This is a genomic window from Achromobacter sp. Marseille-Q4962, from assembly GCF_943737005.1.
In the GTDB taxonomy this organism is placed as follows: Bacteria; Pseudomonadota; Gammaproteobacteria; order Burkholderiales; family Burkholderiaceae_B; genus Achromobacter.
In genome coordinates, this window is the sequence record NZ_CALSFU010000010.1 from 1 (window position 1) to 109,607 (window position 109,607).

Sequence of the window (109,607 nt, forward strand, 5' to 3'; positions counted from 1 at the left end):
GCACTGCCTTGCAAAAATCACGTGGCCCCCTGCACCGCAGAACCCCGCGCCTCGCCTTGCCCTGCCGCACCGCCCCGCTTCAATTTCCGGGCCCAGCGGCAAGGGAGCGAGACTATAGCACAGATTTTTTGCGTGTGTGGCGAGGCGGGCGAAAAGATCAAAAAGTCCATGCCGCACTGGCGCCGCCTGCCCGCCGTAGCCTGCACCCCATCTTACTTAACTTATATAGCCCCCTACCCCCTATATATATGCCACCGCCTCCCCTGCTCCACAGGGAGATGCCTGAAAGCGCCTGACGGACCGGCCCCTACAGCCGCAGTTCCGTGGTTTCCTTGATCTGCTGCAGGGCGAAGAAGGAGCGCATATCCACGACGGCGGGGTGGCGCATGAGGGTGTCCATGGCGAAGCGGGAAAAATGCGCCAGGTCGGCGACCTGGATGCGCAGCAGGTAATCCATGTCGCCCGACATGGCGTAGCACTCCACCACTTCGGGCCAGAGTTGCACGTCGCGGGCGAAGTCGTTCATGGGCGCGTGGCTGGATCCGCTGGTCTTGTTGAGGCGGATGTTCACGTAGGCCAGCAGGCCCAGCCCGACCTTTTCGGCGTCGATGAGCGCCACGTATTTCTTGATGAACCCTTTTTCTTCCAGACGCCTGACCCGGCGCAGGCAGGGACTGGGGGACAGGGACACGCGATCGGCGAGCTCCTGGTTGCTCAGGCGCCCGTCGCGCTGCAATTCGGCCAGTATCCGGAGATCTGTCCGATCGAGCTCTATGTCAGACATATTCTTGCCTCCAATAGGTATATTTCGGCAATATTATTGCTCAGGCACCACAGTTTTGCGCCATCTTTGCAATTGTCTGCCTGGGTTTCCTTCCTACAATCTCTTCCTCAGACAGGACGCCGAGGCGTCTTCGAACAACGATGCAAGGGAGCAGACAATGAGCAGCGCCTTCCAGCCCTGGGACAACCCGATGGGCACCGCCGGGTTTGAATTCATCGAATATGCCGCGCCGGACCCCGCGGCGTTGCGCAAGGTTTTTGAAACGCTGGGCTTCAAAGCCATCGCGCGCCACCGCCACAAGGACGTGACCCTGTACCGCCAGGGCGGCGTGAATTTCCTGATCAATGCGGAGCCCGATTCCTTCGCGCAGCGGTTCGCGCGCCTGCACGGTCCATCGATCTGTGCCATTGCGTTCAGGGTGCAGGATGCCAACGCGGCGTACAAGCGCGCGCTGGAACTGGGCGCCTGGGGCTTCGATTCGCACAGCGGCCCCATGGAACTGAACATTCCCGCCATCAAGGGGATCGGCGATTCGCTGATCTACCTGGTGGATCGCTGGAAAGGCAAGGAAGGCCATGGCGGCATCGGCGACATCAGCATCTATGACGTGGATTTCGTGCCGCTGGATCCGGCCAACGCCAAGTCCGACCTGACGCACCGCGGCGCGGGACTGACCCTGGTCGACCACCTGACCCACAACGTGCACAAGGGCCGCATGGCGGAATGGGCGGAGTTCTATGAGCGCCTGTTCAACTTCCGCGAAGTGCGCTATTTCGACATCGAAGGCAAGGTCACCGGCGTGAAGTCCAAGGCCATGACCTCGCCCTGCGGCAACATCCGCATCCCGATCAACGAGGAAGGCACGGACGAGAAGGGCCAGATCCAGGAATACCTGGACCTGTACCGTGGCGAAGGCATCCAGCATATCGCCATGGCGACCGACGACATCTATGCCACGGTGGAAGCGCTGCGCGCCAACGGCGTGGCGTTCCTGGACACGCCGGACACCTATTACGAACTGCTGGACCGCCGCCTGCCCGGCCACGGCGAGGATGTGGGCCGTCTGCAGAAGAACCGCATCCTGCTGGACGGCGCCCCCGACGGCGGCCTGCTGCTGCAGATCTTCACCGAGAACCAGATCGGCCCCATCTTCTTCGAGATCATCCAGCGCAAGGGCAACGACGGTTTCGGCGAGGGCAACTTCAAGGCCCTGTTCGAGTCGATCGAGCTGGACCAGATGCGCCGCGGCGTGCTCAAGGCGGTCGAGTAAGAACTTCCCCTGGCAGCGCCGGCCTCCTGCATGAGCCGGCGCCGGCCCTTGAGACCTCGCCTGCCCGGCGAGGTTTTTTTTGCCATGGAGAACCGCAAGCAAGCCGGCCGGTGCGGCGGCAGGCTCAGCGGCTCAGGCGGTCCTGGAACTGCTTGCGGAACTTCGCCACCTTGGGCGCGATGACGAACTGGCAGTAGCCCTGTTCGGGATGCAGCGCGAAGTAGTCGCGGTGGTAGTCTTCGGCAGGCCAGAAGGTGGCCGGCGGCAACAGCCTGGTGACGATGGGCGCGTCGTAGATTTTCTGCGCCTCGACCTCGGCGATGACGGCCTGCGCCTGGTCGCGCTGCGCGTCGCTCTGCCAGAAGATGGCGGATTCGTACTGCGGACCGACGTCGTTGCCCTGGCGGCCCGGCGTGGTGGGGTCGTGCGTGGCGAAGAAGACGCGCAGCAGGTCGCCGTAGGACAGCACGGCAGGATCGAACTCGATCCGCGCGACTTCGATATGGCCGGTGTCTTTGCCGCACACCTGCTCGTAGGTGGGGTTGTCCACGTGTCCGCCGGCATAGCCGGGCAACACGCTGACGACCCCTTTCAGGTCCTTGAAGACCGCTTCCACGCACCAGAAGCAGCCGCCGCCCAGGACGGCGACCTCACGACCCGGGGTTGCTTGTTCCGCCATGATGATTTCCTTTTCGATGAATGGCCGCTTCAGGCCGGAGCCGGGCCGGGATCAGGGTTTCGCGGGCGCGAGAGAGAGAATCCACTCGGCCAGGCGATGAGCGTCGTCGGGGCTGACTTGCGTCTGCGCCGGCATGGGCACGGCGCCCCAGGCACCCCGCCCGCCGCCGCGGATCTTGCCGGCAAGATACTCCACCATGGCGTCGCCCTGGCCCGCATAGCGTTCGGCCACGCTGCGCAGCGGCGGCCCCACCCGCTTTACGTCCACCTGATGGCAAGCCATACAGGCTTTGCGCTTGGCCAGGTCCGGGCCGGTGGTCTGGGCATGGGCCGCGCCCGTTGCCGCCATGCACAGCAAAATCCCCCAAAAACTAGCTCTCAAACGCATCGGTTACTGCCCCACGGCTCGCGGTGCTGGCGAGCCTGCCGAACTTGGCAAGCACACCGCGTGTATAACGCGGCTTGGGCGGAACCCAGGCCTGGCGACGAACCGCCATTTCTTCGTCGCTGATGTTGAGCTGCAGCAGCAGCTTGTGGGCATCGATGGTAACCGAATCGCCCTCCCGTATCAGCGCGATGGGGCCGCCCACGAAGGCTTCCGGCGCCACGTGGCCGACGACCATGCCCCAGGTGCCGCCCGAAAAACGACCGTCGGTGATGAGGCCCACGCTTTCGCCCAGCCCCTGCCCCACCAGCGCCGAGGTGGGCGCCAGCATTTCACGCATGCCGGGACCGCCCTTGGGGCCCTCGTAGCGGATGACCACCACGTCGCCGGCGACGATCCGGCGCGCCATGATGGCTTTCATGGCCTCGTCTTCGGAATCGAAGACCCGCGCCGGTCCGGTGATGACGGGATTCTTCAGGCCCGTGATCTTGGCCACGCAGCCTTCAGGCGAAAGATTGCCCTTGAGGATGGCCAAGTGCCCCTGCGGATACAGGGCCTGGTCGATGGGGCGGATCACGTCCTGCCCGGCGCGGGGCGACGACGGCACGCCGGCAAGCGTTTCGGCGATGGTCTTGCCGGTGATGGTGATGCAGTCGCCGTGCAGCAGGCCCGCGTCGAGCAGCAGCTTCATGACCTGGGGAATGCCGCCCGCGCGATGCAGGTCGGTGGCGACGTAGCGCCCCGAGGGCTTGAGGTCGCAGATCACGGGCACGCGCTGGCGGATGCGCTCGAAATCGTCGATGGTCCATTCGACCTCGGCCGCGTGGGCAATGGCCAGGAAGTGCAGCACCGCATTGGTCGAGCCGCCGGTGGCCATGATGACCGACACCGCGTTTTCGATGGATTCACGGGTGATGATGTCGCGCGGCCGCAGGTTGCGCCGCACGGCCTCGACCAGCACGCGCGCCGATTCCGCTGCCGAGGCGACCTTTTCTTCGTCCTCGTTGGCCATGGTGCTCGAATACGGCAGGCTCATGCCCAGCGCCTCGAAGGCGGAACTCATGGTGTTGGCCGTGTACATGCCGCCACAGGAACCCGAACCCGGAATGGCGCAGCGCTCTATCTGCCTGAAATCCGCTTCGTCCATGCGGCCCATGGTGTATTCGCCCACGGCCTCGAACACCGACACGATGGTGAGATCCTGGCCCTTGTAGCGCCCCGGCTTAATGGTGCCGCCATAGACGTAGATGCCCGGCACGTTCATGCGCGCGAGCGCGATCATGCCGCCCGGCATGTTCTTGTCGCAGCCGCCGATGACGACCACGCCGTCCATCCACTGGCCCTGGGCGGCAGTTTCGATACAGTCGGCGATGACCTCGCGCGAGACGAGGGAGTATTTCATGCCTTCGGTGCCCATGGACATGCCGTCGGAAACGGTGGGCGTGCCGAAGACCTGGGGATTGGCCCGCGCCTGGCGGATGGCGGCGATCGCCGCGTCTGCCAGACGCTGCAGCCCGCTGTTGCAGGGGGTGATGGTGGAATGGCCATTGGCCACGCCGATCATCGGGTTTTCGAAATCGGCTTCCTGGTATCCCAGGGCGTAATACATGGCGCGGTTGGGCGCGCGCTCGACCCCCTGGGTGACATGGCGGGAACGTTCGTTGTTCGGCATGGTCTGGTCTCCTGTCGGCCTTCGGGGCTCAGATGCGGCAGACGGGGGCCGGCGGGCGGGCCGGCTCTCGGGGCGCGGGTCTTCGCGGCTTGCCGGTTATTATCATTCAACTTTTTTCTGCCGGGCGGAACATGCTGCAATATCCCCAATTCGACCCCGTGGCCCTGCGCATCGGGCCTCTGGCCATTCATTGGTACGGCCTGATGTACCTGGTTGGCTTCGCCCTCGTTTATCTGCTGGGCCGCCGGCGGATCGTGCATGGGCACGCCACGCCGCTGACCGCGCGCGATCTCGAAGACCTGATCTTCTACAGCGTGCTGGGGGTGGTGCTCGGCGGACGGCTGGGCTATGTCCTGTTCTACAAGCCCGACTACTACATGGCGCACCCGCTGGAGGTCCTGTATCTCTGGGAAGGCGGCATGTCGTTCCACGGCGGCCTGATCGGCGTGATCCTCGTGATGTTGCTGTTCGCGCGCAAGAAGTCGCTGCCTTTTTTCGCGGTGAGCGATTTCATCGCGCCGCTGATCCCGCTGGGGCTGGGTTTCGGCCGCCTGGGCAATTTCATCAACGGCGAGCTGTGGGGCCGGCCCGGCAATGTGCCGTGGGCCATGGTGTTCCCGCAAAGCGGCGACGGCCTGCCGCGCCATCCGTCGCAGCTCTACGAGCTGGGGCTGGAAGGCATCGTGCTCTTCGCGCTGATGTGGTGGTTTTCCAGCAAGCCGCGCCCGCTGGGACAGGTGAGCGCGCTGTTCCTGATCGGCTACGGAACCTTCCGCTTCCTGGTGGAGTTCACCCGCGAGCCGGACAATTTCCTGGGCCTGCTCGCGGGCGGGTTGAGCATGGGCCAGTGGCTGTCCCTGCCCATGGTGGCGCTGGGCGCCGTGCTTTTCGTGTTTACTGCAAAACGATCGTCCCATTGACGGCCACGCTCACCGTGACGTTGCCTGCATCGAGGGGAACGTCCGGGCTGTAGGCGCCGCCGGCGTCCTTGGCCATGGCCTGGGTGGCCATCATGCGCGGCATGGGCGCCGCGCCGCCCGAACCGCCGAGCTCGAGCTTGCTCAGGCGGTAGCCCGTGAATCCGAACGCGTTGGCGGCCGCCAGGGCGCGCTCCTTGAAAGCCTGGGCGGCTTCCTTGAGCAGCTTGCGCTCTTCGGCCTCGCGCGCGGCGCGCGACAGCGAGAAGCTGATGTTGCTGATGGCCGTCTTGTCGGACAGCCTGGACGCCAACGCGGCCGCGGCATCGAAATCCTTGGATTCGAGAATGATCTCTCCCTGGCCGCGCCAGGAGCTGATCTTGCCCTTGTTATTGGTATTGGGCCAGACGTGGAAACCGCCCGTGCGCACGTCGACGCCCTTGGTTTCCCGCGCGCGCTTGGCGACGTCGTCCAGGGCGGCGGTGAGCTTCTTGCCGGCCGCGGGCTGGTCGGGCGCATCCACTTCCGCGGACAGCGTGATGCGGACGGTGTCCTGCTTGACTTCGGAGGAGGCCATGGCCTGCAGCGTCATTTCAGGTGCGCGGCTGGCCGGCGCCTCGGCGGCCGGGTTGTCTTGCGCCTGCGCGAAAGCGGGCTGGGCCGCGCCGATGGCGGCCACGGCCGCGCACGCCGCGCCGAGACGGGTCAGCGAGGAGAGTGGATTCTTGAGCATGGACGGGTCCTGGAAGCGAGGACAAGGAAGGGAAGGAAAAAACGTCTGGGAACGTCCGGGGAGGGATCCGGAGCGGACCTGCGCCATGGCAGGTCCGCCAGGAAAGATGCCCCACCTGTGCCGTCTAGGCCGGCATCTCGAACCGTGAGGTTCAAGGTGGTCGCGTTCCGTAGAGCTTCGGGTTCGTCTACGGGAGACGATCGCGCCCGCTCTGCACTCCCGCAACCAATATGCCATAAGACATAGGTTCAGAGAATGTATGGCCAAGTCACGAACACGGCAGGGACAAACTGAAAATACTGCGTGGAACGGTACTGCGCCGCGCCGCCCGCGGCGGCTACAGCAGCTTTTCCTGACCCGACAAGGCGTCATCGAGTACTGCGTTCATGTCCTCGATTCTACGCTTGAAGTCGCCGACCGCCAAACCGCCCAGCGGGCCGTCGGGCGCCTTCATGGCCAGCAGCTCGCCCGCGATCTGCAGGGCGGCCATGACGGCGATGCGTTCGTTGCTCGACACCTTGCCCGTGCCCTGGATGCGCAGCATGAGCTGGTCTACGTGCCGGACCGCGGCCAGCAGCGTGGGTTTTTCCTCGGGCGAGCAGGCCAGCGAATAATCGCGCCCGAGTATGGTGACATCTATGCGTTCCATCAGTGTTGCTCTCCAGACGGCGCGCCCGGCAGGCGGGCCAGCACGGCGTCGATGCGCTCGCGGGCCGAGGCGGCCGCCACGCGCAGCCGCTGCAATTCGGTGTCGCGGCTCTGCAGGCTGCCTTGCAGCTCGCTCTCGCGGGCGGCGTAGCGGGCTTCCAGCGACTGGCGCTCGGAGATTTCACGCGCGAGCTGCTCGCGCAGGGAAGACTCGACCTGCTGCGCCTGCTCCAGCATGGCGCTGACGGCGCCGTCGTGATCGCGCAGCTTCGCTTGCAGCTCGGTGATTTCGGCTTCGCGCTCGGCGGCCCGCTGCTTGAGCGTGCGCTGTTCCGCTTCGAAGTCATTCACGCGTGCGCGCAACGCGTCACGCTCGGCGTGGAGTTGCCGGGTGCGTTGCACCAGTTGCCCGATCCGGGCGGCGAGTTGGTCTAGGTCTTGCAGCATGGGCGCTATCGTAAACCATCCTGAACCTGATCGGGCCTCTTCACGCAAGGTGAGAAACCCGGCAATATTCAGTAGGAAATGTCTCTGGGATTACTGCGGGCTATCGCGCGGCGCGAACGTTAACCGATTCCGGCCGCACTGGAAAAGTCCTGTTGGAACCAGGGATTCATCCTTGCGGCGGATGGACAAAACCAAAGCGTGCGGTCCCGTCCGCGCGCGCCGGCAACGAACATGCCCGCACCGCCGCAACCGCCGGCCGCGCCGAAACCGCCACAGCCGCTTTCGCTTTTCTTTCGCCTAACTTTCACTTAGCTTTCAAATAGCCCTCAATCTGGCCGCCCCGTAACATTTGGGGGTCAGGAGTTCCCGTATTTTAGGGAAAACCCCAGGCTTTCACACAGCTTACAGGGTTTGCAGCATGCCAACGCTCCATTACCATTCGGCCTTTCAAGAAGCCCGGCCTTCGCTTTCATAAGAATTCATGGCACGCCCAAGTGCCTTTTTTGTGCCTGTCATTTGTCTTTCGGCATCCCGGCAGCGCCACCCGTTTTTTCATCTACATGCTGTAAACAGGAGCCAACCAATCATGCAGCTACGAAATCGACAGGATTTCTGGTCGGGGGTGATGTTCATCGCCCTCGGACTGGGATTCGCCTGGGGCGCAACGAGCTATCAAATGGGCACCGCGGCCCGCATGGGTCCGGGATACTTTCCTTTCTGGCTGGGCCTGGTGCTCGCGCTGCTGGGGGCGATCGTCCTGCTGGGCTCGCTTTCCAAGAACGCGGAAGACACGCATGTCGACAAGTTCGACTGGCGCATCGTATTTCTCATCGTCGGATCCGTGATCTTCTACGGCCTGGTGCTGAAGTTCCTGGGCGTATACATCTCGGTCTTCCTGCTGGTGGTCATCTGCAGCATGGCCAGCCATGAGTTCAACCTCAAGGTCGCTGTCGCCAACGGCATCTTCCTCGTCGTGTTCACCTATCTGGCGTTCATCAAGGGTCTGGGACTCATCTTCCCGCTGTGGCCGTCGTTTCTGGGTAATTAAGTAAGGAGCTACCGGTCATGGAATTGCTGGATCACCTGATGATGGGTTTCTCGGTGGCGTTCACGCCCGAGAACCTCGCCTACGCCCTGCTGGGCTGCATTCTGGGCACGCTGATCGGCGTGCTGCCGGGCATCGGCCCGGTTCCCACCATCGCGATGCTGCTGCCGATCACGTACGTGCTGCCTCCGGTGGCCGGCCTGATCATGCTGGCGGGCATCTACTACGGCGCGCAGTATGGCGGCTCGACCACGGCCATCCTGGTCGCGCTTCCGGGCGAAACGTCCGCCGTGGTGACGGTGCTGGACGGGCACCAGATGGCGCGCAACGGACGCGCGGGCGCCGCGCTGGCCATCGCCGCGCTGGGTTCGTTCTTCGCCGGCTGCGTGGCCACCCTGCTGCTGGCCGCCTTCGCGCCCCCGCTGGCCGAGGTTGCCTTCAAGTTCGGCCCTGCGGAATACTTCTCGCTGATGTGCCTGGGCCTGGTGGGCGCCGTGGTGCTGGCTTCGGGCTCGCTGCCCAAGGCCATCGCGATGATCATCCTCGGCCTGCTGCTGGGCATGGTGGGCACCGACGTGAACTCGGGCGTGGCGCGCTATGACTTCGGCATCCCCGAGCTGCAGGACGGCATCGACTTCGCCATCGTGGCCATGGGCGTGTTCGGCTTCGCCGAAATCATGACCAACCTCGAGCAGAAGGAAAACCGCGTCGACATCACCGACAAGATCGGCTCGCTGTACCCCAACAAGCAGGAATTCAAGGAAGCGGCCCCGGCCGTGGTCCGCGGCACGGCGCTGGGTTCGGCGCTGGGCATCCTGCCGGGCGGCGGCGCGGTGCTGTCCTCGTTCGCCTCCTATACGCTGGAAAAGAAGATCTCCAAGAATCCGGAGCGCTTCGGCAAGGGCCACCCCGCGGGCCTGGCCGGCCCCGAGTCGGCCAACAACGCCGCCGCGCAGACCTCGTTCATCCCGCTGCTGACCCTGGGTATCCCGGGCAACGCCGTGATGGCCCTGATGGTCGGCGCGATGACCATCCACAACATCCAGCCCGGCCCGCAGGTCATGACCAGCCACCCCGAGCTGTTCTGGGGCCTGATCGCCTCCATGTGGATCGGCAACCTGATGCTGGTGGTGCTGAACCTGCCGCTGATCGGCCTGTGGGTCAAGCTGCTGAAAGTGCCCTACCGCATCCTGTTCCCGGCGATCCTGGTGTTCTGCACGATCGGCGTGTATTCGCTGAACTACAACTCGTTCGACATCTTCACCACCGCCATCTTCGGCATCGTGGGCTACCTGTGGGCCAAGCTGAAGTGCGAAGGCGCCCCGCTGCTGCTGGGCCTGGTGCTGGGCCCCATGATGGAAGAAAACTTCCGTCGCGCCCTGCTGCTGTCGCGCGGCGACTTCTCCACCTTCGTGACGCGCCCGCTGTCGGCCACCCTGCTGGCGATCGCGGTGTTCCTGGTGGTGCTGGTGGCGCTGCCCGCCATCCGCAAGAAGCGCGAAGAAACCTTCGTCGAGGAAGACTGATCCGCGTGCTCCGGACCGCCCCGCGGGCGGTCCCACGCGATCTGGAACCCCGGGGCCCGCCCCGGGGTTTCTTTTTGCGCCATCGTCACAAATTTCCAATAAAAACAATGCGCTACAAAATGTGCAACCCCGGCGGACTTCTACGTTAAGCTACGGGTTTACCCCCAAGCGATCGTTCGCCATGAATTTCGACTGGAGCAACCCCTATCTCACGACGCGGATTCCAGTATTTGCCCGCAACATCGTCGCAACCTCGCAGCCCCTGGCCGCCCAGGCCGGACTACGCATCCTGTCCCAGGGTGGAAACGCCGTGGACGCGGCCATCGCCGCGGCGGCCACGCTGGCGCTGACCGAGCCGGTCAGCAACGGCCTGGGCTCGGACTGCTTTGCCATCGTCTGGGACGGCTCCCGCCTGCACGGGCTCAACGCCTCCGGCACCGCCCCCACGGCCTGGAACCCCGATTATTTCCGCCGCAAGCACCAGGGGCGGATCCCCATGCGCGGCTGGGACAGCGTGACGGTGCCCGGCTGCGTGGCAGGCTGGGCGGCGTTGCACGAAAAACTGGGCCGGCTCGCGTTTGCCGACATCCTGGCGCCGGCCATCGAATATGCCGAACGCGGCTTTGCGGTAAGTCCCGTGGTGCAGCGGAAGTGGGCCGCGCAGGCCGACCTGCTGCAGCCCCAGCCGGGCTTCGCCGAACACTTCCTGCCGCGCGGGCGCGCGCCGCAGGTGGGCGAACACTTCGTGCTGCGCGGCGCCGCCGACACGCTCAAGCGCATCGCCGCCACCACCGGCCGCGATTTCTACGAGGGCGAAACCGCGCACAAGCTGGTGGCTCACGCCCAGGCGCACGATGCCGCGCTCACGCTGGCGGACCTGGGCGACTATGCGCCGCAGTGGGTCGAGCCCATCGGCATGGCCTACCGCGGCCACACCGTGCACCAGATCCCCCCCAACGGCCAGGGCATCGCGGCGCTGATCGCCCTGGGCATCCTGCAGCATTTCGACCTGGCGTCGCGGCCCGTCGACCATCCCCAGACCCAGCACATCCTCATCGAAGCCGTGAAGCTGGCCTTCGCCGACGTGTACGCCCAGGTGGCCGACGCGCGCCACATGCGCGTCACGCCCGCGCAGATGCTGGACCCCGCCTATCTGGCGCAGCGGGCCCGCCTCATCGACCTGGACCGCGCCCAGGACTTCGCCGCCGGCCATGCGCCCCAAGGCGGCACGGTGTATCTCACGACGGCGGACCGCTGCGGCATGATGGTGAGCTTCATCCAATCCAACTACATGGGCTTCGGGTCGGGCGTGGTGGTGCCGGGCACGGGCGTCAGCCTGCAGAACCGCGGATACGGCTTCAGCACCGACCCGTCGCATCCCAACGTGGTGGCGGGCGGCAAGCGGCCTTTCCACACCATCATTCCGGCGTTTCTCATGCGCGACGGCGCGCCGCTCATGAGCTTCGGCGTCATGGGCGGCAACATGCAGCCGCAAGGCCAGGTGCAGGCGCTCGTGCGCATGCTCGATTACGGCCAGCAGCCCCAGGCCGCCTGCGACGCGCCGCGGTGGAAGTGGAATCACGGGCTGGCGGTGGACGTGGAGCCGGCGCTTTCCGCCCAGGCGGCACAGGGCTTGCGGGTGCGCGGGCACGTGCTCGAAGGCATGGACGATCCGTATATGGATTTCGGCTCGGGCCAGTTCATCTGGCGCCTGGGGGATCCCGCCGTGGACGGCTACGTGAGCGCCAGCGACAGCCGCCGCGACGGACTCGCCGCGGGCTTTTGATTGCGTTAAGGTTAGGGGCTGTTCGCCCTACGGCCTTTTCCCACCATCCCATATCAAGCGGAGCCTTCTGCATGGCATCGATCGGCACCAAGAACTACGAACCCACCGTGGCCCGGAAAGTCGCCTTCCTGGGCCTGGGCGTCATGGGGCTGCCCATGGCCGGCCACCTGGCGCGCGCCGGGCACGACGTGACCGTCTACAACCGCAGCCCTGGAAAAGCGCGGGCCTGGGTCGAGGAATTCGGCGGGCGCAGCGCCCCCACCCCGCGCGAGGCAGCGGCCGGCGCGCAAATCGTGTTCGCCTGCGTGGGCAACGACGACGACCTGCGCAGCGTGGTGCTGGGCGCGGATGGCGCGTTTGCGGGCATGGCCCCGGGCGCGGTGTTCGTCGATCACACCACGGCCTCGGCCGACGTGGCGCGCGAACTGTACGCCAAGGCCAAGGAACTGGGGCTCAACTTCGTGGATGCCCCCGTTTCCGGGGGCCAGGCGGGCGCGGTCAACGGCGTGCTGACCATCATGTGCGGCGGCGAGCAGGCGGTGTTCGACGCCATCAAGCCGGTGGCCGAGGCGTTCGGCCGGGCGGTCACGCTGGTGGGCGCGCCGGGCGCAGGCCAGCTCGCCAAGATGGTCAACCAGATCTGCATCGCGGGCATCGTGCAGGGCTTGTCGGAAGCCATTGCGTTCGGCCAGGCCGCCGGACTCGACATGAAGCTGGTGCTCGATGTCATCAGCAAGGGCGCGGCGCAGAGCTGGCAAATGGAGAACCGCGGCGGCACGATGGTCGACGACAAGTTCGACTTCGGCTTTGCCGTGGACTGGATGCGCAAAGACCTGGGGCTGGTGCTGGCCGAGGCCCGCAACAACGGCGCGCGCCTGCCCCTGACGGCCCTGGTCGACCAGTTCTATGGCGATGTGCAGAAAATGGGCGGCGGCCGCTGGGACACCTCCAGCCTCATCAAGCGCCTGCGCGACTGACCCGCGCTCCGGCAAACCCGGCCCCGCACCGGCGCGAGGCCGCCGCCGGGCTTCAGGCAGCCTGCAGGCCGTCGACGGGCGCGTGCAGGCCGAGCGCGTCGATGCGTTCCCGCGCCTGGGCGAGCCCTTCCAGCACCGACGCCTCGCCCATCGCCATGCCTTCGGCGGCGATGAACGTCACGTTGTCCATGCCCAGAAAGCCCAGTATCTGGCGCAGGTACGGCGTCAGCGTGTCGGACGCCGTGCCCGCGGCCTTGCCGCCCCGCGACGTCAGCACGACGACTTCCTTGCCCTTTACCAGCCCTTCGGGCACGCCCTCTGGCGTATAACGGAACGTGACTCCCGCACGGGCCACCTGGTCGAGGTAGCTCTTGAACTGCGCAGGCAGGCTGAAGTTGTAGACAGGCACGGCGAAAACGATACGGTCGGCCTGCATCAGCTCGGCCACCAGCGCGTCGCTGCGCTCGACGATGCGTTGCTGCTCCACGCTGCGGGTTTCCGGCGGCGTGAAGAGCGCGCCCGCGGCGGCTCCGTCGAAGTACGGAATGGGGTCGGCCGCCAGGTCGCGCACGGTAATGCGCGCGGCGGGATCGCCCTGCTTCACGCGCAGGACCAGGTGATCGGCCAGCTTCCGGCTGTGGGAGCGCTCGCCAAGAATCGAGGACAGGATGACGAGGGTATGCATGAGGGATATCTCCAGGTTCGGTCGCCCGGCGCCGGCGATCGGACCGGCGGCTGCGCAGGCATGGGCTCCACTGTAGACCCTCGAATTATTTACATAAACAGAGGTATGATGAACTGTTCGTTCCACTGATAGAACAACCATGCAAGACCTCAACGATCTCTACTATTTCTCCCAGGTGGTGGAGCAAGGCGGTTTCAGCGCCGCGGCCCGGGTGCTGGACATCCCGAAGTCGCGCCTGTCGCGCCGGATTTCGCATCTGGAAGAAAACCTCGGCGTGAGGCTGCTGCAGCGAACCACCCGGCGGTTGCGCCTTACCGCGGCGGGAGAACGCTATCTGCGGTATTGCAAGGAAATGGCCGCCTCCGCACGCGCGGCCGAAGACGCCATGCGGCAGCTGCAGGCCGAGCCGGCCGGACCCGTGATTGTCAGCTGCCCCGTTTCCATTGCCCAGGACGTGCTGGCGCCCATCCTGCCCGAGTTTCTCGACGCCTGGCCGGCGATTTCGGTGCAGCTGCTGGTGACGAACCGCCGCGTGGACCTCATCCGCGAAGGCGTGGACCTGGCGCTGCGGGTGCGCACCAAGCTCGATACCGACGCCGAACTCGTGGTGCGCCGCCTGGGAACGGCGCGCGGCACGCTGGTGGCCAGCCCGGGTTACGTACAGCGCCACGGCGCGCCCGAGACGCCCCAGGACCTGGCCTCGCACATCACGCTCAGCTTCAGCGATCCGCAGAGCGAAGTGCACTGGCCGCTGCGCAACGACAAGGGCGAAGAGGTCGTGCTGGACCTCAAGCCCCAGCTTTCGTGCAACGACTTCATCGTGCTGACCACCGCCGCGGTGCGCGGGCGCGGCATCGCCCTGCTGCCATCGATCGCCACGCGCGAGGCGCTGCGGCGCGGACAGCTCGTGCAGGTGCTGCCGCAATGGCAGTCTCCCGAAGGCATCGTGCACTGCATCTATCCGTCGCGCCGGGGCATGATGCCAGCCGTGCGCACGCTGCTCGATTTTCTTTCGCAGCGCCTGCCCGAAACCTACCAGCGCATGGAGCGCCTGCCCGCCGCGAACGAAGACTAGGACGCGCCGGCTCCGAAAAGCCTGGCCCGCTCCGGCCGTTCAATAGCCCCGTCCGCGCTCCACCACGCCGGTAATGGCTTCGCCGCGCATGAGAGCCGCCACCTTGCCGGCGATCTGCGCGATGCTTTCGTCGCGCAGGGTGCGGGCGGCGATGTGCGGGGTGACGTGCACGCGCGGATCGCGCCAGAACGGATGGTCGGCCGGCAGGGGCTCGGTGCGGAAGACGTCCAGCGTGGCGCCCGCGATCTCGCCCTCTTCCAGCATGGCGACCAGGTCTTCCTCGACCAGATGCTCGCCGCGCCCCACGTTGACCAGGTGCGCGCCCGGCAGCAGGCGCGAGAGGGTGTCGCGGTTGAGGATGTCCTGCGTGTCGGGGGTAAGCGGCAGCACGTTGATCAGGAAGCGGGTGCGCGCCAGGAAATCCGGCAGGGCCTCGCGGCCCGCGTAGACCTCCACGCCGGGAATCTCGCGCGGCGTGCGGGCCCAACCGGCCACGGGATAGCCGAAATCGGCCAGCACGGCGGCCACGCGCGCGCCCACTTGGCCCAGGCCCAGCACGCCCACGGGCCAGTCGGCCTGGCGCGTGCCGTCGCGCGTGTCCCAGTGCTGCCGGGCCTGCGCCTGGTCGAAGGCTTCGAAGTCGCGCGCGACGCGCAGCAGCGCATACAGCGCGTACTCCGCCATCTGCACCGCCATGCCCGCGTCTTCGAGGCGAACGATGCGCACGTGCGGCGGAATCTCGGGCATCTTGAGCAGCGCGTCGACGCCGGCGCCGAGATTGAAGAGCGTGTGCAGCCCGGTTTCGTGGGCGAAAAGCTCGGCCGGCGGACGCCAGACCAGCGCGGCCTGCGCGCCGGAGGGCGGCCCCTCGGGGTTCCAGACGGAAATGCGGCAGCCGGGCATGGCGGCTTGCAGCAGCGGAACCCAGGCGTCGGGGTCGTGATGCGGACAGGCGAAAAGAATGTGCATGGGCGTCGGAAGAAAATTCGGGCCTACGGAAACGCAAGCATGAGGGATCGCGGCGCGCAAAGCAAACGGCCCGGCGCAAGCGGATCAAATGCAAAAACCCCCGAAGGTTGGATTCGTCCAACTTTCGGGGGCCAGTTCACAGGGCCGGGCCGTTCGATTGCCGCATGGCGGCGACCGCGTCAGGCGGCCGGAACGGCCAAGGGCTTCTTGCCCTTGCCGCGGCCGCGCCGGACAAAGGCCCAGACCTGCACCAGGATGAGCAGCGCGCTGGCGGCGATGAACCACGCGCTGATGGGACGCTCGACGAACACCGACAGGTCGCCGCGCGACAGCAGCAGCGCGCGGCGGAAGTTCTCTTCCACCATGGGGCCCAGCACGAAGCCCAGCAGGATCGGCGCCACGGAGAAATCCAGCGACATCAGGATCGCGCCGATCACGCCGAAGGCCAGCACTTCCCAGATCTGGAAAAGGTTGTTCTGGGTGCTGAACACGCCCACCGCGATGAAGAACAGCGCGGACGGGAACAGGTAGCGGTACGGCACCTGCAGCAGTTTCACCCACACGCCGATCAGCGGCACGTTGAGCACCATGAGCAGCACGTTGCCCACCCAGAAGCTGGCGATCAGGCCCCAGAAGATGTCCGGGTGCTCGGTGATGAGCTGGGGACCGGGCTGGATGCCCTGGATCAGCAGCGCGCCCAGGATCAGCGCCATTACGGCGTCGCCGGGAATGCCCAGGCTCATCGTGGGAATGAAGTCGACCTGCGTCTTGGAATGCGAGGACGCCTCGGGCGCGGCCACGCCGGCGATCATGCCGGTGCCGAACTTCTCGGGCGTCTTGGACACCTTGCGCTCCAGCGCATAGGCCACGAAGGTAGTGATGGTCGGGCCGGTGCCGGGCATGGCGCCGAAGACCGTGCCCACCATGGTGCCGCGAACCATGGGCCAGAAGGCTTTTTTCAGTTCCTGGCGCGACGGGCGCATGTCGCGCAGGCTGAGCTTGGCGCCGCTGCCGATGATGGACATGCGGTTGACGCTCATCAGGAAGTCGGCCACGCCGAACAGGCCCATGGAAATGGCCACCAGCTCCAGGCCGTCGGAGAGGTCGAGCAGCCCGAACGAAAAGCGGATGGTGCCCGTGTTGACGTCCGTGCCCACCACGCCGCACATGAGGCCGAAGATGGTCATGGCCACACCCTTGAGCGGCGAGCCGCGCGACATCGTGGCCCCGGCCAGCAGGCCCAGCAGCATGATGGAGAAGATCTCCGTCGGGCCGAACTTGAACGCCACTTCCACCAGCAGCGGCGAGGCGAAGATCATGACGATGATGCCCACCGAGGCCGCGAAGAAGGAACAGATCATCGTGATGCCCAGCGCCGTGCCCCCCTTGCCCTGCTTGGTCATGGGGTAGCCGTCCAGGCAGGTCACCGCGTGCGGCGGGTGCGAAGGCAGGTTGAGCAGGATCGCGCCAATGGCGCCGCCGTACTGCGAGCCGTAGAAGATGCCGGCCAGCATGAGAATGGCGGGCACGGGATGCATCACGTAGGTGAGCGGCAGCAGAATCGAAATGGCCGACAGCGCGCCCATGCCGGGCAGCACGCCGATGAGGTTGCCCACCAGCACGCCGAAGAACGACCACATCAGGTTGTGGAGCTGGAAGGCAACGCCGAAGCCGTACCAGAGGTCAGTCAGGGATTGGGAAATCATGGCGCATCAGCCCCAGCGAAAGAGCGGAAGCTGCAGTTGCAGCGCCCACCAGAAAACGACCACCGCGATGACGGACATGCCCACCGACAGCAGCAAGGCCTGCTTGATCGTGTTGGTCCGGTCGCCCAGGGCGGAAATGAAAACGATGGCGAAGGTGGCCGGCAGCAGGCCGCCGTAGTGGCCCAGCAGCAGGAACGCCAGGATGCCCAGCAGGATGCAGATGCCGCCGCGCAGGTCGGGCAGGCCGTGCGGATGGCCCTCGACCGGCGCTTCCGCTTCGTCGCCGCCGCTGCTGCGCGCCGACATGGCGATCAGCAGCCCCGTGAGCGCGAGCAGTCCGCCCAGCGCGGCCGGAAAGAATCCCGGTCCCATATGGCTCAATGTGCCGATGTGGTAACCGGTGCCCCCGTAGATCGCCCCCAGGCCGATCAGGACCATCAGGGCGCCCCCGTAGTAGTCCTTTCTATTTGATGTTTGCACTTCCATCCTCCAGATGCAGGGCCGTGCCGGCCCTCGATGCGGCGCTCGGGACGATCGCCGCCCGGCCCTTGACGACAGGCCGGCAGGCAGATTACGGAAGGAAGCTGCTAATCCGCTTTCTATAGACTGTCTGCTTCCTGAATCCGGGGGTAATCCCTGATCGCGTCGCGGGCGGGACGGGCGGCTTTTTTGAAAGCGGAAGCAACGCGGAACGGGAAAGCACGTATCGGCGCGGAAGCCGGCACGCTCTTTCGGGACGGCGCGGGACGCGGGCGGGCTAGGCTTCGGCCGCGCGCGGAAACGGCGAAACCGTGGGCGCCGCGGGCAGCCACAGCACGGCCGCCAGGCCCACGCCGCCCCGGGCGTTGGGTTCTCCGTCGCGCAGTTCGATATCGCCGCCGTTGCGGCGGGCATAGGCCCGCGCGATGGCCAGCCCCAGGCCCGAGCCGGACGAGGAAAGCGGCTTGTCGGTGCCGACCCGCTCGAAGCGCGAGAAGGCGCGCTCGCGCAGCACGGGGTCCAGGCCGGGGCCGTTGTCGGCCACCGAGACCTCGGCGCGCTCGCCCGCCAGCCCCACGCCTACGGTGATGCGCGCGCCGGGGCCCGCATAGTTGATGGCGTTGTGCACGAGGTTGGACAGCGCCTCGTGCAGCTCGGCCTCGTTGCCGCATACGATGGCGGCGAGTTCCCTGCCCTCTTCCGACCCCGCCTGCACCCAGCCGAGATCCTGCTGCCTCTCGTGGGCCAGCGGCAGGTACTGGAGCACCACCTCGCGCGACACGTCGTTCAGGTCGAGAAGCTGGCGCGGCGGCGCCTCGGCCTGGTTGGCGTGCGCCAGCGAAAGCAGTTGCTCGGTCAGGCGGCGCGTGCGGCCCAACTGGTCGACGATGGCGCGCAGGCCCTCGCGCGCCCGCGCCGGATCGGGCTCGCGCAGCGCGTACTGCGCCTGGGTCAGCATGATGGCCAGCGGCGTGCGCAACTGGTGCGAGGCGTCGGCCAGGAAGTGCGACTGCTCGTCGAGCACGCGCCGGTAGCGCGCGATGTGATGGTTGACGGCCTCGACCAGCGGCGCCACTTCGCTGGGCACGCGCGAGGCGTCGAGCGGCGTGAGGTCATCGGGACGCCGCCCGCGGATGTCGGCGCGCAGGCGGCGCAGCGGCTTGAGCGCCCACGACACGCCCCACCATACGAGAAGCACCACCAGGGCCAGCATGCGCGCATCGCGCAGGATCTCCTGGCGGCGCGCCCGGTCTTCGGCCTCGATGCGCTTGCCGGTGCTTTCCGCCACCAGCACCAGGACCTGGCGGTGGCGGCCGTGGTAGTAGAGGTCGCGCAGCACCGACACCACGCGCACGGGATCGTTGCGGTAAACGCTGTCGTAGAAAACGGGCTGGCCGTTGGCGCGCGGCCAGACGGGCGGACGCGGCATGTCGGGCATGCCCAGCAGCGTCTTGCCCTGCTCCTGCGGCACGGGGGAACCGTCGGGCAGCGGCGGGGAGATTTCCTCCATGCGGAAATACTTGCGCAGGCCAGCGCGCGATTCCAGCATCACCTGCGCGTACAGCGGCGTGGCCACCTGCAGCTCGCCCGAGGGCGTGAATTCGAGGCTGCTTTCGAGCACGCGCGCCGGCTCCACCAGGGCGCTGTCATAGGCTTCGTTGGTGATTTCCGCCAGGGTGCGGTAGTCGTTCAGGCTGTCGATGACCAGCAGCGCCACCACGCCGGGCAGCAGCAGGAGGATGAGCAGCGCGCGGATGCCCACGCGCGGCATGCCCGGAATGCGCAGGCTCACGTGTCGGCGGATTCGCTGGCCACGCTTTCGAGCATGTAGCCCAGCCCGCGCACGGTGACGATGCGCACGTCGCTGCCGGCCAGCTTCTTGCGCAGCCGGTGCAGCACGACCTCGATGGCGTCCGGATTGGCTTCGCTGTCGTGGGTGAAGACCTTGCCGAAGAGCTGCGACTTGTCCACCGGATAGCCGCTGCGGGTCAGCAGGGCCGCCAGCGCCGCGTGTTCGCGCGGGGTCAGGAAAAGCAGGGAGCCGTCCAGCGTGAAGGCGCGGCTCTCGCTGTCGTAGGAAAGCGAGCCGCACTGGAGCCGGGGATGCTGGCGGCCCCGGCTGCGCCGCACCAGCGCCGTCAGCCGCGCCTCGAGCTCTTCGAGGGCGAACGGCTTGGTAAGGAAATCGTCGGCGCCCAGGTTGAGGCCGCGCACGCGGTCCTGGAGCGCGCCCTGCGCGGTGAGCAGGAGCACGGGCGTGCGGTCGTCGCGGTTGCGCATCTCGCGCAGCACCACCAGGCCATGCTTGTCGGGCAGGCGCAGGTCCATGACGATGGCGTCGTACTCGGTGCCGGCCATGAAGGCTTCGGCGGTGCGCGCATCGGGAGCATGATCCGGCACGAAGCCGCTTTGCGCGAGCGCGCGCATGAGCCAGGAGGCCATGTCCTGTTCGTCTTCAACCAGCAATATGCGCATGACCGTCCGTTCCTTCGGGCAAATTCTCTGCCGCCCGCGGTCCGTGCACGCGCTGGCGCAGGTAGCGGGTTTCGTGGTGGCGCCGGAAAAGGATAGAGGAAAGCTCGTTCAGGGCCTGGGTGTAGACGTCGCGCTTGAATTCGATCACGGCATCCAGCGGCACCCAGTACTGGCTCCAGCGCCAGGCGTCGAATTCCGGATGCTGCGTCGCGCGCAAGCACACATCGCTGTCGCGGCCGACCAGGCGCAACAGGAACCAAATCTGCTTTTGTCCTTTATAGTGGCCGCGCCACTCACGCCGGACGAAGTGATCGGGCACGTTATACCGTAACCAATCGCGTGTACGCCCCAAAATACGGACATGCTCGGGCTTCAGGCCCACCTCTTCATGGAGTTCGCGATACATGGCCTGCACCGGGCTTTCGCCGTATTTGATGCCGCCCTGCGGGAACTGCCAGGCATGTTCCCGGATCCGCTTGCCCCAAAAGACCTCGTTTCTGTTGTTTACGAGAATGATGCCGACATTGGGACGGTAGCCTTCGCGGTCAAGCATGGGCCACCCCCACCGAATTCAATACAATTACGGACGATTATACGTATCTGCTGCCACCTTTAAACATGCGCGCATCCAACTACCATATCAACACCCTGAAAGAAGCCCCCGCCGAAGCCGAGGTCGCCAGCCACCAGCTCATGACCCGCGCGGGCATGATCCGCAAGCTGGCGGGCGGCATCTACACCTACATGCCGCTGGGTCTGAAGGTGATCCGCAAGGTGGAAGCCATCGTCCGCGAGGAAATGAACGCCGCCGGCGCCATCGAGCTGCTGATGCCGGTGGTGCAGCCCGCCGAGCTCTGGATGGAGTCCGGCCGCTGGGAGCAGTACGGCCCCGAGCTGCTGCGCATCAAAGACCGCCACCAGCGCGACTTCGTGCTGCAGCCCACGTCCGAGGAAGTCATCACGGACATCGCGCGCAACGAGATCCACAGCTACCGCCAGCTGCCGCTGAACTTCTATCACATCCAGACCAAGTTCCGCGACGAGCGCCGGCCGCGCTTCGGGCTGATGCGCGGGCGCGAATTCACCATGAAGGACGCCTACTCCTTCGACCGCGACGAGGCCGGCGCGCAGCGCAGTTATGACAATATGTATCAAGCCTACATGCGCATCTTCGGGCGCCTGGGGCTGGAATTCCGCGCCGTGGCCGCCGACACCGGCTCCATCGGCGGCACGCGCAGCCACGAGTTCCAGGTCATCGCCGACACCGGCGAAGACCTGCTGGTCTACAACGCCGAAACCGACTACGCGGCCAACATCGAACTGGCCGAGGCGGTCAGCCTGATCGCCGAGCGCGCCGCGCCGGCCGAGGCGATGGCCGAGGTGCCCACGCCGGGCGCGGCCAAATGCGAAGACGTCGCCAAGCTGCTGGACCTGCCGCTCGCGCGCACGCTGAAATCCATCGTGCTGGCCACCGACGGCGAAAAGGGCAAGGTGGAAATCTGGCTGCTGATGCTGCGCGGCGACCACGAGCTGAACGAGATCAAGGCGGGCAAGCTGCCCGGCCTGGCCGGCTTCCGTTTCGCGACCGAGGCCGAGATCGTGGAGCACTTCGGCTGCAAGCCCGGCTACCTGGGCCCGGTCAAGACGGCCAAGCCGGTGCACGTCATCGCCGACCGCACCGTGGCGAACATGTCCGACTTCGTCTGCGGCGCCAACAAGGAAGACTACCACCTGCGCGGCGTGAACTGGGGACGCGACCTGCCCGAGCCCGAGCGGGTGGCCGACCTGCGCAACGTGGTCGAGGGCGACCCCGCGCCGGACGGCAAGGGCACGCTTTCCATCCAGCGCGGCATCGAGGTGGGCCACGTCTTCTACCTGGGCAAGAAGTACTCCGAGGCGCTGAAGGCCACGTTCCTGGACGAAACCGGCAAGCCCGCCGTCCTGGAAATGGGCTGCTACGGCATCGGCATCACCCGCATCGTGGGCGCGGCCATCGAGCAGAACCACGACGCCCGCGGCATCATCTGGCCTCGCGCGCTCGCGCCGTTCGAGGTGGTGATCTGCCCGGTGGGCTGGGGCAAAAGTGAAACGGTGCGTGACACCGCCACCCGGCTGTACGAATCGCTGCTCGCGCGCGGCGTGGACGTGGTGCTGGACGACCGCGACGCCCGCCCCGGCGTCATGTTCGCGGAGTGGGAACTGATAGGCGTGCCCCTGCGCGTAACAGTTGGAGAACGCGGCCTGGCCGAGGGTGTGGTGGAATTGCAGGCCCGCCGGGAAACCGAGGCAGCCCGGATTCCCGTGGAAGGCGCCCTGGAACAGGTGCTGACCAAGCTGGACACCCTCTAACCCTATAGTTACTACGGACTTTCGTCCGCCAGACTGCCTATCGTGACCGCAACGAAGTCCGCCGAATCCCTCCTGCAGATACGTGTCTACTACGAAGACACCGACGCGGGAGGGGTGGTTTTCTACGCCAATTACCTCAAGTTCCTGGAACGCGCACGCACCGAGTGGCTGCGCGAACTGGGCGTCAACCAGTCGGCGCTGGCCGCCGGCGAGCAGCGGCTCTTTGTCGTCCGCTCGCTGGACATGGCCTACCGCAAGCCGGCGCGGCTCGACGATTTGCTTACCATACGCAGCCGGGTTACACGACTGGGCCGCGCTTCGATACACTTCGCGCAGCGCGCTGAACGCAACGGGGAACTGCTCGCCGAGGGCAATATCCAAGTCTGCTGCGTCGATGCCATCCATATGCGGCCGACGGAACTTCCGGCCGACCTTCGCGCAAAACTGGAATTCATTCAGGAATAACCATGCAAGTCACCAACGACATGTCGTTGCTTTCGCTGATTTCGCACGCCAGCGTGCCGGTTCAGCTGATTATGTTGATTCTGTTGGGCATCTCGATCATGTCCTGGACGTACATCTTCGCCAAGCGGATGGCGATCAAGCGGGCCAACGAGCAGACCCGCCGCTTCGAAGACGATTTCTGGTCGGGCGGCGACCTCTCCATGCTGCAGCAGGCGGTGGCGTCGCGCCGCGACGAGCAGGGCGCGCTGGCCCGCATCTTCGACGCCGGCATGACCGAATTCCTCAAGGCCCGCCGCAGCAGTCCCGGCGGCGACGCCACGGCGATCCTGGACGGTCCCCGCCGCGCCATGCGCGCCGCCTACCAGCGCGAAATGGACGCCCTGGAATCGCACCTCAACTTCCTGGCCTCGGCCGGCTCGGTGTCGCCATACATTGGCCTGCTGGGCACGGTGTGGGGCATCATGCACGCCTTCATCGGCCTGTCCAACATGCAGCAGGCCACGCTGGCCTCGGTGGCCCCCGGCATCGCCGAAGCCCTGATCGCCACCGCCATCGGCCTGTTCGCCGCCATTCCCGCGGTGGTGGCCTACAACCGCTACACGAATGACATCGATCGCCTGTCCATCCGCTTCGACAGCTTCGTCGACGAGTTCCTGAACATTCTGCAAAGGCAGGTGCGCTAATGCCCTCGGTAAGCTCGCGCGGCCGCGCCGGCCGCCGCATGAAGTCCGACATCAACGTGGTGCCGTACATCGACGTGATGCTGGTGCTGCTGGTCATCTTCATGGTGACCGCCCCCCTCATCACGCCCGGACTGATCCAGCTCCCCTCCGTGGGCGCGGCGTCGGAAGTGCCGGTCAAGCCGCTGGAAGTCCAGATTTCCGAAGACGGCAAGATCGCCCTGCGCATGCGCGAGCCCGGCGCCACGCCTCAGGACATCGCCCGCCCCGAGCTGGTGGCGCAGGTGCGCTCGCGCATCACCGCCGAGACGCCGGTCGTCATCGCGGCGGACGGCAAAGTGCCCTACGAGTCGGTCGTAAAGGTCATGGACGAACTCCGCACCAACGGCATCACCCGCCTGGGGCTGCTGGTGGATCAGTCCCAATCCGGCGCATCCTCGCAGTCCGCTCCCGCCAAGAAACGCTAATGCGACGCTCCCCCGCCGGCCTGGCCGGCATGCAACGCTCATGACGCCACCCCTCATCCGACACCGCAGCGAAAAGCCGGTCCCCCCGCCCACCAACGACAACCGGAACTCCCTGATTCTGGCCGTGGCGGTCCACCTGCTGCTGCTGGTGGCCCTGATCCTGGGCGTGAACTGGCATTCCGAGAACCCCGGCCCCGTCCAGGTCGAACTGTGGGCGGACGGCAACTCGCCGGTATCGCCCCCGCCCCAGCCGCAGCCCGAGCCGCCGAAGCCGCAGCCCGAGCCCAAGCCGGAACCCGAACCGGAGCCCAAGCCCGAGCCGCCGCCCCCGCCGCCGCCGGAAACCAAGCCGCAGGAACAGCCCAAGGCCGAAGCCGATCCCGAAATCGCCCTGCAGGAAGCCAAGAAGAAGCGCGAGGAAGAGGAAAAAGCCCGCGCGGCTGCCGAGGCGGCCAAGGAAAAGGCGCGCCTCGAAGAAGAGCGCAAGCAGGCCGAGCTGAAGGAAAAGAAACGCCTGGAGCAAGAACGCCAGGCCGCCGAGAAGGCCGCGGCTGAAAAGGCCGCTGCCGAGAAGAAGGCCAAGGAAGAGGCGGCGCAGAAGGCGGCAGCCGAGAAGAAGGCCAAGGAAGAAGCCGCCAAGAAGGCCGCTGCGGAAAAAGCCGCCGCCGAGAAAGCGGCTGCCGAGAAAGCCGCCGCCGAAAAGGCCGCGGCCGAGAAAGCGGCTGCCGAAAAGAAGGCCAAGGAAGAGGCCGCCAAGAAGGCGGCCGCCGACAAGGCCCTGAAGGAAGCCTTCCGCAACGACGCCTTGGGCGCCGCCGGCATTCCGGGCGGCACGGCCGACCGCAATCAGGCGGGAGGCGGACGCGACAGCGGCTACGGCGCGAAGGTCCGCGCCTGCGTGCAGCCGGGGGTGGCCTATCCGCCTCCGCCTCGCCGCGGCTCGGAGAACCCCACCGCGCAATACCGGGTACAGTTAGGTTCTGACGGGAAGGTGAATGGCGTTACGCTGACGAGTTCGTCCGGCATCCCGGGCTTCGACCGCGCGGTCGAGACCGGCATCCGCCGCTGCAACCCCTTCCCCAAGCCTTCGACCGGCCGCTACGAGCCCATCATTGACGTTGTCTACAGAATGTATGACTGACAGGAGATTGCTGATCATGACTCCCGCCTACAGCCGACGAGCTCCTTTCCTCGCCCTTTGGCGATCGTACGGACTCGGCCTGTTCATGCTGGCGCTGGCCTGCCTGATGGCCATCAAGCCCGCCCAGGCCCAACTGCGCGTGGACATTTCCGGCACGGGCGCCACCCAGTACCCCGTGGCAATCGCCGATTTCGCCGTGGACGACGCGCACGGGCGCGCCCTGGCCGAGGTCATCCGCGCCGACCTGACCCGCACGGGCCAGTTCCGCCTCATCAACGCCGCGGGTTCCGGCCTGAACGTGGACTCGCCCATTTCGTACGACGACTGGCGCGGCAAGGGCGCCGACTTCATCGCCTACGGCAGCATCTCGCGCGGCCCCGACGGCCGCTACGACGTGCGCTACCGCCTGGCCGACACGGTCAAGAAGGGCCAGCTCGACGGCGTGGCCTTCTCGGGCACGGAACAGGAACTGCGCCGCGTGGCGCACCAGATCGCCGACCGCATCTACGAAAAGATCACCGGCGTGCGCGGCGTGTTCTCGACCCGCATCGCCTATGTGCTCAAGCGCGGCAACACCTACGAACTGCAGGTGGCCGACGCCGACGGCCAGAACCCGCAAGTGGCCCTGCGTTCGCGCGAGCCGATCATCTCGCCTTCCTGGTCGCCCGACGGCAGCAAGCTGGCCTATGTGAGCTTCGAGTCCGGCAAGCCCGTGGTGTACGTGCATACGCTGGCCACCAGCGCCCGCGTGCCGGTGGCGAACTTCAAGGGCAACAACAGCGCCCCCGGCTGGTCGCCCGACGGCACGCAACTCGCCGTGGCCCTGACGCGCGACGGGTTGTCGCAAATTTACATCGTTAGCGCCGCCGGCGGCTCGAATATGAAGCGAGTTACGCGTTCTCCGGGCATTGACACCGAACCGACCTTTACGCCCGACGGCCGTTCCATTATCTTTACCAGTGACCGCAGCGGTGGGCCGCAGATCTATCAGACCGGCCTCGATGGCGGCGACGCTCGCCGTCTCACGTTTAATGGTAGTTACAACATCTCACCCCGAATTTCCCCGGACGGATCGACGTTGCTGTACGTTGCAAGACGCGACGGCGCGTTTCGTATCGCCTCGTTGAACCTGTCCAGCGGTTCCGAAACTCTGCTCACTGACGGACGTGATGACCAGTCGCCGAGTTTCGCGCCCAATGGCATGCAAGTCCTTTACGCCGCCGTGCAGAACGGCCGTAGCGTCCTTGCAGGTGTCTCGAGCGATGGCCGCGTACGGCAAACGCTTTCGGTACTGAACGGGGAAATACGTGAACCGACTTGGGGCCCATTTACCCGATAACACGTGTGACTCTCTTTGCAAAGGAACTATCATGAAGTCGCGCATTGCCAAAAGCCTAACCATCGCCGCTCTGGCTGCCACGCTGGCAGCTTGCAGCTCCGTCCCTCTCGACGAAAACGCGGGTAAGGGCGGAGGCGCTGGCCAAGGATCCTCGGCTTCCGGCCAGATTCTTGATCCCTTCAACCCCCAAAGCATCCTGGCGCAACAGCGCTCGGTATACTTTGACTTCGACAGCTACACGGTGTCGGACCAGTACCGCGGCCTGGTGGAAACCCATGCCCGCTACCTGACCTCGCACCCGCAGCAGAAGATCAAGATCGAAGGCAACACCGACGAGCGCGGCGGCGCCGAATACAACCTGGCCCTGGGCCAGCGCCGCGCCGATGCGGTCCGTCGCATGATGACCCTGCTGGGCGTCAGCGACAACCAGATCGAAACCATCAGCTTCGGCAAGGAAAAGCCGAAGGCGACTGGTACGTCGGAAGCCGATTTTGCGGAAAACCGCCGCGCCGATATCGTTTATCAGCGTTAAGCGCAACTCCGCATTGTTCTAGGCCCCACGACGCGTCGGGACGGTCATCCGGCCGTTCCGGCGCTTTTGTTTTTACACCCGGGAATTTCTTATGCGCGATACCGTTCTGTCCCTGCGTCCCCTCATGGCGGCCACCGGCCTGATGCTGGCGGCACTGGCCCTGCCCGCTCATGCTTTTTCCGACGATGAAGCCCGCAAGGCCATCCTGGACCTGCGCGCGCAAGTCCAGCAGCAGAACGAGCAGAATCAGCGCGCGCGGCTGCAGCTTGCCGACCAGATCCAGTCCTTGCAGCAGGAAATCGCCCAATTGCGCGACCAGCTCGAGCTGGTGTCGCGGCAGCAGCCCGCCGCCAACGGCGGCGCGGCGGCAGGTTCGGCCAACCCGCCCGGCGCGGCGGCCGGCGACGCGCAGGAGCAGGCCGCCTACGACGGCGCCATCGACCTGTTCCGCAAGGGCCAATACAAGGAAGCAGCCGAATCGCTGGCCGCCTTCATCGCCCTCTACCCCAACAGCCAGCTTGCGCCCAGCGCCCAGTTCTACCTGGGCAGCAGCCGCTATGCCGTGAAGGATTTCAAGGGCGCCATCGAGCAGCTCACCGCCATGGTGCAGAAGTCGCCGCAGGACGCGCGCGCGCCCGACGCCCTGCTGGTGATCGCGGGCAGCCAGATCGAACTGAACAACCGCGCTGGCGCCAAGACCACGCTGCAGCGCATCGTGCGCGACTACCCCACCACGCCCGCGGCCAACACGGCCAAGAGCCGGCTGCAACTGCTGCAATAATGTGCCACGGCGCCGGCCCGCCTCCCGGGCGGCCGGGGCGTGTTCAGGAGCGCAGCGCCACGTCGGCCGCCGGAGCGCCCGTCATGGTTTCCAACTGCCGCGGCGTGAGATTGAAGACCGCGTGCGGATGCCCGGCGGCGGCCCATAGCGATTCGTACCCGAAGAGATCTTCGTCCAGCAGCATGACCGGCTTGACGGCGTGCCCGATGGGACACACCCCGCCGATCGCATAGCCAGTGCTCTCGCGCACGAACTTCGCATCGGCCTTGGCCAGCTCGCCCACCCGGGCGGCGACCTTGGCCTCGTCGACGCGGTTGGCGCCGCTGGCGATGACCAGCACGGGCGCATTGTCGGACACGCGCCGGAAAATGATGGACTTGGCGATCTGCGCCACCTCGCACCCCAGCCCCGCCGCCGCCTCGGCGGACGTCTTGCCCGTCTGGGGCAGCACCACCACCGGCTTGTCGTGCCCCAGTTCCAGCAGGAGACGGGCGACGCGTTGCGCGGATTCGGGCAGGGACGATATGAACTCTGGGGACATTGCTCGGGCTCCATTTCCATGAATACCGGCGACCGGCGAAGGCGGTCGGACGGAGCGAACGAGTGTATCAGCCCCGCCGGCGGCCTGCGCCCGGGCCGGCACGGGCTAGAATTCGGCCCAGGCTTTTTCTTCCCGCCCCCCTCCCCGATGCGTTCCGAACCCGTCCTTCCCCTGCAAACCGCCCTCATCGACGGCTATCCCTTGTCCTATACCGTGCATGGCGAAGGCGCGCCCCTGGTGCTGGTGCACGGATCGCTGTCGGACTGCCGCTACTGGAAATCGCAGATGGGTCCGCTGGGCCGCGCGTTTCGCGTGTATGCGCTTTGCCTGCGGCGCTACTGGCCCGAACGCTGGGACGGCGAAGGCGACGGATTTTCGGTCGAGCAGCATGCCGAGGACGTGCTGGCGTTCATCGAAACCGTGGCGGGAGAGCCGGCGCACCTGGTGGGCCATTCGCGCGGCGGCCGGGTGGCGCTCGAGGCCGCCCTGCGCGCGCCGCAGATGCTGCGCAGTCTGACGCTGGCCGATCCCGGCCTGCCGCTGCCGGGCGAAGACGACCGGCGCGGCGGCTTCCGGCAGCGCGCGCTGGACCTGATCCGGCAAGGCGAGGCCGAGCAGGGCCTCGCCTTGTTCGTCGATACCGTGACGGGGCCGCATACCTGGGAACGCATGGTGCCGTGGTTCAAGGAGATGGTGCGCGACAACGCGGGCACGCTGATCGGGCAGGCCCGGGAAACGCCGCCGGCGCTGACGCCCGGGCAGATCGGCAGCGTGGCGCTGCCCACGCTGCTGATCGGCGGCGCGCTCAGCCCCCAGCCCTACCCCGCCGTGCTGGATGCCCTGCAGGGCTGGATGCCCCATGCGCATCGCGTGGACATCGCCGGCTCGTCGCACGGCATGAACCTGGGCAACCCCCGGGCCTTCAACGGCGCCATAGAACAGTTCCTGCGCGGGTGAGCGCGGACGGCAGGCCGCCGTCCGCGCTCGTCACGCCGCCGGCCTGGCCCTCAGCGGCCCGTGCCGTGCGACGCCATCACTTCCTGCGCCACCTGGCGCGGCGCTTCGGCGTAATGCTTGAACTCCATGGTGTAGGTGGCGCGCCCTTGCGTCAGGGAGCGCAGCGATGTGGAGTATCCGAACATCTCGGCCAGCGGCACCTCGGCGCGCACCAGCTTGCCGCCGCCGCCCGCGATGTCTTCCATGCCCTGCACGATGCCGCGCCGGGAGGAAAGATCGCCCATGACGTTGCCGGTGAAATCCTCCGGCGTTTCCACCTCCACATGCATCACCGGCTCCAGCAGCACCGGGTCGGCGCGGCGCATGCCTTCGCGAAAGGCCATGGCGGCGGCCATGCGGAACGCGTTTTCGTTGGAGTCCACGTCGTGGTAGGAACCGAAGAAGAGCGTCACCTTCACGTCCACCACGGGGTAGCCCGCCAGCACGCCGGCGTTGAGCGCCTCGCGTATGCCCTTGTCCACGGCCGGGATGAATTCGCGCGGCACCACGCCGCCCTTGATGGCGTCCACGAACTCGTAGCCCTTGCCGGGCTCCTGGGGCTCCAGCTTGAGCACCACATGGCCGTACTGGCCTCGGCCGCCAGACTGCTTGACGAACTTGCCTTCGACCTCGTCACAGGTCTTGCGTATGGTTTCGCGGTAGGCGACCTGGGGCTTGCCCACCGTGGCCTCGACCCCGAACTCGCGCTTCATGCGGTCGACCAGGATCTCCAGGTGCAATTCGCCCATGCCCGAAATGATGGTCTGCCCGGACTCCTCGTCGGTGCGCACGCGGAACGATGGGTCTTCCTGGGCCAGGCGCCCCAGCGCGATGCCCATTTTTTCCTGGTCGGCCTTGGTCTTGGGCTCCACCGCCTGCGAAATGACCGGCTCGGGAAACGCCATGCGTTCCAGGATGATGACGTGGGAAGGATCGCAGAGCGTGTCGCCGGTGGTGACGTCTTTCAGGCCGACCGCCGCGGCGATGTCGCCCGCGTAGACCTCGGTGATCTCGCGCCGCTCGTTGGCGTGCATCTGCAGGATGCGGCCCAGCCGCTCTTTCTTTTCCTTGGTGGGGTTGTAGATGGAGTCGCCCGACTTGACCACGCCCGAGTAGACGCGGAAGAACACGAGCTGGCCCACGAACGGGTCGGTCATGATCTTGAAAGCCAGGGCGGAGAAGGGCTCGTCGTCGGCCGGATGGCGCTCGATTTCGCGGTCGCGCTGGTCGTGCCCCTTGATGGCCGGCACGTCCACCGGCGAAGGCAGGTAGTCGATGACGGCGTCGAGCATGGCCTGCACGCCCTTGTTCTTGAAGGCGCTGCCGCACAGCATGGGCACGATCTCGTTGGCGATGGTGCGCGCGCGCAGGCCGGCCTTGATCTCGGCCTCGGTCAGCGGCTCGCCGGACAGGTATTTCTCGAGCAGGGTTTCGTTGGCCTCGGCCGCCTTCTCGACCATTTTGTCGTGCCATTCCTGCGCCTGCGCCTGCAGCGCGGGCGGGATGTCGCGGTACTCGAAACGCACGCCCTGGCTGGCCTCGTCCCAGATGATGGACTTCATCTTCACCAGGTCGATCACGCCCTCGAAGTGGTCTTCGGCGCCCACCGGAAGCTGGACCGGCACGGCATCGCCCTTGAGCCGTTCGGCGATCTGGCGCTGCACGCGCAGGAAGTCCGCCCCCACGCGGTCCATCTTGTTGACGAAGGCCAGGCGCGGCACGCCGTACTTGTTGGCCTGGCGCCAGACGGTTTCGGACTGCGGCTGCACGCCGCCCACGGCGTCGTACACCATGACCGCGCCGTCCAGCACGCGCATGGAGCGCTCCACTTCGATGGTGAAATCCACGTGGCCCGGCGTGTCGATGATGTTGATGCGGTGCTCGGGATAGTTGCCCGCCATCCCCTTCCAGAACGCCGTAGTGGCCGCGGACGTGATGGTGATGCCGCGCTCCTGCTCCTGTTCCATCCAGTCCATGACGGCGGCGCCGTCGTGCACTTCGCCGATCTTGTGGGTGATGCCGGTGTAGAAGAGGATGCGCTCGGTGGTGGTGGTCTTGCCGGCATCGATGTGGGCGCTGATGCCGATGTTGCGATACAGATCGATACGCGTCTTGCGAGTCATGGCCTCTTCCCTTGCAGTGAAACACTGGCTGAGACGGCAGGGCCCGCCCGGGCCTCGCCGCGGCAGGCGCGCGCGCCGCGCAACAAAAAGGAATCGCGATGGCGTCGCGCCCGCGCTGATGCTTGCATATTACGCGCCAGCCGGGCAGATACAAGACATGGCCCTGAAGGCGCCCGGGATTTCCGGCCGCCCAACGAAAACGCCCCTCGCGCAAGGCGAGGGGCGTGGTCCGGACATGCACGTTTCCGTGCCCGTGACGGCTATTTCTTTTCTTCCTTGACGCGGTAGACCAGTACCGCGGTGGTGGCCAGCGACAGCACCTTGGCCGTCACGCTGCCCAGCAGCAGGCGCGACAGCCCGCTGCGGCCGTGGCTGCCGATGAAGATGAGGTCGCAGCCGTTGTCGGCGGCGGCCTGGACGATGCCGTCGGCGACGTTGAAATTGGACACGGCGCGCGTCTCGCACTTCACGCCGGCGGTGTCGGCGCGGTCGCTGATCTGCTTGAGGTATTTCTCGGCCTGCTCCGCCGAAGCCTTTTCGTAGTCTTCGTCGGTGATGGCGTAGGCCGCGGCCATGCCGTCGAAGCCGATGGTGGCGGCGAAAGGCTGCGTCACGTAGAGCGCCACGACCTCGGCGCCCACGGAACGCGCGAAGCAAATGCCCGCATTGGCGGCCTGCGCGGACAGCGGCGAACCGTCGGTGGGAATCAGGATCTTCTTGAACATCAGCCTGCTCCTGTTTGAGATGAATTCTTATGCTACCGGAAAGAAGCCGGATTCACATCAGGCTCGCCCCGGAGGCTTGACGGCGGTCAAGCCTGGCGCTCAGCCGAGCTGCTGCGCGGCGGCGAACAGGTTGGTGCAGCGCGTGCCCGTGCGGCAATAGGCCAGCACCGGCCCCGGCAGGGTGCGCAGCAGTTCGGCGAAGCGCTGCACGTCGGCGGCGGTCATGGCGCTGCCCACCACCGGCTGGTATTCGACTTTCAGGCCGGCGGCGACGGCGGCCTTGGACACGTCGGCCGCCGTGGGCTGGTCGGGGCCGCCCTCGAAATCGGGACGGTTGATGATGACGCTCTTGTAGCCGGCGGCGGCGACTTCGGCCATGTCGTCGGGGCCGAGCTGGGGAGCCACGGCAAAGTTCTCGGTGAGGGGCTTGATCGGTACGGACATGGCGGTTCCTTCAGTTGTATGGCTGCGTATTATTATTGCAGGCTCCGCCATCGGCGAAGAGTTTTTCGAGCTCCGTCCAGACCCCGCGCTGCTCGGTCATGGACACCGAAAAGCGCAACATCCGGGACGGCTCCTGGGAGGGCGAAAACAGCGTGCCGGGCGCCAGCAGCATGCCGCGGTCGGCAGCGGCCCGCGCCACCGCCTCGGAATCCCGCCCGCAGTCGGCCCATACGAACATGCCCGCGTGCGGCTCGTGCGGCAGGCGCAGCCCCAGCCGCAGCAGCCCCTTCACGCAGCGCTGCCGCGCGTCGTCCACCCGCTGGCGCACGCGCTCGATGTGGCGCCGGTACTGGCCCTCCATGAGCACGCGGTGCACCACCCGCTCGCCCAGTTCGGGCGACGTCAGCCCGGCCAGCATTTTCAGGTCGGCCAGCTTCTGCAGGATCTGCGGATGCGCCGCCAGGTAGCCCACCCGCAGGCTGGCGGCGAGCATCTTGGAATATCCCCCCGCCAGGATGACGCGATTCAGCCGGTCCAGGGCCGCCAGCTTCACCGCCCCGCCGGGGTGCAGTTCGCCGTAGGTGTCGTCTTCCACCACCAGGAAATCGTGGCGTTCGGCGATGCGCAGGACATCGTAGGCCACGCCGGCCGACAGCGTGTGCCCCGTGGGGTTGTGGACCGCGCTGTTGACGATGAACAGCCTGGGGTGGTGCTGGGCCGCCAGCTTTTCCAGCAGCGCCGTATCGGGGCCGTCGGGGCCTCGGGGCACGCCGATCAGGCGCGCCCCGAAGGCGGCCAGGCGGCCGAAGATCACGAACCAGGCCGGATCCTCGACCAGCACGGTGTCGCCCGGCCGCACCAGGTGGCGCGCGACCAGGTCCAGCCCGTGGGTCACGCCGCAGGTGGTCAGCAGATTGTGCTCGGGATGGGCGGGCACGCTTTCGTTCTGCAGGTGCCCGGCAATCTGCTGGCGCAGCGGCGCGAAGCCCTGGGGATGGCCATAAGACACCAGGTGGCCGCGCACCGACCTGCCCACCGCGCGCACGGCGGCGGCGACCATCTCGGGATCCAGCCATTCCGGCGGGAGCAGGCCCGCGCCGCCCGGCATGCCGGGCGCGGCGCTCTCGCGGAACATGTTGCGCAGCAGCCAGGGCACGTCCACCCGGGCGGAAGGCGGCAGCGTAACCGCCGGCGGCGCGGAGGCCGCCGCCGTAAGCGGTCCGCTGCGCGCGCGCACGAAGAAGCCGGCGCCCCGGCGCGACTGCACCAGGCCGCGCGCGACGAGGCGGTCGTAGGCTTCCACCACGGTGAAGCGGCTGACGCCGGACTGCTCGGCCATCTTGCGGATGGAGGGCAGCCTCGTGCCCGGGCGCAGGCCCTGCTCGTCGATGCGCCGCGCCAGGCTGTCGGCCAGTTGCGCCACCAGGGTGGCGTCGGCCTGGCGCACCGGCAGCCAGGGGGATCCCGGGAGGGCGGAGGAAGGGACTGTCATGGGAATTTCACCAGGCCAGTTATCGAAGTGAACCGTTAAAGTGTATAGGTACTGTATCGCTGACTGTGCGTAGAGTGACAGCAAATCCAGCCCGCGGCAAGCGGGCCGGTCCAGGCGGGCAGGCCCCACGGGCCGGCCCGTTCCCCTTTACAGGCGATCCATGATCCGTCCCGCCCCGTCTTCCTGTATCGATCCCGGCCTCGCGCCCCCCGCCGCTCCCGTCTGGGAGGGCTACGGCTACGGCCTGCTCGGCGTGCTGGTGTTTTCGCTGACCCTGCCCATGACGCATGTCGCGGTGGCCGAGCTGCCCGCGCTGCTGGTCGGCCTGGGCCGCGCGCTCGTCGCGGCCGTGCCGGCCATTGCGCTGCTCGCGGCCACGCGCAGCCGGCGGCCGGACGCCCGCGAATGGCCCGGCGTGGTCCTGGCGGCGGCGGGCATCGTGGTGGGCTGGCCGCTCGCCTCCTCGCTCGCCATGCAGAGCGTGCCCTCGTCGCACGGGGCGGTTTTCAATGGCCTGCTGCCGCTGTCCACCGCCGCTTTCGCCGCTCTGCGCAGCGGCGAGCGCCCCTCGCCGGCATTCTGGGCCTGGGCGCTGGCTGGCGCCGCTCTCGTCACGGCCTATGCGCTGCGGCAAGGGCATGGCGCGCTGCAGCCCGGCGACCTGTGGCTGCTGGCGGCGGTCGTCCTGGGCGGCCTGGGCTATGCCGAAGGCGCGCGGGCCTCGCGCACCCTGGGCGGCTGGCGCACCATCTGCTGGGCGCTGGCGATCAGCGCGCCGGTGGTGGCCGCCCCCGTGGGCTGGATGGCGGCCCAGGCGCAATGGCCCTCGGCCGCAACGGGGGCGGCCTGCGCCTACCTGGCTTTCGGCTCCATGTTTCTGGGCTTTTTCGCGTGGTATCGTGGCCTGGCCGTGGGCGGCATCGCCCGGGTGGGACAAGTGCAGCTGCTCCAGCCCTTTCTCACCGTGGTCGCCGCGGCGCTGTTCTTCGGCGAAGCCGTGACGCCTTCCACCTTCTTCTTTGCCGCAGCCGTGATTCTCGTCATCGCGGGTGGCCGGCGCGCCATCGTCAGGAACGCAAAATGAGCCTCTCCCCCCTTGCCCTGTCCGACGTGCCCCTGGCCTCGGCTTCGCTGCTGGGACCGCTTGCGCTTTTCGCACTGGTGAGCTCCATCACGCCCGGGCCCAATAATGTCATGCTGGCCTCGTCCGGCCTCAATTTCGGCTTCCGCCGCACGGTGCCGCACCTGCTGGGCGTCACCCTGGGCTTTGCCTTCATGATTTTCCTGGTGGGCCTGGGGCTGGGTTCGGTGTTCCAGCGCATCCCCGCGCTCTATACGGTGCTGAAGTACGCCGGCGCGCTGTATCTGCTGTATCTGGCCTGGAAGATCGCCAATGCCGGCGCGATGGAAGACGGAACCGTGCGGGGCAAGCCCTTCACCTTCCTGCAGGCGGCCGCCTTCCAGTGGGTCAACCCCAAGGCCTGGGTGATGGCCGTGGGCGTGGTGGCGACCTACACCCCGCAGGCCGGCTTCTTCGCCAATCTGGTGCTGGCCACCGTGGTTTGCGGCATCGTCAACCTGCCCAGCGTGGGCATCTGGGTCGCATTCGGCACCGCCCTGCGCCGGCTGCTGCACAAAGCCTGGGCGGTGCGCGCCTTCAACGTGACCATGGCGCTGTTGCTGGTGGCCTCGCTCTATCCGGTGGCGCTGGACCTGGTCCGCTGACGGCGGGCCGGGACCGCCCGGCCGGGGCGGCGTTAAGCCAGGTTAAGCCAGCAGCCCCGCCACCACCGCCGGCGTGACGAGCACGTTGAAAAGCCCCGCCATCACCATGACCAGCCCGGCCACGGCGCCCTCTTCGGCCGCGAACTCGCGGGCCTTGGCGGTGCCCGCGCCGTGCGCGCCCATGCCGAAGAGCGCCCCGCGCGCGAGCGCCGAGCGCAAGGGCAGCCAGCGGCGCATCAATTGGCCGATGGCCGCGCCGAACACGCCGGTAACGATGACGAACACCGCCGTCAGGTCGGGCACGCCGCCCATGTGCGAGGACACGGCCACGGCGAACGGCGTGGCCACCGAGCGCGGCAGCAGGCTCAGGCGCAGGTCGGCGGGCAGGCCGAGCAGCGCGCCCAGCGCCCAGGCGCTCGCACCGGCGATCAGGCTGCCCACCGCCACGCCGGCGGCCAGCACCGGCCAATAGCGGCGGATGAGGGCGCGCTGCTCGTACAGCGGCAGGGCGAACGCCACGATGACCGGGCTCAGCATGGCCATCAGCCAGTGCGATCCGGACATGTAGTCGCGATAGCCGGCGTGCAGCGCAATGGCCAGCGCCAGCAGCAGCGCCGGCGCCACCACCAGCGTCGAGGTCCACCAGTAGGCGTAGCGCCGGTAGAAGAGGCGCGCGCAGACATAGGCCAGCACAGTCGCTGCCGGCCAGAACAGCATGTTGAATTCATGGGGCATGGCGGTTCATCCAGCGATAGCACAGGTCGATGGTGAGCGCGGTGCCGGTCATGACCAGCGCCGTGCCCAGCACGATGGCCAGCAGCAGTTTCAGCCCGAGCATGCCCAGGAATTCGCGGTGATCCAGCAGGGACATGACTGCCGGCACGAAGAACAGCAGCATCTCGCCCAGCAGCCAGCTCGCGCCGCGGTGCACGTTGCGCACGCGCAGCCGGCGGGTGGCCAGGAGGACGAGCACCAGCGCCATGCCGATGACGCCGCCGGGCACGGGCAGGCCGGTGGCGGCCGCCACGGCCTGGCCGACGAGCGAAAAGGCCACGATGAGCGAGATCTGCAGCAAGCGGCTGCGCCGCAGGGCGCTGCGGGCGAGAAGAAGAAAACGGGAGCGGGCCATGATGTTGCGGTTCCTGCGTCAGGCTGTTGTTTTACGCCAGCTCCAGCCATAGATAAAATGAATTCATTGCATTCTGCGCATTCCAATATGGCATAGCATGGACATACGCCCGTTGCGCGCCCTGGTGGAGGTGGTCCGCCAGGGCGGGTTCTCCCAGGCCGCCAAGGTGATCTACGCCACCCAGCCCACCGTGAGCAAAGCCGTGAAACAGCTCGAAGACGAAGTGGGCATGCCCTTGCTGGACCGCAATGCGCAGCCGCCCCGGCTCACCGAAGCGGGCCGGATCGTGTACCGCCGCGCGCTCACCATACTGGCCGAACGCGACGATCTCTATGCCGAGCTGGACGAGCTGCGCGGGCTGCGGCGGGGCGTGCTCCGGCTGGGGCTGCCGCCGCTGGGCAGCAGCGCGCTTTTCGCGCCGCTGTTCGCCGATTTCCGCAGCCGCTACCCGCACATCGAAATCAGCCTGGTGGAGCACGGCAGCCGCCGCCTGGAAGAAATGGCGCTGGCCGGCGACATCGAGCTGGCGGCCTCGCTGCAGCCCGTGCCCGAACATTTCGAGTGGCAGCCCGTGGCGCGCGAGCCGTTGCTGGCGCTGCTGCCGGCCGACCACCCGAAGGCGCGCGCCGAATCGGTCAGCCTGCGCGAACTGCGCGAATCTCCCTTCATCTTGTTCGAAACCGGCTTCGCGTTGAACCGCATCCTGCTCGATGCCTGCCAGCGCGCGGGCTTCGCGCCGAGCATCGCGGCTCGCAGCGGCCAGACCGATTTCATCGTGGCGCTGGTGGCCGCCGGCCTGGGCGTGGCGTTCCTGCCGCGCATCAAGGCCAACGAGGAACTGCACGCGGGAGTGTGCCGGGTGCCGCTGCGCGACGCCCGCACCGACTGGGAAATGGTGCTGGTGTGGCGGCGCGGCGGTTATCTCTCGCACGCCGCCCAGGCGTGGCTGGCCCTCACCCGGGAGGTGTACGGCGCCTCGGCCTGACGCGCCGGCATGCATATCGGGTATGCTGAAACCCCGCCCGAGCATCACCGGCGCTTCATCGTCATGCCCGCCCTGCCCCGCCTTACCCTGCGCCGCTTTCTGGCCGCTTCATTCCTTGCCGCCGCAAGCGTGGTGGGCTGTTCGCAACTCGACTCCTGGCAGCGCGAGGCCATTTTCTCGCCGCAGACGCAGCCCCAGAGCTGGTGGCGCGAGCCCGCCGCGGGCACCGAGGTGTTCGACCTCGTCCTGGCCAATGGCGACAAAGTGCGCGCCTGGTACCGGCAAAGCCGCCTGGCCGGCGCCCCCACCGTGCTGTATCTGCACGGCGCGCGCTGGAACCTGAACGGCAGCGCTTTCCGCATCGAAGGGTGGGCGCGCATGGGATATTCCGTGCTGGCCATCGATTACCGCGGCTTCGGCGCCTCGACGCCCAGACTGCCGTCCGAAAGCAGCGCCCAGGAAGACGCCGAGGCCGGGCTGCGCGAACTCGCCCGTCGCCAGCCCGACCCCGCGCGCCGCTTCGTCTACGGCCACAGCCTGGGCGGCGCCATCGCCATCGACCTCGCGGCCCGGCCCGACCTGCCCGATTTCGCCGGGCTGATCGTGGAGTCGAGCTTCACCAGCATCAGCGCCATGCTGGGCACGCTCAAATGGGGCAAGGTGCCCGGCGCGAGCCTGCTGGTGACGCAGCCCTTCGATTCGGTGGACAAGCTGGCGGCCATGCACACGCCCATGCTGTTCCTGCACGGCACGGCCGACCGGGTAGTGCCGCACACCATGAGCGACGAACTGTTCGCCGCCGCGCGCGGCGTGGCGCCGGACCTGAAGCGGCTGGTGAAGATAGAAGGCGCCTCGCATTCGGGCGCCTTCCGCAGCGGCGCCCAGTATGAGGACGCGGTGCGCGGCTTCATGCGGGACGCGAGCCGCGCCTACCGCAAGAAAACCGGCTAGCCCCCGGTCCGCGCCGCCGGCCTCAGGCGCACGACTGGCCGGCGCGCCCGGGCCTGCTGGCCCGGCGTTCCAGCCATGCAATGACGCGCGCGCGGGACTTGTCGTAGGCCAGGTTGTAGAAAAACGCGTAGGGCAGGTAGAAGAGCACCAGCGCGATATCGAGCACGAACGCCTGCCACAGGCTGATGCCCAGCCACCAGGCCGCCAGCGGGATCACGATAAGCAGCAGGCCGAGCTCGAAGCCGCAGGCGTGCACCACCCGCAGGCGCAGGGTGCGCGTCCACCCCATGCGGTTCTCGAGGCGGTCGAAGCCGGCGTTGTAGACCATGTTCCACAGCAGGGCGATGAGGGCAATGACCGCCGTGAGCACGCCCATGTCCCAGAGCGGCTTGTCCATGGCCCAGGCGGCCGCGGGCGCGCACAGCCCGATGGCCAGGATTTCGAACAGGAAGGCATGGAAGAAGCGTTCTTTGAGGGATTTTGCTGCTTGGGTCATGATGGATTCCGTTACCGCGAACCGGCGTGGAAACGCTATTGTTCCGGAGAAATCCGCTACCATAAAGATAGTTTTCATCGGAAAAACCGATAATCATGCGCCATTCCCTGGAATCGCTGGCGGCCTTCGCCCAGGTCGCCTCGCTGGGCAGCTTCTCCGCGGCTGCCCGCAAGCTGGGCAAGAGCCAGTCCACCGTGAGCGAAACCATCGCCAACCTGGAAGTGGATCTCAATGTCGGCCTGTTCGACCGCAGCCAGCGCCAGCCCGTGCTGACCGAAGCCGGCCAGGTGCTGCTGGCGCAGGCGCTGCAGGTGCTGGCCGCCAACGACAGGCTGAACCGCAGCGCGGCCCAGCTCGCCGCCGGGCTGGAGCCCCGGCTGACCGTCGTGCTGTCCGACACCTTCCAGTCCGAGACATTCGAGTCCATGCTGCGCGACATCGACCAGCGCTATTGCGCGCTGCGCTTCGAATGCCTGATCGCCGAATACGAGGACGTGGTGGCGCTGGTCCAGGAGGGCCGCGCGCACCTGGGCCTGATGGCGGCGCAGGAAAGCTATCCGCCCGACATCGCGCACGCCAGCCTGGCGGAGAACTCCGAAATCGTGCTGTGCGTGGGCAAGACCCATCCGCTGGCCGCGCTGCCGCGCGTCACGCACGACCACCTGCGCGGCGAACGCGAACTGCGCCTGAGCACCTACGAACTGGACGACAGGATGCCGACGCCCTCTTCCTCGACCTGGTCGGCGCCCGGCTACCTGATGCTGCTGGAAATGGCCAGCCTGGGCTTCGGCTGGACCGAGCTGCCGCGCTGGATGCTGCAGCGGTTCGGCGGCGGAGAACTGGTGGAACTCGACGTGCCGGGCTGGCCGCGCAGCATCCGGGTCGATGCGGTGTGGTCCACGCGCCGCACGCTGGGTCCGGCCGCGGCCTGGCTGCTGCGCCGCCTCACCGAAACCTAGTCCGCCAGCCGGCCGATGCGCACCCCGTTGGCGCGCATCCATTCGCCCAGCGGCGCGCAGGCCAGCACGTCGAACTCGGCGCGCCGCTGCCGGGCCAGGGCATCGCCGCCCGTCTCGTGCAGCGCCGGATGGCACATGAGAACATCGCCGTCGCGCGCGTTGAACAACCAGTGCTGCAGCAGCCGCGCATAGTGTCGCCTGCCTCCCTCGAAGCCGTAGACGCCGAGCAGCCTCCGGTTGGTGCGCATGCCGCGCGTGGCGGCCTCCCGCGCCAACCCGCCCGCGCCCAAGGCGCCGATGAGGCGGGCCTTGCAGGCGGCTTTCCAGGGCAGCCCGTCCAGCCCGCCCGGCGCGGTGAACCGCAGCCAGGGCCGGCGCGCCGCGCCATACCGGCGCGCCATTTGCGCCAGCAGGCGGCTGCGCACGCCCGGCAGCTGATGCACGTGCTGGTGGCCGTCCACGTAATCGGGCGCGCAGCCGAACGCCGCTTCGAACGCGTCGAATTGCCGCGCGATCTGCGCGTCGAGCCAGCGTGTGTCGAGCCGCCCGGCATAGGCGCGCAAAATCAGCGACCGCAGGCCCGGCAGGGGATCGCAGGCTGGCTCCAGCGTCTGCGTGAGGTTCAGGTGCAGGCCCCGCTCCACGTCGTGCCGGGCCAGGCGCGGCGCGCCGGCGCGAAACGACGGACCCAGCGACAGGCAGCTCACCGCGCTCAGCCGGCCCATGGCCGCCAGCCGCAGCATGCCTTCATCGATCGCGGCATTCATGCCAAAATCATCGCCGCAGACCACAATGCGTTTGCCCAACTCCTTACCTCCGCCACATTCCCGACCCTCATGCGCGCCACGCTCCGCCAGATCGGCATCTTCATCGGCGTGGGCTGCGCAGCCGCCGCGACGCACTGGGCCGTTGCCGTCATGCTGGTGCGCGCCCTCGGCATGGCGCCGCTGGCCGCCAACGTGGGCGGCTGGCTGGCCGCTTTCGCGGTGTCTTTCTCGGGTCATTACCATGTCACGTTCCGGCACGCGCGCGCGTCCTGGACCGCCGCGGTCCGCCGCTACTTCCTGGTTTCGGCCCTGGGCTTCCTGGTGAACGAATCCGCTTATGCGTGGCTGCTGCATGCCACCTCCATCCGCTATGACGTGCTGCTGGCCGGGATTCTGGTCGCGCTGGCCGCGGCCACGTATGTCGCCAGCCGGCTCTGGGCCTTCCGGCACCGGCCGGCGCGCTAGCGCTTCGCGCCCTTGCGCCACGGCCGGCCCTGGCGGCGGCGCACCACGAACAGCGGCCGCCCCTTCACCTCGTCGAAGATGCGGGCCACGTACTCGCCCACCACGCCCAGCGAGATCAGGTTGACGCCGGCAAAGAAGAGCACGGCGGTGACGATGGTGGTCCATCCCGATACCGCGTTGCCGCGCAACAGGTAATCGCCGACCAGATAGGCGGCGTATCCGAGCGCCAGCAGCGCGAAGGCCAGCCCAACCAGGCTCACCGCGCGCAGCGGCCAGGTGGTGAATGCCGTCAGGCCGTCCAGCGCCAGGCGCAGCAGCCGCAGGCCGCCGAAGCGGCTCGCGCCGTGCATGCGCGCATCGGGCGCATAGGGCAGCGCCTCGCCCTTGAATCCCACCCACGCGTACAGCCCCTTCATGAAGCGCGTGCGTTCGGGCAGCGCGAGGAGCGCGTCCACCACCTTGCGGTCCATGAGCCGGAAATCGCCCGCGTGCGCCGGCACCTGCACGCCGCGCGCATCGCTGAGCAGGCGGTAGAACCATTTCGCGCCCAGGCGCTTGAGCCAGGACTCGTCGTCGCGGCTTTCGCGCTGCGCATACACCATTTCGGCGCCCGCCCTCCAGCGGTCCAGCATCTGTTCGATCAGCGCCGGCGGGTGCTGCAGGTCGGCGTCCAGGCAGATGACGGCGTCGCCGGTCGCGGCCTGCAGACCCGCGCTGAGCGCGGCCTCCTTGCCGAAATTGCGCGAGAGCTGCACATAGCGGAAGCCGTCGTGCTGCGTCCACTGCGCCATCAGCGCCTCGGTGCCGTCGGCGCTGCCGTCGTCGGCCACAATGATTTCCCAGCTCGTGCACAGCGCCTGCAGGCGGTTGCGCAGCAAAGGCAGCAGCACCCGCAGGTTGTCGCACTCGTTGAAGCTGGGCACGACGCAGCTCACGCAGGCGTCGTGCAGCGGCGGGCGCGGCGGCGCGGGCAAACGGGAAAGCGGGTGGGCCTGGACCTGCGCAGGCAGCGACCCGGACCGGAATTCGATGCGCATGGGGATTCGAAGGGCAATGCGGACGACCGGCGGGCAGTATGCGGCGCGCGTCGTCGAATTTTCATGAAATGGCCGCCGGTAAAATGGGGGCTTCCGTTTCCGCTGCCGTGCCCATGCAATACCAAGTCCGCCCCATGCGGGAAAACGACGTGCCAGACATCCTCGGGGTGCAGGCCGTGGCCTATCCCCCGCACCTGCTGGAAAGCGCGGCGTTCTATCTCAACCGCCTGCGCCTCGCCCCCGATCACTGCTGGGTGGCCGAACCGCGCGCCGGCGGCGGCCTGCTGGGCTACCTGGTTTCCTATCCGTGGGACGCCGGCCTGCCGCCGGCCCTGGACGCGGCGCTGGCCGCGCTGCCCGAAGCGGCCGACCACTGGTTCCTGCACGACTGCGCGGTGGCGCCCGCCGCGCAGGGCCTGGGCGTGGGCGCGGCCCTGGTGCGCGCGGCAGGCGGGTCGGCCGCCGCCCGCGGGCTGCGCCGCGCCAGCCTGGTGTCGCTGGCGTCGGCGCTGGGCTATTGGCGCCGGCGGGGATACGAGCCCGCGCCCGCGGCCCCGGGACTGCGGGAAAAGCTGGCGGGCTACGGGCCGGGCGCCTGCTATATGCGGCGCGCGCTGCCGCTGTAGGCGGCGAGGCGATATTCCTCCGCCGCGCCGGTCGGCATGCGCTTATGATGGCGCACCCACAGAGGAATCTTCATGAACAAATTCGATTTGCAGAAAAACCAGGCGCTCAAGCTGGCCGGCCAGCTCAAGCAGGCCGGCACGCCGGCGCGCTTCGGCGCCGCCTCCCAAGCGCCCGACCGCCGCGAGCAGCGCAAGCGGGACCAGGCCGCCGGGCTGGTGCCCTTCCCTCTGAAGCTGCCGCAAGCCCAGGCCGACAGGCTGCGCGCGCTGGCCGCCGAACGGGGTGTGTCCACCAACGACCTCGTCGCCGAGCTGCTCGGCCAGGCGCTGCCGCAATGACGGATGCCGTCAATAGAAAGTGATGTACGCCTTGTAGACGATGGTCGCGATAGCCGTGATGAGGCCGATGCCCATGAGGCCCAGCCCCAGGTTGCGGTCACGCATGCCAAACCCCACCAGCATGAGCGCCACTGCCGTGACGATGATGATCAACATGGTGTTGGTACTGGGGTGCATCGCTTTCTCCTGAATGCGCGGGCCGGAATGGGCAGTCTGCGCCATGGGGGTTTGCGCCATGGGGTTTGCGCCGTACTCCCGCAATCTCCATCATAAGCAGGACGGGTGCGTGCCCGGCGCAAGCCCGGCAGCCCCGATTGCGGCAAATCAAGGCAAGCTTACCCAATCGGCGCAAAAAAAGGGCCGCAAGGTGGGTTGCCTGAAAGAAAGCGAGAAAACGGGCGGCCCAAAGGCGGCCGGCCAGCCGTCAATGACAGCAGCCAGTGAACGACAGCGGTCATCAAATGCAGCGGCTGGCCGCAAATGACGAAGGGCCGGTGCTTTTGCAAGCGACCGGCCCTTCTGGGATGCTGGTGGGTGGTACTGGGTTCGAACCAGTGACCCCTGCCGTGTGAAGGCAGTGCTCTACCACTGAGCTAACCACCCCGAAAGAGGCAAAATATTAGCATGCTTTTTTGAAAGCGTGCAAGTGCCCTGGCCTATTTCCTCAAACGGCCTCGGCCTGCGTCTCGGCGGGCGCTTCCAGCTTGCGCCAGATGCAGGCGCCGCCCGCGGATTTGTCCAGCGCCTGCAGGTAAGCATCGTGCTCGGCGAGTTCTTCATCGCTGGCCTTGATGACCGGCAGGCCCGAGGCGTCGAAGCGCGCCAGCACCATGCCGGCGCCGTTCGCCTTGTCGTTCTCGTCGGTGTCGATCAGCAGTGCGTCCTGGCCGCGCGTCATGGCCAGCCAGACCTCCGCCAGCAGCTGCGAGTCGAGCAAGGCCCCGTGCAGCGTGCGGTGAGCGTTGGAGATGCCGAAGCGATCGCAGAGCGCGTCCAGCGAATTGCGCTTGCCCGGGAAAAGCGAGCGGGCATGCAGCAGCGAGTCGGTGACGGCGGCGCAGTAGTCGGTGATCGGGCCGCGCCCCGCCTTGGCCAGTTCGGCGTTGAAGAACTTGACGTCGAAGCTGGCGTTGTGCGCGATGATTTCCGCGCCTTCGATGAACTTCACGAAGTCGTCGACGATGTCGGCGAAGCGGGGCTTGTCGGACAGGAACTCGGTGGTCAGGCCGTGGACCGCCAGCGCCTCGGGGTCGCTGTCGCGGTCGGGATTGAGGTACAGGTGCAGGTTGTTGCCCGTCACCATGCGGTTGACCAGCTCCACGCAGCCGATCTCGATGATGCGGTGGCCCTGGGCGGGATCCAGGCCGGTGGTTTCGGTATCGAAGATGATCTGGCGCATAAGACTCTATTCAGACGCTGGGCGGGCTTCCGGCGGCGAGGCGGGCCGCTGCGGGGCTGGCGGCGGATGCGCGTCGTGCGCGGCCCGCCCGGGTTTCTTGCGTGCGGAGGCGATCAGGGAATAGGCCACCGGCACGACGAACAAGGTCAATAGTGTACCCAGCATCAGGCCGCCCACCAGCACCCAGCCGATCTGCTGCCGCGATTCCGCCCCCGCGCCCTGCGAAAGCGCCAGCGGCACCGTGCCCAGCACCATGGCGCCCGTGGTCATCAGGATGGGCCGCAGGCGCAGCACGCTGGCGCGGACCACGGCGTCCATCAGCTCCAGCCCCTCGTCGCGCAATTGGTTGGCGAATTCGACAATGAGAATGCCGTGCTTGGTGATGAGGCCGACCAGGGTGATGAGCCCGATCTGGCTGTAGATCGACAGCGTGCCGCCGGAGAGCCACAGCGCCAGGAGCGCCCCGGTCATGGAAAGCGGCACCGAAAGCATGATGATGAAGGGATTGCGCCAGCTCTCGAACTGGGCGGCCAGCACCAGGTAGATGAACGCCAGCGCCATGCCGAACACCAGGTAGATACTGCCGGAGGAGTCGCGGAATTCGCGCGACTGGCCGTCCAGGTCGGTCACCACCGTATGAGGCAGGACGTCGCGCGCCACCTGGTGCATGTGGGTCAGCACCTCGCCCAGGGCATACCCGGGCGCCACGGCCGCCTCGACCTTGACGGCGCGCAGCCGGTTGAAGTGGTTAAGCGATTGCGGCGAAACGCCTTCGTGCACGCTGAGCAGGTTGTCGAGCTGGACCATGCTGCCGTCTCGCGCCCGCACGTAGATGCCGGAGATGTCGTTGGGATTGGCGCGATCGCGCGGCGTAACCTGCACGATGACGTCGTACTGCTCGCCCTCGTCCTTGTAGCGCGTGACCTGGCGGCCGCCCAGCATGGATTCCAGGGTGCGGCCCACGGTGTCCACGTTCGCGCCCACGTCGGCCATCTTGTCGCGGTCCACCCGCACCCGCAGCTCGGGCGTGTTCAGGCGCAGGTCGGTGTCCAGGTTGATCAGGCCGGGATACTTGCGCAACTCCTCCAGGAACACGTCGGTCAGCCGGGACAGCTCCGCATAGGACGCCTGGCTCATGATGATGAACTCCACCGGCTTGGAGCGCGCCGACTGGCCCAGCGACGGCGGATTGGTGGGGAAGGCCTTGACGCCGGGCAGGGAAGCGAACTGCGGCTGGAGCATCTGGGTGATTTCCTGCTGCCGGCGCGTGCGCTGCTCCCAGGGCTTGAGCCGCAGGATGGCGGTGCCGTCGGTTACCGTGGGAAAGCCCACCGTCATCTGCACGCCGCTGGCCTCGGGAATGGCATCGTAGAACTTCTCGATGCCCATCATGCTTTCCAGCGTGTAGTTCAGGGTGGCCCCCTCGGGCGCGTTCACGATGCCGAACACCACGCCGCGGTCTTCGATGGGCGCCAGTTCGCTCTTGACGATCTTGAACAGCACGCCGCTGGCCAGCGCGACCAGCAGCCCCACCGTCACCACCAGCGCGCGGTGGCGCAGCGCGCCGCGCAGCAGGCGGCTGTAGCCGTTGCCCAGCGCCACCAGCCAGCCTTCGATCAGGTTGTACCAGCGGCTGTGGCTGCTCTGGTGGCGCAGCAGCACCGAGCACATCATGGGCGTGAGCGTCAGGGCCACGAAGCCCGACACCAGCACGGCGCCCGCCAGCGCCAGCGCGAACTCGATGAACAGCCGCCCGGTGCGGCCGGTGGCGAACGCCAGCGGCGCATAGACGGTGACCAGCGTCAGCGTCATGGCCACCACGGCGAAGCCGATTTCCTTCGAGCCCTTGATCGCGGCCTGCTTGCGCGGCATGCCGTCTTCGATGTGGCGGAAGATGTTCTCCAGCACCACGATGGCGTCGTCCACCACCAGGCCGATGGCCAGCACCATGGCCAGCAGCGTCAGCGTATTGATGGAGAAGCCGAACAGGTACATGAGGGCGCAGGCGCCCACCAGCGACACGGGAATGGTGACGATGGGGATGATGCTGGCGCGCAGGTTGCGCAGGAAAAAGAAGATCACCAGCACCACCAGCACGATGGCCTCGCCGATGGTGTGGAACACCGAATCGATGGAGCGTTCGATGAACACCGAGGAGTCGTAGGCGATGTTCAGCTTCATGCCCGCCGGCAGGGTTTCGTTGAGCCGTGCCACTTCTTCGCGCACCGCCTGAGAGAGCTCCAGCGGGTTGGCCGTGGACTGGCGTGTGAGCCCGATATTGATGGCCGACTTGCCGTTGAAGCGCGACAGGACGCGGTCGTTGGCGGCCCCGATTTCCACCCGGGCCACGTCGCGCATCCGCACCGGATACCCCCTCACGTTGGCGACGATGACGTCCTCGAACTGCGCGGGCGTCTGCAGGTCGGTGGACGACACCACCGAGAACTCCCGCGCCCGCGACTCAATGCGGCCGGCGGGGATTTCCACGTTCTGGCTGCGCAGCGCCGATTCCACGTCCTGCACCGTCAGGCCATAGGCGGCGAGCTTGTCGCGGTCCACGTAAATCCGCATGGACGGCAGGCGCTCGCCGAAGACGCGCACTTCGGCCGCGCCGGGCAGCACCGACAGGCGCGTCTTGATGTAGCGGTTGATGTAGTCGGACGTCTGGATGGCCGAGTACGAGCCGGCCTCGACCGCGATGTAGATGATGGGCTGCGAATCGGCCTCGACCTTGCCGATGATGGGCTCGTCGATCTCGTCGGGCAGGAAGCGGCGCGCGCGCGACACCTTGTCGCGCACCTCGGCCGCGGCGGCGTCGGGGTCGCGCGACAGGTTGAACTTGATGTTGATGAGGCTGCGCTCGGAACGGCTGCGCGAGGTCATGACGTTGACCCCCTCGATGCCGGCGAGCTGGTCTTCGAGGGGCTTGGTGACCTGGGACTCGATCACCTCCGGCGAGGCGCCTTTGTAGGTGGTGTCCACCGACACGATGGGCTCATCGATGCGGGGGTACTCGCGCACCGAGAGGCGCGAGTATGAGATGAGGCCGATCAGGACGATGATCAGCGACAACACCGAGGCGAAGACAGGCCGGTTGATGCAGGTTTCGGAAATGCGCATGAAAACCGCTCCTGAGAGATTGGGGCGCGTTACCCCAGGCGCGCGCCGTCAGGCGCCGCTGCCCACGACCTGCACGGGCGCGCCGTCGGTGACGCGCTGCAGGCCGGACACCACGAGCTGGTCGCCCGCGACCACGCCGGTGAGGATTTCGACCTGTCCCTCGCGGCGCTCGCCGATCGTGACTTCGCGGCGCTCGGCCACGCCGTCCCTGACCCGATAGACGTACTGCGTTTCGCCGGAGGGCGCCAGCGCGGCCTCCGGCGCGACCAGGGCCTTGTCCTCGCGGAAATAGAGCTGCACGCGCGCGAACATGCCGGGCCGCAGCTTGGCATCCTGGTTGGCCACGGTGGCGCGCAGCAGGATGGAGCGGCCGCCCGCGTCCACCAGCGGGCTCACGGCGTAGACCGCGCCCTCGCGTTCTTCGCCGGGCAGCGCGTCCAGGCGCAGCAGCAGGCGCTGCCCCACCTGGACCTTGCTCAGGTACATCTCGGGCACGCGGAAATCGACCTTGAGCGGATCGATCGCTTCCAGCGGCGCGAGATCCTGCCCTTCGCTGACGTAATCGCCCACCGAAACGCTGCGCAGCCCCACCATGCCGGAAAAGGGCGCCGAGATCGTCATCTTGTCCAGGCGCGCCTGCGCCAGGGAGACGGCGGCCTGCTGCACCTTGAGCGTACTGGCCGCCTCGTCGCGCGCCTGCTGGCTGACGAAACCCTTGCCCTGCAGCTCGACCGCGCGGCGATAGTGGCTCTGCGCCAGCGTCAGATTGGCGCGCGCCTGCTCCAGCTCGGCGCGCGGCACGGAGTCGTCCAGCCGGATCAGCGTCTGGCCGCGCCGCACCGGCTGCCCTTCCTTGAATTCAATGGCCTGGATGCGCCCCGCGACTTCGGGACGCAGCATGACGGACTCGTCGGAACGCAGGCTGCCCACGGCCGACAGTCCGCGGGGAAAGGGCACTTCCTTGACCTGGCCCACCTGCACGCGCACCGCCGCCTTGGACGCCTGCGTTGCGGGCGCGGTCGCGACGGCGCCGGCCTGGCCGCCGGCCGGCGCGAGCCAGCGCGGCGCATAGACGCCCAGCGCGGCCCCCACGGCCAATCCCGCCGCCAGGGCGGACAGCAGTACTGCGTTTTTCATGCGCGTAAGAAGGAGAATGGAAGGGGAACCGCCCCGGTCATGCCCCAGCCCGGGGGCCCGGGATCGTGGGCGGGGTAGGCACTTTAGCACCCGCGTTTACATACTGGAACATTCCAGCCGCCGCGACGGGGCCCCCGCCCCCCAAAACCAGGGTTTATCCTCATGCCGCGGGCCGGCCGCGCCGGGCGGCCGCCACGCCTTCGTTGGCCAGCTGGTCGGCGCGCTCGTTGCCCGGATCGCCGGCATGGCCCCGCACCCAGCGCCACGACACCCGGTGGCGGCCCACCTGCTCGTCCAGCGCCTGCCAAAGCTCGGCGTTCTTGACCGGCTTCTTGTCGGCGGTCATCCAGCCCCGCCGCTTCCAATTGGCCAGCCATTCCGTCATGCCCTTCATGACGTACTGCGAATCGGTATGGATGATGACGGCGCAAGGCCGCTTCAGCGCCCGCAGCCCCTGGATGACGGCAAGCAGTTCCATCCGGTTGTTGGTGGTGAGCGCCTCGCCGCCGTGCATGGTCTTTTCGTGCGCGCCCGCGCGCATCAGCACCCCCCATCCTCCCGGTCCCGGGTTGCCCTTGCAGGCTCCGTCCGTCCACATTTCAACTTGTTCGCTGGGCTTGTCGTGCTCCATGGCGCTGCTGGCATTCCTTGTATCGTACTGCGTGCATCCGGCCGGATCAGAAGCCGTCCAGCCGGTCCCGGGCCTGGCGGTTGACCACGACCGATGCCGCGCGCGCGCGCTTCGGCCGGGTTTTCCAGGCAGGCCCAATGATACGCATGCCGGCCACCCGCTTGACCGCGGCCACCATGTAGACGGCCCCTCCGAGGCCCCACCAGCGCGCCCCGGCCCGCTCCATGAAGCTCCAGCGCTGCAGCCATTTCTCGGTGCGGCAGGCCGGCGCATAGCAGCCGAACCGGCTGTCGTCGGCTTCCAGCGACAGCAGCTTGAACCAGTCTTTCAGCCGCGCCAGCGACACCTGGGAAGACGGCGGCTGGGGCAGCCAGGGCTCCATGCCCGGCATGCGCGTGCGCGCGCCCCACAGGCTCCAGGGATTGAAGCCGGAGATCACCACGCGCCCTTCCGGCACCAGCACGCGTTCGACTTCGCGCAGGACCTTGTGAGGGTCCGGCGTGCATTCGAAGGTGTGGGGCAGGATGAGCAGGTCCACGCTCTGCGACTCGAACGGCAGGGCCTCGGGCTCGGCCAGCGCCACACGCGACTGCCAGCCGGCGCGCGCGTCGGCGCCGGGCATCTCGGCGCCCACGTAGCCCTTGAACGGCATGCGGTTCGCCCGCAGCAGGTTCAGGTCGCCCAGGCCGACCTGCCAGGCGTAATATCCGAAGACATCCGAGACCGCCGCGTCGAACTGCGCGCGCTCCCAGGCCAGGACATATTGCCCGGGCGGAGTCTGGAACCATTCGGCCAGTTCTACAATCGGCGGAGTTTCTTCTGCCACGTTCTCTGTTCCTTGGAATCCATGCAAGCCCCGACCGCCCCCGCCGGCGGCCGCGAGCGCAATGCCGCGGTCGTGCCCCTGCCCGCTTTCACGGACAACTACATCTGGGCCTTCGCCCACGACGGACTGGCCGCCGTGGTCGACCCGGGCGAGGCGGCGCCCGTGCTGCGCTGGCTCGACGAACAGGGCCTGAAGCTGCGCGCCATTCTACTCACGCACCACCACGGCGATCATGTCGGCGGCGTTCCGGAATTGTCACGCATCAAGGGCCTCACCGTATACGGGCCGGCGCGCGAACGCCTGCCGCGCTGCGACGTGGCGCTGGCCGAGGGCGACCGGGTGATCCTGCCCGAGCTCGACGTGGACCTGCGGGTGCTCGACGTGCCGGGGCATACGGCGGGGCACATCGCCTATGCGGGACGGGCGGGCGGCGAGGAACCCGTGCTGTTCTGCGGCGACACGCTGTTTTCGGGCGGCTGTGGCCGCCTGTTCGAGGGCACGGCCGCGCAAATGCTTGATTCCTTGGATAAATTCGCCAATTTACCTGCGGATACAAAGGTTTTTTGCGCACACGAGTACACTCTAGCGAATTTGCGCTGGGCCCTGGCGGTGGATCCCGACAACCAAAGCCTGCACCAGTGCTACCAGCGAGCCCGGCAATTGCGCGCGCAAGATCTTCCCACCCTGCCGTCCACCATCGGCCAGGAATGCGCAATCAATCCGTTCTTGCGGACTCGTCAATCCGGCGTCGCGCACGCCGCCGAACGGCACGCGGGGCGCTCGCCCCTGGCGCCCGCCGAGGTCTTCGCCTCGCTTCGTGAATGGAAGAACGATTTCAAGTGATCGCCCGATGAATCTAGCCCGACTCCTTCTGCCGCTCATGCTGGCAGTCCTCGCCGGTTGCGCAGGAACCAAGACTCACGACAGCAAGAATCTCACCACCAACTCCCAAGGGCGCCTGATCGCCCGGGACACCTCCCGCACGGTGGACCTCACCAACCCGCCCGCCGACGCCTGGGACCGCATCCGCCGCGGTTTCGCCATCCCCAACCTGAACACCGACCTGTCCCGCCAATGGACGGACTACTACGCGTCGCACCCGGAGTCGGTGCAGCGCATGGCCGAGCGCGCGGGCAAGTACCTGTATTTCATCGTCGACGAGATCAACCGCCGGGGGCTGCCCACCGAGCTGGCGCTGCTGCCGTTCGTGGAAAGCGCCTACAACCCCACCGCCCTGTCGCGTTCCCAGGCCTCCGGCCTGTGGCAGTTCGTGCCGGCCACCGGCCAGCACTTCAACCTGAAGCAGGACTGGTGGCGCGATGAGCGCCGCGATCCCATCGCCTCCACCTACGCGGCGCTGGACTATCTGGAAAAGCTGTTCGAGATGCAGGGCGACTGGTACCTGGCCCTGGCCTCGTACAACTGGGGCGAAGGCTCGGTGCAGCGCGCCATCGCCAAGAACGAGGCGGCCGGCCTGCCCACCGACTACCTGTCGCTGTCCATGCCCGACGAGACGCGCAACTACGTGCCCAAGCTGCAGGCGATCAAGAACATCATCGCCGACCCGCAGCGCTACGCGGTGGCGCTGCCGCCGGTGGGCAACACCCCGTATTTCGTGACGGTGCAGAAAAACAGCGACATCGATGTCGAGATCGCCGCCAAGCTGGCCGAGATGCCGCTGGAGGAATTCAAGGCGCTGAATCCGTCCTTCAACCGCCCGGTGATCCGCGGCGATCACGCGCCCACGCTGCTGCTGCCGGCCGACCGCGTCGAGATCTTCAACGCCAACCTGACCAACTACAAGGGCGACCTCAGCTCCTGGAAGATCTATCACACGCGCCGCGGCGAATCGCTGGCCGCCATCGCCAAGCGCTTCGGCGTGCCGCTGGAGCGGCTGCGCGACATCAACGACATCGGCTCGCGCCAGAAAGTGGCGCGCGGGCAGTCGCTGCTGGTGCCGGGCGACCCGGGCAACAACGGCGTGCAGCTCGCCTCGCTGTCGGCGCCCGTGGGCGCGCTCGAAGCCGAGGCGGACGACGCCAGGCCGGCGCCGCGCGCCCGCGCCGCGACCGCGCCGACGGCCCGCGTGGCCTCCGTGCGGGGCAATGTGCGCACGCACAAGGTGCGCCCGGGAGACACCCTGTTCTCGCTGGCCCGCCAGTACGGCACGACCGTGGACGCCCTGCGCGCCCTGAACAACCTCAAGAACAGCAGCCTGAAGGTGGGCGCGCAACTGCGCGTGCCCGGCACGGGCGCGCGCGGCTGACGCCGGCGGGCTCCCGCGGCGCGCCCCGGCCTTTGCGCGCCGGGGCGCGCCGTCCCTCTCCGTGCGGCCGCCAAAATCCTTAAAATAGTCGGTCTTCAGCAGGACACCAATTCCAAAGGACAAAACCATGGGCTTTCTCGCCGGCAAGCGCATTCTCGTCACCGGGGTGCTTTCCAACCGTTCCATCGCATACGGCATCGCGCGCGCCTGTCACCAGCAAGGCGCCGAGCTGGCGTTTACCTACGTGGGCGACCGCTTCAAGGACCGAGTGGCCGAATTCGCCGCCGAGTTCGGCAGCAAGATAGTCCTGCCCTGCGACGTCTCCGAAGACGCGCAGATCGACGCCGCCTTCGCGGAGCTCGGCAAATCCTGGGACGGCCTGGACGGCCTGGTGCATTCCATCGGGTTCGCGCCGCGCGAAGCCATCGCCGGCGACTTCCTGGAGGGCTTGTCGCGCGAAGCCTTCCGCGTGGCCCACGACATCTCGGCCTACAGCTTCCCCGCCCTGGCCAAGGCGGCGCTGCCGCTGATGCAAGGCCGCAACGGCGCCCTGCTCACCCTCAGCTACCTGGGCGCGGAGCGCGTGGTGCCCAACTACAACACCATGGGGCTGGCCAAAGCCTCGCTCGAAGCCAGCGTGCGCTATCTCGCCACGTCCCTGGGCCCGCGCGGCATCCGCGCCAACGGCATTTCCGCCGGCCCCATCAAGACGCTGGCCGCGAGCGGCATCAAGGACTTCTCGGCCATCCTGAAGTTCGTCGAAACCCAGGCGCCGCTGCGCCGCAATGTCACCATCGAAGACGTGGGCAACGTGGCGGCTTTCCTGCTGTCGGACCTGGCGGCGGGCATCACGGGCGAAATCACGCACGTGGACGCCGGCTTCTCCACCGTCGTTCCGGGCATGGAAGAATAAGCCCGCCGGGCGGGGTCCGCCCCGCCCGCTTGCGCCGCTGCCCCGTGCGGCGGCGCTTCCAACCTTGCCCCGGGCCTGCTCAGGCCGGGCGCACGATGAGCGTGGACACTTGCACGTCCACCGCCGTCATCAGCTTGTGGACCGGGCATTTCTCGGCCACCCCCAGCAGCTCGTCGATCTGCGCGTCCGACAGGCCGCCATGCAGCGTGAGCTTGGCCGTCAGCCGATAGACGCCGCGGCGCTCTTCGCTGGCGTCGCGCACCACCTCCACGTCCACCGCTTCCAGCGGCAGGCCCTTGCGCCGCGCATACACCATCAGCGTCATGGCCTTGCAGCCGCCCAGGGCCGTATCGAAATAGTCATGGGGGTCGGGCCCCTCGCCTTCGGGCCGCGGCATGTCCAGCGGCAGCTCGTGGCCCTCGGCGAGGGCGGTGAATTTCAGCGTATTGGGCGCGTTGTGGCGCACGCGGATGCTCATGCAGATCTCCCCTGAAACGGCGGCCGGCGCGGCCGCCCATTCCGCTCTTGTAGCATCCGCCGCCCGGCCGCGCACGGCGCCCGCGCCCGGTTACTGACAAAAAGCTGAACTTTTGGCGGCTGGCGGGGTCTGCCCTGAGTACCCGTTTTCACGACAAGGAACGAACATGAGCGCAAGACAACTGCTGGACCAGCTGCTGCAATCCGGACAGGGGCTGCTTTCGGAAGCCTCCGCGCGCACCCGGGGCGCGGCCGGCGACAAGGGCTCTTTCCTGGCCGGCCTGGGCGGCGGCGCCCTGGGAGCCGGCGCGCTGGGCCTGCTGCTGGGCAGCAAGAAAGCCCGCAAGATCGGCGGCAAGGTCGCCATGTACGGCGGCATGGCGGCGCTGGGCGCGCTGGCCTACCGCGCCTATGCCGACTGGCAGCGCAACCAGGCCGGCGCTCCCGGGGGCGAGCCGCAGACGCTGGACCGCCTGCCCGCCCCCCAGGCCGAACAGCACAGCGCGGCGGTGCTGGCCGCCATGATAGGCGCGGCCAAGGCGGACGGCCATATCGGCCCCGAAGAACGGGCCCTGCTCGACACCGAGATGTCCAAGCTGTCCGCCGACGCCCGGGACCGCCGCTGGCTGGAGGAAGAACTGTCCCGTCCGCTCGACCCCGCGCAGATCGCCCGGGCGGCGGCCACGCCGGAAATGGCGGCGGAAATGTACCTGGCCAGCCTCATGGTCGTGGACGAGGAAAGCTACATGGAGCGCGCCTACCTCGACGAACTCGCGCGCCAGCTCAAGCTCGATCCCGGGCTCAAGACCCGGCTGGAGGAGCACGCCCGCGCCGCGGCGTAGGCGCGCCGGCCGGGCCGCGTCAGTCCATGCGCAGCCCGATGGCCCGCGCCACCGCCGCGTAGCGGTCCATGTCCGACTCGATCATCTGCTGGAACCCCTGGGGCGAGCTTTCGGCCGGCGTGAATCCCTGCTCGCGCAGCGCGGCCTGCGTGGCCGGATCGCGCATGACCTCGGCCACGGCGGCGTTCAGCCGAGCCACCACGGCCGGCGGCGTGGCGGCCGGCGCCAGCAGTCCGTGCCACTGGTCCAGCGCATAGCCCCGCACGCCCTGCTCGGCCACGGTGGGCACGCCCGGCAGCAGCGCGGAACGCTCGGGCGACGTCACGGCCAGGGCGCGCAGCTTGCCCGCGGCGATCAGCGGCGCGGCCGCCGACGCCGTGACCACGCCCAGCGGCACCTGGGCCGCCGCCACGCCGGCGATCGCCGGCCCGCAACCTTTGTAGGGCACCTGCTGCAAGGCCGCGCCCGTGTCCCGCGCCAGCATCTCCCCGGCCAGGTGCTGGGGCGTGCCGTTGCCGCACGAGGCGAACGGCAGCGGCGCGCCCGGGCGCGCGTGCGCCAGCGCCTCGCCCAGCGTGCGCCACGGCGACGAGGCGGGCGCCACGAACACCGACGGCACGAACGCCACATTGATCACCGCCTGGAAATCCTTGCGGGGCGAAAAACCCAGGTCGCGGTATACGGCGGGATTGATCGCAAACGAGCTGTTCACCATCAGCAGGGTGTAGCCGTCGGGCGGCGCCTCGGCCACCGCGCGCGCGCCGATGTTGCCGCTCGCGCCGGGCCGGTTCTCCACCACCACCGGCTGGCCGAGCCGCGACTGCAGGCTGGCGCCGATGCGACGTGCGAGCAAGTCGGTGCCGCCTCCCGGCGGAAAGGTGACGATGACGGTGATCGGCTGGCTGGGGTAAGCCGCGGCCTGGGCCGCGGACTCGCCCGAAGGCGAATTGCCGCAGGCGGCCAGCGACAGGGCCAGCGCGGCGCCGGCCAGGCGGAACAGGGATTTCATGGATGATTCCTCTCGTTGAACCGGCCCACCCCGGCGGGCCGGCGCGGCTTCAGGCGTCCAGGCCGATGTCCAGCACCCGCGCGCTGTGCGTAATCCAGCCCACGGCGATCTGGTCCACGCCCGTGGCAGCCACCGCGGCCGCCGTCTCGGGCGTAATGCGGCCCGAGGCTTCGGTGACGGCCCGGCCGCGCGCCATGTCCACGGCGGCCCGCAGCTCGTCCAGGCTCATGTTGTCCAGCAGCACCACGTCCACGCCCAGGGCCAGCGCCGTCTCGAGCTGGGCCAGCGTGTCGACCTCCAGTTCGACCTTCACCATGTGGCCCACGCCCGCGCGCGCCCGGCGCACGGCTTCCTCGACGCCGCCCGCCAGGGCGATGTGGTTGTCCTTGATGAGCACCGCGTCGTCCAGCCCGTAGCGGTGATTGCTGCCGCCGCCCACGCGCACCGCGTACTTCTGCACCGCGCGCAATCCGGGCAGCGTCTTGCGGGTGCAGGTGACGCGCGCGCCGTGGCCGGCCACGGCGCGGACGATGGAAGCCGTGGCGCTGGCCACGCCGCTCAGATGGCAGAGGAAATTCAGCGCCACGCGTTCGGCGCTGAGCATGGCGCGCGCGTTGCCGCTGATGCGCGCGATTTCCTGGCCCGGCGACAGCGCGCTGCCGTCGCGCAGCGCGGGCTCGAAGCGGATGTCCGGGTCCATGGCGCGAAACGCCAGACGCGCCAGGTCCAGGCCGGCCAGCACCCCTTCCTGGCGCGCCACCAGCCGCGTCTGGGCGCTGGCGTCCGCCGGCACGATCGCGTCCGTGGTGAGGTCGCCCGCGCGGCCCAGGTCTTCCAGCAGCGCGGCGCGCACCAGCGGTTCCAGCATCACTTCCGGCAGGGGCGCGACCGCCGCGGGGCGTTGGCTGCCGGATGCGTCTCCAATAATGCTCATTTTGAGTATTTCCAGGACAAAAAATAGCGCGCAGGGATTGCGCGCTATTTATGCTAGAGATGAGTATATCGTTTGTCAAGCCGGCCGCGGCCCTCTCAGGGCCCGCGCGACAGCGGCAGCTTGCTGCCGGCAATGGCGCGTTCGAGGAGCACGTCGCGGCGGAAGCGGAACAGCTTGGCGGGCCGTCCCGCCGCGCCGGTGGCCATGCCGCCGGTTTCCTCCACCAGCGCCTGCTGCTCGATCAGACGGCGGAAGTTCTGCTTGTGCAGCGCCCTGCCCGCCAGCGCCTCCACCGCCTGCTGCAACTGGAGCAGGGTGAACTGTTCGGGCATCAGCTCGAACACCACGGGCCGGTACTTGATCTTGGCGCGCAGCCGGGCGATGCCCGTGGCCAGGATGCGCCGGTGGTCGTGGCGCATGGAGGCGCCCGGCAAGCCGCTGGCGCCGCCGCCGCGGCGGCGCAGGGCCTCGTCGACCAGCCCGGCCTCGAACAGCAGCTCGTAGCGCTGGAGCACCATGTCTTCGTTCCAGGCCGCGCCGTCCAGCCCGAAGGTAATGGCCGCCCGCTGGCGCCGCCGCGCCCGCGCGGCCTCGTCCGCGCCCTGCGCGCACCAGTCCAGCAGCCTGGGCACGATCTGCGCGTCGATCACCGCCGGCGCGCCCGCGCGGCGGTCTTCCCACGGGAAATACCGGTACCAGTCCTGCCAGCCCACCTGCGCCACGCCGGTTTCGCCCGCCTCGCGGGTCAGCGCCAGGTAGCTCACGGAAATGACGCGCGCGCCCGCCTCGTCGGAGCGGTCGCCATCGGCAAAGGTGTACAACTGTTCCACGTAGCCCAGCGGATGATGCGTCTGGGCCTCCACCCAGGCCCGCAGGCCGGCCTGCAACGAACGGTGCGACAGCTCGAACGGACCCGCCGGCAAGGCGCTGGCGTCGCCCGTGGTGAGCACGCGCGGCTCGCCCTGGGTGACCGCGACGAGCACCGCGACGAGTTCGGCATGGACGGAACGTTCTACGGATTCGGTCAAAGTGGCGTTTATCGAGAGAAAGCGGGACGGCCCGACGGGGCGGCCGGATTATACGGGGCGCATTCTGCAACAGCCCCTTGCAAACGTGACATGCCGGCGCGCGCGCCGGCCCCTAAGATGGTAACGGTACCAGTGCCAGGGCGCAGCCCTCCCGGCGCGCCCGCCAGCGGAGACGTCATCATGCTGAAAACCGTTCCCCCGCCCCCCGATCCCAAACCCGCGGACACCGCGGAAACCAACCCGCCCGTCGATCCGCGCAAGGGCACGGAAGTGTTGCCCATGCAGGACGAAAGCTCGCCCGTGACGGCGGGCATGCCGCGCCGGGGCCGCGCCATCGTCGCGCCCGGAGAGCCCGGCATCATCACGCCGGAGGACGACGTGCTCGACACTTCCTACGACCACCGCAATGGCTGAAGGCCCGGCCGCGGCGGGCGGGGCGGCGCGTGCGAGAATGCCGGATCTCCCGCAAGCATTGCTCCGCCCGTGAAACACCTGCTCGCCGGCCTGGACCGGCTGGAAGAATTCGACGAAATCATCGACGCGCGCTCGCCGCTGGAATACGCCGAAGACCACATCCCCGGCGCCATCAGCGCGCCCGTGCTCGACAACGAAGAACGCGCGCTGGTCGGCACGCTGTACAAGCAGAGCTCGCCGTTCGAGGCTTCGCGCGTCGGCGCGGCCATCGTCGCGCGCAACATCGCCCGCCACCTGGAAACCACCTTCGCCGGACGTCCGGCCAACTGGCGGCCGCTGATCTACTGCTGGCGCGGCGGCAAGCGGTCGGGTTCGATGACCGTCATGTTCAACATGATCGGCTGGCGCGCCCGCCAGCTTGACGGCGGCTACAAGACCTACCGCAAGGCGACGCTGCGGGCCCTGGACGAACTGCCCGCCCGCATGCGCTGCATCGTGCTCACCGGGCCCACCGGCAGCGGCAAGACGCGCCTGCTCCAGGCGCTGGAACAGGCCGGCGCGCAGACCCTGGATCTCGAAGGCCTGGCCGCCCATCGCGGCTCGCTGCTGGGCGCCCGGGCCGGCGTGGCCCAGCCCTCGCAAAAGCGCTTCGACACCCTGCTGGCCGTCCGCCTGCGCGAGCTGGACCCGTCGCGCCCCGTCTTTGCCGAAGCCGAGAGCCGCAAGATCGGCCAGGTTTCGCTGCCGCCCGGCCTGCTCGACGCCATGCACCGAGGCCAGTGCGTGGAAATCGTGTCCTCCCGCGAAGACCGCAGCGCCTTCCTGCAGCACGACTACGCGCACCTGTTCGACGACCCCGCGTGGCTGAAGGCGCAGCTGCAGCGCCTGCTCGGCCTGCATAGCCGCGACGTCATCGCGGCGTGGCAGCGCATGGTCGACGAAGGCCGGCGCGCCGAGCTCGCGCTCGATCTCATCGACAGGCACTACGACCCGGCATACCGGCGCAGCTCGCACGCGCATTTCGCGAATATCGCGCGGGCGCTGCGCATGGACTTCCGCCCCAACGCGGGGCACGAAGACCTGCTCGAACAGGCGCGGCGCCTGCTGGCGCGGCTCGATCAGGCCGGCCAGCCCGCCTGAAACCGCGCCCCGCGCGCGTTCCCGCAGCCGCGGCGGCAGGCCCGCCCGGCTCCTTCCCGACCCATCAATATGGCTTATGGCTGGCGGCAAAACCGTGATTAGAAAGCCGCGGGCAAAGACCGGACAATGAACTCGCTTTCCCGGTTCCCCGTCCTCTTTTCCCGCAGGCCCTGCCATGACCTACACGCTGAAACCGCTCACCCCCGTGCTGGCCGCCGAAGTGACCGGCATCGACCTGACCAAACCCGCCGGCCCCGCGCTGCGCAAGGCGCTGTACGACGCCTGGATCGAGCATGCCGTGCTGGTGATCCGCGACCAGCGCCTCACCGCGCCCCAGTTCGCGGATGCGGCGCGCCTGTTCGGGGACATTCTCGTGCAGCAGCTCAAGCAGTTCGTGCTGCCGGACTATCCCGAAGTGGGCACGATCTCCTCGCGCGACCTGCCCATCCGCGACGGCAGGCTCCACGTGCGCGGCGAAGAATTCCATACCGATCATTCCAATTACCCCGCGCCGCCGAAGGCGACGATGCTGTACGCCATCAACCTGCCGGACCGCGGCGGCGACACCCAATTCGTCGACGTGCGCGCGGCCTATGACGATCTGGACGAAGCGACCCGGCGGGCCATCGCGGGGCTGCATTCGCGGCACGTATACGAAAGCAGCCGCAGCACGCGCAAGATGGCCGAACTCACGCCCGAGCAGCGGGCCGCAATTCCGCAGGCCCTGCAGCCGCTGGTGATCCGCCATCCGGAAAACGGGCGGCCCGCCCTGTACCTGAACACCGGCCGCATGGAAGGCATAGCAGGCATGCCGGACGACGCAGCCCATGCGCTGATCGCCCGCCTTTTCGCCCACGCCACCCAGCCGCGCTATGAATACCGGCATCAGTGGAAACCGGGGGACCTGGTCATCTGGGACAACCGCAGCGTCATGCACCAGGCCAACGCCGACTACGACCCGACGCAGCTGCGCTACCTTTACCGGATCATGCTGCAAGGCGCGCCGCTGCAGGCCTACGAAGAGGTGCCCGCGTGAGCCCGCGCGAATGCGGCGGCGCGGCGGAGCCGGCCGCCCGCCGTTTTCTCGCCTGTCTGGACGTCTGGACGCCAGCGGTGCAGGAGGCCGTGCGGCGCAACGCCCCGCCGGAACTGGATCTGCATTTCGCCCGCAGCTATGACGAAGCCGAGCAGGCCGCCCTGATCGCGCAGGCCGATTTCGCGCTGGTGGGATGGGCCCGGGTCAGCGAGGCCCTGCTTGCCAACGCGCCCCGGCTGCGGTTCATCGAGAAGTGGGGCATCGGCGTGGACCGCATCGATGTCGATGCGGCGCGCCGCCGGGGCATAGGCCTGGCCATCACGGCGGGGTCGAATGCGGGGCCGGTGGCCGAGCACGCCGTCATGCTGATGCTTGCGGTGAGCCGGCGCCTGGCGCAGGCCGACGCGGCGCTGCGGCAGGGCCGCTGGCTCAAGGCCGAAATGCGCGAGCTCTGCCACCAGCTCGGCGGCAAGACGGTCGGGCTCTATGGCTTCGGCCATATCGGGCGCTCGGTCGCCAGGAAGCTGTCGGGTTTCGAAGCGCGCATCCTGTACACCGATCCGCAGCGCGCGGATGCCGACACCGAGCGCGCCCTGAACGCCACGCGGGTGGATGTTGCCGTGCTGCTTACCGAATCCGACATTCTCAGCCTGCACGCGCCGGCCACGCCGCAGACGCGCCGCATGCTGGACGCGCGCGCGCTGGCCGCAATGAAGCCGGGCGCCATTCTCATCAACACGGCGCGCGGCGAGCTGGTCGATACCGCCGCCTTGCTGGACGCCCTGCGCAGCGGCCATCTGCGCGGCGCGGGGCTGGACGCTTTCGATCCCGAACCGCCCCCCGACGACTGCCCCCTGTATGCGCTGGACCAGGTGGTGCTTACGCCCCACATGGGCGGAGCGGCCTTCGACAACGTGGAGCACGTGGCGCGCCACGCCCTGGGCAACATCATGAAGGTGCTGCGCGGGGAACCCCTGGCCCCATCCGATATCGTGGTGGAGCCCCGCTGATCCGCATGCCTTCCATAACAACGACACAGGAGACGAAACCATGCGCACCCGGTTCAGCAACGCCCTGGCCTGTATGACGCTCGCGCTGGCCGCGGGCGGCGCGGGCGCCCAGCCTCCGGCCCAGGCCCCGCAATACCCCACCCGCCCTATCCGGCTGATCGTTCCCTTCACGCCCGGCGGCGGCACGGACATCCTGGCGCGGGTGGTGGCCGAAAGCATGTCGCGCCGCCTGCCGCAGGCCGTCGTCGTCGAGAACCATGCGGGCGGCAACACGCTGATCGCCACCGAGCTGCTGGCCAAGGCCGAGCCCGACGGCTACACGCTGCTGATGCAGACCAACAACCTGGCTGTGAATCCGACCCTGTACAAGCATCTCGATTTCGACACGCTCAAAGACCTGGCGCCCGTCTCGCTCGTGGCGCGCAATCCGCACGTGCTGGTGGTGAACCCGAAAGTGCCGGCCCGCAGCTTCGCGGAATTCATCACGTATGCCAAGGCCCATCCAGGCCAGATGCACTTTGCCTCGGCGGGCAGCGGAACGGTCAACCACCTGACCGGCGAGCTGCTGAAGATGCAATCGGGCATCGACATCGTCCACGTGCCCTACCGGGGCAGCGGCTCGGTCATGCCCGACCTGCTGGCCGGACGGGTCGAAATGCAGTTCGCCGCGCTGCCCGTGGTCAGCGGCTACATCCGCGACGGGCGCCTGCGGGCGCTGGCCGTCACCACGCGCGAGCGTTTCAAGGGCCTGCCCGAGGTGCCGACCATCGCGGAAAGCGGCTACCCCGATTACGACTTCAGCTCCTGGTTCGGCATCCTCGCGCCGGCCGGCACGCCCGCGCCCGTCATCGGCCTGCTCAGCGCCCAGGTCGGACAGGCGCTGGCCGACCCGAAAGTCATCGAGCGGCTGTCCGACTACGAGCTCATCGGCTCCACGCCCCAGGCGTTCGGCGATTTCCTCCGCGCCGAAATCACCCGTTCCGCCGACATCGTGAAGCGCTCCGGCGCCTCCATAGACTGAGGAAACGCATGAACACGCCCGCTTCCCTGCCCAATCCCCTGATGGACCGGCTGCGCGCCGGCGGCCTCGGCCTGTCGATGATCGTCAAACAGTGCCGCAGCGTGGATGTCGTATCCGCCGCGCTGGGTTGCGGCTACGACGCCCTCATGATCGACCTGGAACACGCGTGCATCGGCGAGGAAGCGGCGGCGCAGATCTGCGTCGCGGCCTTGCTCGGCGGCCTCACGCCGCTGGTGCGCATTCCCTGCCACGACAGCCACTACGCGGCGCGCATCCTGGATGCCGGCGCCGCGGGCATCGTGGCCCCGCACGTGACCTGCGCCGAACAGGCGCGCCGCATCGTGGCCGCCTGCCGCTTTCCGCCGCGGGGACAACGCTCGGTGGCGGCGCAATGGCCGCAGCTGTCGTACCGCAGCGTCCCCGCCGCCGAAGCCCGCCTGCTGATCGAGTCGCAGACCGTGGTGATCGCCATGCTGGAGTCGCCCGAAGCCATCGACAACGCCGAAGAGATCGCCGCCGTGGAAGGCGTGGACATCCTGCACATCGGCAGCAATGACCTGTGCGATACCTACGGCATACCCGGCCGTTTCTCCGATCCGCGCATTCTCGACGCCTACCGGCGAGTCGCGGCAGCCTGCGGGCGCCACGGCAAGTACCTCGGCGCGGGCGGCCTGGGCTCGGCTCCGGAGGTCCTGGAGCAGGTCGTCGGCCTGGGCGCGCGCTACGTCACGGCAGGCAACGACTGGGCATTCTTCGTGCAGGCGGCGCGCCAGAAGGCCGCCGCCGTGCGCGCCCTGCATCCGGGCTAGCCGGATGCGCGCTTTTCGTGGCGCGCCCTTGCCCGCCGCGCCCGGCACTTTTTCCCCTGGGAGTCTGTTCATGCGCATCATTGCCGAAGACCTGTGGTTTCCCGAAGGCCCCGTCGCCCTGCCGGACGGCGGCTGGCTGGTGGTGGAGATTCGACGCCAGACCCTGACGCGCATCGACCCCGACGGCGGCAAGCGCGTCGTCGCGAAGCTGGGCGGCGGCCCCAATAGCTGCGCGCTGGGGCCGGACGGCAAGGTCTATGTCTGCAACAACGGCGGCTTCAAGTTCGTGCAGCGCGCGGACGGCCGCATGGTCACGGCCGGCCAGGCCGACGACTACTCCGGCGGCCGTATCGAGCGGGTCGACCTGGACACTGGCCGCTTCGAGGTGCTGTACGACCGGGTGGGCGCCAATCCGGTGCGCGGCCCCAACGACCTGGTCTTCGACGCGCATGGCGGCTTCTATTTCACCGACCCCGGCAAGACCCGCCACCGCGACGCCGACCGCGGCTGCGTATGCTATGCGCGCGCCGACGGGTCGCTGATCCGCGAAGTCATCTTTCCGATCTCGCGCCCCAACGGCGTCGGCCTTTCGCCCGACGGCAAGACCCTGTACGTGGCCGAAACCGAGACGGCCCGGTTGTGGGCATGGGAAGTGGCTGGGCCCGGCGAACTGCGCCACGCCCCGGCCCCCTCGCCGCACGGCGGCCGCCTGGTCGCCGCGGGCCCCGGCTACCGCCGCTTCGACTCGCTGGCGGTCGAAGCGGGCGGCAATGTCTGCGTGGGCACGCTGGACGTGGGCGGCATCACGGTCATCACGCCGGACGGCGACACGAGCTTCGTGCCCGTCGAGGGCGACACCCATATCACCAACCTGTGTTTCGGCGGCCCGGGCCTGCGCACGGCCTGCGTCACGCAGTCGTACGCGGGACGCCTGGTCGAGCTGGACTGGCCGCGCCCCGGCCTGCCGCTCAACTATGGAGGGCTTGCGCCATGAAACGCCGCGATATCCTGGCCGCGCTGGGAGCCGGCGCCGCCTGGGCGGCCCTGGGCCGGACCTGGGCCGCGCCGCCCTATCCCGAGCGCGCCATCCGGCTGCTCATTCCGTTCTCGCCAGGCGGTTCCACCGACGTATTCGGGCGCCGCTACGGGCAGGCCATGGGACAGCGCCTGGGCCAGAGCGTGGTGGTGGAGAACAAGGCCGGCGCGGCGGGCGCCATCGCGGCGATGGCCACGCTGCGCGCGCCGGCGGACGGCTACACGCTGATGCTGGGCACCTCCAGCAACACCACCGCCGGTCCCGCCACCAACCCCGCCTTCGAATACGACCCGCGCAAGGACTTCTCGGCCATCGGCATCATGGGCGTGCAGCCCATGGTGCTGGCCGTCAACCCCGGGCTGCCGGCGCACACGCTGGCCGAACTCGTCGCGCTGCTGCGCGCCAATCCCGGCAAGTACTCGTATGGTTCGGGCGGCATCGGCGGCATCTCGCACCTGACCGGCGAGTTCTTCAAGGATCGCGCCGGCGGCCTGAAACTCGAGCACATCGTCTACAAGGGCAGCGGACCCGCATTGCAGGACCTGCTGGCCGGCCGCGTCCAGGTCATGTTCGACAGCGCGGTGCCTCACCTGCCGTTCGTGCAGGCGGGCAAGGTCCGCATCCTGGCGACGTTCTGGCCCAAGCGCATCGGCGCCCTGCCCGACGTGCCCACGACGCGCGAGGCGGGATATCCCGATCTCGTGTCCGCCACCGCCCTGTTCCTCCTGGGGCCGCGGGGCATTGCGCCCGAAGTCTCGGGCCGCCTTCAGGGCGCGTCCCGCGAGACGCTGTCCGATCCGGCGTTCCGCCGCGGCATGTCGGAAATGGGGATCGAACCGCCCGACGAAGTGTCCGCGGCCTCCGCGGCCCGGTACATCGCCGAGGACATGGACAAGTGGGCCCGCATCGCCAGGAACATTTCACTGCAACTCGGCTGAACGCCAGCCGCAAGGAGAGCCCCATGCTGTTTCTGGTCATCAGTTCGCCGCGCCCCGAGCGCCCCTCGTCCATGCGCCCCGGCCAGAAAGCCTATTGGGATTGGCTCAACGGGCTGGAAGCGGCCGGCGTGGTCCGGCACGTGTGGAACAAGGTCGGCCGCGGCGCCATCGTCGTGCTGGACGTGGACTCGCACGAGAAGCTGCATGTGCTGCTGAACCAATGGGCCGAGCACGTGCCCGCCTCGTTCGAGGTGTATGCGGTAACGCCGAAATCGTTCCAGGAAACCATCGCGCGGCAGGGAACCAACCCGCTGGAACTGTGACGCGGTCCGCGCGCGGCGGCGCTGGGCCGCGGCCGCGCGCGCAGGCATAATGCTTCGGTAGCGCCCCGCCGCAGGCACCCGCGGCCGGCGGAGCGCGGACCCGCATGCCGGAGGCCCGCAGTGAACCTGCGCCAGTTGGAAGTCTTCCACGCCATCATCAAGGCCGGCTCGGTCACGGGCGCGGCCCGCGACCTCTGCGTCACGCAGCCGGCCGTCAGCGCGGTGCTGAAACATACCGAGCAGCAACTGCGCATGAAGCTCTTCGAGCGCATCGGCGGACGCCTGCACCCGACGCCGGAAGCCCTGGCGCTGCTGCCCGACGTAAACGACATCTTCGGGCGCGTGCAGGCGGTCCAGCGCGTCGCCCAGGAACTGCGCGACGGCAGGGCCGGCCAGCTCGTCGTCGCCACCTCGCCCACGCTCGTCAACGCGCTGCTGCCCGAGGCCGTGGCGGCGCTGCGCAAGCTCAGCCCCCAGCTCGGCATCTACGTGCGCTCGCTGCCCACGCCGCTGGCCATCGACAGGGTGTCGCGCCGCGAAGCCGACATGGGCGTGGTGTACGCGCCGGTCGAAGACCCCGCGGTGGACACCACGCCGCTGGCCAAATCCGAGATCGCCTGCGTGGTGCGCAAGGACCATCCGCTGGCCTCGCGCCGGCACGTCGACGCGCGCGACCTCGGCAGGGAACCCGTCATCTCGCTGGGCGCATCCACCCGCCTCGGGCAGGCCATCGCCGAAGCCTGCAAGCGCCGCTCCATGGCGCCGCCGGCCGTGGGCATCGAGGCCAGCTCGTCGCTGACGGCCTGTCTCATGGTGAAGCACGGCGCGGGCGTGGCGCTCGTGGACCGCCTCAGCGCGCTGCCGGCCGGCCTGGACGATCTGGTCTTCCTGCCGTTTCGGCCCCGCATCGAGTTCGGCGTGGTGCTCGTCTACCCCCGCGACCGCCCGCGCTCGCTGGCCGCGACGCGCCTGGCCGACCTGCTCGCCGACACCGCGCTGCGCGCCGGCTTCTAGCTTCCAGCCCGGACCGTCCCCGCGTTCCGCTATTCCGGCTTCAGGCCCGCCGCCCGGATCGCCTCGCCCCATTTCTTCACGTCGTCGCGGACCTCGCGGCCCATGGCGCCGGGCGTGTCCAGCGCGCGCTCGTAGCCCAGCTCGCGCATCTGCCTCTGCATGTCGGGATGGCCGGCGGCGGCGGCCAGGGCCTGGTTCAGGCGGGCCACCACGTCGTCGGGCGTGCCGGCCGGCGCCATCAGGCCGTACCAGATGCGGACTTCATGGCCGGGCACCTTCTCCGCGATGGCGGGCGGGTCCGGCAAGCTCGCGACACGATGCGCGTCCGCCACCGCCAGCCCGCGCAGCTTGCCCGAGCCGATGTACGGCTGCGCCGGGTTGATGGCGGCCGACACCAGCGGAATGTGGCCGGCCAGCAGGTCGGACAAGGGCTGGCTCGAACCTTTGTAGGGCACGTGGGTCATGCGCGCGCCGGTCATGTGCACGAGCAGCTCCACGGCCAGGTGCTGCGGCGTGCCCACGCCGGGCGTGCCGTAGCTGACCTGGCCGGGATGGGCCTTCGCATAAGCCAGCAGCTCGTCCAGCGTGCCGAAGGGCGACGCGGGGCCGGCCGCCAGCACGATGGGCGACGTGGCGATGATGCCTACCCCGCGCTTATTGAGGTTCGATGCCCGCCTGCCTAACCTTCTCGCCCCACACCGATTTCTGCCGCGCCACGAAGGAGCCGAATGCCGCGGCCCGGGCCGGCGTGGGATCGGCGCCCATCTGCCTGAGCTTCTGCTGGATCTCGGCGGACGAAACAATGCGGTAGAGCGTGTCGGCCAGGCGCGCCGACACCGCCTCGGGCATCCTGGCCGGTCCGAATATGCCGACCCAGGCTGCCAGGTCGAAGCCGGGCTTGCCCAGCGCTTCGGACACGGGCGGCAGATCGGGCGCGAGCGTGCTGCGCCGCTCGGTGGACACCGCCAGCGCCCGCAGCGCGCCGCTCTGGATGTGCCCCGCCGCCGACGCCAGATCCACGAACATGAACGTGGTGCGCCCGCCGATCACGTCGGTCATGGCTTGCGGCGTGCTCTTGTAGGGAATGGCGGCGGCCTCCATGCCCGTTATCTTGTCGAAGGACGCCGCGGCGATCTGTCCGGTGCTGTTGCCGTATGCATAGTTCACCGCGCCGCGATGCGCCTTCCCATAGGCCAGCAGCTCGGCCACGTTCCTGGCCGGCACCTTGCTGCCCACCACCAGCACGAACGGAAAATTGCATACCTGCACCAGCGGGGTGAAATCGGCGACCGGGTCGTAGCGCAACTGCTTGAACAGGTAGGGATTGGAGGAATGCGTGGTGTTGGTCGCCAGCATGATGGTGTAGCCGTCGGGTTGGGCGCGGGCCACGAAATCCGAGGCGACCTGGCCCGAGGCGCCGGCCTTGTTCTCGACGATGACCGGCTGGCCCAGTTCGCCTTGCAGCTTTTCGGCGATCATGCGCGCCACGATGTCGCTGGCGCTGCCCGCGGCGAATGCCGTGATCATGTGCACCGGCTGCGACGGGTATGCGGGCTGGGCTTGCGCCGAGGCGCACGCGAGCGTGGCGAAGACGGCCGCGCACAGCTTTCCTGTAAGTGAATGCATGGTGTGTCTCCTTCGGTAGAGAGGCCCCCGCCATCTGCGCGCGGTGGGCCCGCGCCCTATTGCGGCGCGGGAACGTTCGCCAGGATGCGCTGGGCCTGCTTGAGGTGCGGGCGGTCCAGCATTTCCCCGTCGAGCTGCAGCGTTCCCACGCCGGGCGACTGCTCGAACGCGGCCACGATGCGGCGGGCCCGCTCGATGTCGGCCGCGTCCGGCGTGAACGCCTGGTTGATCGGCGCCACCTGGTCGGGATGAATGGCGATCTTTCCGCTGAAACCCGCGCGCCGGGCGCTGGCGGCGTCCTTGGCCAGCCCTTCCGGGTCGCGGAAATTGCCCCATATGGTGTCGATGGCGGGCACGCCCGCGGCATGCGCGCCCAGCAGGCACAGCGAACGGGCCATGCGGTAGGTGAAGTCGTACTCGCCGTTGTCCAGGCGGTTGCTGGCCGCGCCCACCGCCGCCGCCAGGTCTTCCGCGCCCCAGGTCAGTCCGCGCAGGCGCGGGCTGCATCCCGCATAGCCGCCCAGCGTGAACATGGCCTGCGGCGTCTCCGTGGCCACGGGCATGATGCCGATGCCGCCCTGTGCCAGGCCGTCGCGCGCTTCCAGCGCGCTGAGGTAACGGTCGAGCAGGACGATGTCGGCCGCGCCGTTGACCTTGGGCAGCAGGATGCCCGCGGGCGCGGCGCGCGCCACCGCGGCCAGGTCGTCCAGCGCCAGCCCGGAGTCCAGCGGGTTGATGCGCACCCAGAGCTGCGCCGCCGCGCCCCGGTTGGCCTCCAGGTACTCGCGCACCATGCCGCGCGCCAGCGGCAGCCGCGAAGCCTCGACCGAATCCTCCAGGTCGAGGATCAGGGCGTCGGCGCCGGCGCCCGCGGCCTTGGCCTGCTTGCGTTCGCTGTCGCCGGGCACGAACAGTAAAGATCTCAAAGGCATGGGAACTCCCGTCAATGGTTGGTGTTGCGGTCCGCTCAGCATCCGCGGAAATGCGGCTTGCGCCGTTGCGCGAAGGCTTTCGTTCCTTCCTGCACGTCTTCCGAGGTCTGCAGCAGCCGCAGGAAGACCTGCTCCATGCGCAGCCCCGCAGCGAGGTCCAGGTCGCGGCTGCGCAGCGCCAGCTCCTTGGCGGCCTGCACGGCCAGCGGCGCGTTGGCGGCCAGGCGGCGCGCGTACGCCATGGCGGCGTCCATCAGTCCGTCCGCCGGCACGACCTGGTTGACCAGCCCCCAGCGCGCCGCCGTGGCGGCATCGAACCTGTCGCCGATGAGCAGCATCTCCATGGCGATGGCGTGGGGCAATTGCTGGATGATGCGCTGGGTGCCGCCGTTGGCCGGAAACACGCCCCGCTGCACCTCGCTCAACCCGAAAACGGCCGACTCGCAGCAGACGCGCAGATCGGTGGCCAGCAGCAAGGTCATGCCCCCGCCCAGGCAATAGCCGTTGACGGCCGCCACCACGGGTTTCCAGAGTTCGATGCCCCGGTTGAGCAACTGGTCTTGCTGGGTGCGCATCAGGGCGCCCAGGCCGGGCGGCGCGCCGATGAAGGACTTGAGGTCGGCGCCGGCGCAGAACGCCTGGTCGCCCGCGCCGGTGACGACGGCCACGCGGATCGCGTCGTCGTCGCGCACGCGCTGCCACGCCTGCGACAGCAGCGCGTAGTGCTCGGCATCGAGGGCATTGCGTCTTTCGGGCCGGTTGATGGTGATGGTGGCGACGCCGTCGCCGACGGAAAAGTCGATGGACACCGGGTTGTCTCCTTCTATGACGCCGCGGTCCGCGGGCGGACCGGGCCGGCCGGGGCTCAGGCTTGCCCGGCGATGCGGTCTATGTCTTGCGGGCCGTAACCCAGCGAAGCGAGGATCTCGCGCGTGTGTTCGCCCAGCGCGGGGGGCGGCCGCTGCGCGGCGGGGCGCTCGCCGTCGAACCGCAGGGGCTGGGACACCACCCGCAGCTGCGCATCCGCGCCGCGCGGCAGCTTCTGGATCATGCCGCTGGCCAGGGTGTGCGGATGCGCCAGCACCTCGGAAACGCCCAGGATGGGCGCGCACGGAATGCCCACGCGGGAAAACCGTTCGATCCAGGCGTCGCGCGTGTCGCGCGCCAGCAGCGCGGCCACTTCGGCCAGCACTGCCTCGCGGTGCGCCACGCGCCCGGCATTGGTGGCATAGCGGGCGTCTTCCGCCAGGGCCGGCGCGTCCACCTCGCGGCAGAATGCCTGCCACAGGGTGTCGTTGGCCACGCCCAGCAGAATGGGGCGGTCGCTGGCCTGGAACACCTGATAGGGGCACAGCGACTCGTGGGCGGAGCCCCAGCGCCGCGGCTCGGCGCCGCGCTCCCAGAAGCTCTGCATGACGTAGGCCATGAACGCCATCGAGGTGTCGAACAGCGACGCTTCGATGCGCGAACCTTTGCCGGTGCGCAGGCGCTTGACGGCCGCCGCCAGGATGCCGATGGCCGCGTGCATGCCGGTGGCCTGGTCGATGGGCGAGATCGGGCTGCGCACGGGCGGCCCGTCTTCCTCGCCGGTCAGCGCCATCATGCCGCTGAACGCCTGCAGAATCACGTCGTAGCCCTTGCCGTCGCGCAGCGGCCCCTGGCTGCCGAATCCGGAAATGCTGCAATAGATGACATCGGGACGCAGCGCCGCCGCGCTGTCGTAGTCGATGCCCAGCCGCCGCGCCACGCCCGGCCCGAAGCTCTCGACCACGATGTCGGCGCTCGCCAGCAGGCGCAGCGCCGCTTCCCGTCCGGGTTCCGACTTCAGGTCCAGCGCCACGCTCCGCTTGTTGCGGTTGGCGCTGAGGAACACCGTGCCGTCGCCATCGCGAAACGGCGGCCAGTGCCGGGTATCGTCGCCGCGCGGCGATTCCACCTTGATGATCTCCGCGCCCATGTCTCCCAGGTACTGGGTGCACAACGGCCCGGCCAGCACCTTGGAGAAATCGACGACCCGCAATCCCTGCAACGCATCCATGCCTGTCTCCTTGCGCAGGTGCCGGCAATCAGAACGCGACGTTGTCGCGGCCCTTGGTCTGTATCATTTCGCGCGCTTCCTGCGGCGTGGCGATCTCCAGGGAAAGCTCTTCGAGAATGCGGCGGATCTTCGCCACCTGCTCCGCGTTCGAGACGGCGAGCCTGCCCTTGCCGGCGTAAAGGCTGTCTTCCAGCCCCACGCGCACATTACCGCCCAGCAGCGCACTCATGGTGACGAAGGACATCTGATGCTTGCCGGCCGCCAGCACCGAGAGGTAATAGTCTTCGCCGAAAAGACGATCGGCGATGGTGCGCATGTGCAGCAGGTTGTCGTGGTCGGCGCCGATGCCGCCCAGGATGCCGAAAATGCACTGCAGGAAGAACGGCGGCTTCACCAGGCCGCGGTCCGCGAAATGGGCCAGGTTGTACAGATGCCCGACGTCGTAGCACTCGAACTCGAAGCGCGTGCCCATGGCGGAAAGTTCGCCGATGCCGCGCTCGATCTGGCTGAACGTGTTGGAGAGAATGAAATCCCGCGTCATTTCCAGGTAGGGCTGCTCCCAGCTATGGCGGAACGCGCGGATGCGCTCGCCGGCGCCCGAGATATTGAAGTTCAGCGAACCCATGTTCATGGACGCGACTTCCGGCTGCGCCCATTTGGCCGGGGCCAGGCGTTCGTCCAGCGTCATGCCCAGGCCGCCGCCGGTCGTGATGTTGATGATGGCGTCCGTGCGCGCCTTGATGTCGGGCAGGAATGCCGCAAAGCGTTCCGGGCTCTGGTCGGGCCTGCCGGTTTCGGGGTCTCGCGCGTGCAGGTGCAGCATGGCCGCGCCCGCCTCGGCGGCGGCCACCGCGTCGTCGGCGATCTGCGCGGCGGTGATGGGCAGGTGCGGCGACATGCTGGGCGTATGAATGGAACCCGTAACGGCGCAGGTAATGATGACCTTCGGTGATTTCTTCATGATGTCTCCTCGCCTCGGCTTGCCGCCTCGGTTTCTGTGTTTGTCCATGCTAATATTCAACCAGTCAATGGTCAAACAATTAAAATCATGGCCGCGCCATGGAAAACCCTTAACTAGACGATCACGCCATGAAACCCGATTCCGCTCGCACGGCGGCGTTGCCGCAACTCGATACCCTGCGCATCCCCAAATCCTGCGACGTCCTGGCCGACCATCTGCGCCAGAAGATCCTGGACGGCAGTTTTCCGGACGGCGCCATGCTGCCGGGCGAGCGCGACCTGGTGGAGCAGACCGGGCTGAGCCGGGGCTCGGTGCGCGAAGCCCTGCGCATCCTGGAAGCGGAGGGCCTGGTGAGCACCCGCCCGGGCCGCTACGGCGGCTCGCGCGCCACCCGGCCGACGGGCTCCACGGTATCGCGCCAGATCGCCCTCTTCGCGCGGGGCAGCCGCCTGCCGCTGGCTTCCATCATCGAGGCGCGCGAGGCCATCGAGCCCCCCATCGCCGAACTCGCGGCGCGGCATCGCACGGACGAGGATCTGGCCACGCTGCGCCAGATCGACGCCCGGCTGCGCGAAGCCTATGCCGACGTTCCCCGCTATCTCGCGGAAAACGTGAACTGGCATTGCGCGCTGGCCGCGGCCAGCCGCAATCCCCTGCTCGAAGCCTTCATGCGCTCGATCGCCAACCTGATCCACGAAGCGTCCGCCCTCAAGGACTTCGCCACCGACGAAGTGCGCAGCCTGGTGCTGCAGGCCCACGCCCGCATCCTGGACGCGGTCGAGAAGCAGGACGCGGACGCGGCCCGGCGCCGCATGGCGCGCCACGTCCAGGCCTATTCGGTTCATCTGCGCAGCCTCCTCGATCGACAGGACTGAAGCGGCGCCCGCGGAGCGCGGCGCTCATGGCGAAGCGCCGGGCCCGGACGCGGGCGCTAGTACGACTTGGGCAGCCCGAGCACGCGCTCCGCGATATAGCTCAGGATCAGCTGGATGGACACCGGGGCGATCCGCGGCAGCATCGCCTCCCGGAAATATCTCTCCACGTGGTATTCCTTCGCGTAGCCCATGCCTCCGTGCGTGAGGACCGCGGTTTCGCAAGCGCGGAAACCCGATTCGGCGCAGAAGAACTTGGCCGCGTTGGCTTCGGCGCCGCACGGCAGCCCCTGGTCGTAGAGCCAGGCCGCGCGCCGGTAGAGCAGTTCGGATGCCTCCAGCTCCACCCACCGTTCGGCCAGCGGATGCTGGATGCCCTGGTTCTGGCCGATGGGACGGTCGAACACGATGCGATCGGCGGCATACCCCGCCGCCCGCCGCAGGGCCGCCCGGCCCAGGCCGGTAGCCTCTGCCGCCAGCAGCACGCGCTCGGGGTTCAGGCCGTGGAGAATATATGAGAAGCCCTTGCCCTCTTCGCCGATCCGGTCTTCGACCGGCACTTCCAGGCCGTCGATGAACAGCTCGTTCGAGTCCACCGCCTTGCGCCCGAGCTTCTCGATTTCGCGCACGCTCACCCGGCTGCGGTCCAGGTCGGTATAGAAAAGGCTCAGGCCATGCGTCGGCTCGGTTACCTGGTCCAGGGGCGTGGTGCGCGCCAGCAGCAGAATCTTGTTCGCCACCTGCGCGGTGGAAATCCAGATCTTCTGGCCATGGACCACGTAGCGGTCGCCCTGCCGCACGGCCAGGGTGCGCAGCTTCAGGGTATTGAGGCCGGTGTTCGGCTCGGTGACGCCGAAACACGCCTTCTGCTCGCCGCCGATGATGGGAGGCAGCCAGCGCGCGCGCTGTTCGTCGCTGCCGTGCACCACCACCGGATGCAATCCGAAGACGTTCATGTGAATGGCCGAGGCGCCCGCAAGCCCGGCGCCGGAGGCCGCCACCGCCTCCATCATCAGCGCCGCCTCGAAAATGCCCAGACCCGATCCGCCGTACTGCGCCGGCATCGCGATGCCCAGCCAGCCCGCAGCCGCCATGGCGCGGTGGAACTCCTCGGGAAAACCGCCTTCACGGTCTTTGCGCAGCCAGTAATCGTCGTCGAAACGCGCGGCCGTGTCCTGCACGGCGCGGCGGATGGCTTCCTGCTCTGCGGTCAGGGCGAAGTCCATGGATTTCCCCTGCTCAGGCCGCGCGGCGCGCGGGTCGGCGCAGCATCAGCGCCACGCGCCGGCAGGAGGCCACCAGTTCGTCGCGCTGGTTGTAGGCGCGATGCGCAAACACCACGATGCCGTTTTCCGGGCGCGACTTGCTGTCCCGCATCTCCAGCACTTCGGTTTCCACGTGCAGCGTGTCGCCGGGAAACACCGGCCGCGGGAAGCGCACTTCGTCCCATCCCAGGTTGCCTACCGTGGTGCCCAGCGTGGTGTCGGACACCGAAATGCCCACCATCAGCCCGAGCGTGAACGCGCTGTTCAGGATGGGCCGGCCGAATTCCGTGCCCTTGGCATACTCGGCGTCGAGATGGATAGCCGCGGGATTGTGCGTCATGGCGCTGAACAGCACGTTGTCCGCTTCCGTCACGGTGCGCCGCACGTCGTGAAGAAAGCGTTGCCCCAGTTGGAACTGCCCGTAATACAGCCCAGCCATTTTTCGTCTCCCCGCACCCATGAAGCCGCGGATGCTCTATAGTCGGTTAAAAATATCCTACCATAATGTATGCATGCATACTAAATAGGTGACAACCCGAGGAGACTCCGCATGTCCGCACGCTCCAACCGCCAGATCGTCCTCAAGTCGCGGCCGCTGGGCATACCCCGCGCCGAGCATTTCGAGATCCGCGCCGCGCCGGTGCCGGCGCTGCAGCCCGGGCAGTTCCTGGTGCAGAATCTTTTCCTGTCGGTGGATCCGGCCATGCGCGGCTGGGTCAATGCGGCGGCCAATTACTCGGAGCCGGTCGGCCTGGGCGAAGTCATGCGCGCTTTTGCCGCCGGGCGGGTGATCGCCTCCCGCCATCCCGAGTATCCGGAAGGCGCGCTGGTCATGGGCATGCTGGGCTGGCAGGAGTACGCCGTCAGCGACGGCCAGGCGATCCGCCGGCGGGTGACGGAAACGGATCTGCCGCTTTCGCTGTCGCTCGGGGTGCTGGGCCTGAACGGCGTGACAGCCTATTTCGCGCTCCAGGAGCTGGGCGAGCCTCGCCCGGGAGAGACTGTGGCGGTTTCCACGGCAGCCGGCGCCGTGGGCTCCATTGCCGGGCAACTGGCCCGCCTGCGGGGCTGCCGCACAGTGGGCATCGCCGGCGGCGCGGACAAGTGCGCGCTGTGCCTGTCGGAGTTCGGCTACGATGCCGCCATCGATTACCGCCAGCCGGATTTGCCCGACGCGCTGCGCCAGTCCTGCCCGGACGGCATCGACGTGTACTTCGACAATACGGCGGGCCGCATCAGCGACGCCGTCCTGCCGCAGATCAACCGGCACGCGCGCATCATCGTCTGCGGCACGGCGTCCGTCGCCAGCTGGGACCCCTGGCCGCAGGGGCCCCGCGTCGAGCGCCACCTGCTGAACAAGGCTGCGCGCATGGCGGGCTTTCTGGTATGGGACTATGAACATCGCTACGAAGAGGCCATTGCCCATCTCGCTCCCCTGGTGCGCAGCGGCGAACTGCGCTTTCGCGAGGAAATCCTCGATGGCCTCGAGGCCGCGCCGGGGTCCATTGCCGATCTGTACGAAGGCACGAATCTCGGCAAACGCCTGATCCGGCTCGCGGATCGCTGATGCGACCGGCCCCGCTTCCCGACCTCTCCCCCGCTCATGACAAACAAGAAACACGCTCCCTCCCCATCCGGCAACGCGCGCGACGGCGCCAGGCCCCCGCCCCACGACAACTGGGATCAACGGCTGGGCTTCCTGATGCACGATGTCTCGCGCCTGCGGCGCAAGGTGTTCGACGAGGTCATGAAACCCGAAGGCATCACGCGCTCGCAGTGGTGGGTCATGGCGTACCTGTCGCGCCACGACGGCATGTCGCAGAGCGATCTCGCCGAAATGCTGGACATCGGGCGCGCCGCGCTGGGCGGGCTGATCGATCGCCTCGAAGCCCAGGGCCTGGTGCGGCGCGACGCCGATGTCCAGGACCGCCGTGCCAAGCTGGTGTACCTGACCGACGCGGGAGGCGCCATGATCGACCGCATGCGCGCCAAGAGCGACCAGATGAGCGAGGCCATTCTCCAGGGGCTGAGCATCGCGCAGCGGCACCAACTGGCCGACATGCTGAGCCTGGTGAAGCGGAACCTGCTGGACTTCAAGGGCTTGCCGTCCGGTTGAGCGGCCCGGAGCCCTCCGGCCCCGGAAAAGGCGCCGCGCGCGTCTTAGCGCCTGCGGCGCGCGGCGCGCCGGGGCGGCTCCGGGATGGGCGCGTCCGCGATCCGCTCCCACATGGCCTGCGCCGCCGGCGACAGGGAGCGGTTGCGGCGGCGGATGCGGTAAATGGGCCGGTGGGCGCTCGCATCGGCGATGGGCAGCGCCGCCAGCTCGGGCCGGCCGCACAGCGGCAGGGCAAGCATGGGCACGATGCTGACCCCGAATCCCGCCGCCACCAGCCCCGCCAGCGTGCCGAACTGCGACACCTCCAGCCCGCTGTCCCGCATCGACGCCGCGGCCAGCAGCGGCTGGGTGTAGTGCCACACGCTGCCGAAGCGGGTGGTCTGCACGGCCACTCTGCCGCGCAGCTGCCGCAGCGAAACCGCCGCGTTCGCCGCCAGCGGATCGTCCTTGCGGCACAAGAGCCGGAAAGGCTCGTTGAAGAGCAGCACCGACTCGAATTCCAGATCGTTGCCCGGCACGGCGTTCAGGCCGAAATCCACGTCGCCCGCCGCGATCATGTCGAGGCTGCGCTCCGAAATGACGTCATGGAGCCGCAGCACGATCGCGGGATGCTCGGCGCGGAAATCGGCGAACAGGCGAGGCAGCCAGTCCGAGCTGAGCGAAGGCGGCGCGGCAATGGCGACACGCCCCTGATTGAGCTGCGACTGGTTGCGTATGGCCGAAAGCGCGGCCTGCCATTCGGCGTGGATGCGCCTGGCGCCCGTGAGGAAAAGCTGCCCTTCCGCCGTCAGGCTCACGTTGCGCGTGTCGCGGTCGAACAGGCGCGCGCCCACCTGTTCTTCCAGGCGGCTGATGATCTGGCTGAACGCCGATGGCGAGACGTTGCACCGGTCCGCCGCCACCGAGAACTTGCCGGACTCGGCCAGGGCCAGAAAGGCATCGACCAGGCGACCCGAGATATTCATGTTGCGCCTCGTCCGCTAATTATGTGGTTTTTCAACATAAAGGTTCGAATAAATCCATTTTACTTAGCAAACCACCTGACGCAATCTAGGCGCGCTGACAGGAGGATGAGCATGGATGTTCTGAATGTGGGCTGCGGCGCGGGGTTTTCCGGGGACCGCCTGGATGCGCCGGCGCCCGTGGTGCGGACCTTGATTGCGCGCGGCGCGCCCGCCGCGCTGATTTTCGAAACGCTGGCCGAGCGCACCCTGGCCTTTGCCCAGATCGCCCGCCGCAGCGACCCGGCCAGGGGCTATGAAGCGCTGCTCGAGCCGCTGCTCAGGCCCATTCTGGCCGACTGCCTGGCGCACGGCATCGTCATCGTGGGCAACTTCGGCGCGGCCAATCCGCCGGGCGCGGCCCGGGCCATCCTGCGCGTGGCCGGGGAGCTGGGCCTGCCCGCGCCCCGCATCGCGGTGCTGGAAGGAGACGATCTCTCGGCGCGCCTCCAGCGCGGCGGTCCGCTGCGCGCCGCGCTGGGCGCGGACTTCGACGAAACGCGATTCGTCAGCGCGAACGTTTACCAGGGCGCTTTCGAGATCGCGCAAGCCATCCAGGCCGGGGCCCAGATCGTGGTCGCGGGCCGGGTGGCCGATTCCTCGCTCACGCTGGGACCGGCCATCGCCCATTTCGGCTGGACGCGCGAGAACTGGGATGCGCTGGCCGGCGGCACCATGGCGGGCCATCTGCTGGAATGCGCGGCCCAGGTCACCGGCGGCTACTACGCGGACCCCGGAAAGAAAGACGTGCCCGGCCTGGACGACGTGGGCTTTCCCATTGCCGAAATCCAGGCCGACGGTTCCTGCGTGGTGAGCAAGGCCGACGACACCGGCGGCATCGTCAACGCACGCACGGTAAAGGAGCAGCTCCTATACGAGGTGCACGACCCCGCCGCCTACCTGACGCCCGACGTGGTGGCCGACATCGGCGAGGCCACGGTCGAGGAAGTGGCGCCCGGCCGCGTGCGGCTGGCGGGCGTGCGCGGCCATCCGCGGCCGCTTACGCTCAAGGCCGCGGCCTTCTTCGAAGGCGGATGGGCGGGCGACGCCGAGATTTCCTACGCCGGCCCCAACGCCGAAGCCCGCGCCCGGCTGGCCATGGAAGTCATCCGCAAGCGCCTGGGCGGCCTGCTCGACCTGCGTTTCGATCTCATCGGCCTGTGCAGCATCCTGGGCGACGACGCCGGCCGCATGCTCGCCGGCATTCCCGCGGGCGGCGCGACCGACGTGCGTCTGCGCGCCGCGGCCAGGCATGACGACCCGGCGCTCATCGACCGGCTGCACCGCGAGGTCACCGCCCTGTGGACCGGCGGCCCGGCCGGCGGCGGCGGCGTCAAGACCAGCAAGCGCCAGCGCCTGGCAATGCGCAACTTCTTCGTCCCTCGGGAGCTCGCTCCCGCCTCTTTCCACTTTGCCGGCCGGGAGTCCCGCCCATGAACGCCGCACCCCTCACGCTCTATGACCTGGCCCACGCGCGCACGGGCGACAAAGGCAATCACTCCAACATCAGCCTGATCGCGTACCGGGCCGAGGACTATCCGCTGCTGGTGGAATGCGCCACGCCCGAGCGCGTGGCCGCGCACTTCGCCTATCGCCGGCCCACGGCGGTGCGGCGCTATCTGCTGCCGCGCATCGGCGCCCTGAATTTCGTGCTCGAGAACGTGCTGGACGGCGGTGTGAACGATTCTCTGGACCTGGACCTGCACGGCAAGTCGCTGTCGTTCCACCTGCTCGCCATGCCCCTGCGCGGCTAGGGCAGGCGGCGCGCCCCGAAGACCATTGCGCACAAGCGCATCGCACGACCGCAGTACCCCGCAGCACCCATAACGACACGAGGAGACAACCATGCTTCGCAACTTGCTCATGGCCGTGGCGGCGGCCGCGGCCCTGCTGGGCAGCGGCGCGCCGGCCGCGGCCGCCTATCCGGACCGGCCCATCCGCGTCCTGGTCCCGTTTCCCGCGGGCAGCGCCACCGACCAGCTCGCCCGGCTCGTCAGCGGCGAAATGCAGAAGATCCTGGGGCAGCCCATGGTGGTGGAAAACCGCCCGGGCGCACAAGGCATCATCGCGGTGGGCGCGCTCACCGAAAGCCCGCGCGACGGATATACGCTGATGATCAGCGCCAACACCGCCATCGCCGCCAACGTCAGCCTGTTCAAGAAGCTGCCCTACGATCCCCGCAAGGATTTCACGCCCGTGGCGGGCCTGGGCTCCAACCTGCTGGTCCTGATGGTGCGTTCCGATTTCCCCGCCAGCGACGCCAGGGCCTTCATCGAGTATGTGAAACGGCATCCCGGCAAGCTGTCCGCGGGATTCGGCTCATCCAGCTCGCAGGTGTCGCTGGCCATGCTGAAGTCCAAGGCCGGCCTGGACGTGCTCGCCGTGCCCTACAAGGGCATTCCGGACGCCGTCACGGACGTGCTGGGCGGCACCCTGGACTTCACCTTCGTGGACGCGGCCAATGCCATCGCCCAGGCCAAGGGCGGCCGCCTCAAACCCATCGCGATCACGGCCGAAAAGGAAAGCGCGCTCACGCCCGGCTGGCCACCCCTGGCGCAATCCGTGCCGGGCTTCGACATCACGGCGTGGTTCGCCCTGGTGGGCCCCTCGGGCTTGCCGCCGGCGGTGGTGGACAAGCTGACGCAGGCGGCGCGCGACGTGCTCGGCCAGCCCGCGCTGGCCAAACGCATGATCGAAACCGGCATCGCGCCCGGCTACCAGGATCCCCGGGCGCTGACGCAATTCATCGACGTCGAAATCGACAAATGGGCCGACCTCGTCAAGAAAGCCGGCATCGAGCCCCAATGATTCCACGCGAAAAGGACGCCATCATGCACAAGACCATGCTGGTCACGGGCGGCGGCCGCGGCATCGGCGCGGCCGTTGCGAAGGCCGCCGCCCGCCAGGGCTACGCGGTATGCGTGAACTACCTGCGCAACGGCCAGGCGGCCGAGGCCCTGGTGGACGAGATCGCCCGCGCGGGCGGCCGCGCCGTCGCCGTGCAGGCGGACGTGAGCCGGCAGGACGCCGCGGAACGCTTGTTCCGCGCGGTCGACGAGACGCTGGGGCCGCTGGACGTGCTGGTGAACAACGCCGGCATGCTGGACAGCTGCCGGGTGGAGGACATGGACGAAGAACGGCTGGAGCGGATTTTCCGGGCCAATGTGTACAGCATGTTCTTGTGCGCCCGGCAGGCGGTGCGGCGCATGTCCACCCGCTTCGGCGGGCGTGGCGGCGCCATCGTCAACCTGTCTTCCGTGGCCTCGCGGCTGGGCGGGCTTGCCGGCGGCAGCCACTATGCGGCCACCAAGGGCGCCATAGACAGCTTCACGCTGGCCCTGGCCAAGGAGGTCGGCGCCGAGGGCATACGCGTCAACGCGGTGCGGCCGGGCCTCATCCAGACGGACATCCACGATGTGCACGGCGGCCAGGCAGCCATGGAGACGCTTGCCCGCACCACGCCTTTGCAGCGCTCGGGCGCTCCGCAGGAAGTGGCCGAAGCGGTGCTCTGGCTGGCCTCGCCCGCGGCATCCTATGTGCACGGCACGGTGGTGGACGTCGCGGGGGGCCGGTAGCCGCTGGTGGCGGCCGGCAGGGCCGGCGGGCCCCGGGCGTTCAGGCCGCCAGGCTCAGGCCGTCAGTTCCAGCGACACCGACGCTTCGCTCGTCAGCATCTGGAAGGTGAGCGTTTCGCGCAGGTACAGGCGCACGACCCTGTCGGTGTGGCTCTGGTAGCCGATGGAGAGGTCCTGGCCCAGGTGCAGTTCGAAGTCGCCGCCGCGCGTGGACAGCACGCTGCCGCCGTTGATGGCGGGCGCCCAGATGATGTCGCCGCTGACGATATTGCGCAGGTGCTCGATGATGGGGTAGCCGCCGTCGCGTCCTTCGGTGAGGGCGGTGTAGGCGTCGGCGCCCAGCAGCACGGAGTACGGGCCGTCCACGCCCGCCAGCCGCAACTGCTCCAGCGCGTTGCCGATGGCGGCGGGATAGTCGGCCACGGTCTGCGGCAGGGCGAGCCTGGCGTTGGAGGAGCCTTCGCGGATACCCACGATGCCCGCGGCCTTGTAGCCGTCGAAGATGGCGCGGTCTTCGGCATAGGCGAGCTGGGTGGTGGCGTCCTTGGCGGGCTGCCAGTCGGAATCGTTGGCGCCGCGTTCGACGTCGTCGATGGCGTCGCGGCTAAGCTCGAACGGCACGGTCAGCTCCACGATGGGCCGCACTTCGCGAACCCGGGCGTCCACGCCCTTCTGCGGCGGGGAGATGGCGCGCAGGTGGCCGGTTCCCACGGCCGCCAGCTCGAGGCCGCCCGGCTCCTTCACGTCGACCACCCGGCGGCCCGCCACGGAGCGGCGGAAGGTGCGCGCGACTTCGTCTTCGATCTGCGACCAGGCCGCGCTGGAAATGGGAGCAAGTTCGCGATGCAGGTTATTCATGCTGGGGTTTTCCTTTGAGAGAGCCGATGTTCAGGGAACCGTCATTGCGCGCCGCGGGCGCCTCGGGAGGCGCCGCGGCGGGCTGGCTGGCGCCGCCGCCCTGCGGGACGCGCGTTTCGAGCGCTTCGAGCAGTTCGGCGGAAGGGACGAAAAACAGGCCGCCCGTGGCCGCCCGGCTGAAGTCGAGCAGCCGGTCGTAGTTGCCCGGCGGCTTGCCGACGAACATGTTCTCGAGCATCTGCTCGATGGGCGCCGGCGAACGGGCATAGCCGATGAAGTAGGTGCCGAACTCGCCCGATCCCGGCCGGCCGAACGGCATGTTGTCGCGCAGGATCTTGATTTCCTGGCCGTTTTCCTCGAGCGTGGTCAGCGAGCTGTGGGAATTGGTGGGCTTGACCGCCTCGTCGAGCTCGATGTCCGACAACTTGGTGCGGCCGATGATGCGCTCCTGCTGTTCCACCGTGAGCGCGTTCCAGCCGTCCATGTCGTGGATGTACTTCTGCACGAGCACGTAGCTGCCGCCGGCGAAATCGGGATCTTCGTCGCGGATGAGCGTGAAGTCCAGGGCTTCCTGGCCAGCCGGATTCTCCGTGCCGTCGACGAAGCCGACCATGCTGCGCAGGTCGAAATAGCGGAAGCCGTGCACTTCGTCCACGACCTGCACCGCGCCATCGAGCTGGGCCATGGCCTGGGTGGCGAACTCGAAACAGAGGTCCATCTGGTCGGCGCGTATGTGCATGAGCAGGTCGCCCGGCGTGCCGATGGCGTGGCGGTCGCCGCCGTGGAACTCGCGGAACGGGTGCAGCCCGGCCGGCCGCGGGTCGCCGAACAGCGTGTCCCAGCCGTTGTCGCTGAACCCGAGCACACAGGAGAGATTGCCGGCGGGCACGCGCTTGCCGACCGAGCGCACCAGCGCCGCGAGGTTGCCGCACAGGGCGCGTATCTTGTCGGCGCTCTCGCTGCCCGGCGCGATGGTGGCGACCATGAAGATGGCGCTGCGGGTAACCGGCGCCACCACCGGCTGGGGTTGGGGAATATCGAGGTTAGGCATGTAGCTCCGTCATCAGGCATGAGGTCGTCGATGCAGTAGCCATATTATGCGCGACCCGGGCATACGGGAAACCCGAGGCTCCGCGGGGCCGGCTATGCGGGCGGCGCGCCGGGCAGTTGTCGTCCGTTGCGCCGCGGCGCGGACGGAGCGGACAGCGCGGCCGCCGGCGCCTCGGGATCCTGCTGCGCCAGTTGCGGCGGCACGCAGGCCCTGACAATCTCCGCCACGGCATTCACGCGGACGGGCACGAGCCGGTCCGACCGGACGAGCAGGCTCAGCGCCAGCGGCGCCAGTGCATACCCTGGCAGCACGCGCACCAGGGCGCCGCGGGCCAGGGCCTCGCGGCAGGCCGGCGCGTAGGCCACGCCCACGCCCAGGCCCGCCAGCATCATTTCATATGCGGGCCGCCAGTGGCTGACGGTAAGCTGGCGCGGCATGGCCACGCGTGCGGCCCGGCCGGCGGCATCGGACAGCAGCAGTTCGTCTCCCCCGTCTTCCCGCACGTGCAGAAACGCATGGCCGGCCAGGTCGGCGGGGGTCGCGATGCCGCCGTGGCGCGCCAGGTATTGCGGCGAAGCCGCGAGCCAGCGCGTCGCGTGGCCCAGCGGGCAAGCCGTAAAGGCGCCCTCGTCGGGCGGCCCCAGCCGCAGGGCGAGGTCCAGTCCCTCGGCCACCAGGTCGGCCTGGGCGTCGCGCAGGCACAGTTCCACCCGCTGCGCGGGCAGCGCATCCCGGGCGCGCAGGAACACGGCCGGCAGCAGCGCCTCGCCCACCCAGTGGGGCGCGCCGATGCGAACCACGCCGCGGTCCTGTCTCACTTCGGCCAGCGCCTGCTCCACCGCGCCCAGGACGCGCTGGGCACAGGCGTAGAAGGTCTGGCCTTCGGAGGTGCATTGCAGGCCGCGAGTACTGCGATGCAGCAGCCGCAGGCCCAGGAACCGCTCCAGGCGGTCCACCCGTTCGCTGACCGCGGGCTGCCCCATATCCAGATCGCGCGCGGCAGCCGAAATGCTGCCGCGCTCCACTACGCGGACATACATCCGCATCATTTCCAGGAGATTCATGGCGACTCTCCTCCCTTGCATGTCGGACGCAAACCGTCCCGTCCCGTTGCCGATCCGTCTCCGGCGGGCCCGCGGCCATTGCGCCGCCCTGCCCCGCCGGATCCGCCTTCCATCATGGAAAAGCGTACAGATACAGTGCGTTCGCCAACGCGCACACAATTGGACGAATTGGAGGAGTACAGTTGCGGACAACAGCAGGGGAAAGCGCGATGAAGCTGTACGAGAAACTCGCCGAAGAAATCGAAGACCTCATCCGCAAGGGGGTCTACCGCCACGGCGACAGGCTGCAGTCGGTGCGCCAGGCCAGCCAGCAGCGCAAGGTCAGCATCACCACGGTGCTGCGCGCCTACCTGCTGCTGGAAAGCCGGGGCCTGATCGCGAGCCGGCCCCAGTCGGGCTATTTCGTGCACCTGCCCGGCGCGGCGGACGGCGCGCGCGCGGACCGCATGGCTCCCTCGCACCCCATCGCCATCTCGTCCTCGGTGGACGTGAGCCGGCTGGTGCTGTCCACGCTGCGCTCGATCAGCGACAACCATGCGGTGCCGCTGGGCTCGCCCTACCCCGATCCCAGCCTCTTTCCGTTCGACAAGCTCAACCGCTACGCCTACGTGGCGGGCCGCAGAAAAGAACGGCTCGACCTGAAAGACGCGCTGCCCCCGGGGCATCCCGACCTGGTCCGCCAGATCGCCCGCCGCTACCTGGAAAAAGGCATGGCGGTCGACCCTGGCGAAATCATCATCACCGTGGGCGCCACCGAGGCCATCAACATCTGCCTGCAGGCCGTGGCCCGGCCGGGCGACACCATCGCGGTGGAATCGCCCACCTTCTACGCCATGCTGCACGCCATCGAGCGCATGGGCATGAAGGCCATCGAGATCTCGACCCATCCCGACCTCGGCATCGACATCGCCGCCCTGGCCGACATTGCGCGCACGCAGCCCATCGCCGCCTGCATGGTGATGCCCAACTTCCAGAACCCCATGGGATTCCGCATGCCCGACGAGCGCAAACGCGAACTCGTCGCCTACGCCACGCAGGCGGACATGCCCATCATCGAGAACGGGGTCTACAACGAGCTGCACTACAGCCGCGAAGCGCCCAGCACCCTGAAGTCTTACGACACCCGGGGCCTGGTCCTGCACTGTTCCTCGTTCTCCAAGAGCCTGACCTCGGCATACCGCATCGGCTGGGCGCTGCCGGGACGCTACCGGGACCAGGTCGAAAAACTCAAGTTCCTCAACACCCTGACCACGCCGGCGCTGCCGCAGATGGCGATCGCCGAATTCCTGGCGCGCGACGGCTACGACCGGCATCTGCGCCGGCTGCGCGCCGCCTATGCGCAGCAGGCCCGGCTCATGAGAAGCCTGGTTGCGCGCTTTTTCCCGGCGGGCACGCGGACCTCGCACCCCGCGGGCGGCTATGTGCTGTGGGTGGAGCTGCCCGCGGGGCTGGACGGCATGCACCTGTATCAGCTCGCCCTGCAGCGCGGCATCACCATCGGGCCGGGCTATATGTTCTCGATTTCGAACAACTACCCCAACTTCATCCGGCTCAACTACAGCAGCCCGTGGTCCGCGGAGATCGAGCGCGCGGTCATCACGGTGGGCAGGCTGGCCGCCGACTGCCTGCGCTGAGCCGGCCGCCGGCCCGCCCCGCCGCGGGACGGCTCAATCGAGCGCGGCTTCCGCCTCGATGAGCACCAGCCACTCCGGCATCGCCAGACCGCTGACGATCACCCATGACGCGGGCGGCGGGTTGTCGGGGAAGCGGCGCCGCAGCACATTGACCACGCCCTGCAGGTCGTCCCGCACGGTGTCGCACACATAGAGGCGCAGGAACACCACCTGCGCCAGGCCGCAGCCGGCGTCGGCCAGCACGCGCTCGACGTTGTCCAGCGCGGCCTCGGCCTGGTCCTGCAGGCCCGGACTGTGCGTGCGCACGCCAGTGTCCACGCCGGCCTGTCCCGATACCAGCACGCGGCGCGCGGCCGCGACCACCGCGCCCTGGCTGTAGCCGAAGGCCACGGCATCGAAGACCGAAGCGGGATTGAGAACTTTGCGGCTCATGGCGCCTCCGGATGGTTATGCGCGCACGCGCCAGGCGGACCGCCGCGCGCGGCGCCCCCCCAGGCTGCGCGCGGGGATCAGGCATCTTTCTGCGCGCCGGGCCCGGCCCTGCCGGGCGGCTTCGCGGTCTTGCGCCCGCCCCTGGGCTTCGGGGCGGCCGGGGCCGCCTTGCCGCCGGCGGCGCCATCGGCGGCTGCGCCGTCCGCCGCGGCGTCCTGCGCGGGCGGGCTGCGGTCCAGGCTGTTGCCCGCGGCCCTGGCGGCCGGCTTGGGCCGCTCCATGCGCTTGAATGTGACGGCCCCGGCGGCGCTGTCGTAGCCCACCCGCACGCGGTCTCCGGATTTGACCTCGTCGCTCAGGATCTCCTTGGCCAGCCGCGTCTCCACTTCCTGCCGCACCTGCCGCCGCAGCTCGCGCGCGCCGAACTCGGGCTGGTAGCCCACCTCGGCCAGGTGCGCCACCAGGCTCTCGTCGACGTCCAGCTCGATGTCCTGCGCGGCGGCGGTGCGCTTCAGGCGTTCGATCTGGATCTCCACGATGGCGCGGATGTTCTCCTTGGACAGGGAATGGAAAACAATGATCTCGTCGATGCGGTTCAGGAACTCGGGCCGGAAATGGCCTTTCAGCACCTGCATCAGCTCGTCGCGGATCGCTTTTTCGTCCTTGCGCGAGGCTTCGGGCCTGCCGGCGTTGTCCATGATGATGGCGCTGCCCAGATTGCTGGTGGCGATCAGGATGGTGTTGCTGAAGTCCACCACGCGCCCCTTGCCGTCGGTAAGCCGGCCGTCGTCGAAGACCTGCAGCAGCACGTTGTACACGTCCGGATGCGCTTTCTCGATCTCGTCGAGCAGAATCACGCTGTAGGGACGGCGGCGCACGCGCTCGGTAAGCTGGCCGCCCTCTTCGTAGCCCACGTATCCCGGCGGCGCGCCGATGAGCCGCGCCACCGCGTGGCGCTCCATGTACTCCGACATGTCGATGCGGATGATGGCCTGCTCGTCGCCGAACACGCTCTCGGCCAGCGCCTTGGCGAGTTCCGTCTTGCCCACGCCCGTGGGCCCCAGGAACAGAAAGGTCGCGATCGGCCGGTGCGCCTGGCCCAGCCCGGCGCGCGACAGGCGCACGGCATCGCTCACCGCCGTCACGGCGTCTTCCTGGCCCACCACGCGCTCGCGCAGCTTCTCTTCCATCTTGAGCAGCTTCTGCCGTTCTTCCTGCGTCAGCTCGGACACCGGAATGCCGGTCAGGCGCGACACCACCTCGGCCACCGACGCCACGGTGACTTCCAGCGTTTCCGTGCCCGTCTTGCGCTTCCAGGCTTCGATCTGCTCGTCCAGGCGCTTCTGCTTCTCGGCGATGCGCTCCTCGAACTGCTTGGCCTCGTCGAAACGCTTGCGCGACGACGCGTAATCCTGCTCGCGCTTGAGCTGGGCCACTTCGGCCTCCAGCTCCTGGATCCCGGCGGGGCGGGACGTGGCGCCGATGCGCACGCGCGCCGCGGCCTGGTCGATGAGGTCGATGGCCTTGTCGGGCAGGAAGCGCGAGGTGATGAAACGGTCGGCCAGCTCGGCCGCCGCCACGAACGCGTCGTCGGAGAACGTGACCTGGTGGTGCGCCTCCAGGCTGTCGCGCAGCCCGCGCAGGATCACGATGGTCTGCTCCACCGTGGGCTCGGCCACCAGCACCGGCTGGAAGCGCCGCTCCAGCGCCGCATCTTTCTCGATGTACTTCTGGTACTCGTTGAGCGTGGTCGCGCCGATCAGGCTCAGCTCGCCGCGCGCCAGCGCCGGCTTGAGCACGTTGGCGATGTCCAGGCCGCCCTCGCCTCCGCCCTGGCCCGCGCCCACGATGGTGTGCAGCTCGTCGATGAAGAGAATCAGCTCGTCGTGCTTGGCCGTCACCTCGTCGACCATCTGCTTGGCGCGTTCCTCGAACTCGCCGCGGTACTTGGCCCCCGCCACCATGGAATTGATATTCACCTCCACCAGCCGCTTGCCGCGCAGCACCTCGGGCACATCGCCGTTCACGATGCGCTGCGCCAGGCCCTCGACGATGGCGGTCTTGCCCACGCCCGGCTCGCCGATGAGCACGGGGTTGTTCTTCTTGCGCCGCGCCAGCACCTCGATGGTGTTCTCGATTTCCTGCGCGCGGCCCAGCACCGGGTCCAGCTTGCCCTGGCGCGCCAGCGCGGTCAGGTCGCGGCCGAACTTGTCCAGGTTGGGCGTGCCCGTCGGCGTATCCACCCGGCCGTCCTCCGCCCCCTTGCCCACGATCTTCACCACTTTCTGCCGCAGGGCCTCCGGCGTGATGCCGTACTTCTTGAGCAGCGTGCCCGCCAGGCTGTCGGGCACCGCGGCCAGGCCGATCAGCAGATGCTCCGGCCCCACGTAGGAATGGCCCAGGTCGCGCGAGGCCTGGAAGGCGAACTGGAAGGCTTTCTTCAGGCGCGGCGACACCGTCATCTTCGCCGTGTCTTCGTCCTGCGCATCGCCCTCTTTGGCATGCGCATCGATGTAGCCCTTGATGTCCTGCGGCGAGATGTTCAGGTCTTTGAACAGGGCGGCGCACACGTCGGCATCGGCGAGCACGTAGAGCACGTGCTCGGTGTCCAGTTCGCGGCGGTGCAGTTCGTGCGCCTTCTCCGCGGCGCGCTGCAGCAGCTCCAGCGTCTGCTCGCTGAACGCATCGGTGGCGTCGACCGATTCGCGCGGCACCGCCGCCGACAGCGCCGGCTCTTCGCCGTCCTCCGCCCCCATCTGGCCGAAGAACCGCGACAGCCCGCCCGCGCCCAGCAGCGAATCGAAGGGGTTGAGCGCGCTCTGGTGCCGCATCAGCTGGCGGTAGTGGAAATCGCAGATGGACAGGGTCTTGGGGTGGCCGTTCTCGACCACGGTCACACGGGCCATGGCGGGCCGGGCGTGGCATATATCGCATAGCGTAGGCATTTCGATTGCCTCCTTCTGCTGGCGGTTGATATCCGCAGATCCCGGAAAGCCTGGCGCCGCCCTGCCCCGGGGCTCATGTCCTGGTCTTCATGCTCGCTGCTTTGTCGTGCCTGTGTCGTGCCTGTGTCTCGACCGGGGTGTTGCCTGCTGCCCGGCTGCGCCGCGGCGCAAGCAGTCATTCTAGGGAGTAACGCAAAGGAAGGGAACGCGAAAACCGCCGATGGGGCTCATCGGAAAGCGCCTCCGGCCGCCGTTCCCGGAGGCCCGCAAAACATTGTTTCGAAATCGCGCCGCGCGCGGATGCCGAGGCCGGCTTATCCTGGATTTCCCCCACACCGCCGGGAGACTGCCATGCCGCAACCCTCGTCCCCTTCCGCCGCCTCCCCGCCGGCGCAGCAGGAATTCGATCTCTACCTCAACCTCGCCAAGCCCACGCTGGGCCTGTACACCCCCAAGGGCGCCGGCCTGCCCGACCTGGCCCATCCCCGGGAATGGCGGTTCTCGGGCCACATCTGGCAAAGCGAACTCGCGCCCGCGCTGCTGAAGGAACTGCAGGAAAACGGGCACGCCTTTCAGGAGCTGGGCGGATAGCCCAAGGCTGAACGCGCCGGGGCGGGTTCCCTAGAGCGGCTTGGGTATGGGCAGCGCCTCGGCGTCGCTGCACACCGCAAGCACTTCGGCGGGCTTCTTGCTCAGCGAAAGATAGACGTGGCCCATGCCGCTGTCGAAATACGCCGACTCGTGGCGGTTGAGTACCACGCTCTCGCCGTTCTCGAACTGGATGCGCACCTTGCCGGACAGCACCACCACGAACTCATGGCCGGGGTGGCGGATGTAGTCCTCGAACTCAGCCACATCGCGCGCGTCGATAGTGCCCCACATGGGGATCATCTTCTTGCTCGGATACTCGCCCATCAGCAGGCGGTAGTGGTAGTTCTCGGTCACGTAGTCGCGGGCGTCGGCCAGGCTGTTCTTCACGAAGGTCGGCGCCACCTGCGCCGGGTCGCCTTCACCCGCCATGAACAGGCGCGTCATGTCGATGCGCAGGGCCCGCGCCAGGGCCGCGAACTTCTCGTAGCTCAGGGCGATCTGCCCCAGCTCCGCCTTGGACAGCGTGGAGACGGCGATACCGGAGGCGGCCGACAGGGCCTGCAACGTCATCTTCCGCGCCTTGCGCTCCCTGCGCAGGCGCGCGCCCATTTCTTCCTTGCCTACGATCGCGGGAGGAACGGATTTGGCGGCAGCGGCCATGTGGGGTGTCGTCAGAAGATGTGGGTCGGGTTGGGCGGGGCCCGGGCCCCGCCGTCGGCAGATTGTAGCGTTGCGGAACGGGTCGGGCCCGGCGGTCGTTCATTGCGCATGCCGGCCGAGCACGCGGCCCGGATGCCGGCCGGTATGGGCCTGCTCGCGCCAGACCGGCTCGCCGTTGACGTATACCGAGTGGATGCCCGCCGCGCGGGCGGTGGGCTGCTCGAAGGTAGCGGTATCCGCGATACGCGCCGGGTCGAACACCACCAGGTCGGCGTAGCATTCCGGCAGGATCCGGCCGCGCCCGGCCAGCCCGAACCTGGCCGCCGTCAGCCCGGTCATCTTCCATGCCGCGGTTTCGAGCGGAAACAGGCCCAGGTCGCGCGAATAGTGGCCCAGCACCCGGGGGAAGGTGCCCCACAGGCGCGGATGCGGCCGTTCGTCGTGCGGCAGGCCGTCGGAACCTATCATCGTCGGCCCGAAGGCCAGGATGCGCTGCACGTCGCCCTCGTCCATCATGAAATAGATCGCGCCGGCCGGCTGCAGCTCGTCTATCACGTCGAACTTGGACTTGCCGCGCTCGGCCGCCACTTCGTCCAGATCGCGGCCCGCCAGCCCGGGAAAGGGCTTGCACCAGGTGATGAGCACGCGCCCGGCCAGCAGCACCTTGTCCTTCTTCAGCATGGTGGATCCGGCCACATAAGGGTAGGCGTCCAGCGAAACCTGCTGCTCGGCCATGGCGCGCTCGATGAGCGCCAGCGTCTCGCGCGAGCGTCCGAAGTTGGGCTGGCCCGCCAGCTTGTGGTGCGAAATCACCACGGGCACGCCGAGTTCGCGGCCGATGCGGAACGTCTCTTCCAGCGCGCCGACGATGTGTTCGCTCTCGTCGCGCATGTGGGTGGCATAGATGCCGCCATGCTCGGCCAGCGGCCGGCAGACCTCGATGATCTCCTCGGTGGTGGCGTGCGCGGCCGGCGGGTAGAAAGTGCCGGTGGATATGCCGATGGCGCCGCTGGACAGCGCCTCGCCGGCCAGGGCGCGCATGGCGTCGATCTCGGCCGCCGTGGCGCTGCGCTGCAGCTCCGGCATGACCGCCGCCCGCAGGGTGGAGTGACCCACCATGCAGGCCGCGTTGACGGCCGCGGGCGCGGCGCGCAGCGCGTCGAGATACGCCGAAAAGCGCGTAAAGCGGTACGAGCCGCCCTCGTCCAGCAAGTCCAGCGGCGCGGGTGGCGAAGCGTGCGCCAGCGGCGCCAGGCTGATGCCGCAGTTGCCGGTGACGACGGTGGTCACGCCCTGCGAGATCTTGGGCGCCATGTCGCGGCGCCTGAGCAGATAGTTGTCGTCGTGCGTATGCGAGTCGATGAAGCCCGGCGCCACCACCATGCCCGTCACGTCGATGCGCTGGCCGGCGGGCACGCCGGCCAGGTCGCCCACGGCGGCCACGCGGTCGCCGCGCACGCCCACGTCGGCAACGCGGCCCGGCGTATTGCCGCCGTCGATGACGGTGCCGCCGGCCAGCACATAGTCCAGGGTCAGGGAATCGGGCATGGCGTTCTCCGTGTAAAGGGGTCGGACTCAGGCGAAATGGCAGGCCACCTGCTGCCCGGGCGCGATGGTTCTGGGCAGCGGCGTCTCCCGGGCGCAGCGCGCTTCGGCCCGCGGACAACGCGTGCGGAACGCGCAGCCCGAAGGCGGCGAGAGCGGGCTGGGAATTTCGCCCTGGAGCACCTGCGCGGGCCGGCGCTCGCGCGCCGAGGGCGCCGAAGCCATGAGGGCGCGCGTGTACGGGTGGGCGGGCCGGCCGAAGATGGCTTCGCGGCTGCCGGACTCGACGATACGGCCCAGGTACATGACCGCGACATGGTGGCTGATGTGCCTGACCACGCTCAGGTCGTGCGAGATGAAGACATAGGTCAGCCCCAGGTCGCGCTGCAGGTCCATCAGCAGATTGATGACCTGGGCCTGCACCGATACGTCCAGCGCCGACACGGGCTCGTCGCACACGATGAGCCCGGGAGCCAGCGCCAGGGCGCGCGCGATCACGATGCGCTGGCGCTGCCCGCCCGAGAATTCGTGCGGATAGCGGTCGGCGGCGTCGGGCCGCAGGCTGACGCGGGCCAGCAGCCCGGCCACCCGCTCGCGTATGGCCGTCTTGCCATGGCCGAAATTGCGCAGCGGCTCGCCCACGATGTCGCGCACGCGCATGCGCGGATTCATGGACGAAAAGGGATCCTGGAAAATGAACTGCATGCGGCGCCGCATGGCGCGCAGCTCGCGGCGGTCCATCTCGGCCAGGTCGCGCCCTTCCAGCAGGATGCGGCCTTCGGTGGGATCGGTCAGGCGGACCAGGCACTTGCCGGTCGTGGACTTGCCGCAGCCGGATTCGCCGACCAGGCCCAGCGTGTGGCCGCGCGGCACCGACAACGATACGCCGTCCACGGCGCGCAGCACCTTGCCGTCTTCCAGCGCGTAGTGCTTCTTCAGGCCGATGACCTGCAAAAGCGGCGAGGCCGCGTTCGGGGTGTCCGGAATGGGAGTGTCCATAGGGTTCTCAGGCAATCTCGGCGGTTTGCGCCGCCCGCGCCCAGCACCAGCTCCGATGCCGTACGCCCGCGTCCACGGCGGGCGGCGCTTGCCGCGCGCAACGGTCCATGGCCTGGGGACAGCGGGCGGCAAACGCGCAGCCCCGCGACTCGGGCGTGATGACGGGCACGATGCCCGGCAGCTCGGCCAGGCGGGTGGTATGGTCCTGCCCGTCCACGAATGCGGGCAGCGAACGGATCAGGGCCTGGGTGTAGGGATGCTGCGGGCGGTCCAGCACGTCGTCCACGCTGCCCTCTTCGACCTTGCGGCCGGCATACATGACGACGACGCGCTGGCACATCTGCGCCACCACGCCCAGGTCATGGGTGATGAGGACGATGGCCGTGCCCAGCCGGGCCTGGATGCCGCGCAGCAGGTGCAGGATCTGCGCCTGGATGGTGACGTCCAGCGCCGTGGTCGGCTCGTCGGCGATCAGCACCTTGGGCTCGCAGGCCAGCGCCATGGCGATCATCGCGCGCTGCCGCATGCCGCCCGACAACTGGTAGGGGTACTCGCGCACGCGCCGGCCGGGGTCGGAGATCTGCACCAGCTCCAGCAGCGCCTCGGCCTGCTTCAGGGCCTCGCGCCGCGACATGCCCTGGTGCAGCATCAGCGACTCGCCGATCTGCCGCCCGATGGTGAACACCGGGTTCAGCGAGGTCATGGGCTCCTGGAAGATCATGGAAAGCCGATTGCCGCGGATGGCGCGCATGGCCTTCTCGGACAGCGCCAGCAGGTCGCGGCCGTCGAACTCGATGCTGCCGCCGGCGATGCGGCCCGGCGCGCGCAACAGCCGCATGATGGACAGCGACGTCACGCTCTTGCCGCAGCCGGACTCGCCCACCAGGCCCAGGGTCTCGCCCGGCATGAGGTCGAAGGACAGGCCGTCGACGGCCACCACCGTGGTTTCTTCGCCCTCGAAACAGGTGCGCAGGTCGCGCACGCGCAGGACGGGTCGGGTCTGCATGGCTTTCCCTAGAGTTTGCGAGCCAGGCGCGGGTCGAGCATATCGCGCAGGCCGTCGCCCACGAGATTGACGGCCAGCACGGCCGCGCCCAGGAACAGGCCCGGATACAGAATGATGTGAAAAGCCACCGCCACGAAATTGCGGCCCTCGGCCATGATGTTGCCCCAGCTCGGCGTCTGCGGCGGAATGCCGACGCCCAGGAAACTGAGCACCGCTTCGGTCAGGATGGCCGAGGCCGCAATGAAGGTAGCCTGCACCATGAGCGGCGCGAACAGGTTGGGCAGGATGTGCCGCCACAGAATGACGGGCACGGGCGTGCCGCAGGTCACCGCCGCCTCGATATAGGGCTGCTCGCGCAGCGCGAGCACCAGCGCGCGGACCAGCCGCACCACGCGTGGGATTTCGGGAATGACGATGGCCACGATGACGGTGCCGAGCCCGCCTTTCAGGGTGGCCATGAGGGCGATGGCCAGCAACACGCCCGGAATCGCCATCAGGCCGTCCATGATGCGCATGATGAACGCATCGACGCGGCGGAAGTAGCCCGCCAGCATGCCCAGCGCCACGCCGGCGGCAGTGGCCGCCAGCGCGACCACGGCGCCCACGAAGAGCGAGACGCGAGCGCCCCAGACGGTGCGCGAATACACGTCGCGCCCCAGCGCGTCGGTGCCGAAGAAATGCGCGGCCGACGGCGGCTTCATGCGGGTCAGCGGATCGATGTCCTGGGGATCCATGGCCGCCAGCCACGGCGCGGCCAGGGCGGCCAGCGTCAGCAGCGCCAGGATGGCCGTACCCACGCAGAGCGTGGGATGGCGCTTGAGGGCCCGCAGCGCGCGCCGGCCGGCAGGCCGCTTCACGGGCAGGAACAGGGAGGATGCGGTCACGGCGGTTCTCTCAATAGCGGATGCGAGGGTCGAAGAGCCGGTAGCTCAGGTCGACCAGCAGGTTGATCAGGACATAGATGCCGGAAGCCACCAGCAGCACGCCCTGGATCACGGGATAGTCGTGGCGCAGCACCGCGTCCACGGTCAGCCGGCCCAGGCCGGGAATGGCGAATACCGTCTCGGTGACCACCACGCCGCCGATTAGCAGCGCCACGCCCACGCCGATGGTGGTGACAATGGGATTGGCCGCGTTCTTCAGCGCGTGCCAGACCACCGGGCCGGGCGCCAGGCCCTTGGCGCGCGCCGTGCGGATATAGTCCTCCGACAAGGCTTCCAGCATGGTGGTGCGCGTCATGCGCGTGAGCAGGGCCATGTAGACCAGGCCCAGCGACAGGCAGGGCAGAACCAGGTGACGCAGATACGGGACGGCGCCCTCGGAAAGCGGGCGGTAGCCCTGCACCGGCAGCCAGCCCAGCTTGATCGAAAAGCCGTACACCAGGCTGTAGCCGATGAGGAAGACCGGCACCGAGAACGCGCAGACCGAAACCAGCATGACCAGCCGGTCGAGCCAGCGTCCGGCATGCCAGGCCGCCAGCACGCCCAGGGGGATGGCGGCCAGCACCGCGAACAGCATGGTGAAGGCCGCGATCGAAAAGGTGGGGCCCAGCCGCTGGCCGATGAGCCGGGACACCGGCATCTGGGTGGCGATGGAGGTGCCCAGGTCCCCCTGGGCGATATTGGCGACCCAGATGCCGAACTGCCGCAGCAGGGGCTGGTCCAGCCCCAGGTTGCGGCGGATCTTCTCGACGTCTTCCGCGGTGGCGTTGTCGCCCGCGGTCACCGCCGCCGGATCGCCCGGCGACAGGTGGATCAGCAGGAACACGACCACCGCCACCACGGCCATGACCGGCACGACCGCCGCAATGCGGCGCAATAGGGTTTTCACGCTCGTTTCCCCCCGGCGCGGCCGCCTTACGGCTTCTCGATGTTCCACATGACCGGAATGCCGGTCTTGAGCAGCTCGGTGTGCGACAGCCCGCGCGTGGCCGATACCGGCTTGAACTCGCCCCACATCGCATAGGGCACGGTCTGGTAGGCGCGCTCCTGCAGCCGGGTGGCGAGCTCCTTGCGCCTGGCGGCGTCGGTTTCGCGTATCCAGGCGGTGCGCAGCTCGTCCATTTCCTTGTCGCAGGGCCAGCCCGGCAGGCTGTTGCCGCAGGCGGCCGACAGCCAGGGGTTGGTCACCGGCGTGCTGGCGTCGTAATAGCCGCCCCAGGTCAGGAAGAGGTTCCAGCCGCCTTGCGCGGGCGGATCTTTTTTCAGGCGGCGCGCGGCGAGCGAAGCCCAGTCCATGGATTGCAGGTCCACGTTCACGCCGGCCTTCTTCAGGTTCTGCGACAGCACCATGACGGCCGGCGCGCTCAGGTGGTCGGAGGGGTAGAGCAGCACCACCTTCTCGCCCTTGTAGCCGGCTTCCTGCAGCAACTGTCTGGCGCGCGCGAAGTCCTGCCTGGCGTAGGGCGCCGCTCCCGCGTCGGTCGCCAGGGGCGATCCGCAGATGTAGAGCGTGGGGCAGTAGTCTTCGCGGTACTTCTCGGAATAGCCCATGGCGGCGATCATCTGCTTCTGCGAGATCACGTAGTAGATCGCCTGGCGCGCCCGCGCGTCGTTGAAGGGCGGATACAGCGCGTTGATGACCACCATGCCTTGCGAGGCCACCGAGGTTCCCAGCTTGATGTCGCTGTTGGACTCCAGCACCGGCAGGAAGTCCGGCGCCACCTGCTCAAGCATGTCCACCTCGCCGTTCATGAGCGCGGCGGTCGCGGTGTTGCCGTCGGGAATGTAGACCCACTCCACGCGGTCGACCTTCACGTTCTTGCCGCCGGCCAGCCCGTCGGCCGGCTCCTTGCGCGGCGCGTAGGCGGGATTCTTCACATAGACCACCTTGTTGCCCGGCACCCATTCGTCGCGCTTGAAGAGAAAGGGCCCCGAGCCCACCATCTCGGTCACGGGGGTATTCGGGTCGGTGGCGGCCAGCCGCTTGGGCATGATGAAGGGCGGCAGGCCCGAAGGCTTGGACAGGGCCTCCAGCACCAGGCCGAAGGGCTCCTTCAGTGTCAGCGTGAAACTGTCGGCGCCCGTGGCGGCCAGTTGCGCGCCCGCCGCCATCATCGCCTGGCCCAGGGTGTCCTTCTTGGCCCAGCGCTGGAGGGAGGCGACGCAATCCTCGGCGGTCACCGGCGCGCCGTCGCTGAACTTCAGGCCCGGGCGCAGCGTGAAGCGCCACTGCCTGCCGTCTTCCGACACTTTCCAGGTATCGACCATCTGCGGCCGGGGCTGTCCCTTGCTGTCCTGGGCGAACAGCATGTCGAACACCATATAGCCGTGGTTGCGCGTGATATAGGCGGTATTGAAAAGCGGGTCCAGCGTCTTCAGGTCGGCGTGCGGCACCAGCCGCAAGGTCTTGCCCTGCGCCATGGCCCCCGAACTCGCCGCCAGGAGCGCCGCCGCCGCGAGCAGGCTGAAACGTCGAATCATGGTCATCCCCTTGTGAAAAGCGCGTTGTGCGCGCCCTGTGTCGAGCCCGTTCGCGTCAGGCCGCGGCGGAGCCGGCCGCGAGCGGCCACTTCGGCAACCGGACCTTGCGATAGGGCAAGGCGTTGTAGTCCTGCGTGATGGCCCCTGGCGTCTCCACGTAGATCACGTGCTTGCCGACCTTGGAATAAGCGGCATAGAAATGCTGCGAGGACTTCACGACGATGAGGCGCATGGCGCCCAGGTCCACGCCGAACTGCGTGAAGAGATCGGTGCCCATGGCCTGGACCCGATAGCTGGTGAGCACCAGGGTCACGCCCCGCGTGCGCAGCAGCGCCGTATCTCCCAGCGCCGCCGGCGTGCCGGCCAGGCCCGTCATCTCGGCGTCGCGCTTGAGCGCGAGCACCTCGACATCCAGGTCCAGCGGCAGGCCCGACACCGGCGCGACCTTGCCGCCGACGCGCAACTGCACCCGCGCGCCCTCGCCGGCCTCGAAGCACAATTGCACGGCCACCGGGTCCCAGAACGGCCCGATGGCCACGTCCTCGATGCCGCGCGCCAGCACGCGCTCCAAGATGAAGGTCGAATCGCTGGGCGCGCCGCCGCCGGCGTTGTCCGCCGAATCGGCCAGCACCACCGGAAATCCGCCATGGGCCAGCGCCTGGTCCAGCGCGGCGTCGACGGCGGGGTACGGCGGCGCGAGCCGGTCGCGGAAACCGATGATCTCCTCGCCCAGTGAGCGCGCCAGGCTTGCGGCCCGGGCGGCGTCGCCGTCGGTGTACACGAGCACCTTGGCGCCCATGTCGGGCGTGTCTCCCCAGGGAAAGCCGTGGGCGATCGACACCGACAGCACGCCGTCCCTGCCCTCCATGGCCAGCAGGCGGTCGACAAAGCCGCGCATGGGCTCGCGGCTGGTGTGCATGATGGAAATCATCTGGCAATCGAACACGGCGTGCGCGGGCCGGATGCGGCCTTCCGCCTTGGCCACGCACAGGTCCACCAGGTCGTAGGCCCGGTCCAGGATGTCGGTGTGCGGGTATTCCTTGAAACAGACCAGGAAATCGGCCGCCTCGACCATCGCGTCGGTCAGGTGGCAATGCGGATCCAGCTCGGCGCCGATGACGGTGTCCGGACCGACGATCTCGCGCGCGCGGCGCAGCAGGTCGCCCTCGCAATCGTCATAGCCGTCGGCCACCATGGCGCCATGCAGCCCGAACAGCGCGATATCCACGGGGCCGGCGCGGCGCAAGTCGTTCAGCAGCTCTTCGCGCAGCGTCTCGTAGGCATGGCGCGTGGTCGGGCCCGCCGGCATCGCGCCGGCCACCATGCCCTCGATCAGCTGCCAGTCCTTGCCCTGGGCGCGCTGGCGCGCCGCCCACAGCGGGCCGGAAAACATCTGCATCCGGTCGGGATGCTGCCCGGCCGGAAAATAGCCGCGCGCCTTGTAGGCCGCCAGCCCGGTCGGGATGGGAGAAAACGTATTGGTTTCGGTCGCCAGCGACCCGGAGAAAATTTTCATGCCGCCCCTCCAATGGAATGCTGCACAAGCGCGCGCCGCGCGCAGGATCTAGGCTTGGCCGCCCACCCAGGCCTGGACTTCGATTTCCACGTCCACGTCCATGGCCAGCCGGGCCTGCACGGTGGAGCGCGACGGAAAATCCTGCGTGAAATGGCTGCGATACGCCTCGTTGAAATCGGCGAACAGCGCCAGGTCCGACAGCCAGACCGTCACGCGCACCACATCGTCCAGGCCGGCTCCGGCCAGGGCCAGGGTTTCCTTGATGCGCGCGATGGCCGCGTGGGTCTGCTCGCCGATGGCGCCGCGCACCACCTGGCCGTCGGCATCCATCGGAATCTGGCCCGACAGGAACAGAAATCCGCCGGCGCGCGTGGCGCGCGAGAACGGCAGCGGCAGGGAACCGGGATAACGGGTAATGGCGCTCATGGCTCTCTCGCGATATCTGTCGATAAAGAAAATCTCAGCGTAGCCGGCCCGGCCGCAGGGCGTCGGCATCCACGCCATGCTCCCGCATCCAGGCCGGCAAGGGCCGGCCCGCGGCCAGCGCGGCGGCCAGCTCGGACGTGGCCGCGGCGGTCTGGATACCGTAGCCGCCTTGCGCGGCCAGCCAGAAGAAGCCGTCGGCCCGCTCGTCCCACCCCACCACGAAATCGCCGTCGCGCACGAACGAGCGCAGGCCCGCCCAGGCATGCCGGGGACGGCGTATGCTCAGCGAGGTCGCTTCCTCGATGCGATAAATGCCGGTTGCGACGTCCAGCTCCTCGGGCACGACGTCGTGCGGCTCCACCGGATCGGCGTTGGCCGGGGAACCCAGCAGCTGCCCCGCATCGGGCTTGAAATAGAAACTCTCGTCCACCCCCACCACGGCGGGCCAATCCGAAAAATCCACATCGGCCGGACCGCTGAAGGTAAAGGCGGTGCGGCGGCGCGGCTGCAGGCCCACGGGCGCCGCGCCGCACACCGAGGCCACGTGGTCGGCCCAGGCGCCGGCGGCATTGACCACGGCGCGGGCCCGCACCACGGCGCCGTCGGAAAGCGCAAGCGTCCAGACGCCGCCGTCGCGCCGGGCCGCGGTCAGCCCCGCGCCATTGCGCAACACGGCGCCCCGCTCCCGCATGCCGCGCAGAAAGCCCTGATGCAGGGCATGCACGTCGATATCCCGGGCATCGGGCTCTTCCAGCGCGCCGCACAGGCGGCCGGCCCGCAGGCAGGGCACGCGCCGGGCCGCCTCCCGCGGCTCGACCAGGCGCACATTGGCCGACTGCCGGGAGAATTCTTCATACGTCTCGTCCAGCAGGCCGCGCTGCTCGGTCGTGGCCACATAGAGCACGCCGCGCGGATACAGCAGCGGATGCTCCGTGAAACCGTGGGGCGGGTGCTCGTAGAAACGCCGGCTGGCCCGCGTCAGCGCGCGGATCTGCGGTGTGCCATAGGTTTCCATGAACATCGCGGCCGACCGGCCGGTGGCGTGGTAGCCGGGCTGCGCCTCGCGCTCCAGCACCGCCACGGCGGCGTGTTCGCTCAGGCGGTAGGCCGCCGAGGCGCCGGCGATGCCGGCGCCGATCACCGCGTAGTCGAATAGCGGGTCGCTGCTCATTTTTATCCGATGCGAGAATTCTATTATTTGATAATTCTCGAATACGATAAACAATCGCGCCAACCCGGGTAATAGGGAGTTCTACTGACCGCACTGCGCCGCGCGGGCCCGGCGGCGTGGCGTCCGGCTTCGGCTCCACGGCCGAAAATGCATGAAAAGTATGGATTTTTTCACCTCTTCCCAATGCGGCTCTCTTTCCAACTCATACCTTTCAGGTATGAATGCAACCCATAAAGTATTGGACGCTGGAATCGCGGCAACCCTATAAATGCAGGCAGCAACCTTCCACTTCGCCGCTTGAGACATGTCCGCAGCAACCATCGAACGCATCGAAACCTCCCTGATCGATCTTCCGACGATCAGGCCGCACAAATTGTCCGTCGCGACGATGCACGGCCAGACGCTGATGCTGGTGAAAGTGTTCTGCAGCGACGGCGTGGTCGGCGTCGGCGAGGGCACCACGATTGCCGGCATGGCCTACGGCCCGGAAAGCCCTGAAGCCATGAAGCTGGCGATCGACGCCTACTTCGCGCCCGCCATGATCGGCCGGGATGCCTGCCGCATCCAGGCGCTGATGGATTACCTGGGCAAGCTGGTCAAGGTCAATCATTTCGCCAAAAGCGCGCTGGAGACGGCCCTGCTGGATGCGCACGGCAAGCGCCTGGGCGTGCCCGTCAGCGAACTGCTGGGCGGCCGGCGCCGCGACCGGCTGCCCGTCGCGTGGACGCTGGCCTCGGGCGATACGGCACGCGACATCGCCGAAGCCGAGCAGATGCTCGAGGCCCGCCGCCACCGCATCTTCAAGCTGAAGATCGGCGCCCGCGCCCCGGAAGCCGACATCGCTCACGTCGCCGCGATCAAGAAGGCGCTGGGCGACCGCGGCGCGGTGCGGGTCGACGTCAACATGGCGTGGAGCGAAACCCAGGCAGCCTGGGCCATCCCTGCCCTGGCCGACGCGGGCTGCGAGCTGGTCGAGCAGCCGGTGGCCGGCGCCGCCGCGCTGGCGCGGCTGATGCGCCGCTTTCCGGTGGCCTTGATGGCCGATGAAGTGCTGACGGGCCCCGAAAGCGCTTTCGAGATCGCCCGCGGCCACGGCGCCGACGTATTCGCCATCAAGATCGAGCAGAACGGCGGGCTCTTCGCGGCCCAGCGCGTCGCCGCCATCGCCGACGCGGCCGGCATCGAACTCTACGGCGGCACCATGCTGGAAGGGGCGGTGAGCACCATCGCCTCGGCCCATCTGTTCGCCGGTTTCGCCGAGCTGCAATGGGGCACCGAACTGTTCGGCCCGCTTCTCATCACCGAAGACATTCTGGCCCGCCCGCTGGATTACAGCGATTTCGCCCTGACCGTTCCCAGCGGCCCCGGCCTGGGCATCGAGCTGGACGAAGCCAGGATCAAGCGTTTCACGCGGCCCGGGCTGACCAAGGCCACCACCGCCCGGGATTGAGCCCGGCGCCCGACCGATAAACCTACCGGAGACAAGACCATGAACCCCAAGGTGTTCGATACGAAAGAAGTCCAGGACCTGCTGACGGCGGCGACGAACCTCGCCGCCGCGGACGGCAACGCCCGCTTCAAGCAGATCCTGCATCGCCTGCTGAGCGATCTGTTCAAGGCCATCGACGACCTGGACATCACGCCCGACGAAGTATGGGCCGGCGTGAATTACCTCAACCAGCTGGGCCGCGACGGCGAAGCCGCCCTGCTGGCCGCCGGCCTGGGCCTGGAAAAATACCTGGACATCCGCATGGACCATGCCGACCGGCTGGCCGGCATCGCGGGCGGCACGCCGCGCACCATCGAAGGCCCGCTCTACGTGGCCGGCGCCCCGCTGCGCGAAGGCGTCTCCCGCATGGACATCGACCCCGATCCCGGCGCGGGCCCGCTGGTCATCCGGGGCGTGGTCACCGACACGGCAGGCAAGCCGCTGCAAGGCGCCGTCGTCGAATGCTGGCACGCCAACTCCAAGGGCTTTTACTCGCATTTCGACCCCACCGGCGCGCAGACGGCATTCAATCTGCGCGGCGCCGTCAAGACCGGCCCCGACGGCCGGTACGAATTCCGCACCCTGATGCCGGTGGGCTACGGCTGTCCGCCCCAAGGCGCGACGCAGCAGCTGCTGAACGCGCTCGGCCGCCACGGCAACCGCCCGGCCCACGTGCACTTCTTCGTCACCGCCGACGGGCACCGCAAGCTGACCACGCAATTCAACATCGAGGGCGATCCCCTCATCTGGGACGACTTCGCCTACGCCACGCGCGAAGAACTGATCCCGCCGGTCGTGGAAAAGACCGGCGGCTCGGCGCTGGGCCTGAAGGAGGACTCGTACAAGGAAATCGAGTTCGACTTCGCGCTGACCGGCCTGGTGCAGGGCAAGGACAACCAGGTCGTCCACCGCCTGCGCGCCTCGGCATGACAGCCGCCGGCGCCGCCCGGGCAAACGGCGCCGCGCCCTCCCGCCCATCGTGAATTGCCGCAGTATCCCGGCCGTGCGCGGCCTCGCACGCGCCCGCCATCCCATTCACGCGAATCACCGCCGCGCGCACGGCCGCGCGGCGATACGACAACGAACCCCATCGCTCGCTGCGACCCGCACGAGGAGACAACCGTGACAGCCAGTCTTTCCATACCCAGCCTGATCGACCAGGAACGCATGGGCGCCTTTCAATGGCGCGTCCTCATACTCTGCTTTCTGATCGCGCTTTTCGACGGTTTCGACACACAGGCCATGGCCTTTACCGGCCCCGCCATCCTGGCCGCCTTCAAGCTGCAATCCACTGAGCTTGCGCCCATTCTGACGACCGGCATCGTCGGCATGACCGTGGGCGCGATGCTGCTCGGCCCGGTCGGCGACCGCATCGGCCGCCGGCCCGCCGCCATGATAGGCACGGCCGTCTTCGGCATCGCCACGCTGCTGACAGCGGGCGCGACGGCGACCTGGCATATTCTCGTGCTGCGCTTCATCGCGGGCCTGGGCATGGGCGGATGCACGCCCATCGTGCTGGCGCTGGCCGCCGAGTACACGCCCGCCCGCCTGCGCGGCATGGTCATCACGGGCGTACTGCTCGGCCTGCCGGCGGGCGCCATGCTGGGCGGGCTGCTGGCGAGCCGGATGCTGCCGGTCATCGGCTGGCAGGGCATTTTCGTCGTCGGCGGCGTGGCACCGCTCGCCCTGCTGCTGGCGCTGGCCGTGCTGCTGCCCGAGTCGCTGCAGTTCAAGGCCATGCGCGGCAGCGCCGCCGGCCAGGACTACGTGGCCAGGATCCTCGGCAGGATAGTCTCGCGTCCGCTGCCCGCCGGCGCCCGCTTCTCGGTGCCCGAGGAAGCCCGTGCCCGCGGCAGCGTCAAGGCTCTGTTCTCCGCAGGCTACGCCCGCAAGACCCTGGCCATCTGGACGGTCTACCTGCTGAACTGGGTGGCCTGGTTCATGCTGCTGTCGTGGCTGCCCACGGTGCTCAAGACGGCCGGCCTGCCGGCCGACCAGGCGCCCATGGGCACCTTCACCGTCAACCTGGTGTTCATCATCTGCGCCATCCCGCTGTCGTACCTGATGCCGCGCGTGCCGACCCGCTCGCTGCTGATCGCCATGTTCGCCCTGGGCATCGCCGTCGCGCTGGGCCTGGGCTACGCGGGAACGGACTGGACGCTGGTCTTCATCCTCGTCGGCGCGGCCGGCCTGGGCGTAGGCGGCCAGCAGCTGGCGCTGAACTACCTGATCATCGGCGCTTATCCCACGGCGCTGCGCGCCACCGCCACCGGCTGGTCCATCGGCATCGGCCGCGCCGGCGCCATCATCGGCTCGGCCATCGGCGGCAGCTTCCTCGCATGGCTGGGCCCGTCGGGCTTCTTCATGGTGCTGGCCGTCCCGCTGCTGGGCGCGCTGCTGGGCGTGCTGGCCGTGGACACCAAGTCCTCGCAGCCGCTGCCCGCCGACCTTTCCCGTGCACACTGAAACCAGGAAAACCGGAATGAACCGCTACGAAAACCAGATCGCCCTCGTCACCGGCGCGGCGCAGGGAGTGGGTCGCGCCACCGCCCTGCGCCTGGCGGCCGAGGGCGCCACCCTCGTGCTGGTGGACCGCGCCATCGAGCAGGGCCGGTCGGTGGCGGAGCAGATCCGCGCGCAAGGCGGACAGGCCTCCTTCATCGACGCCGACCTGGAAACGCACGCGGGCGCCCAGCGCATGGTGCAGTACGCCATGGATACCCATGGCCGCATCGACGTATCGGTGCACAACGTCGGCGGCACCATCTGGATGAAACCCTTCTGGGAGTACACACCCGAACAGATGCAGCGCGAGGTGAACCGCTCGCTGTGGCCCACGCTGTGGTCCTGCCGCGAAGTCATCCCCGTCATGCGCAAGCAGGGGCGCGGCGCCATCGTCAACGTCGGCTCCAACGCCACGCGCGGCATCTATCGCGTGCCCTACTCCGCCTCCAAGGGCGGCGTGCATGCCGCGACGGTCTGCATGGCCCTGGAGCTGGCCGGCAGCGGCGTGCGCGTGAACTGCGTCTCGCCCGGCGCCCTCGACAACGGCACCAGGGCCATTCCGCGCAACACCGAGCCGCCTTCCGAACAGGACCTGGCCTGGTCGCGCGAGATGTATTCCGATTGCCTCGACGGCACGCCCATGCACCGCCTGGGCACCGTGGACGAAGTCGCCGCCGCCATCTGCTTCCTGGCCGCCCCCGAGGCGTCCTACATCACCGGCCAGGTGATGTTCGTGGCCGGCGGCCACGTGGGCTGAGCCGCGCCGGAGCCCCCATGCAACCGGACGCGCCCGCCCCAACGCTGGCCGCGGCAGCGGCCGTGCTGCCCGGCCGGGCCGACGACCTGGCCCGGCTGGGCGTGCTGGCCGAAGATTCCTGGCCCGTCGTCACCGTCATCGGCAAATACAACCACGGCAAGAGCCGCCTGCTCAACGAACTGATCGGCCAGGAGGTCTTCGCCGTGGCCGACCGGCGCGAAACCGTGGCGCTCGCCGACATCGTGCATCAGCGGGTCCGCTGGCTCGATGCGCCCGGCCTGGACGCCAGCGCCGACGACGACGGCCACGCGCGGCGCGCCGCGTGGCTGCTTTCCGATATCCGCCTATTCGTGCATGCGGCCAAGGCCGGCGAACTGGACCGGCAGGAACGGGAACTGCTTGCCGCCCTGCGGGACGATGATGCCCGCACGCACCGCCAGACCCTGGTCGTCCTGACGCAGGTCGACCAACTGGCCGACGAGGCCGAACTGCAGGCAGTGCGAGATGCCGTCGCCGCGCAGGCGCACAGCCCGCACCTCGTGTCGGCCGTGCGCCACCGCAAAGGACTGGAGCAGGGCAAGCCCCTGCTGGTCGAGCGCAGCGGCATTCCCGCGCTGCGCCAGGCGCTGGCGGCCGCCCTGGCCCAGGTGCCGCGAGCGCGTGCGCGCGAAGGCGCGGCGCTGTGGGCCGGCCTGCGCGCCAGCCTGCAAGAGCTGGCGGCGCGGCAGGCCGACGAAACGGCAACGCTGCACGCCGCGCAGCGCCGGCAGCGAGAAGACTTCGACCGCGGCCTGCGCGCCGTGCTCGACAAGGCCGGCGCCGACATCGCCGCCCTGCTCGCGTCGCTGGGGCCCGACCGCGCGGCCGCGCCCGACTCCGCCCAGGACGCCTACGCGCTGACCCCGGGCAAGGCCGAACGCAACAAGCTCCAGATCGGCTATTCCCGCGCCTGCATCGGCATCGACAGCTACCTGGCCGGCCATGGCGTCGCCGGCATGCCCGGGGCCAGCCGGACGCCCGCGCGCAGCCTGAACTCCGTCATGGCCGCGGTGCTGGGCGTGTCGGTCAAATTCCGCAAAGACTTGCGCCGCATGTTCTGCGAGCCGGCCGGCCGCTTGCGCTTGCAGGCGGATTTCACGCACTACTATGAGCTTTCGGACGACCGGCAGGCGCTGGCCGCGCGGATCGCCGAACTGGACGCGGCGCAGGCCGCCACGCGGCGAGCCCTCGACGCCCTGCACGCCCCTGCCCTGCGCGGCATGCATACCCGGGACACGGCATGAACGATGAAGCGCGCTTCATCGCCGGCACCGACCTCGCCGATGCCGTCGGGCCGGACAGCCGGGCCGCAACGCAGGCCCTGCGCGAGTGGCTCGCGCAGTTTCAGCACGCCCTCGCCGGCCATCGCCTGGACAGCGCGTGGCCGCAGGCCCAGGCGCCGCTGGCGCGGGCCGCCCGCGCCCTGGATGCCGGACTGCGGCGCCTCGCGGGAACCTGGACGGCGGGGCTGGCCGAACTCGAACCCGCCCGCCAGCTAGCCGAGTCCTGCGCCGGCCAGATCATGCTGCTGGTGTTCGGCAAGTTCAATGCCGGCAAGAGCTCCCTGTGCAACTTCCTCGCGCAGCGCCACAGGGCCCACGGGCGGCAGGTCCGCTTCTTCCACGTCGGCCCCGATGGCGTTTGCGACAGCGAAACGCCCCTGCGGGAAGGCGCCACCGAAACCACCCGGCGGCTGCAAGGCGTGCGCCTGGGCGACAGGCTGGTATTGCTGGACACCCCCGGCCTGCACTCCGGCGAACAAGCCAACGCCGCACTCACCCGGCGCTACCTCGACAGCGCCGACGGCGTGCTGTGGCTCACCGGTTCATCCTCGCCCGGCCAGGTCCGCGAACTGGACGACCTCGGGCGCGAACTGCTGCGCCGCAAACCCCTGCTGCCCATCATCACGCGCAGCGACTGCTACGACGAAGACGAAGTCGACGGTGAAATCCGGAAAACGCTGTGCAACAAATCGGCGGCGGACCGCGACCTGCAGCAGGCCGACGTGGAAAGCCGCGCCCGCGGCAAGCTGGCCGAACTCGGCGCCGACCCCGGGCTCCTGAAAACGCCGGTTTCCATTTCGGTCCGCATGGCCTCGGCCCAGACGCCCGCCGCCATGGCCGAAGCCGGCTTCGATGCGCTCTATGCCGCGCTGCGGGCCCTTATCCAGCCCATGCTGGCATACAGGCAGCGCAAGCCGGCCGAGATGCTGCTGCACTACCTCCAGGAAAACGTCGCCGGCCCGATCGCGCGCGACATCCGCCCGGGCCTGGACGCCCTGCGCCGGCAGGCGCAGGCCGCGCTCGCCTGGCAACAAGACCAGCGGACCCGGCTTGCCGAGGCCAGCCTGCGCCGTATCCTGCCCGCCCTCCCGGCGCTGCTGGACAACCCGGCGGCCGACTTGCCGGCCAGCCTGGCGCGCATGACGCTGCAAGCCTACGCCGCCGTCGCCGCCGAGGCGCTGGCCGACTACCGGATCGACATCCCCGCCGCCCTGCCCCATCCGCCTCTGGACCGCCACGCCGCCCGCTGCGATCCCTGGCAGCGTTATTCCGACGTCAAGACCGGCCTGCGCGCGAGCCTGCTGCGGCTGGAAAAAAACAGCCTCGATCAATGCCACGGGCAGAGCCGGGCATTCCTCGAAACGCTGGAGGCGCTCGACACGGCTTTGGAGGCCGGCCTCACCCGGCTGGCCGGACTGGCCCGGCGCCTGCGCGAGGAAGGCGCAGCCTTGCCCCGGGCGGAAAACGCGCCGGCTGCCGATTGATCCGTCGCCAGGAAAGACGCGGACGCCCTCGCCCCGGCAGACCGGCGATCAGCCTTCCGCCGCCACCTGGCGCAGCACCTGCTCGTACACGTCGGGAGGCTGCCCGCCCGACACAAGATACTTGTCATTGATGACGAGAGACGGGACCGATGAAATGCCGCGACTGCGCCACTCGGCCTCCTCGGCCCGGACCTCTTCCGCATAACGCCCGGAGGCCAGCACCTCGCGGGCCTCGGCTTCGTCCAGCCCCGCCTCCCCGGCCGCCCGCGCCAGCACCTCGGGGTCGCGGGTGTCCAGGTTCTCGTGGTGATAGGTTTCCAGCAGCCGCTTCTTGAGCGCGATCTGCCGCTCCTGGCCCTGCAGGCCCGCCCAATGGATCAGGCGATGCGCGTCGAAAGTATTGTAGGAACGATTCTCGTCGGTCATGCGCATCGGCATGCCGACGGCAGCGGTGCGCTGCTCGATGACCTGCCGGTTCGCCTGGACGCGCTCCCGCGTATAGCCATACTTCTGCATCAGGCGCTCGATGGTGTTCTGTCCGCCCGGCGGCATGTCGGGGTTCAGCTCGAACGGCCGGAAATGCAGCGCGATCTCGGCCGCGCCGTCCAGCCGACGCCACGCTTCCAGCAAGCCGCCCAGGCCCACCGCGCACCACGGGCACGCAACGTCGGACACGAAATCGATCTTTATCTTGGCCATGGCGTTCTCCCCGAGCGGCAAAAAAGCCTGGAAGGCGGCCAGGCCCCGAGGCTCCTGTTATAGCCGGAAAGCGAAAGCCGGGCCCGATCTGCCGCCTCCCCCGCCCGCCGGGCCCTTCGTCAGGCCCATGGCATCGCGGCGTTCAGAGCAGCGACTTCCCGTATTCCAGCACCTGGTCGCAGACCTTCTCCCTCAATTGGGCCTGGAGGCCGCCGCCGCTGAGGTCGAGCTTCTGGCTGCTCTGGCCGCCCAGCACACCGCCCAGTCCTTCCTGGTAGCCAGGATCGGCTTGCGCTTTCTCGTCTCCGCCCAGCTTGCCCAGCAGTTTGTCCTTGACGCTGGAAGCATCGCCGCCCAGGTAATTGTTCTTCGCGCAGTATCCGAGCACGCCGGCGATGTTGCCCGTGCCGACCGAGCCCAGGTCCGGCACCGCTGCCGGCATGGCGCCGCCGCCCACGGCGCCCTTGACGGCATCCAGCAATTGGGCGTGCGCGCCGGCGGTCAGCAGCA

Annotated in this window: 113 protein-coding genes, 1 tRNA gene and 1 other RNA gene (1 of these 115 running past the window's edge); 53 read left to right on the forward strand and 62 right to left on the reverse strand. The window is 68.4% G+C overall.

Annotation, left to right across the window (positions count from 1 at the left end):
- Positions 1-307 precede the first annotated feature (307 nt).
- On the reverse strand, positions 308-784 hold the full coding sequence (locus tag NGJ44_RS10255; RefSeq protein ID WP_053243999.1) for an Lrp/AsnC family transcriptional regulator: 477 nt from the start codon (positions 782-784) through the stop codon (positions 308-310).
- A 157-nt stretch (positions 785-941) separates the two neighbouring features.
- Between NGJ44_RS10255 and hppD the strand changes: the two genes are divergently transcribed.
- Positions 942-2,054 carry a 4-hydroxyphenylpyruvate dioxygenase gene (hppD, locus tag NGJ44_RS10260; protein ID WP_053243998.1) on the forward strand — a complete coding sequence of 371 codons (1,113 nt, stop codon included), beginning with the start codon at positions 942-944 and terminating at the stop codon, positions 2,052-2,054.
- Between the two features lie 124 nt (positions 2,055-2,178).
- Here hppD and msrA read toward each other — a convergent pair whose 3' ends face one another.
- Genes msrA through ilvD form a run of 3 tightly spaced genes read right to left on the reverse strand, consistent with a single transcriptional unit; the run spans position 2,179 to position 4,789 of the window.
- Positions 2,179-2,733 carry a peptide-methionine (S)-S-oxide reductase MsrA gene (gene msrA / locus NGJ44_RS10265; protein ID WP_053243997.1) on the reverse strand — a complete coding sequence of 185 codons (555 nt, stop codon included), beginning with the start codon at positions 2,731-2,733 and terminating at the stop codon, positions 2,179-2,181.
- Between the two features lie 51 nt (positions 2,734-2,784).
- The gene (locus NGJ44_RS10270; protein WP_053243996.1) at positions 2,785-3,120 is read right to left on the reverse strand and encodes a c-type cytochrome; all 336 of its coding nucleotides are present in this window, start codon (positions 3,118-3,120) and stop codon (positions 2,785-2,787) included.
- On the reverse strand, positions 3,104-4,789 hold the full coding sequence (ilvD, locus tag NGJ44_RS10275; RefSeq protein WP_053243995.1) for a dihydroxy-acid dehydratase: 1,686 nt from the start codon (positions 4,787-4,789) through the stop codon (positions 3,104-3,106). Before ilvD ends, NGJ44_RS10270 begins: the two co-directional genes overlap by 17 nt.
- A gap of 131 nt (positions 4,790-4,920) precedes the next feature.
- Here ilvD and lgt point away from each other — a divergent pair, with 131 nt between their 5' ends.
- Positions 4,921-5,709, forward strand: coding sequence for a prolipoprotein diacylglyceryl transferase (gene lgt / locus NGJ44_RS10280; RefSeq protein WP_053243994.1), 789 nt, complete (start codon positions 4,921-4,923; stop codon positions 5,707-5,709).
- On the opposite strand, the gene NGJ44_RS10285 is transcribed toward lgt, so the two are convergent.
- From NGJ44_RS10285 to NGJ44_RS10300, 4 genes are all read right to left on the reverse strand, one after another.
- Positions 5,684-6,439: an SIMPL domain-containing protein gene (locus NGJ44_RS10285; RefSeq protein WP_053243993.1), complete on the reverse strand. Its 756-nt coding sequence runs from the start codon at positions 6,437-6,439 to the stop codon at positions 5,684-5,686. The genes lgt and NGJ44_RS10285 overlap by 26 nt on opposite strands.
- Before the next feature lie 104 nt (positions 6,440-6,543).
- A non-coding RNA gene (gene ssrS / locus NGJ44_RS10290) (6S RNA) lies at positions 6,544-6,728 on the reverse strand.
- 48 nt (positions 6,729-6,776) lie between these two features.
- A complete protein-coding gene (locus NGJ44_RS10295; RefSeq protein WP_053243992.1) occupies positions 6,777-7,088 on the reverse strand; it encodes a cell division protein ZapA in 312 nt (103 codons plus the stop codon).
- The gene (locus NGJ44_RS10300) at positions 7,088-7,534 is read right to left on the reverse strand and encodes a hypothetical protein (RefSeq protein WP_053243991.1); all 447 of its coding nucleotides are present in this window, start codon (positions 7,532-7,534) and stop codon (positions 7,088-7,090) included. The genes NGJ44_RS10295 and NGJ44_RS10300 overlap by 1 nt, the downstream gene beginning before the upstream one ends.
- A 586-nt stretch (positions 7,535-8,120) precedes the next feature.
- Here NGJ44_RS10300 and NGJ44_RS10305 point away from each other — a divergent pair.
- The 4 genes from NGJ44_RS10305 to NGJ44_RS10320 all read left to right on the forward strand — a co-directional run bounded on the left by NGJ44_RS10305 (position 8,121) and on the right by NGJ44_RS10320 (position 12,868).
- Complete coding sequence (locus NGJ44_RS10305; RefSeq protein ID WP_053243990.1) at positions 8,121-8,582, forward strand: tripartite tricarboxylate transporter TctB family protein; 462 nt, start codon at positions 8,121-8,123, stop codon at positions 8,580-8,582.
- A gap of 17 nt (positions 8,583-8,599) precedes the next feature.
- Positions 8,600-10,105, forward strand: a complete 1,506-nt coding sequence (locus tag NGJ44_RS10310; protein ID WP_053243989.1) for a tripartite tricarboxylate transporter permease — start codon at positions 8,600-8,602, stop codon at positions 10,103-10,105.
- 181 nt (positions 10,106-10,286) lie between these two features.
- Positions 10,287-11,891 (forward strand): gamma-glutamyltransferase family protein, encoded by a 1,605-nt coding sequence (locus tag NGJ44_RS10315; protein ID WP_251863853.1) that lies wholly within the window; start codon positions 10,287-10,289, stop codon positions 11,889-11,891.
- Between the two features lie 71 nt (positions 11,892-11,962).
- Positions 11,963-12,868, forward strand: a complete 906-nt coding sequence (locus tag NGJ44_RS10320) for an NAD(P)-dependent oxidoreductase (RefSeq protein ID WP_053243987.1) — start codon at positions 11,963-11,965, stop codon at positions 12,866-12,868.
- 52 nt (positions 12,869-12,920) lie between these two features.
- Here the strand turns inward: NGJ44_RS10320 and NGJ44_RS10325 are convergent, their stop codons facing one another.
- Positions 12,921-13,553 (reverse strand): FMN-dependent NADH-azoreductase, encoded by a 633-nt coding sequence (locus NGJ44_RS10325; protein WP_053243986.1) that lies wholly within the window; start codon positions 13,551-13,553, stop codon positions 12,921-12,923.
- A gap of 139 nt (positions 13,554-13,692) precedes the next feature.
- Between NGJ44_RS10325 and NGJ44_RS10330 the strand changes: the two genes are divergently transcribed.
- Positions 13,693-14,628, forward strand: coding sequence for a LysR family transcriptional regulator (locus NGJ44_RS10330; RefSeq protein WP_251863854.1), 936 nt, complete (start codon positions 13,693-13,695; stop codon positions 14,626-14,628).
- A gap of 39 nt (positions 14,629-14,667) precedes the next feature.
- Here the strand turns inward: NGJ44_RS10330 and NGJ44_RS10335 are convergent, their stop codons facing one another.
- The 6 genes from NGJ44_RS10335 to NGJ44_RS10360 all read right to left on the reverse strand — a co-directional run bounded on the left by NGJ44_RS10335 (position 14,668) and on the right by NGJ44_RS10360 (position 20,811).
- Positions 14,668-15,597, reverse strand: coding sequence for a 2-hydroxyacid dehydrogenase (locus NGJ44_RS10335; RefSeq protein WP_251863855.1), 930 nt, complete (start codon positions 15,595-15,597; stop codon positions 14,668-14,670).
- Positions 15,598-15,776: 179 nt separating this feature from the next.
- Complete coding sequence (locus NGJ44_RS10340) at positions 15,777-17,303, reverse strand: tripartite tricarboxylate transporter permease (RefSeq protein ID WP_053243985.1); 1,527 nt, start codon at positions 17,301-17,303, stop codon at positions 15,777-15,779.
- A gap of 6 nt (positions 17,304-17,309) precedes the next feature.
- The gene (locus NGJ44_RS10345) at positions 17,310-17,789 is read right to left on the reverse strand and encodes a tripartite tricarboxylate transporter TctB family protein (protein ID WP_200907973.1); all 480 of its coding nucleotides are present in this window, start codon (positions 17,787-17,789) and stop codon (positions 17,310-17,312) included.
- A gap of 271 nt (positions 17,790-18,060) precedes the next feature.
- A complete protein-coding gene (locus NGJ44_RS10350) occupies positions 18,061-19,554 on the reverse strand; it encodes a sensor histidine kinase (protein ID WP_251863936.1) in 1,494 nt (497 codons plus the stop codon).
- A 17-nt stretch (positions 19,555-19,571) separates the two neighbouring features.
- A complete protein-coding gene (locus tag NGJ44_RS10355; RefSeq protein WP_053243983.1) occupies positions 19,572-20,258 on the reverse strand; it encodes a response regulator in 687 nt (228 codons plus the stop codon).
- On the reverse strand, positions 20,239-20,811 hold the full coding sequence (locus NGJ44_RS10360) for an RNA pyrophosphohydrolase (protein ID WP_053243982.1): 573 nt from the start codon (positions 20,809-20,811) through the stop codon (positions 20,239-20,241). The genes NGJ44_RS10355 and NGJ44_RS10360 overlap by 20 nt, the downstream gene beginning before the upstream one ends.
- A 65-nt stretch (positions 20,812-20,876) precedes the next feature.
- Between NGJ44_RS10360 and NGJ44_RS10365 the strand changes: the two genes are divergently transcribed.
- From NGJ44_RS10365 to ybgF, 8 genes are all read left to right on the forward strand, one after another.
- On the forward strand, positions 20,877-22,607 hold the full coding sequence (locus NGJ44_RS10365) for a proline--tRNA ligase (RefSeq protein WP_053243981.1): 1,731 nt from the start codon (positions 20,877-20,879) through the stop codon (positions 22,605-22,607).
- Between the two features lie 42 nt (positions 22,608-22,649).
- Positions 22,650-23,072: a tol-pal system-associated acyl-CoA thioesterase gene (gene ybgC / locus NGJ44_RS10370; protein WP_053243980.1), complete on the forward strand. Its 423-nt coding sequence runs from the start codon at positions 22,650-22,652 to the stop codon at positions 23,070-23,072.
- A gap of 2 nt (positions 23,073-23,074) precedes the next feature.
- Complete coding sequence (tolQ, locus tag NGJ44_RS10375) at positions 23,075-23,755, forward strand: protein TolQ (RefSeq protein WP_053243979.1); 681 nt, start codon at positions 23,075-23,077, stop codon at positions 23,753-23,755.
- Positions 23,755-24,219 (forward strand): protein TolR, encoded by a 465-nt coding sequence (tolR, locus tag NGJ44_RS10380; protein WP_053243978.1) that lies wholly within the window; start codon positions 23,755-23,757, stop codon positions 24,217-24,219. Before tolQ ends, tolR begins: the two co-directional genes overlap by 1 nt.
- Before the next feature lie 40 nt (positions 24,220-24,259).
- Positions 24,260-25,360, forward strand: a complete 1,101-nt coding sequence (gene tolA / locus NGJ44_RS10385; protein WP_251863856.1) for a cell envelope integrity protein TolA — start codon at positions 24,260-24,262, stop codon at positions 25,358-25,360.
- 16 nt (positions 25,361-25,376) lie between these two features.
- On the forward strand, positions 25,377-26,699 hold the full coding sequence (gene tolB, locus NGJ44_RS10390) for a Tol-Pal system beta propeller repeat protein TolB (RefSeq protein WP_053244000.1): 1,323 nt from the start codon (positions 25,377-25,379) through the stop codon (positions 26,697-26,699).
- Between the two features lie 31 nt (positions 26,700-26,730).
- The gene (pal, locus tag NGJ44_RS10395) at positions 26,731-27,231 is read left to right on the forward strand and encodes a peptidoglycan-associated lipoprotein Pal (RefSeq protein WP_053243977.1); all 501 of its coding nucleotides are present in this window, start codon (positions 26,731-26,733) and stop codon (positions 27,229-27,231) included.
- A 91-nt stretch (positions 27,232-27,322) separates the two neighbouring features.
- Positions 27,323-28,012: a tol-pal system protein YbgF gene (ybgF, locus tag NGJ44_RS10400; protein WP_053243976.1), complete on the forward strand. Its 690-nt coding sequence runs from the start codon at positions 27,323-27,325 to the stop codon at positions 28,010-28,012.
- Between the two features lie 43 nt (positions 28,013-28,055).
- Here ybgF and NGJ44_RS10405 read toward each other — a convergent pair whose 3' ends face one another.
- Complete coding sequence (locus tag NGJ44_RS10405; protein WP_053243975.1) at positions 28,056-28,553, reverse strand: YbaK/EbsC family protein; 498 nt, start codon at positions 28,551-28,553, stop codon at positions 28,056-28,058.
- 147 nt (positions 28,554-28,700) lie between these two features.
- Here NGJ44_RS10405 and NGJ44_RS10410 point away from each other — a divergent pair, with 147 nt between their 5' ends.
- Positions 28,701-29,510, forward strand: a complete 810-nt coding sequence (locus NGJ44_RS10410; protein WP_053243974.1) for an alpha/beta fold hydrolase — start codon at positions 28,701-28,703, stop codon at positions 29,508-29,510.
- A 50-nt stretch (positions 29,511-29,560) separates the two neighbouring features.
- Here the strand turns inward: NGJ44_RS10410 and fusA are convergent, their stop codons facing one another.
- From fusA to NGJ44_RS10430, 4 genes are all read right to left on the reverse strand, one after another.
- Positions 29,561-31,672: an elongation factor G gene (gene fusA, locus NGJ44_RS10415; RefSeq protein WP_053243973.1), complete on the reverse strand. Its 2,112-nt coding sequence runs from the start codon at positions 31,670-31,672 to the stop codon at positions 29,561-29,563.
- 260 nt (positions 31,673-31,932) lie between these two features.
- Complete coding sequence (locus NGJ44_RS10420; protein ID WP_251863857.1) at positions 31,933-32,397, reverse strand: universal stress protein; 465 nt, start codon at positions 32,395-32,397, stop codon at positions 31,933-31,935.
- Positions 32,398-32,496: 99 nt separating this feature from the next.
- On the reverse strand, positions 32,497-32,841 hold the full coding sequence (locus NGJ44_RS10425; RefSeq protein ID WP_053243971.1) for a protein tyrosine phosphatase family protein: 345 nt from the start codon (positions 32,839-32,841) through the stop codon (positions 32,497-32,499).
- A gap of 10 nt (positions 32,842-32,851) precedes the next feature.
- Positions 32,852-34,288, reverse strand: a complete 1,437-nt coding sequence (locus NGJ44_RS10430) for an aminotransferase-like domain-containing protein (RefSeq protein WP_251863937.1) — start codon at positions 34,286-34,288, stop codon at positions 32,852-32,854.
- 205 nt (positions 34,289-34,493) lie between these two features.
- Between NGJ44_RS10430 and NGJ44_RS10435 the strand changes: the two genes are divergently transcribed.
- The gene (locus NGJ44_RS10435; protein WP_251863858.1) at positions 34,494-35,417 is read left to right on the forward strand and encodes a DMT family transporter; all 924 of its coding nucleotides are present in this window, start codon (positions 34,494-34,496) and stop codon (positions 35,415-35,417) included.
- Entirely contained in the window at positions 35,414-36,058 is a 645-nt protein-coding gene (locus NGJ44_RS10440) for a LysE family translocator (protein WP_053243968.1), read from the forward strand. The genes NGJ44_RS10435 and NGJ44_RS10440 overlap by 4 nt, the downstream gene beginning before the upstream one ends.
- Before the next feature lie 42 nt (positions 36,059-36,100).
- Here the strand turns inward: NGJ44_RS10440 and NGJ44_RS10445 are convergent, their stop codons facing one another.
- Both NGJ44_RS10445 and NGJ44_RS10450 read right to left on the reverse strand, forming a co-directional pair.
- A complete protein-coding gene (locus NGJ44_RS10445) occupies positions 36,101-36,793 on the reverse strand; it encodes an LrgB family protein (protein WP_251863859.1) in 693 nt (230 codons plus the stop codon).
- Positions 36,783-37,187 carry a CidA/LrgA family protein gene (locus NGJ44_RS10450; protein WP_251863860.1) on the reverse strand — a complete coding sequence of 135 codons (405 nt, stop codon included), beginning with the start codon at positions 37,185-37,187 and terminating at the stop codon, positions 36,783-36,785. The genes NGJ44_RS10445 and NGJ44_RS10450 overlap by 11 nt, the downstream gene beginning before the upstream one ends.
- A gap of 97 nt (positions 37,188-37,284) precedes the next feature.
- Here NGJ44_RS10450 and NGJ44_RS10455 point away from each other — a divergent pair, with 97 nt between their 5' ends.
- Positions 37,285-38,172 carry a LysR family transcriptional regulator gene (locus tag NGJ44_RS10455; RefSeq protein ID WP_251863861.1) on the forward strand — a complete coding sequence of 296 codons (888 nt, stop codon included), beginning with the start codon at positions 37,285-37,287 and terminating at the stop codon, positions 38,170-38,172.
- Between the two features lie 63 nt (positions 38,173-38,235).
- Positions 38,236-39,123 carry an alpha/beta hydrolase gene (locus NGJ44_RS10460; protein WP_251863938.1) on the forward strand — a complete coding sequence of 296 codons (888 nt, stop codon included), beginning with the start codon at positions 38,236-38,238 and terminating at the stop codon, positions 39,121-39,123.
- 22 nt (positions 39,124-39,145) lie between these two features.
- Here NGJ44_RS10460 and NGJ44_RS10465 read toward each other — a convergent pair whose 3' ends face one another.
- A complete protein-coding gene (locus tag NGJ44_RS10465) occupies positions 39,146-39,619 on the reverse strand; it encodes a multidrug/biocide efflux PACE transporter (protein WP_251863862.1) in 474 nt (157 codons plus the stop codon).
- A 95-nt stretch (positions 39,620-39,714) separates the two neighbouring features.
- Here NGJ44_RS10465 and NGJ44_RS10470 point away from each other — a divergent pair, with 95 nt between their 5' ends.
- Positions 39,715-40,578 (forward strand): LysR family transcriptional regulator, encoded by an 864-nt coding sequence (locus tag NGJ44_RS10470; protein ID WP_251863863.1) that lies wholly within the window; start codon positions 39,715-39,717, stop codon positions 40,576-40,578.
- On the opposite strand, the gene NGJ44_RS10475 is transcribed toward NGJ44_RS10470, so the two are convergent.
- Positions 40,575-41,345 carry a ChbG/HpnK family deacetylase gene (locus NGJ44_RS10475; protein WP_353506952.1) on the reverse strand — a complete coding sequence of 257 codons (771 nt, stop codon included), beginning with the start codon at positions 41,343-41,345 and terminating at the stop codon, positions 40,575-40,577. The genes NGJ44_RS10470 and NGJ44_RS10475 overlap by 4 nt on opposite strands.
- A gap of 69 nt (positions 41,346-41,414) precedes the next feature.
- Between NGJ44_RS10475 and NGJ44_RS10480 the strand changes: the two genes are divergently transcribed.
- Positions 41,415-41,810, forward strand: coding sequence for a GtrA family protein (locus tag NGJ44_RS10480; protein WP_251863865.1), 396 nt, complete (start codon positions 41,415-41,417; stop codon positions 41,808-41,810).
- On the opposite strand, the gene NGJ44_RS10485 is transcribed toward NGJ44_RS10480, so the two are convergent.
- The gene (locus tag NGJ44_RS10485) at positions 41,807-42,847 is read right to left on the reverse strand and encodes a glycosyltransferase family 2 protein (protein ID WP_251863866.1); all 1,041 of its coding nucleotides are present in this window, start codon (positions 42,845-42,847) and stop codon (positions 41,807-41,809) included. The two genes, NGJ44_RS10480 and NGJ44_RS10485, sit on opposite strands and share 4 nt — an antisense overlap.
- Positions 42,848-42,954: 107 nt before the next feature.
- On the opposite strand from NGJ44_RS10485, the gene NGJ44_RS10490 reads away from it, so the two are divergent.
- A complete protein-coding gene (locus NGJ44_RS10490) occupies positions 42,955-43,473 on the forward strand; it encodes a GNAT family N-acetyltransferase (RefSeq protein WP_251863939.1) in 519 nt (172 codons plus the stop codon).
- Between the two features lie 72 nt (positions 43,474-43,545).
- Positions 43,546-43,812, forward strand: coding sequence for a hypothetical protein (locus NGJ44_RS10495; RefSeq protein ID WP_053246000.1), 267 nt, complete (start codon positions 43,546-43,548; stop codon positions 43,810-43,812).
- Positions 43,813-43,821: 9 nt separating this feature from the next.
- On the opposite strand, the gene NGJ44_RS10500 is transcribed toward NGJ44_RS10495, so the two are convergent.
- The 7 genes from NGJ44_RS10500 to NGJ44_RS10530 all read right to left on the reverse strand — a co-directional run bounded on the left by NGJ44_RS10500 (position 43,822) and on the right by NGJ44_RS10530 (position 50,925).
- Positions 43,822-43,989 (reverse strand): hypothetical protein, encoded by a 168-nt coding sequence (locus NGJ44_RS10500; protein WP_152968133.1) that lies wholly within the window; start codon positions 43,987-43,989, stop codon positions 43,822-43,824.
- Between the two features lie 351 nt (positions 43,990-44,340).
- Positions 44,341-44,415: transfer RNA gene (locus tag NGJ44_RS10505), tRNA-Val, on the reverse strand.
- Between the two features lie 61 nt (positions 44,416-44,476).
- Positions 44,477-45,211, reverse strand: coding sequence for a DNA polymerase III subunit epsilon (gene dnaQ / locus NGJ44_RS10510; protein ID WP_053245998.1), 735 nt, complete (start codon positions 45,209-45,211; stop codon positions 44,477-44,479).
- Positions 45,212-45,217: 6 nt separating this feature from the next.
- Positions 45,218-48,331, reverse strand: coding sequence for an efflux RND transporter permease subunit (locus NGJ44_RS10515; RefSeq protein ID WP_251863867.1), 3,114 nt, complete (start codon positions 48,329-48,331; stop codon positions 45,218-45,220).
- Between the two features lie 48 nt (positions 48,332-48,379).
- On the reverse strand, positions 48,380-49,468 hold the full coding sequence (locus tag NGJ44_RS10520; protein ID WP_053245996.1) for an efflux RND transporter periplasmic adaptor subunit: 1,089 nt from the start codon (positions 49,466-49,468) through the stop codon (positions 48,380-48,382).
- 160 nt (positions 49,469-49,628) lie between these two features.
- A complete protein-coding gene (gene rnhA, locus NGJ44_RS10525; protein WP_053245995.1) occupies positions 49,629-50,099 on the reverse strand; it encodes a ribonuclease HI in 471 nt (156 codons plus the stop codon).
- Between the two features lie 46 nt (positions 50,100-50,145).
- Positions 50,146-50,925: a class I SAM-dependent methyltransferase gene (locus tag NGJ44_RS10530; protein WP_251863868.1), complete on the reverse strand. Its 780-nt coding sequence runs from the start codon at positions 50,923-50,925 to the stop codon at positions 50,146-50,148.
- Between the two features lie 21 nt (positions 50,926-50,946).
- Between NGJ44_RS10530 and gloB the strand changes: the two genes are divergently transcribed.
- From gloB to fabI, 3 genes are all read left to right on the forward strand, one after another.
- Entirely contained in the window at positions 50,947-51,768 is an 822-nt protein-coding gene (gene gloB, locus NGJ44_RS10535) for a hydroxyacylglutathione hydrolase (RefSeq protein WP_053245994.1), read from the forward strand.
- A gap of 7 nt (positions 51,769-51,775) precedes the next feature.
- Entirely contained in the window at positions 51,776-53,191 is a 1,416-nt protein-coding gene (locus tag NGJ44_RS10540) for a transglycosylase SLT domain-containing protein (RefSeq protein WP_251863869.1), read from the forward strand.
- 127 nt (positions 53,192-53,318) lie between these two features.
- Positions 53,319-54,104: an enoyl-ACP reductase FabI gene (gene fabI, locus NGJ44_RS10545; RefSeq protein WP_251863870.1), complete on the forward strand. Its 786-nt coding sequence runs from the start codon at positions 53,319-53,321 to the stop codon at positions 54,102-54,104.
- A gap of 79 nt (positions 54,105-54,183) precedes the next feature.
- Here fabI and NGJ44_RS10550 read toward each other — a convergent pair whose 3' ends face one another.
- Complete coding sequence (locus NGJ44_RS10550) at positions 54,184-54,582, reverse strand: OsmC family protein (RefSeq protein WP_251863871.1); 399 nt, start codon at positions 54,580-54,582, stop codon at positions 54,184-54,186.
- 166 nt (positions 54,583-54,748) lie between these two features.
- Here NGJ44_RS10550 and NGJ44_RS10555 point away from each other — a divergent pair, with 166 nt between their 5' ends.
- Positions 54,749-55,423, forward strand: a complete 675-nt coding sequence (locus tag NGJ44_RS10555) for a tellurite resistance TerB family protein (RefSeq protein WP_251863872.1) — start codon at positions 54,749-54,751, stop codon at positions 55,421-55,423.
- 19 nt (positions 55,424-55,442) lie between these two features.
- Here NGJ44_RS10555 and NGJ44_RS10560 read toward each other — a convergent pair whose 3' ends face one another.
- From NGJ44_RS10560 to NGJ44_RS10570, 3 genes are all read right to left on the reverse strand, one after another.
- Positions 55,443-56,432 (reverse strand): tripartite tricarboxylate transporter substrate binding protein, encoded by a 990-nt coding sequence (locus NGJ44_RS10560; RefSeq protein ID WP_251863873.1) that lies wholly within the window; start codon positions 56,430-56,432, stop codon positions 55,443-55,445.
- 49 nt (positions 56,433-56,481) lie between these two features.
- On the reverse strand, positions 56,482-57,366 hold the full coding sequence (gene nadC / locus NGJ44_RS10565) for a carboxylating nicotinate-nucleotide diphosphorylase (RefSeq protein WP_251863874.1): 885 nt from the start codon (positions 57,364-57,366) through the stop codon (positions 56,482-56,484).
- A 95-nt stretch (positions 57,367-57,461) separates the two neighbouring features.
- Positions 57,462-58,394: an NUDIX hydrolase gene (locus tag NGJ44_RS10570; RefSeq protein WP_251863875.1), complete on the reverse strand. Its 933-nt coding sequence runs from the start codon at positions 58,392-58,394 to the stop codon at positions 57,462-57,464.
- 180 nt (positions 58,395-58,574) lie between these two features.
- On the opposite strand from NGJ44_RS10570, the gene NGJ44_RS10575 reads away from it, so the two are divergent.
- From NGJ44_RS10575 to NGJ44_RS10620, 10 genes are all read left to right on the forward strand, one after another.
- Positions 58,575-58,808, forward strand: a complete 234-nt coding sequence (locus tag NGJ44_RS10575; RefSeq protein WP_053245993.1) for a hypothetical protein — start codon at positions 58,575-58,577, stop codon at positions 58,806-58,808.
- 69 nt (positions 58,809-58,877) lie between these two features.
- Positions 58,878-59,948: a tRNA 2-selenouridine(34) synthase MnmH gene (gene mnmH / locus NGJ44_RS10580; protein ID WP_251863876.1), complete on the forward strand. Its 1,071-nt coding sequence runs from the start codon at positions 58,878-58,880 to the stop codon at positions 59,946-59,948.
- Positions 59,949-60,123: 175 nt separating this feature from the next.
- On the forward strand, positions 60,124-60,984 hold the full coding sequence (locus NGJ44_RS10585; RefSeq protein ID WP_251863877.1) for a TauD/TfdA dioxygenase family protein: 861 nt from the start codon (positions 60,124-60,126) through the stop codon (positions 60,982-60,984).
- Positions 60,981-61,994, forward strand: coding sequence for a 2-hydroxyacid dehydrogenase (locus tag NGJ44_RS10590; protein ID WP_251863878.1), 1,014 nt, complete (start codon positions 60,981-60,983; stop codon positions 61,992-61,994). The genes NGJ44_RS10585 and NGJ44_RS10590 overlap by 4 nt, the downstream gene beginning before the upstream one ends.
- Positions 61,995-62,034: 40 nt before the next feature.
- Positions 62,035-63,015 (forward strand): tripartite tricarboxylate transporter substrate binding protein, encoded by a 981-nt coding sequence (locus NGJ44_RS10595; RefSeq protein ID WP_235489267.1) that lies wholly within the window; start codon positions 62,035-62,037, stop codon positions 63,013-63,015.
- An 8-nt stretch (positions 63,016-63,023) separates the two neighbouring features.
- Positions 63,024-63,824 carry an HpcH/HpaI aldolase family protein gene (locus tag NGJ44_RS10600; RefSeq protein ID WP_251863879.1) on the forward strand — a complete coding sequence of 267 codons (801 nt, stop codon included), beginning with the start codon at positions 63,024-63,026 and terminating at the stop codon, positions 63,822-63,824.
- Between the two features lie 70 nt (positions 63,825-63,894).
- On the forward strand, positions 63,895-64,818 hold the full coding sequence (locus NGJ44_RS10605) for an SMP-30/gluconolactonase/LRE family protein (RefSeq protein ID WP_251863880.1): 924 nt from the start codon (positions 63,895-63,897) through the stop codon (positions 64,816-64,818).
- Entirely contained in the window at positions 64,815-65,798 is a 984-nt protein-coding gene (locus NGJ44_RS10610; RefSeq protein WP_053244539.1) for a Bug family tripartite tricarboxylate transporter substrate binding protein, read from the forward strand. Before NGJ44_RS10605 ends, NGJ44_RS10610 begins: the two co-directional genes overlap by 4 nt.
- Before the next feature lie 23 nt (positions 65,799-65,821).
- Positions 65,822-66,121 (forward strand): DUF3303 family protein, encoded by a 300-nt coding sequence (locus NGJ44_RS10615; RefSeq protein ID WP_251863881.1) that lies wholly within the window; start codon positions 65,822-65,824, stop codon positions 66,119-66,121.
- Positions 66,122-66,241: 120 nt separating this feature from the next.
- On the forward strand, positions 66,242-67,135 hold the full coding sequence (locus NGJ44_RS10620) for a LysR family transcriptional regulator (RefSeq protein WP_053244538.1): 894 nt from the start codon (positions 66,242-66,244) through the stop codon (positions 67,133-67,135).
- Positions 67,136-67,164: 29 nt separating this feature from the next.
- Here the strand turns inward: NGJ44_RS10620 and NGJ44_RS10625 are convergent, their stop codons facing one another.
- The 6 genes from NGJ44_RS10625 to kce are packed head-to-tail and all read right to left on the reverse strand — an operon-like array spanning position 67,165 to position 72,692.
- Complete coding sequence (locus tag NGJ44_RS10625; protein ID WP_286012352.1) at positions 67,165-67,890, reverse strand: tripartite tricarboxylate transporter substrate-binding protein; 726 nt, start codon at positions 67,888-67,890, stop codon at positions 67,165-67,167.
- Positions 67,790-68,761, reverse strand: a complete 972-nt coding sequence (locus NGJ44_RS10630) for a Bug family tripartite tricarboxylate transporter substrate binding protein (RefSeq protein ID WP_053244536.1) — start codon at positions 68,759-68,761, stop codon at positions 67,790-67,792. The genes NGJ44_RS10625 and NGJ44_RS10630 overlap by 101 nt, the downstream gene beginning before the upstream one ends.
- Before the next feature lie 56 nt (positions 68,762-68,817).
- Entirely contained in the window at positions 68,818-69,693 is an 876-nt protein-coding gene (locus NGJ44_RS10635; protein WP_251863883.1) for an HpcH/HpaI aldolase/citrate lyase family protein, read from the reverse strand.
- A 35-nt stretch (positions 69,694-69,728) separates the two neighbouring features.
- The gene (locus tag NGJ44_RS10640; RefSeq protein WP_053244535.1) at positions 69,729-70,502 is read right to left on the reverse strand and encodes an enoyl-CoA hydratase/isomerase family protein; all 774 of its coding nucleotides are present in this window, start codon (positions 70,500-70,502) and stop codon (positions 69,729-69,731) included.
- A gap of 56 nt (positions 70,503-70,558) precedes the next feature.
- Positions 70,559-71,731, reverse strand: a complete 1,173-nt coding sequence (locus tag NGJ44_RS10645; protein WP_053244534.1) for a CaiB/BaiF CoA transferase family protein — start codon at positions 71,729-71,731, stop codon at positions 70,559-70,561.
- A 28-nt stretch (positions 71,732-71,759) separates the two neighbouring features.
- Positions 71,760-72,692, reverse strand: a complete 933-nt coding sequence (kce, locus tag NGJ44_RS10650; protein WP_053244533.1) for a 3,5-dioxohexanoate:acetyl-CoA acetone transferase — start codon at positions 72,690-72,692, stop codon at positions 71,760-71,762.
- A 128-nt stretch (positions 72,693-72,820) separates the two neighbouring features.
- Between kce and NGJ44_RS10655 the strand changes: the two genes are divergently transcribed.
- Positions 72,821-73,567, forward strand: a complete 747-nt coding sequence (locus tag NGJ44_RS10655; protein WP_053244479.1) for a FadR/GntR family transcriptional regulator — start codon at positions 72,821-72,823, stop codon at positions 73,565-73,567.
- Positions 73,568-73,623: 56 nt separating this feature from the next.
- Here NGJ44_RS10655 and NGJ44_RS10660 read toward each other — a convergent pair whose 3' ends face one another.
- Together NGJ44_RS10660 and NGJ44_RS10665 are read right to left on the reverse strand one after the other, a co-directional pair.
- Complete coding sequence (locus NGJ44_RS10660) at positions 73,624-74,790, reverse strand: acyl-CoA dehydrogenase family protein (RefSeq protein WP_053244532.1); 1,167 nt, start codon at positions 74,788-74,790, stop codon at positions 73,624-73,626.
- A gap of 13 nt (positions 74,791-74,803) precedes the next feature.
- A complete protein-coding gene (locus tag NGJ44_RS10665) occupies positions 74,804-75,268 on the reverse strand; it encodes a MaoC family dehydratase (protein WP_053244531.1) in 465 nt (154 codons plus the stop codon).
- Between the two features lie 111 nt (positions 75,269-75,379).
- On the opposite strand from NGJ44_RS10665, the gene NGJ44_RS10670 reads away from it, so the two are divergent.
- Positions 75,380-76,396, forward strand: a complete 1,017-nt coding sequence (locus NGJ44_RS10670) for an NADP-dependent oxidoreductase (protein WP_251863884.1) — start codon at positions 75,380-75,382, stop codon at positions 76,394-76,396.
- Between the two features lie 36 nt (positions 76,397-76,432).
- On the forward strand, positions 76,433-76,945 hold the full coding sequence (locus NGJ44_RS10675; protein WP_053244529.1) for a MarR family winged helix-turn-helix transcriptional regulator: 513 nt from the start codon (positions 76,433-76,435) through the stop codon (positions 76,943-76,945).
- 44 nt (positions 76,946-76,989) lie between these two features.
- On the opposite strand, the gene NGJ44_RS10680 is transcribed toward NGJ44_RS10675, so the two are convergent.
- On the reverse strand, positions 76,990-77,910 hold the full coding sequence (locus tag NGJ44_RS10680; RefSeq protein WP_053244528.1) for a LysR family transcriptional regulator: 921 nt from the start codon (positions 77,908-77,910) through the stop codon (positions 76,990-76,992).
- 111 nt (positions 77,911-78,021) lie between these two features.
- Here NGJ44_RS10680 and NGJ44_RS10685 point away from each other — a divergent pair, with 111 nt between their 5' ends.
- From NGJ44_RS10685 to NGJ44_RS10700, 4 genes are all read left to right on the forward strand, one after another.
- Positions 78,022-79,383: an acyclic terpene utilization AtuA family protein gene (locus NGJ44_RS10685; RefSeq protein ID WP_369798704.1), complete on the forward strand. Its 1,362-nt coding sequence runs from the start codon at positions 78,022-78,024 to the stop codon at positions 79,381-79,383.
- A complete protein-coding gene (locus NGJ44_RS10690; RefSeq protein ID WP_053244526.1) occupies positions 79,380-79,700 on the forward strand; it encodes an AtuA-related protein in 321 nt (106 codons plus the stop codon). The genes NGJ44_RS10685 and NGJ44_RS10690 overlap by 4 nt, the downstream gene beginning before the upstream one ends.
- Positions 79,701-79,791: 91 nt before the next feature.
- Positions 79,792-80,754 carry a Bug family tripartite tricarboxylate transporter substrate binding protein gene (locus NGJ44_RS10695; protein WP_053244525.1) on the forward strand — a complete coding sequence of 321 codons (963 nt, stop codon included), beginning with the start codon at positions 79,792-79,794 and terminating at the stop codon, positions 80,752-80,754.
- A complete protein-coding gene (locus NGJ44_RS10700; RefSeq protein ID WP_235489265.1) occupies positions 80,751-81,521 on the forward strand; it encodes an SDR family oxidoreductase in 771 nt (256 codons plus the stop codon). The genes NGJ44_RS10695 and NGJ44_RS10700 overlap by 4 nt, the downstream gene beginning before the upstream one ends.
- Before the next feature lie 54 nt (positions 81,522-81,575).
- Here NGJ44_RS10700 and NGJ44_RS10705 read toward each other — a convergent pair whose 3' ends face one another.
- The 3 genes from NGJ44_RS10705 to NGJ44_RS10715 form a co-directional block, all read right to left on the reverse strand.
- Positions 81,576-82,379 carry a family 1 encapsulin nanocompartment shell protein gene (locus NGJ44_RS10705; RefSeq protein WP_251863885.1) on the reverse strand — a complete coding sequence of 268 codons (804 nt, stop codon included), beginning with the start codon at positions 82,377-82,379 and terminating at the stop codon, positions 81,576-81,578.
- The gene (locus NGJ44_RS10710; RefSeq protein ID WP_251863886.1) at positions 82,372-83,430 is read right to left on the reverse strand and encodes a Dyp-type peroxidase; all 1,059 of its coding nucleotides are present in this window, start codon (positions 83,428-83,430) and stop codon (positions 82,372-82,374) included. Before NGJ44_RS10710 ends, NGJ44_RS10705 begins: the two co-directional genes overlap by 8 nt.
- A gap of 92 nt (positions 83,431-83,522) precedes the next feature.
- Positions 83,523-84,494 carry a LysR family transcriptional regulator gene (locus tag NGJ44_RS10715; RefSeq protein WP_251863887.1) on the reverse strand — a complete coding sequence of 324 codons (972 nt, stop codon included), beginning with the start codon at positions 84,492-84,494 and terminating at the stop codon, positions 83,523-83,525.
- A gap of 209 nt (positions 84,495-84,703) precedes the next feature.
- Here NGJ44_RS10715 and NGJ44_RS10720 point away from each other — a divergent pair, with 209 nt between their 5' ends.
- On the forward strand, positions 84,704-86,128 hold the full coding sequence (locus NGJ44_RS10720; RefSeq protein WP_251863888.1) for an aminotransferase-like domain-containing protein: 1,425 nt from the start codon (positions 84,704-84,706) through the stop codon (positions 86,126-86,128).
- A 33-nt stretch (positions 86,129-86,161) separates the two neighbouring features.
- Here the strand turns inward: NGJ44_RS10720 and NGJ44_RS10725 are convergent, their stop codons facing one another.
- Together NGJ44_RS10725 and NGJ44_RS10730 are read right to left on the reverse strand one after the other, a co-directional pair.
- Positions 86,162-86,560 carry a RidA family protein gene (locus NGJ44_RS10725; RefSeq protein WP_251863889.1) on the reverse strand — a complete coding sequence of 133 codons (399 nt, stop codon included), beginning with the start codon at positions 86,558-86,560 and terminating at the stop codon, positions 86,162-86,164.
- Between the two features lie 77 nt (positions 86,561-86,637).
- On the reverse strand, positions 86,638-89,505 hold the full coding sequence (locus NGJ44_RS10730) for an ATP-dependent Clp protease ATP-binding subunit (RefSeq protein ID WP_251863890.1): 2,868 nt from the start codon (positions 89,503-89,505) through the stop codon (positions 86,638-86,640).
- Positions 89,506-89,856: 351 nt separating this feature from the next.
- Here NGJ44_RS10730 and NGJ44_RS10735 point away from each other — a divergent pair, with 351 nt between their 5' ends.
- Positions 89,857-90,096 (forward strand): hypothetical protein, encoded by a 240-nt coding sequence (locus NGJ44_RS10735; RefSeq protein ID WP_053245358.1) that lies wholly within the window; start codon positions 89,857-89,859, stop codon positions 90,094-90,096.
- Between the two features lie 30 nt (positions 90,097-90,126).
- On the opposite strand, the gene NGJ44_RS10740 is transcribed toward NGJ44_RS10735, so the two are convergent.
- The 10 genes from NGJ44_RS10740 to NGJ44_RS10785 all read right to left on the reverse strand — a co-directional run bounded on the left by NGJ44_RS10740 (position 90,127) and on the right by NGJ44_RS10785 (position 100,841).
- Positions 90,127-90,756, reverse strand: a complete 630-nt coding sequence (locus NGJ44_RS10740; protein WP_053245357.1) for a helix-turn-helix domain-containing protein — start codon at positions 90,754-90,756, stop codon at positions 90,127-90,129.
- A gap of 99 nt (positions 90,757-90,855) precedes the next feature.
- Positions 90,856-92,304, reverse strand: a complete 1,449-nt coding sequence (locus NGJ44_RS10745) for an N-acyl-D-amino-acid deacylase family protein (RefSeq protein WP_251863891.1) — start codon at positions 92,302-92,304, stop codon at positions 90,856-90,858.
- Positions 92,305-92,331: 27 nt separating this feature from the next.
- A complete protein-coding gene (locus NGJ44_RS10750; RefSeq protein ID WP_251863892.1) occupies positions 92,332-93,300 on the reverse strand; it encodes an ABC transporter ATP-binding protein in 969 nt (322 codons plus the stop codon).
- Positions 93,301-93,307: 7 nt separating this feature from the next.
- Entirely contained in the window at positions 93,308-94,306 is a 999-nt protein-coding gene (locus NGJ44_RS10755; RefSeq protein ID WP_251863893.1) for an ABC transporter ATP-binding protein, read from the reverse strand.
- A gap of 8 nt (positions 94,307-94,314) precedes the next feature.
- Positions 94,315-95,175 carry an ABC transporter permease gene (locus tag NGJ44_RS10760; protein WP_502802124.1) on the reverse strand — a complete coding sequence of 287 codons (861 nt, stop codon included), beginning with the start codon at positions 95,173-95,175 and terminating at the stop codon, positions 94,315-94,317.
- A gap of 25 nt (positions 95,176-95,200) precedes the next feature.
- Positions 95,201-96,136, reverse strand: coding sequence for an ABC transporter permease (locus NGJ44_RS10765; RefSeq protein ID WP_251863895.1), 936 nt, complete (start codon positions 96,134-96,136; stop codon positions 95,201-95,203).
- Between the two features lie 26 nt (positions 96,137-96,162).
- The gene (locus NGJ44_RS10770; RefSeq protein ID WP_053245363.1) at positions 96,163-97,728 is read right to left on the reverse strand and encodes an ABC transporter substrate-binding protein; all 1,566 of its coding nucleotides are present in this window, start codon (positions 97,726-97,728) and stop codon (positions 96,163-96,165) included.
- Between the two features lie 55 nt (positions 97,729-97,783).
- Positions 97,784-99,244: a M81 family metallopeptidase gene (locus NGJ44_RS10775; RefSeq protein ID WP_053245360.1), complete on the reverse strand. Its 1,461-nt coding sequence runs from the start codon at positions 99,242-99,244 to the stop codon at positions 97,784-97,786.
- A 48-nt stretch (positions 99,245-99,292) separates the two neighbouring features.
- The gene (locus tag NGJ44_RS10780) at positions 99,293-99,670 is read right to left on the reverse strand and encodes a RidA family protein (RefSeq protein WP_053245361.1); all 378 of its coding nucleotides are present in this window, start codon (positions 99,668-99,670) and stop codon (positions 99,293-99,295) included.
- Positions 99,671-99,704: 34 nt separating this feature from the next.
- Complete coding sequence (locus NGJ44_RS10785) at positions 99,705-100,841, reverse strand: NAD(P)/FAD-dependent oxidoreductase (protein WP_251863896.1); 1,137 nt, start codon at positions 100,839-100,841, stop codon at positions 99,705-99,707.
- 304 nt (positions 100,842-101,145) lie between these two features.
- On the opposite strand from NGJ44_RS10785, the gene NGJ44_RS10790 reads away from it, so the two are divergent.
- From NGJ44_RS10790 to NGJ44_RS10815, 6 genes are all read left to right on the forward strand, one after another.
- Positions 101,146-102,291 (forward strand): muconate/chloromuconate family cycloisomerase, encoded by a 1,146-nt coding sequence (locus tag NGJ44_RS10790; protein WP_251863897.1) that lies wholly within the window; start codon positions 101,146-101,148, stop codon positions 102,289-102,291.
- A gap of 39 nt (positions 102,292-102,330) precedes the next feature.
- A complete protein-coding gene (catA, locus tag NGJ44_RS10795; RefSeq protein ID WP_251863898.1) occupies positions 102,331-103,260 on the forward strand; it encodes a catechol 1,2-dioxygenase in 930 nt (309 codons plus the stop codon).
- Between the two features lie 237 nt (positions 103,261-103,497).
- Positions 103,498-104,796, forward strand: coding sequence for an MFS transporter (locus NGJ44_RS10800; protein ID WP_251863940.1), 1,299 nt, complete (start codon positions 103,498-103,500; stop codon positions 104,794-104,796).
- A 16-nt stretch (positions 104,797-104,812) separates the two neighbouring features.
- Positions 104,813-105,592, forward strand: a complete 780-nt coding sequence (locus NGJ44_RS10805; RefSeq protein ID WP_053246251.1) for a 1,6-dihydroxycyclohexa-2,4-diene-1-carboxylate dehydrogenase — start codon at positions 104,813-104,815, stop codon at positions 105,590-105,592.
- A gap of 17 nt (positions 105,593-105,609) precedes the next feature.
- The gene (locus tag NGJ44_RS10810) at positions 105,610-106,875 is read left to right on the forward strand and encodes a GTPase (RefSeq protein WP_251863899.1); all 1,266 of its coding nucleotides are present in this window, start codon (positions 105,610-105,612) and stop codon (positions 106,873-106,875) included.
- A complete protein-coding gene (locus tag NGJ44_RS10815) occupies positions 106,872-108,398 on the forward strand; it encodes a dynamin family protein (protein ID WP_251863900.1) in 1,527 nt (508 codons plus the stop codon). The genes NGJ44_RS10810 and NGJ44_RS10815 overlap by 4 nt, the downstream gene beginning before the upstream one ends.
- A 48-nt stretch (positions 108,399-108,446) precedes the next feature.
- Here the strand turns inward: NGJ44_RS10815 and NGJ44_RS10820 are convergent, their stop codons facing one another.
- Together NGJ44_RS10820 and NGJ44_RS10825 are read right to left on the reverse strand one after the other, a co-directional pair.
- The gene (locus tag NGJ44_RS10820; RefSeq protein WP_251863901.1) at positions 108,447-109,097 is read right to left on the reverse strand and encodes a DsbA family oxidoreductase; all 651 of its coding nucleotides are present in this window, start codon (positions 109,095-109,097) and stop codon (positions 108,447-108,449) included.
- 142 nt (positions 109,098-109,239) lie between these two features.
- Positions 109,240-109,607: the 3' portion of a DUF2501 domain-containing protein gene (locus NGJ44_RS10825; protein ID WP_053246158.1), read on the reverse strand. The gene runs 40 nt beyond the window's last position; 368 of the gene's 408 nt are visible here — the last part of the coding sequence; its start codon lies beyond the right edge, outside the window; the stop codon is at positions 109,240-109,242.

Coding starts and splice junctions, on each gene's coding strand:
- NGJ44_RS10670 (WP_251863884.1), top strand. CDS start 75,380: ATGTCCGCACGCTCCAACCGCCAGATCGTCCTCAAGTCGCGGCCGCTG.
- NGJ44_RS10470 (WP_251863863.1), top strand. CDS start 39,715: ATGCGCCATTCCCTGGAATCGCTGGCGGCCTTCGCCCAGGTCGCCTCG.
- tolR (WP_053243978.1), top strand. CDS start 23,755: ATGCCCTCGGTAAGCTCGCGCGGCCGCGCCGGCCGCCGCATGAAGTCC.
- tolQ (WP_053243979.1), top strand. CDS start 23,075: ATGCAAGTCACCAACGACATGTCGTTGCTTTCGCTGATTTCGCACGCC.
- NGJ44_RS10645 (WP_053244534.1), bottom strand. CDS start 71,731: ATGGATGCGTTGCAGGGATTGCGGGTCGTCGATTTCTCCAAGGTGCTG.
- NGJ44_RS10500 (WP_152968133.1), bottom strand. CDS start 43,989: ATGCACCCCAGTACCAACACCATGTTGATCATCATCGTCACGGCAGTG.
- fabI (WP_251863870.1), top strand. CDS start 53,319: ATGGGCTTTCTCGCCGGCAAGCGCATTCTCGTCACCGGGGTGCTTTCC.
- NGJ44_RS10310 (WP_053243989.1), top strand. CDS start 8,600: ATGGAATTGCTGGATCACCTGATGATGGGTTTCTCGGTGGCGTTCACG.
- NGJ44_RS10680 (WP_053244528.1), bottom strand. CDS start 77,910: ATGAATATCTCGGGTCGCCTGGTCGATGCCTTTCTGGCCCTGGCCGAG.
- msrA (WP_053243997.1), bottom strand. CDS start 2,733: ATGGCGGAACAAGCAACCCCGGGTCGTGAGGTCGCCGTCCTGGGCGGC.
- NGJ44_RS10595 (WP_235489267.1), top strand. CDS start 62,035: ATGCGCACCCGGTTCAGCAACGCCCTGGCCTGTATGACGCTCGCGCTG.
- ilvD (WP_053243995.1), bottom strand. CDS start 4,789: ATGCCGAACAACGAACGTTCCCGCCATGTCACCCAGGGGGTCGAGCGC.
- NGJ44_RS10720 (WP_251863888.1), top strand. CDS start 84,704: ATGAAGCTGTACGAGAAACTCGCCGAAGAAATCGAAGACCTCATCCGC.
- hppD (WP_053243998.1), top strand. CDS start 942: ATGAGCAGCGCCTTCCAGCCCTGGGACAACCCGATGGGCACCGCCGGG.
- ybgF (WP_053243976.1), top strand. CDS start 27,323: ATGCGCGATACCGTTCTGTCCCTGCGTCCCCTCATGGCGGCCACCGGC.
- NGJ44_RS10450 (WP_251863860.1), bottom strand. CDS start 37,187: ATGGCCCGCTCCCGTTTTCTTCTTCTCGCCCGCAGCGCCCTGCGGCGC.
- NGJ44_RS10805 (WP_053246251.1), top strand. CDS start 104,813: ATGAACCGCTACGAAAACCAGATCGCCCTCGTCACCGGCGCGGCGCAG.
- NGJ44_RS10735 (WP_053245358.1), top strand. CDS start 89,857: ATGCCGCAACCCTCGTCCCCTTCCGCCGCCTCCCCGCCGGCGCAGCAG.
- NGJ44_RS10725 (WP_251863889.1), bottom strand. CDS start 86,560: ATGAGCCGCAAAGTTCTCAATCCCGCTTCGGTCTTCGATGCCGTGGCC.
- NGJ44_RS10335 (WP_251863855.1), bottom strand. CDS start 15,597: ATGCACATTCTTTTCGCCTGTCCGCATCACGACCCCGACGCCTGGGTT.
- NGJ44_RS10610 (WP_053244539.1), top strand. CDS start 64,815: ATGAAACGCCGCGATATCCTGGCCGCGCTGGGAGCCGGCGCCGCCTGG.
- NGJ44_RS10295 (WP_053243992.1), bottom strand. CDS start 7,088: ATGGAACGCATAGATGTCACCATACTCGGGCGCGATTATTCGCTGGCC.
- NGJ44_RS10440 (WP_053243968.1), top strand. CDS start 35,414: ATGAGCCTCTCCCCCCTTGCCCTGTCCGACGTGCCCCTGGCCTCGGCT.
- NGJ44_RS10655 (WP_053244479.1), top strand. CDS start 72,821: ATGAAACCCGATTCCGCTCGCACGGCGGCGTTGCCGCAACTCGATACC.
- NGJ44_RS10495 (WP_053246000.1), top strand. CDS start 43,546: ATGAACAAATTCGATTTGCAGAAAAACCAGGCGCTCAAGCTGGCCGGC.
- NGJ44_RS10820 (WP_251863901.1), bottom strand. CDS start 109,097: ATGGCCAAGATAAAGATCGATTTCGTGTCCGACGTTGCGTGCCCGTGG.
- NGJ44_RS10815 (WP_251863900.1), top strand. CDS start 106,872: ATGAACGATGAAGCGCGCTTCATCGCCGGCACCGACCTCGCCGATGCC.
- NGJ44_RS10465 (WP_251863862.1), bottom strand. CDS start 39,619: ATGACCCAAGCAGCAAAATCCCTCAAAGAACGCTTCTTCCATGCCTTC.
- NGJ44_RS10360 (WP_053243982.1), bottom strand. CDS start 20,811: ATGCTTGACCGCGAAGGCTACCGTCCCAATGTCGGCATCATTCTCGTA.
- NGJ44_RS10540 (WP_251863869.1), top strand. CDS start 51,776: ATGAATCTAGCCCGACTCCTTCTGCCGCTCATGCTGGCAGTCCTCGCC.
- NGJ44_RS10790 (WP_251863897.1), top strand. CDS start 101,146: ATGTCCGCAGCAACCATCGAACGCATCGAAACCTCCCTGATCGATCTT.
- NGJ44_RS10770 (WP_053245363.1), bottom strand. CDS start 97,728: ATGATTCGACGTTTCAGCCTGCTCGCGGCGGCGGCGCTCCTGGCGGCG.
- NGJ44_RS10555 (WP_251863872.1), top strand. CDS start 54,749: ATGAGCGCAAGACAACTGCTGGACCAGCTGCTGCAATCCGGACAGGGG.
- kce (WP_053244533.1), bottom strand. CDS start 72,692: ATGAAGAAATCACCGAAGGTCATCATTACCTGCGCCGTTACGGGTTCC.
- NGJ44_RS10285 (WP_053243993.1), bottom strand. CDS start 6,439: ATGCTCAAGAATCCACTCTCCTCGCTGACCCGTCTCGGCGCGGCGTGC.
- NGJ44_RS10690 (WP_053244526.1), top strand. CDS start 79,380: ATGAACGCCGCACCCCTCACGCTCTATGACCTGGCCCACGCGCGCACG.
- NGJ44_RS10410 (WP_053243974.1), top strand. CDS start 28,701: ATGCGTTCCGAACCCGTCCTTCCCCTGCAAACCGCCCTCATCGACGGC.
- NGJ44_RS10710 (WP_251863886.1), bottom strand. CDS start 83,430: ATGCCTAACCTCGATATTCCCCAACCCCAGCCGGTGGTGGCGCCGGTT.
- NGJ44_RS10780 (WP_053245361.1), bottom strand. CDS start 99,670: ATGAGCGCCATTACCCGTTATCCCGGTTCCCTGCCGCTGCCGTTCTCG.
- NGJ44_RS10425 (WP_053243971.1), bottom strand. CDS start 32,841: ATGTCCGTACCGATCAAGCCCCTCACCGAGAACTTTGCCGTGGCTCCC.
- NGJ44_RS10350 (WP_251863936.1), bottom strand. CDS start 19,554: ATGCCGCGCGTGGGCATCCGCGCGCTGCTCATCCTCCTGCTGCTGCCC.
- NGJ44_RS10485 (WP_251863866.1), bottom strand. CDS start 42,847: ATGCGCATCGAATTCCGGTCCGGGTCGCTGCCTGCGCAGGTCCAGGCC.
- NGJ44_RS10785 (WP_251863896.1), bottom strand. CDS start 100,841: ATGAGCAGCGACCCGCTATTCGACTACGCGGTGATCGGCGCCGGCATC.
- NGJ44_RS10255 (WP_053243999.1), bottom strand. CDS start 784: ATGTCTGACATAGAGCTCGATCGGACAGATCTCCGGATACTGGCCGAA.
- NGJ44_RS10635 (WP_251863883.1), bottom strand. CDS start 69,693: ATGCCTTTGAGATCTTTACTGTTCGTGCCCGGCGACAGCGAACGCAAG.
- NGJ44_RS10730 (WP_251863890.1), bottom strand. CDS start 89,505: ATGCCTACGCTATGCGATATATGCCACGCCCGGCCCGCCATGGCCCGT.
- NGJ44_RS10320 (WP_053243987.1), top strand. CDS start 11,963: ATGGCATCGATCGGCACCAAGAACTACGAACCCACCGTGGCCCGGAAA.
- dnaQ (WP_053245998.1), bottom strand. CDS start 45,211: ATGCGCCAGATCATCTTCGATACCGAAACCACCGGCCTGGATCCCGCC.
- NGJ44_RS10695 (WP_053244525.1), top strand. CDS start 79,792: ATGCTTCGCAACTTGCTCATGGCCGTGGCGGCGGCCGCGGCCCTGCTG.
- NGJ44_RS10585 (WP_251863877.1), top strand. CDS start 60,124: ATGACCTACACGCTGAAACCGCTCACCCCCGTGCTGGCCGCCGAAGTG.
- NGJ44_RS10775 (WP_053245360.1), bottom strand. CDS start 99,244: ATGAAAATTTTCTCCGGGTCGCTGGCGACCGAAACCAATACGTTTTCT.
- NGJ44_RS10560 (WP_251863873.1), bottom strand. CDS start 56,432: ATGAAATCCCTGTTCCGCCTGGCCGGCGCCGCGCTGGCCCTGTCGCTG.
- nadC (WP_251863874.1), bottom strand. CDS start 57,366: ATGAGCATTATTGGAGACGCATCCGGCAGCCAACGCCCCGCGGCGGTC.
- NGJ44_RS10435 (WP_251863858.1), top strand. CDS start 34,494: ATGATCCGTCCCGCCCCGTCTTCCTGTATCGATCCCGGCCTCGCGCCC.
- NGJ44_RS10480 (WP_251863865.1), top strand. CDS start 41,415: ATGCGCGCCACGCTCCGCCAGATCGGCATCTTCATCGGCGTGGGCTGC.
- NGJ44_RS10460 (WP_251863938.1), top strand. CDS start 38,236: ATGCCCGCCCTGCCCCGCCTTACCCTGCGCCGCTTTCTGGCCGCTTCA.
- NGJ44_RS10515 (WP_251863867.1), bottom strand. CDS start 48,331: ATGCGCATTTCCGAAACCTGCATCAACCGGCCTGTCTTCGCCTCGGTG.
- NGJ44_RS10740 (WP_053245357.1), bottom strand. CDS start 90,756: ATGGCCGCTGCCGCCAAATCCGTTCCTCCCGCGATCGTAGGCAAGGAA.
- NGJ44_RS10675 (WP_053244529.1), top strand. CDS start 76,433: ATGACAAACAAGAAACACGCTCCCTCCCCATCCGGCAACGCGCGCGAC.
- catA (WP_251863898.1), top strand. CDS start 102,331: ATGAACCCCAAGGTGTTCGATACGAAAGAAGTCCAGGACCTGCTGACG.
- NGJ44_RS10325 (WP_053243986.1), bottom strand. CDS start 13,553: ATGCATACCCTCGTCATCCTGTCCTCGATTCTTGGCGAGCGCTCCCAC.
- NGJ44_RS10685 (WP_369798704.1), top strand. CDS start 78,022: ATGGATGTTCTGAATGTGGGCTGCGGCGCGGGGTTTTCCGGGGACCGC.
- NGJ44_RS10600 (WP_251863879.1), top strand. CDS start 63,024: ATGAACACGCCCGCTTCCCTGCCCAATCCCCTGATGGACCGGCTGCGC.
- NGJ44_RS10475 (WP_353506952.1), bottom strand. CDS start 41,345: ATGAATGCCGCGATCGATGAAGGCATGCTGCGGCTGGCGGCCATGGGC.
- NGJ44_RS10705 (WP_251863885.1), bottom strand. CDS start 82,379: ATGAATAACCTGCATCGCGAACTTGCTCCCATTTCCAGCGCGGCCTGG.
- NGJ44_RS10745 (WP_251863891.1), bottom strand. CDS start 92,304: ATGCCCGATTCCCTGACCCTGGACTATGTGCTGGCCGGCGGCACCGTC.
- NGJ44_RS10330 (WP_251863854.1), top strand. CDS start 13,693: ATGCAAGACCTCAACGATCTCTACTATTTCTCCCAGGTGGTGGAGCAA.
- NGJ44_RS10605 (WP_251863880.1), top strand. CDS start 63,895: ATGCGCATCATTGCCGAAGACCTGTGGTTTCCCGAAGGCCCCGTCGCC.
- NGJ44_RS10660 (WP_053244532.1), bottom strand. CDS start 74,790: ATGGACTTCGCCCTGACCGCAGAGCAGGAAGCCATCCGCCGCGCCGTG.
- fusA (WP_053243973.1), bottom strand. CDS start 31,672: ATGACTCGCAAGACGCGTATCGATCTGTATCGCAACATCGGCATCAGC.
- tolB (WP_053244000.1), top strand. CDS start 25,377: ATGACTCCCGCCTACAGCCGACGAGCTCCTTTCCTCGCCCTTTGGCGA.
- NGJ44_RS10455 (WP_251863861.1), top strand. CDS start 37,285: ATGGACATACGCCCGTTGCGCGCCCTGGTGGAGGTGGTCCGCCAGGGC.
- NGJ44_RS10630 (WP_053244536.1), bottom strand. CDS start 68,761: ATGCATTCACTTACAGGAAAGCTGTGCGCGGCCGTCTTCGCCACGCTC.
- NGJ44_RS10300 (WP_053243991.1), bottom strand. CDS start 7,534: ATGCTGCAAGACCTAGACCAACTCGCCGCCCGGATCGGGCAACTGGTG.
- NGJ44_RS10800 (WP_251863940.1), top strand. CDS start 103,498: ATGGGCGCCTTTCAATGGCGCGTCCTCATACTCTGCTTTCTGATCGCG.
- NGJ44_RS10700 (WP_235489265.1), top strand. CDS start 80,751: ATGATTCCACGCGAAAAGGACGCCATCATGCACAAGACCATGCTGGTC.
- NGJ44_RS10340 (WP_053243985.1), bottom strand. CDS start 17,303: ATGATTTCCCAATCCCTGACTGACCTCTGGTACGGCTTCGGCGTTGCC.
- NGJ44_RS10355 (WP_053243983.1), bottom strand. CDS start 20,258: ATGCGCATATTGCTGGTTGAAGACGAACAGGACATGGCCTCCTGGCTC.
- NGJ44_RS10520 (WP_053245996.1), bottom strand. CDS start 49,468: ATGAAAAACGCAGTACTGCTGTCCGCCCTGGCGGCGGGATTGGCCGTG.
- NGJ44_RS10755 (WP_251863893.1), bottom strand. CDS start 94,306: ATGCAGACCCGACCCGTCCTGCGCGTGCGCGACCTGCGCACCTGTTTC.
- NGJ44_RS10615 (WP_251863881.1), top strand. CDS start 65,822: ATGCTGTTTCTGGTCATCAGTTCGCCGCGCCCCGAGCGCCCCTCGTCC.
- NGJ44_RS10575 (WP_053245993.1), top strand. CDS start 58,575: ATGCTGAAAACCGTTCCCCCGCCCCCCGATCCCAAACCCGCGGACACC.
- NGJ44_RS10405 (WP_053243975.1), bottom strand. CDS start 28,553: ATGTCCCCAGAGTTCATATCGTCCCTGCCCGAATCCGCGCAACGCGTC.
- tolA (WP_251863856.1), top strand. CDS start 24,260: ATGACGCCACCCCTCATCCGACACCGCAGCGAAAAGCCGGTCCCCCCG.
- pal (WP_053243977.1), top strand. CDS start 26,731: ATGAAGTCGCGCATTGCCAAAAGCCTAACCATCGCCGCTCTGGCTGCC.
- NGJ44_RS10365 (WP_053243981.1), top strand. CDS start 20,877: ATGCGCGCATCCAACTACCATATCAACACCCTGAAAGAAGCCCCCGCC.
- NGJ44_RS10305 (WP_053243990.1), top strand. CDS start 8,121: ATGCAGCTACGAAATCGACAGGATTTCTGGTCGGGGGTGATGTTCATC.
- NGJ44_RS10750 (WP_251863892.1), bottom strand. CDS start 93,300: ATGGACACTCCCATTCCGGACACCCCGAACGCGGCCTCGCCGCTTTTG.
- NGJ44_RS10315 (WP_251863853.1), top strand. CDS start 10,287: ATGAATTTCGACTGGAGCAACCCCTATCTCACGACGCGGATTCCAGTA.
- gloB (WP_053245994.1), top strand. CDS start 50,947: ATGCAAGCCCCGACCGCCCCCGCCGGCGGCCGCGAGCGCAATGCCGCG.
- NGJ44_RS10665 (WP_053244531.1), bottom strand. CDS start 75,268: ATGGCTGGGCTGTATTACGGGCAGTTCCAACTGGGGCAACGCTTTCTT.
- NGJ44_RS10445 (WP_251863859.1), bottom strand. CDS start 36,793: ATGCCCCATGAATTCAACATGCTGTTCTGGCCGGCAGCGACTGTGCTG.
- NGJ44_RS10810 (WP_251863899.1), top strand. CDS start 105,610: ATGCAACCGGACGCGCCCGCCCCAACGCTGGCCGCGGCAGCGGCCGTG.
- NGJ44_RS10270 (WP_053243996.1), bottom strand. CDS start 3,120: ATGCGTTTGAGAGCTAGTTTTTGGGGGATTTTGCTGTGCATGGCGGCA.
- lgt (WP_053243994.1), top strand. CDS start 4,921: ATGCTGCAATATCCCCAATTCGACCCCGTGGCCCTGCGCATCGGGCCT.
- NGJ44_RS10550 (WP_251863871.1), bottom strand. CDS start 54,582: ATGAGCATCCGCGTGCGCCACAACGCGCCCAATACGCTGAAATTCACC.
- NGJ44_RS10715 (WP_251863887.1), bottom strand. CDS start 84,494: ATGAATCTCCTGGAAATGATGCGGATGTATGTCCGCGTAGTGGAGCGC.
- NGJ44_RS10345 (WP_200907973.1), bottom strand. CDS start 17,789: ATGGAAGTGCAAACATCAAATAGAAAGGACTACTACGGGGGCGCCCTG.
- rnhA (WP_053245995.1), bottom strand. CDS start 50,099: ATGGAGCACGACAAGCCCAGCGAACAAGTTGAAATGTGGACGGACGGA.
- NGJ44_RS10420 (WP_251863857.1), bottom strand. CDS start 32,397: ATGTTCAAGAAGATCCTGATTCCCACCGACGGTTCGCCGCTGTCCGCG.